This window comes from Microbacterium sp., assembly GCF_031179285.1.
GTDB lineage: Bacteria > Actinomycetota > Actinomycetes > Actinomycetales > Microbacteriaceae > Microbacterium.
This window is the reverse complement of sequence record NZ_JAPSHY010000006.1, coordinates 1-115,343: the sequence shown is the minus strand read 5'-3', so window position 1 is coordinate 115,343 and position 115,343 is coordinate 1. Positions and strand designations below refer to the sequence as shown.

83 protein-coding genes and 1 tRNA gene (1 of these 84 running past the window's edge) are annotated in these 115,343 nt (G+C 67.8%); 57 read left to right on the top strand and 27 right to left on the bottom strand.

Annotation, left to right across the window (positions count from 1 at the left end; genetic code table 11):
* From RIN18_RS05750 to RIN18_RS05740, 3 genes are all read left to right on the top strand, one after another.
* On the top strand, positions 1-495 hold the 3' end of the coding sequence (locus RIN18_RS05750; RefSeq protein ID WP_309102996.1) for an acyl-CoA dehydrogenase family protein. It extends 669 nt beyond the left edge of the window; the window shows 495 of its 1,164 coding nt (coding positions 670-1,164); the start codon falls outside the window, past its left edge; it ends in the stop codon at positions 493-495.
* Positions 496-666: 171 nt separating this feature from the next.
* A complete protein-coding gene (locus tag RIN18_RS05745; protein ID WP_309102995.1) occupies positions 667-6,480 on the top strand; it encodes a hypothetical protein in 5,814 nt (1,937 codons plus the stop codon).
* Between the two features lie 173 nt (positions 6,481-6,653).
* Positions 6,654-8,318, top strand: a complete 1,665-nt coding sequence (locus RIN18_RS05740) for a LuxR C-terminal-related transcriptional regulator (protein ID WP_309102994.1) — start codon at positions 6,654-6,656, stop codon at positions 8,316-8,318.
* A 75-nt stretch (positions 8,319-8,393) separates the two neighbouring features.
* Here RIN18_RS05740 and RIN18_RS05735 read toward each other — a convergent pair whose 3' ends face one another.
* The 4 genes from RIN18_RS05735 to RIN18_RS05720 form a co-directional block, all read right to left on the bottom strand.
* Entirely contained in the window at positions 8,394-9,200 is an 807-nt protein-coding gene (locus tag RIN18_RS05735; RefSeq protein ID WP_309102993.1) for an energy-coupling factor transporter transmembrane component T, read from the bottom strand.
* The gene (locus tag RIN18_RS05730; protein WP_309102992.1) at positions 9,197-10,903 is read right to left on the bottom strand and encodes an energy-coupling factor transporter ATPase; all 1,707 of its coding nucleotides are present in this window, start codon (positions 10,901-10,903) and stop codon (positions 9,197-9,199) included. The genes RIN18_RS05735 and RIN18_RS05730 overlap by 4 nt, the downstream gene beginning before the upstream one ends.
* Positions 10,904-11,024: 121 nt before the next feature.
* On the bottom strand, positions 11,025-11,390 hold the full coding sequence (locus tag RIN18_RS05725; RefSeq protein WP_309102991.1) for a DUF4345 family protein: 366 nt from the start codon (positions 11,388-11,390) through the stop codon (positions 11,025-11,027).
* Between the two features lie 51 nt (positions 11,391-11,441).
* Positions 11,442-11,984, bottom strand: a complete 543-nt coding sequence (locus tag RIN18_RS05720) for an ECF transporter S component (RefSeq protein ID WP_309102990.1) — start codon at positions 11,982-11,984, stop codon at positions 11,442-11,444.
* Positions 11,985-12,131: 147 nt separating this feature from the next.
* On the opposite strand from RIN18_RS05720, the gene RIN18_RS05715 reads away from it, so the two are divergent.
* Positions 12,132-15,182, top strand: a complete 3,051-nt coding sequence (locus tag RIN18_RS05715) for a S8 family serine peptidase (RefSeq protein WP_309102989.1) — start codon at positions 12,132-12,134, stop codon at positions 15,180-15,182.
* Positions 15,183-15,238: 56 nt separating this feature from the next.
* Here RIN18_RS05715 and RIN18_RS05710 read toward each other — a convergent pair whose 3' ends face one another.
* On the bottom strand, positions 15,239-16,168 hold the full coding sequence (locus tag RIN18_RS05710; RefSeq protein WP_309102988.1) for a pirin family protein: 930 nt from the start codon (positions 16,166-16,168) through the stop codon (positions 15,239-15,241).
* Between the two features lie 10 nt (positions 16,169-16,178).
* The gene (locus RIN18_RS05705; protein WP_309102987.1) at positions 16,179-16,493 is read right to left on the bottom strand and encodes a GNAT family N-acetyltransferase; all 315 of its coding nucleotides are present in this window, start codon (positions 16,491-16,493) and stop codon (positions 16,179-16,181) included.
* Between the two features lie 66 nt (positions 16,494-16,559).
* On the opposite strand from RIN18_RS05705, the gene RIN18_RS05700 reads away from it, so the two are divergent.
* From RIN18_RS05700 to RIN18_RS05670, 7 genes are all read left to right on the top strand, one after another.
* Complete coding sequence (locus RIN18_RS05700; protein WP_309102986.1) at positions 16,560-17,351, top strand: AraC family transcriptional regulator; 792 nt, start codon at positions 16,560-16,562, stop codon at positions 17,349-17,351.
* 75 nt (positions 17,352-17,426) lie between these two features.
* The gene (locus tag RIN18_RS05695; RefSeq protein WP_309103037.1) at positions 17,427-18,044 is read left to right on the top strand and encodes a LysE family translocator; all 618 of its coding nucleotides are present in this window, start codon (positions 17,427-17,429) and stop codon (positions 18,042-18,044) included.
* A gap of 57 nt (positions 18,045-18,101) precedes the next feature.
* Positions 18,102-20,105, top strand: coding sequence for a DNA helicase RecQ (gene recQ, locus RIN18_RS05690; protein WP_309102985.1), 2,004 nt, complete (start codon positions 18,102-18,104; stop codon positions 20,103-20,105).
* A 211-nt stretch (positions 20,106-20,316) separates the two neighbouring features.
* Entirely contained in the window at positions 20,317-23,400 is a 3,084-nt protein-coding gene (locus tag RIN18_RS05685) for a choice-of-anchor G family protein (protein WP_309102984.1), read from the top strand.
* Positions 23,401-23,488: 88 nt separating this feature from the next.
* Positions 23,489-24,268, top strand: a complete 780-nt coding sequence (locus RIN18_RS05680) for a DUF5819 family protein (RefSeq protein WP_309102983.1) — start codon at positions 23,489-23,491, stop codon at positions 24,266-24,268.
* Entirely contained in the window at positions 24,265-25,485 is a 1,221-nt protein-coding gene (locus RIN18_RS05675; protein ID WP_375163498.1) for an HTTM domain-containing protein, read from the top strand. Before RIN18_RS05680 ends, RIN18_RS05675 begins: the two co-directional genes overlap by 4 nt.
* Positions 25,486-25,693: 208 nt before the next feature.
* Positions 25,694-27,793, top strand: a complete 2,100-nt coding sequence (locus tag RIN18_RS05670) for an acyl-CoA dehydrogenase (RefSeq protein ID WP_309102982.1) — start codon at positions 25,694-25,696, stop codon at positions 27,791-27,793.
* 8 nt (positions 27,794-27,801) lie between these two features.
* On the opposite strand, the gene RIN18_RS05665 is transcribed toward RIN18_RS05670, so the two are convergent.
* Positions 27,802-28,245 (bottom strand): hypothetical protein, encoded by a 444-nt coding sequence (locus RIN18_RS05665; protein WP_309102981.1) that lies wholly within the window; start codon positions 28,243-28,245, stop codon positions 27,802-27,804.
* A 97-nt stretch (positions 28,246-28,342) separates the two neighbouring features.
* On the opposite strand from RIN18_RS05665, the gene RIN18_RS05660 reads away from it, so the two are divergent.
* The 30 genes from RIN18_RS05660 to RIN18_RS05515 all read left to right on the top strand — a co-directional run bounded on the left by RIN18_RS05660 (position 28,343) and on the right by RIN18_RS05515 (position 71,058).
* A complete protein-coding gene (locus RIN18_RS05660; protein ID WP_309102980.1) occupies positions 28,343-29,389 on the top strand; it encodes an NAD(P)-dependent alcohol dehydrogenase in 1,047 nt (348 codons plus the stop codon).
* A 28-nt stretch (positions 29,390-29,417) separates the two neighbouring features.
* Complete coding sequence (locus tag RIN18_RS05655; RefSeq protein WP_309102979.1) at positions 29,418-29,987, top strand: DNA-3-methyladenine glycosylase I; 570 nt, start codon at positions 29,418-29,420, stop codon at positions 29,985-29,987.
* A gap of 145 nt (positions 29,988-30,132) precedes the next feature.
* On the top strand, positions 30,133-36,198 hold the full coding sequence (locus RIN18_RS05650) for an Ig-like domain-containing protein (protein ID WP_309102978.1): 6,066 nt from the start codon (positions 30,133-30,135) through the stop codon (positions 36,196-36,198).
* A gap of 181 nt (positions 36,199-36,379) precedes the next feature.
* Positions 36,380-42,457: an Ig-like domain-containing protein gene (locus RIN18_RS05645; RefSeq protein ID WP_309102977.1), complete on the top strand. Its 6,078-nt coding sequence runs from the start codon at positions 36,380-36,382 to the stop codon at positions 42,455-42,457.
* Positions 42,458-42,508: 51 nt separating this feature from the next.
* Positions 42,509-43,480 carry a MoxR family ATPase gene (locus RIN18_RS05640; RefSeq protein WP_309102976.1) on the top strand — a complete coding sequence of 324 codons (972 nt, stop codon included), beginning with the start codon at positions 42,509-42,511 and terminating at the stop codon, positions 43,478-43,480.
* A complete protein-coding gene (locus tag RIN18_RS05635) occupies positions 43,480-44,745 on the top strand; it encodes a DUF58 domain-containing protein (RefSeq protein WP_309102975.1) in 1,266 nt (421 codons plus the stop codon). Before RIN18_RS05640 ends, RIN18_RS05635 begins: the two co-directional genes overlap by 1 nt.
* Complete coding sequence (locus RIN18_RS05630) at positions 44,742-47,129, top strand: transglutaminase-like domain-containing protein (protein ID WP_309102974.1); 2,388 nt, start codon at positions 44,742-44,744, stop codon at positions 47,127-47,129. Before RIN18_RS05635 ends, RIN18_RS05630 begins: the two co-directional genes overlap by 4 nt.
* Complete coding sequence (locus RIN18_RS05625; RefSeq protein ID WP_309102973.1) at positions 47,126-48,430, top strand: RDD family protein; 1,305 nt, start codon at positions 47,126-47,128, stop codon at positions 48,428-48,430. Before RIN18_RS05630 ends, RIN18_RS05625 begins: the two co-directional genes overlap by 4 nt.
* Positions 48,427-49,239, top strand: coding sequence for a protein phosphatase 2C domain-containing protein (locus RIN18_RS05620; RefSeq protein ID WP_309102972.1), 813 nt, complete (start codon positions 48,427-48,429; stop codon positions 49,237-49,239). Before RIN18_RS05625 ends, RIN18_RS05620 begins: the two co-directional genes overlap by 4 nt.
* Positions 49,239-50,762, top strand: coding sequence for an FHA domain-containing protein (locus RIN18_RS05615; RefSeq protein WP_309102971.1), 1,524 nt, complete (start codon positions 49,239-49,241; stop codon positions 50,760-50,762). The genes RIN18_RS05620 and RIN18_RS05615 overlap by 1 nt, the downstream gene beginning before the upstream one ends.
* Positions 50,759-52,408: a serine/threonine-protein kinase gene (locus RIN18_RS05610; protein WP_309102970.1), complete on the top strand. Its 1,650-nt coding sequence runs from the start codon at positions 50,759-50,761 to the stop codon at positions 52,406-52,408. The genes RIN18_RS05615 and RIN18_RS05610 overlap by 4 nt, the downstream gene beginning before the upstream one ends.
* Complete coding sequence (locus RIN18_RS05605) at positions 52,396-53,130, top strand: hypothetical protein (RefSeq protein ID WP_309102969.1); 735 nt, start codon at positions 52,396-52,398, stop codon at positions 53,128-53,130. Before RIN18_RS05610 ends, RIN18_RS05605 begins: the two co-directional genes overlap by 13 nt.
* Positions 53,127-54,533 (top strand): RDD family protein, encoded by a 1,407-nt coding sequence (locus tag RIN18_RS05600; RefSeq protein ID WP_309102968.1) that lies wholly within the window; start codon positions 53,127-53,129, stop codon positions 54,531-54,533. The genes RIN18_RS05605 and RIN18_RS05600 overlap by 4 nt, the downstream gene beginning before the upstream one ends.
* Before the next feature lie 43 nt (positions 54,534-54,576).
* A complete protein-coding gene (locus RIN18_RS05595; protein WP_309102967.1) occupies positions 54,577-59,076 on the top strand; it encodes an FtsK/SpoIIIE domain-containing protein in 4,500 nt (1,499 codons plus the stop codon).
* A complete protein-coding gene (locus tag RIN18_RS05590; RefSeq protein WP_309102966.1) occupies positions 59,073-60,152 on the top strand; it encodes a hypothetical protein in 1,080 nt (359 codons plus the stop codon). The genes RIN18_RS05595 and RIN18_RS05590 overlap by 4 nt, the downstream gene beginning before the upstream one ends.
* 137 nt (positions 60,153-60,289) lie before the next feature.
* Positions 60,290-60,577, top strand: coding sequence for a WXG100 family type VII secretion target (locus RIN18_RS05585; protein WP_309102956.1), 288 nt, complete (start codon positions 60,290-60,292; stop codon positions 60,575-60,577).
* 75 nt (positions 60,578-60,652) lie between these two features.
* On the top strand, positions 60,653-60,958 hold the full coding sequence (locus RIN18_RS05580; protein ID WP_309102965.1) for a hypothetical protein: 306 nt from the start codon (positions 60,653-60,655) through the stop codon (positions 60,956-60,958).
* Between the two features lie 20 nt (positions 60,959-60,978).
* Positions 60,979-62,154: a hypothetical protein gene (locus RIN18_RS05575; protein WP_309102964.1), complete on the top strand. Its 1,176-nt coding sequence runs from the start codon at positions 60,979-60,981 to the stop codon at positions 62,152-62,154.
* A 39-nt stretch (positions 62,155-62,193) separates the two neighbouring features.
* Positions 62,194-62,811 carry a hypothetical protein gene (locus RIN18_RS05570; protein WP_309102963.1) on the top strand — a complete coding sequence of 206 codons (618 nt, stop codon included), beginning with the start codon at positions 62,194-62,196 and terminating at the stop codon, positions 62,809-62,811.
* Complete coding sequence (locus RIN18_RS05565; RefSeq protein ID WP_309102962.1) at positions 62,811-63,428, top strand: hypothetical protein; 618 nt, start codon at positions 62,811-62,813, stop codon at positions 63,426-63,428. Before RIN18_RS05570 ends, RIN18_RS05565 begins: the two co-directional genes overlap by 1 nt.
* Before the next feature lie 112 nt (positions 63,429-63,540).
* Positions 63,541-63,828 (top strand): WXG100 family type VII secretion target, encoded by a 288-nt coding sequence (locus tag RIN18_RS05560; protein ID WP_309102956.1) that lies wholly within the window; start codon positions 63,541-63,543, stop codon positions 63,826-63,828.
* Positions 63,829-64,022: 194 nt separating this feature from the next.
* Positions 64,023-64,358 carry a hypothetical protein gene (locus tag RIN18_RS05555; RefSeq protein WP_309102961.1) on the top strand — a complete coding sequence of 112 codons (336 nt, stop codon included), beginning with the start codon at positions 64,023-64,025 and terminating at the stop codon, positions 64,356-64,358.
* Between the two features lie 20 nt (positions 64,359-64,378).
* Entirely contained in the window at positions 64,379-65,695 is a 1,317-nt protein-coding gene (locus tag RIN18_RS05550; protein WP_309102960.1) for a putative T7SS-secreted protein, read from the top strand.
* Complete coding sequence (locus RIN18_RS05545) at positions 65,692-66,315, top strand: hypothetical protein (protein WP_309102959.1); 624 nt, start codon at positions 65,692-65,694, stop codon at positions 66,313-66,315. Before RIN18_RS05550 ends, RIN18_RS05545 begins: the two co-directional genes overlap by 4 nt.
* Positions 66,312-67,184: a hypothetical protein gene (locus RIN18_RS05540; protein ID WP_309102958.1), complete on the top strand. Its 873-nt coding sequence runs from the start codon at positions 66,312-66,314 to the stop codon at positions 67,182-67,184. The genes RIN18_RS05545 and RIN18_RS05540 overlap by 4 nt, the downstream gene beginning before the upstream one ends.
* Positions 67,181-67,855, top strand: a complete 675-nt coding sequence (locus RIN18_RS05535) for a hypothetical protein (protein ID WP_309102957.1) — start codon at positions 67,181-67,183, stop codon at positions 67,853-67,855. Before RIN18_RS05540 ends, RIN18_RS05535 begins: the two co-directional genes overlap by 4 nt.
* 116 nt (positions 67,856-67,971) lie before the next feature.
* Positions 67,972-68,259, top strand: a complete 288-nt coding sequence (locus RIN18_RS05530; protein WP_309102956.1) for a WXG100 family type VII secretion target — start codon at positions 67,972-67,974, stop codon at positions 68,257-68,259.
* 148 nt (positions 68,260-68,407) lie between these two features.
* Positions 68,408-68,722, top strand: coding sequence for a hypothetical protein (locus RIN18_RS05525; protein WP_309102955.1), 315 nt, complete (start codon positions 68,408-68,410; stop codon positions 68,720-68,722).
* Positions 68,703-70,391, top strand: coding sequence for an alpha/beta hydrolase (locus RIN18_RS05520; protein ID WP_309102954.1), 1,689 nt, complete (start codon positions 68,703-68,705; stop codon positions 70,389-70,391). Before RIN18_RS05525 ends, RIN18_RS05520 begins: the two co-directional genes overlap by 20 nt.
* A 31-nt stretch (positions 70,392-70,422) precedes the next feature.
* Positions 70,423-71,058, top strand: coding sequence for a hypothetical protein (locus RIN18_RS05515; protein ID WP_309102953.1), 636 nt, complete (start codon positions 70,423-70,425; stop codon positions 71,056-71,058).
* Positions 71,059-71,089: 31 nt separating this feature from the next.
* Here the strand turns inward: RIN18_RS05515 and RIN18_RS05510 are convergent, their stop codons facing one another.
* Positions 71,090-71,560: a recombinase family protein gene (locus RIN18_RS05510; protein WP_309102952.1), complete on the bottom strand. Its 471-nt coding sequence runs from the start codon at positions 71,558-71,560 to the stop codon at positions 71,090-71,092.
* Positions 71,561-71,614: 54 nt separating this feature from the next.
* On the bottom strand, positions 71,615-72,604 hold the full coding sequence (locus RIN18_RS05505) for a malate dehydrogenase (protein ID WP_309102951.1): 990 nt from the start codon (positions 72,602-72,604) through the stop codon (positions 71,615-71,617).
* A gap of 113 nt (positions 72,605-72,717) precedes the next feature.
* Here RIN18_RS05505 and RIN18_RS05500 point away from each other — a divergent pair, with 113 nt between their 5' ends.
* Entirely contained in the window at positions 72,718-73,593 is an 876-nt protein-coding gene (locus RIN18_RS05500) for a neutral zinc metallopeptidase (protein WP_309102950.1), read from the top strand.
* Positions 73,594-73,717: 124 nt separating this feature from the next.
* On the opposite strand, the gene RIN18_RS05495 is transcribed toward RIN18_RS05500, so the two are convergent.
* The 4 genes from RIN18_RS05495 to RIN18_RS05480 all read right to left on the bottom strand — a co-directional run bounded on the left by RIN18_RS05495 (position 73,718) and on the right by RIN18_RS05480 (position 77,957).
* Entirely contained in the window at positions 73,718-75,496 is a 1,779-nt protein-coding gene (locus tag RIN18_RS05495; RefSeq protein WP_309102949.1) for an aldehyde dehydrogenase family protein, read from the bottom strand.
* 71 nt (positions 75,497-75,567) lie between these two features.
* Positions 75,568-76,938, bottom strand: a complete 1,371-nt coding sequence (locus RIN18_RS05490) for an MFS transporter (RefSeq protein WP_309102948.1) — start codon at positions 76,936-76,938, stop codon at positions 75,568-75,570.
* Between the two features lie 218 nt (positions 76,939-77,156).
* A complete protein-coding gene (locus tag RIN18_RS05485) occupies positions 77,157-77,420 on the bottom strand; it encodes a glutaredoxin family protein (RefSeq protein ID WP_309102947.1) in 264 nt (87 codons plus the stop codon).
* 81 nt (positions 77,421-77,501) lie between these two features.
* Positions 77,502-77,957, bottom strand: coding sequence for an adenylyltransferase/cytidyltransferase family protein (locus tag RIN18_RS05480; RefSeq protein ID WP_309102946.1), 456 nt, complete (start codon positions 77,955-77,957; stop codon positions 77,502-77,504).
* Between the two features lie 144 nt (positions 77,958-78,101).
* On the opposite strand from RIN18_RS05480, the gene RIN18_RS05475 reads away from it, so the two are divergent.
* On the top strand, positions 78,102-79,310 hold the full coding sequence (locus RIN18_RS05475; RefSeq protein ID WP_375163497.1) for a glycosyltransferase: 1,209 nt from the start codon (positions 78,102-78,104) through the stop codon (positions 79,308-79,310).
* 83 nt (positions 79,311-79,393) lie between these two features.
* Positions 79,394-80,416 (top strand): glycosyltransferase family 4 protein, encoded by a 1,023-nt coding sequence (locus RIN18_RS05470; protein WP_309102944.1) that lies wholly within the window; start codon positions 79,394-79,396, stop codon positions 80,414-80,416.
* Between the two features lie 27 nt (positions 80,417-80,443).
* Here the strand turns inward: RIN18_RS05470 and RIN18_RS05465 are convergent, their stop codons facing one another.
* A complete protein-coding gene (locus RIN18_RS05465) occupies positions 80,444-82,441 on the bottom strand; it encodes a glycosyltransferase (RefSeq protein ID WP_309102943.1) in 1,998 nt (665 codons plus the stop codon).
* Positions 82,442-82,635: 194 nt separating this feature from the next.
* On the opposite strand from RIN18_RS05465, the gene RIN18_RS05460 reads away from it, so the two are divergent.
* The 9 genes from RIN18_RS05460 to RIN18_RS05420 all read left to right on the top strand — a co-directional run bounded on the left by RIN18_RS05460 (position 82,636) and on the right by RIN18_RS05420 (position 97,390).
* Entirely contained in the window at positions 82,636-83,589 is a 954-nt protein-coding gene (locus tag RIN18_RS05460; protein WP_309102942.1) for a glycosyltransferase family 2 protein, read from the top strand.
* Positions 83,580-84,299 (top strand): CDP-alcohol phosphatidyltransferase family protein, encoded by a 720-nt coding sequence (locus RIN18_RS05455; protein ID WP_309102941.1) that lies wholly within the window; start codon positions 83,580-83,582, stop codon positions 84,297-84,299. The genes RIN18_RS05460 and RIN18_RS05455 overlap by 10 nt, the downstream gene beginning before the upstream one ends.
* Complete coding sequence (locus RIN18_RS05450) at positions 84,296-84,913, top strand: hypothetical protein (RefSeq protein ID WP_309102940.1); 618 nt, start codon at positions 84,296-84,298, stop codon at positions 84,911-84,913. The genes RIN18_RS05455 and RIN18_RS05450 overlap by 4 nt, the downstream gene beginning before the upstream one ends.
* A gap of 180 nt (positions 84,914-85,093) precedes the next feature.
* On the top strand, positions 85,094-85,645 hold the full coding sequence (locus RIN18_RS05445; protein WP_309102939.1) for a DUF4352 domain-containing protein: 552 nt from the start codon (positions 85,094-85,096) through the stop codon (positions 85,643-85,645).
* A gap of 214 nt (positions 85,646-85,859) precedes the next feature.
* Positions 85,860-90,485 (top strand): PKD domain-containing protein, encoded by a 4,626-nt coding sequence (locus tag RIN18_RS05440; protein ID WP_309102938.1) that lies wholly within the window; start codon positions 85,860-85,862, stop codon positions 90,483-90,485.
* 11 nt (positions 90,486-90,496) lie between these two features.
* Positions 90,497-91,807, top strand: coding sequence for a hypothetical protein (locus RIN18_RS05435; protein ID WP_309102937.1), 1,311 nt, complete (start codon positions 90,497-90,499; stop codon positions 91,805-91,807).
* 56 nt (positions 91,808-91,863) lie between these two features.
* Positions 91,864-93,216 carry a polysaccharide biosynthesis tyrosine autokinase gene (locus RIN18_RS05430; RefSeq protein WP_309102936.1) on the top strand — a complete coding sequence of 451 codons (1,353 nt, stop codon included), beginning with the start codon at positions 91,864-91,866 and terminating at the stop codon, positions 93,214-93,216.
* Positions 93,217-93,405: 189 nt separating this feature from the next.
* The gene (locus RIN18_RS05425; protein WP_309102935.1) at positions 93,406-96,069 is read left to right on the top strand and encodes a right-handed parallel beta-helix repeat-containing protein; all 2,664 of its coding nucleotides are present in this window, start codon (positions 93,406-93,408) and stop codon (positions 96,067-96,069) included.
* 10 nt (positions 96,070-96,079) lie between these two features.
* Positions 96,080-97,390, top strand: a complete 1,311-nt coding sequence (locus RIN18_RS05420; RefSeq protein WP_309102934.1) for a hypothetical protein — start codon at positions 96,080-96,082, stop codon at positions 97,388-97,390.
* A gap of 36 nt (positions 97,391-97,426) precedes the next feature.
* On the opposite strand, the gene RIN18_RS05415 is transcribed toward RIN18_RS05420, so the two are convergent.
* From RIN18_RS05415 to RIN18_RS05405, 3 genes are read right to left on the bottom strand one after another with little or no spacing between them, the layout of a single operon-like run.
* Entirely contained in the window at positions 97,427-98,551 is a 1,125-nt protein-coding gene (locus tag RIN18_RS05415; protein ID WP_309102933.1) for a glycosyltransferase, read from the bottom strand.
* An 8-nt stretch (positions 98,552-98,559) separates the two neighbouring features.
* Positions 98,560-99,756 (bottom strand): glycosyltransferase, encoded by a 1,197-nt coding sequence (locus RIN18_RS05410; RefSeq protein ID WP_309102932.1) that lies wholly within the window; start codon positions 99,754-99,756, stop codon positions 98,560-98,562.
* 4 nt (positions 99,757-99,760) lie between these two features.
* Complete coding sequence (locus RIN18_RS05405) at positions 99,761-101,293, bottom strand: sugar transferase (RefSeq protein ID WP_309102931.1); 1,533 nt, start codon at positions 101,291-101,293, stop codon at positions 99,761-99,763.
* Positions 101,294-101,548: 255 nt separating this feature from the next.
* Here RIN18_RS05405 and RIN18_RS05400 point away from each other — a divergent pair, with 255 nt between their 5' ends.
* Positions 101,549-102,097, top strand: a complete 549-nt coding sequence (locus RIN18_RS05400; RefSeq protein ID WP_309102930.1) for a low temperature requirement protein A — start codon at positions 101,549-101,551, stop codon at positions 102,095-102,097.
* A 223-nt stretch (positions 102,098-102,320) separates the two neighbouring features.
* A complete protein-coding gene (locus RIN18_RS05395; protein ID WP_309102929.1) occupies positions 102,321-103,352 on the top strand; it encodes an acyl-CoA desaturase in 1,032 nt (343 codons plus the stop codon).
* A gap of 82 nt (positions 103,353-103,434) precedes the next feature.
* On the opposite strand, the gene RIN18_RS05390 is transcribed toward RIN18_RS05395, so the two are convergent.
* The 6 genes from RIN18_RS05390 to RIN18_RS05365 all read right to left on the bottom strand — a co-directional run bounded on the left by RIN18_RS05390 (position 103,435) and on the right by RIN18_RS05365 (position 109,674).
* Positions 103,435-104,058: a response regulator transcription factor gene (locus RIN18_RS05390; protein ID WP_309102928.1), complete on the bottom strand. Its 624-nt coding sequence runs from the start codon at positions 104,056-104,058 to the stop codon at positions 103,435-103,437.
* Positions 104,055-105,245 carry a histidine kinase gene (locus tag RIN18_RS05385; RefSeq protein WP_309102927.1) on the bottom strand — a complete coding sequence of 397 codons (1,191 nt, stop codon included), beginning with the start codon at positions 105,243-105,245 and terminating at the stop codon, positions 104,055-104,057. Before RIN18_RS05385 ends, RIN18_RS05390 begins: the two co-directional genes overlap by 4 nt.
* Positions 105,246-105,272: 27 nt before the next feature.
* Positions 105,273-106,130, bottom strand: coding sequence for an ABC transporter permease (locus tag RIN18_RS05380; RefSeq protein WP_309102926.1), 858 nt, complete (start codon positions 106,128-106,130; stop codon positions 105,273-105,275).
* Positions 106,127-107,011: an ABC transporter ATP-binding protein gene (locus RIN18_RS05375; RefSeq protein WP_309102925.1), complete on the bottom strand. Its 885-nt coding sequence runs from the start codon at positions 107,009-107,011 to the stop codon at positions 106,127-106,129. The genes RIN18_RS05380 and RIN18_RS05375 overlap by 4 nt, the downstream gene beginning before the upstream one ends.
* Positions 107,012-107,095: 84 nt before the next feature.
* Positions 107,096-108,127 (bottom strand): aldo/keto reductase, encoded by a 1,032-nt coding sequence (locus RIN18_RS05370; RefSeq protein WP_309102924.1) that lies wholly within the window; start codon positions 108,125-108,127, stop codon positions 107,096-107,098.
* A 143-nt stretch (positions 108,128-108,270) separates the two neighbouring features.
* Positions 108,271-109,674 (bottom strand): cell division initiation protein, encoded by a 1,404-nt coding sequence (locus tag RIN18_RS05365; protein ID WP_309102923.1) that lies wholly within the window; start codon positions 109,672-109,674, stop codon positions 108,271-108,273.
* Between the two features lie 462 nt (positions 109,675-110,136).
* Between RIN18_RS05365 and RIN18_RS05360 the strand changes: the two genes are divergently transcribed.
* Both RIN18_RS05360 and RIN18_RS05355 read left to right on the top strand, forming a co-directional pair.
* The gene (locus RIN18_RS05360) at positions 110,137-110,418 is read left to right on the top strand and encodes a hypothetical protein (RefSeq protein ID WP_309102922.1); all 282 of its coding nucleotides are present in this window, start codon (positions 110,137-110,139) and stop codon (positions 110,416-110,418) included.
* A 215-nt stretch (positions 110,419-110,633) separates the two neighbouring features.
* Entirely contained in the window at positions 110,634-110,798 is a 165-nt protein-coding gene (locus RIN18_RS05355) for a hypothetical protein (protein ID WP_309102921.1), read from the top strand.
* A 47-nt stretch (positions 110,799-110,845) separates the two neighbouring features.
* Here the strand turns inward: RIN18_RS05355 and RIN18_RS05350 are convergent, their stop codons facing one another.
* From RIN18_RS05350 to RIN18_RS05335, 4 genes are all read right to left on the bottom strand, one after another.
* Entirely contained in the window at positions 110,846-111,148 is a 303-nt protein-coding gene (locus tag RIN18_RS05350; protein WP_309102920.1) for a hypothetical protein, read from the bottom strand.
* A complete protein-coding gene (locus RIN18_RS05345; protein ID WP_309102919.1) occupies positions 111,135-111,500 on the bottom strand; it encodes a gamma-glutamylcyclotransferase family protein in 366 nt (121 codons plus the stop codon). The genes RIN18_RS05350 and RIN18_RS05345 overlap by 14 nt, the downstream gene beginning before the upstream one ends.
* A gap of 239 nt (positions 111,501-111,739) precedes the next feature.
* A complete protein-coding gene (locus RIN18_RS05340; RefSeq protein ID WP_309102918.1) occupies positions 111,740-114,865 on the bottom strand; it encodes a DUF6923 family protein in 3,126 nt (1,041 codons plus the stop codon).
* 352 nt (positions 114,866-115,217) lie between these two features.
* Positions 115,218-115,290: transfer RNA gene (locus RIN18_RS05335), tRNA-Phe, on the bottom strand.
* Positions 115,291-115,343 lie beyond the last annotated feature (53 nt).

The following is a 115,343-nucleotide window of genomic DNA, read 5'->3' as shown; positions in this document are numbered from 1 at the left end:
ATTCCCGACGAGAACCTGATCAGCGGCAAGGAGGGGCAGGGATTCATCCAGCTGATGATGAACCTGCCGCTCGAGCGCCTGTCGATCGGGGTCGCCGCGGCGGCGGCCGCCCAGGCGGCGTTGAACTGGACCGTCGCCTACACCAAGGATCGCGAGGCCTTCGGCGAGCGCATCGCCGACTTCCAGAACACGCGCTTCCGGCTTGCAGACATGGCGGCGACCACCGACGCGATGTGGGCCTACATCGACCGCGCTCTGCTGGCGTACAAGGATGAGAAGCTCACGCCGGAAGACGCGGCGAAGGTCAAGTTCTGGGCGACCGAGCGCGAGTGGGAGGTGCTCGACACCGGCGTGCAGCTGCACGGCGGCTACGGCTACATCATGGAGTACCCGATCGCACGGGCGTTCACCGATGCCCGCGTGCATCGCATCTACGGCGGCACCAACGAGATCATGCGCGATCTCGTCGGTCGTCAGATCGTCGGCAAGCGCTGACCACTCACTGAGACGAAGGGGCCCCGGATGCCGCATCCGGGGCCCTTCGACGTATCTCAGCTCTGCACTCCGCTCAGGGTGAGGTCGGGGTGAAGTTTCCACACGGCGTTCTCAGGGTCCGGTAGGAATGGTCCGGAGTAGCTCTGTTTCCGGAGCGTGGGAGGGAAACTCATGAGGCGATCGCGTCTGCCCTGGAGCATGTCGAAGACCGACGATCGAGCGCTGCTCGGCTCATCGCGGAAGAGAATGCGCTTCGGCGTCGCGACCGTGATCTCGGCGCTGACGCTTTCGCTCGTGCCCGCGACCGCGGCGAACGCGGCACCGGTGTACGACATCAAGGGCGCTTGGGAGGACGGGACGCCAACGACGGTCGGGCGCGGGGATGTCGTGAATGCGGTGTGGCACGTGAACGTCAACGACGACGCGCCGGCCCCGTCGAATGACCCGGTTGCGAACGTCACATACACGGTCACGGTCGATAACGGCGTCTTTCGCAGCATTCCCGACGTGTGCACGACCGCTGCTGGCGCGGCACCGGCTTCCTCGATCTCAGCCGACGGGCGCACACTCACATGCAACCTCGGCGCAGTTGAGCAAGGAACCGCCGTTGTCGCGCAGACGCCCATCGCCGTCGATGGCGACACCGGAGAGCAGCTCACAGCCGTCGGGGAGATTGGCGGTCAACAGCGCCCGCTTCCACCTCTCGCCATCGAGAACGCCTTCGCGATGGACCTTCAGTTCGGCCAGAACACCTCGTACTACGAATGGAACATGGAGTACACCTCCGTCGACGTGGGGCTGGAGTGGTCGCTTCGTCTGGGCGCCGGATCGGACACCGGCCCGGACTCCGTCACCTACCGAGTCCAGGTTTCCGAGAGCAACGGCGCATCCATCAGTCTCGGTGAAGGCTATTATGGAGGCGTCGGGTGCTCGCCGTTCAATGCCTTCGTCGCCGGAGGTCACCCCTGGTCCGGTATTCCTGACTCCTCGAGCCTTCCGGAAAACCAGCAGACCTCATTCGTTGACTCCTGCACACTGACGCCGGTCGCCGGACAGCCCGGAGTGTTCGATCTCACTCTGACCGGGATCAACTACGACATGGCGACGGTGCCGACGAAGGACTCGACGGGCGCCATACTGCCGACCGACTGGTCCTATATCGCCAGCGGCAGCCTCTGGTTCCGCGTGGCGACGGATCGGGCAGGGTCGATCAGCCTTCAATCCAACGCACCGACGTACCAGTCGACCACTGGACTCGCTTCGGTCGACCTGACCCAGAACAACACGACCACGAAGGCCTACGTTCTTCCCGGTCTCTGGTCCGCCTCGTGGTGGCGTCCGTACACCGGTGCCGGTGGAAGCAACTGGGACGACACCTACCGTGTGTCGGCCGGGACGAAGGTTGTGCAGTACGTCAACCACGCCGCGAGCATGCACGACGTGCCGGATAGCACTCTCCAAGGGCAGTGCCTCGTGTTCGACGCCGATTACGTCACCTACACGCCGTTCGCTGAGGGAGACGCTCTTCCCACGATTCGCGGGTACGACACCATGGGCTACGAGGCAGCGGAGCTGGACAACCCGCCTGCTGTCGAGTACTACATCGGTGACGTCGGAGACCCGAATACCTTCAACTGTGGCAGCGACCCCGGCAACTGGACGATCGCCGAGCCTGCTGACCTCACCTCGGTTGAGGCCATGCGAATCATCTATCCGCACTCGCTCCCTGAGAGCGAGGGATGGTCGGGCATTCAGTTGGCCGGCTACGTGACGATCCACGACGATGTTCCTGTCGGTCAGGACATCTGGACGTTCGGCTCGATCATGTCCGCCGGAACCTGGACAGGCCCGGGTGCGCATGTCGTTGTCACACCGACTCCTGGCGCACGCTACCCGAACACCGACGGTCGTCGTGACATCCTCCGGATCACCACTGCCACCCCGGCGATCCACAAGTCCGTCGACCGTTCGGTCGTTAGGCCCGGCGAGCCTGCGAACTTTACGCTGACCTACTCGGCTAACGGAGCGGGCGCGATCCCGGAGACGATGGACGACTACGTCATCACCGACACCCTGCCGGTGGGGATGACCTACGTCGACGGTTCGGCGAACCCTGCGCCCACCGTCTCGACCAACGGCTCGGGGCAGCAGGTACTGACCTGGTCACTCGACGGGGTGCCGACGAATGTGCCGAATGTTCTCGCCTACCAGGCTGTCGCCGGCGCTTCCGCGACGCCCGGGCAGGTGCTCACGAACACCGCGACCAGCTCGGTCGGCGGGCTGACCTCGACGCCCGCTGCGGCGCAGGTGACGGTGTCGACTTCTGGTGCCACGAACCTCGGCAAGTCGACGGATCAGTGGTTCATACCTAACCCGGACGGAGACGGTTCCGGTGAAGAGGGCTCGTGGACGGTGACGTTGCGGTCACAGGATCCCCTGCCACAGGCCTTCACCGACACGATCGACATCCTCCCGTACAACGGTGACGGTCGCGGGACGAGCTTCGCAGGTACGTATGACGTGACAGCGGTGAACGCTCCGTCCGGTGCCACGGTGTACTACACGACCGCTGACCCGGCGACGCTGTCGGATGACCCGTCGCGCTCGTCGAATGGAACGGCGCCCGGCAGCATCGCCGGCAACTCCGTGAACTGGTCGACGACGCCGGTGCCGAACCCGACGGCGATACGAGTGATCGGCGGTCGGCTGGCTTCGGGTGCGACGTTCGCGTTCACGGTTGACGTCGAGCCGGTTGGCGCTGAGCCGGGTGATGTTTACGTCAATCGGGCACAGGCGATCGCCGAGCACACCGAGTTGGTGATGCGCACGTCTGAGCCGTTGACGATGGGTACGGCGTATTCGGCGTCTCTGAAGAAGTATGTGCAGGATGCCGAGGGCAACTGGGTCGACGCGAATGACGTCACGACCTATCCGACGTATCGGGTGGGTGATGAGGTGCCGTATCGGATCGTGATCACGAACACCGGTCAGGGGACGTTGCGGGATGTGGAGATCACGGATTCGTTGTTCCCGCAGGGTTCGTTCACGGTGGAGGAGCTGGCGCCGGGTGCGGAGGACTCGCACGAGTTCACTGCGATCATGACCGGCGGTGGCTCTGTCGTCAACAACGCGTGTGGTGCTGCCCCACGGCCGGAGGATTCCGAGGTCGTCCCGACGATCAACTGCGACCCGGCTGGTGTGCAGGTCGTGAACTACACGACCGAAAAGTCCTCCGACCCGGCGTCCGGTGAGACGGTCAAGCCGGGTGACACGATCACCTACACCGTGGCGGTGACGCAGGAGGGCACGGTGCCGGCTGTCGCGCAGTTCAGCGACGACCTGGCGGATGTGCTCGACGACGCTGATCTGACCGGTGGTCCGACGGCGTCGTCGGGCACGGCGACCATCACCGACGGCGTGCTGTCGTGGAACGGTACCGTGCCGGTGGGTGAGGTCGCGACCGTGACGTACACGGTGACGGTGAAGGACTCCGCTGCTCTCGCGGCGGATGGTGACTACACGGTAGGCAACCAGGTCACGAGCCCAGGCTGTGTCGACGCATGCGCGACGGAGCACCTCATTGCGGACTACGCGGTGGAGAAGTCGTCCGGCCCGGCTGACGGGTCGAACCTCGAGGTGGGCGAGACCATCGAGTACACGGTGACGGTGTCGCAGATCGGGGAGGCCGCATACGACGGTGCGTCGCTGGTCGATGACCTGTCGGGCGTGCTGGACGACGCGACCTGGAACGACGATGTTGTTGCTTCGGCAGGCGCCGTCGACTTCGACGATGCCGCTCAGCTGCTGTCCTGGTCGGGCGACCTCGCCGTCGACGACGTCGTGACGATCACCTACTCGGTGACGGTCACGGGTGAGGGCGACACGCATTTGCGGAACGTGGTCACCAGCGACGGCTGCTCTTCGGAGGAGACCTGCAGCACCGATCACTACACCGCGACGTACACGACAGTGAAGACGGCCGATCCGGCGTCCGGGTCTGAGGTGCAGATCGGTGATGTGATCACGTACAAGGTCACGGTCACGCAGTCGGGTGAGGGGCGTGTGGTTGCGCAGTTCTTCAACGACGACCTCACGGATGTGCTGGATGATGCGACGTTCAACAATGACGTCGTGGCGTCGGCGGGTGAGTTCACGGTGCAGGACGGTGTGATCTCCTGGACCGGTGACCTGGGTCCGGGTGACGTTGCCACGGTGACATATTCGGTGACCGTGACGGCTGCGGGTGACACGCTGATCGGCAACAACGTGCAGTCTCCGGGGTGTGAATCGGCGGGCGACTGTCAGACGGAGCACCTCACCGGCCGCTACGAGACGGTCAAGACGTCGGACCCGGCTTCGGGCGAGGATGTCCAGATCGGTGACACGATCGACTACACCGTCACGGTGTCGCAGTTCGGTGAGGCCGCCGTCGACAGCGCGTCGTTCACGGACGATCTGACGGCGGTGCTGGACGACGCGACCTGGAACGATAACCTGGCCGCTTCGGCCGGGATGGTCAGCTTTGCCGAGCCGACGATCACCTGGTCGGGCGACCTCGCCGTCGACGACGTCGTGACGGTTACGTACTCGGTCACGGTGACGGGCGCCGGTGACACGGCTCTGACGAACGTGGTCACCAGCGACGGGTGTGTCGATGACGCATCCTGCACGACGACGCATCAGACGGGTGACTTCACGGTGTCGAAGACGTCGGTGGCCGCCCCGGGTTCGGATGTCGCTGTTGGTGGCACGATCACCTACACAGTGACGGTCGCGCAGCGCGGCCTCGGCTCGGTCGAGGGTGCCTCGTTCGATGATGACCTCTCGGCAGTGCTGGATGACGCGGACTGGAACGGTGACCTTGCGGCGACCTCCGGTGAAGCGTCGTTCGACGCCGACAGCACCGAGCTGGCGTGGTCCGGTGACCTGGCCGTCGGTGCCACGGCGACGATCACGTACTCGGTGACGGTGACGGGTGCCGGCAACATGACCCTCACGAACGTCGTGACTCCGAGTGAGAACGGCGAGTGCGTCCCGGCCGGTGACGGCAACGAGGGATGCTCGACGACGCATCAGACGGGCCGGTTCGTGTATTCGAAGATGGCGGACCCGATTCATAACAGTGACGTGCAGTCCGGCGACGTCGTGACGTATACGGTGACGGTCGAGCAGCAGGGACCTGCGGGAGTGGCCGGTTCTCTGGTCGACGACCTGTCCGATGTGATCGATGACGCCACCTACAACGGTGACGCCACCGCTTCGGCTGGCTCGGTCGAGATCCACGGGCCGACCCTGTCCTGGAACGGAGACCTCGCACCCGGTGACGTCGTCACGATCACGTACTCGGTCACCGTGACCGGCGGCGGGGACACGACGCTCGCGAACGTGGTCACCAGCCCCAGCGAAGCCGGCGAGTGCGTCACCGCAGCCGACGGCACCGAGGGGTGCCGGACGGTCCACAAGACCGGCGGGTACGTCTACGCGAAGACCGCGGACCCGGCATCCGGCACCGAGGTGTCGCGGGGAGACCGGGTGACCTACACGGTCACCGTCACGCAGCGCGGCGACGGCGCCGTCAGCGACGCGGTCATCGCGGACGACCTGTCGGACGTGCTGGATGACGCGGTGTGGAACGACGACGCCCAAGCCACGAGCGGGACCGTGATGCGGGAGGGGAACACGCTGTCCTGGACGGGTGACCTCGAGGTCGGCCAGACGGTGACGGTCGCGTACTCGGTGACTGTCACGGCTGCCGGCCCGGCGGAGCTGCGCAACGTGGTCTCCAGCCCCGACGAGCGCGCGATCTGCGACCCGGCCGGTGTCTGCGTGACAGCGCATGAGGTTCCGGAGCTGCCTCCGCTCGCGGTCACCGGTGGCGCTATCAGCTGGGCTGTCGCGGGTCTGGCCGGGATGTTCCTCATCGCCGGCGCAGCCCTGCTCACCATCCGCCGCCGTCGCGAGCAACTGGCCCTGATCGAAGGCTGATCGGATTTCTGACAGGACATCGCCCCCGCCACTTTCCGGCGGGGGCGATGCCGCGTCCGGATCACCGGCCCACGCGAGCGGCGCGCGGGGTCGACCAGCCTTGAGCGCAGCGGCAAGCGGCTAGCATTGAGGCAATCGGTCATTCTGGGGGTGACCTCGACGAACCCACCAGAATGACGATCACACAACCACCCGAAGCGCACTCGAACGCGACCGTCCACGGCTCGTCGGCGATGCTGTCGAGTATCCCTGAACCCGCCGACGCAGAAGTGAGAGCAGCGCTGAAACGCGGCTCTGTCGGTGACGCGTTCACTGCGGCGATCGATGCCGCTGAACTCGACATCGCAGTGGAGGTGCTTCGCATCGGATGGTTCGAGCTGATCGAGGACAGCCATCGCGACCGACTGCGTGAAACGCTGGAGCGCCTTACGACAGCCGAGCTGATGTCACGCCCGTTGCTCGCAATGGCCCTCGGGCTCGCCTATAACGGTGACGGCTTCCGCAGGGCGAAGGCGGCTTACTTCTTCGGACTCGCCGCGACAGGCGTGCGCCGGAACCGGCACCGCATCGGTCCGGCGGAGCGCGCCATGGTTCTCGCGGGCGAGAGCGCTGCCCTCCGGCTTATGGGCAAGACATCCTCGTCGGTAGCCTCCGCACAAGCCGGTCTGCGTGCCCTGGATGACATCCGCGACGAGCCCTCTTTCCTGGCCGGCCACCTGCCTCGCATCCTCACCCAGCTCGGTATGAGCCTTTACTACGGCGGTCACGAGTCGGAAGCGCTGCACGTCTTCACACGCGGTTATGCCGAAGCCGGCCCGTCGGACCCGTCGAGTTTCGGGAGCCTGGCGATGGTGGCCGGCATCCATGCGCTGGCCGGCAACCTCAATGAGGCGGGTGAGCACGTGCTGCTCGCCTGCGGTGACCCCTGGACCGATGACCAGCGCAGTGCGCACGTCGGGACCTTCTACCGTCTCGCGGAGGCGATCCTCGCGCTCGAGCGCTTCGACACCCCGGTGGCGCGCGCTCACCTCGCCGCGATGCGGCACGATCGCAGGACGGTCGAGCACTGGGTGGCGATCGCACATGTCGAGGCCTTGACGGCTTTTCTCGAGGGCAATCCATCCGACGGTCTCGCTGCACTCGAGGAGTTCGTCGTGCTGCGAGGGCCCGACGGAAGGTCACGTTTCGCTCGTCAGACCCTGACATCCATCCAGAGTTTGCTCCACATCGCGCTCGGCAACTTCGACGCTGCTGCGACCGTGCTGCGTGCTGATGCCCCGCATGCGCCCCAATCGCGGGTCGACCGTGCACGATTGGCGCTGGCGATCGGTCGTTCCAGCGAAGCGCTCAAAGAACTTCGCAGCATTGCCGGGCATCCACAGAGTGCACGCACCCGGGCAGAGGCCCTGAGTATCGAGGCTGCCGTCGGGCTGCGCACCGGCCTCGGCCGCCGAACCTCTGCCGTCCTGCAACAGCTGATAGCCGTCCTGCGTCGTTCCGGTCAGCGCATCGCGCCTCATCTTCTCCCGCAGGACGACTTCGACGCCGTCTGCGCGGGATTGGAACAGGCCGGCGCGCGCGACCTGCTCCGTGTGCGCGCTCCGCGACCGCTTGTCCCGATTCCGGAACGGCCGAAACTCACGCCGCGCGAGTTGGCGGTCCTGCAAGCCCTCGCTCGTACGAGCGCGCTCAGCGACATCGCCGCCGAACTCTTCGTTTCCACGAACACCGTGAAGACGCATCTGAAGAGCCTCTATCGCAAGCTCGATGCGCGCAATCGGGAGGAGGCTCTCACCGTCGCCCTCCACGGGCACCTGATCTCCGGCCTGAACGATTGACCGTGAGGGATCGATCTGACACCGGCCGGTGAGCAGATTGCTGTACGCCATGCGTTCGTTTTCGGGTCGGTGCGTCTACGAGGTCAGGGTGAGGAAGATCGCGGCGGATGCCGCCAGGCAGAGCGCGATGAAGATCCAGTCCCGTGCACGGAAGGGCACGAGATGGCGTTCGGTGCGGGTCGGGTGCGCGCCGAACGCGCGAGAGTCCATCGCCAGCGCGACGCGCTCGGCGTGACGGATCGCGCCCGCGAGCAGCGGCACGATGTACCCCCAGCCGCGGGCGATGCGTGCGAACGGGCCCCTGCCGCCGTGGTGGCCGCGTACCCGATGGGCTGCCCGGATGACGGAGAGCTCATGACCGAAACGTGGGAGGAAGCGGAAGGCCGCCAGCGCCGTGTACCCGATCCGGTACGGCACCCCAAGCTGCTGCACGCTCGCACGCACGAGGTCGGGCCCCGTCGTGGTGAGGCCGCCGATGAGGGCGAGGGCGAGGATCGCGCCGAGGCGCAGCCCCGTGGCGAGTCCGATCTCGACGGCTCCGGAGTAGAGGGTCCAGCCGCCCAGCTGCATGACGGGGGCCGTGCTGTCGACGTTGGCGGCATCCACCCACAGCGAGAACCCGAACCCGATCACGAGCACGCCGAGGGGCAGTGCGAGCAGCAGCAGCGCAGCGGTGCGCCGGTTCAGCCGCGCGCCGACCAGGATCACGAGGGAGGCGAACGCGAGGAACGCCGCCGGGGTGGCGAGGTCTCGCACGAAGATGAGCAGCAGCATCGCCGGTGCCACTGCTGCGACCTTCGACAGCGGGTTCAGCCCGTGCAGGAACTGACGCCGCGACGAGACAGGGGTGCCGGCGTAGGGATCGACCACGGTGGTGCTCATGCCTCTCGGATCCTTCCGCGCATGGCCGGCGGCAGCATCCGGTGAAGAGCCGGCAGCCGGAGTCCTGCGCCCGTGAACGACGCGTCGTCGCGGAAGAGTTCCGCGGTTGGCCCTGCGGCGTGCACCCGTCCGTCGGTGAGCACGACCGTGTGCGTCGTGTGATCGGCGACGAGTTGCAGGTCGTGGGTAACGAGCACGATCGTCGTGCCCGCGTCACGCAGCGACTCGAGCAGATCGAGAAGTTCGGACGCTCTCGCCCTGTCCTGCCCGAACGTCGGTTCATCCAGGGCCAGCACCCGCGGCTCGGCGATCAGGGCGGTCCCGACGGAGAGGCGTCGCTTCTCGCCGCCCGAGAGGAGGAACGGGTGGATGCCGGACTTCGCCTCCAGGCCGAAACGCCGGAGCATCGCGTCGACGCGCTCGAGGACCTCGTCATCGGGCACATGCCGAAGGCGCAGGCCGTGGGCGAGCTCATCGAAGACGGTGTGGGCGATGAACTGGTGCTCCGGGTTCTGGAAGACGAAGCCGATGCGCGCGGCGAGGTCACGCGGCGATGCGGCGCCGACGTCGAGGCCGTCGACGTCGACGCGGTGCCGGGGCGGGGGGACGACCCCCGCAATCGCCTGGAGGAGGGTGGTCTTGCCGGCACCGTTGGCACCGACGATCGCGGTGAGGCTGCCGCGGTGTATGTCGAGGTCGATCCCGCTGAGAATCTCGGTGCGGCCTCGGCGGACCGAGAGCTGCCGGGCGCGGATGATCGGTTCCGCGATCGGGTCCGGTCGGATCGCGTCGGCGCTCGCCGCATCGGATCGGTCGGAGGTGATCCCTGGGACTGGCCCCTGCAGTTCGTGGGCGGCAAGCACCTCCAGCAGTTGCGGCGGCGTGAGAGGAAGGGGGTCGATGTCGACGCCGTCGGCGCGCAGTCGCCTGGCCGCCAATGTCGCGGCCGGCAGCCACACACCCATCTCGATCAGCTCGTCGGTGTGCTCGCGGATGATGTCCGATGCCGGCCCGTCGAAGACCACCTCACCCGTCCGGTCGAGCACGATCGTGCGGGTGACGAACTGCATGGCGGCGTCGAGGTTGTGCTCGACGAGCAGCACGGCCCGGTCGCCGGCCGCGATCACGTCGGCGAGCGCGGCATAGACGTCATCGATGCCCTGCGGGTCGAGGTTCGCCGTCGGTTCGTCGAGCACGATCAGGGGCGAGCCGAGCGCGAGGGCGCACGCGATGGCGAGACGCTGGCGCCCGCCTCCCGAGAGGCGATCGGGGTTGTCGTCTCGTCGCGACCACAGGCCCACCCGGCGAAGTGCGTCCTCCGTGCGGCGTCGTACCTCGTCGAGCGGCAGCAGCAGGTTCTCGGGGCCGAACGCGACCTCGTCGTAGACCGTGCCGGTCACGATCTGCGCATCCGGATCCTGGAACACCATGCCGACCCGCGTGCTCAGCACAGCCGTGGCCGTGACCGCGGTATCCAGCCCACCGGCCTCGACGCTGCCGACCATCGTGGCGGGCAGCGCGTGGGGGATGAGCCCGTTCAGCGCGAGGGTCAGCGTGGACTTGCCGCAGCCGGAGGGGCCGAGCAGCAGCACGACCTCGCCGGCGTCGATGTCGAAGGAGACGCCTCTGGGTGAGGGGTGCGCAGCATCCGCGTGGGTGAGCGAGAGGTCACGCACGCGAAGCAGGGGCACAGATGTGCGCACGGCGGAACCCCGGGTCGGCGGATCGAATACCCCACCAACTTAGCTGAGCCTTACCTGATCCGCCACGCGAGTCAGCGTCGCGCGACGCCGGCGTGACGCCTCGCTTCGCGGTGACGCGATCTCAGCGCAGCAGGCGCACGATGATCGGCATCGCCAGTTCCTGCACCGTGAGTGCCTGGAAGAGGGGATGCGGTCGTCCCGATCGCCACCACGCGAGACTTCGGGCGGCGCCTCCGGCGGCCATGAGCCACCCGATGCGCTCGATCTCGTCATGATCGAGCTCACGGCGCGCAGCCACCCGCCCGATCGTGACGGCCTGTGCTGCCCAGATGACCGCATAGAAGCGCAGCACGCTGCTGGTGCTGGCGTCCGTTCGGTCGGTGGCACCCGGGATCGCCCGATTGCCGAAGAGGGCGACGAGCACCCCGGTCAATGCCGCGACGCCGGAGATGCCCCACAGCGCCGTACGAAGGATGGTGGTCCGCATTCTTCGAACATACTCACTGTGGGGGACTGCCCGCCCGTCACCGATCGATACTCAGCGTCGCGCGACGCCGGCGCGCCGCAGGGCGGAGCCGATGCCGAGGCCCACCGCCGTCCACGCGATCGGACCAAGCACCGAGATCACGAGGTAGACGACCTGCGTCCAGAGCACCATCGCTCCCAGGTGCGCGACGAAGTAGACCACGACGGCGACGAACGCGCCGATCACCGCCGCCGAGATGAAGAAGCGCCACGCTCCCCAGGAGCGGTAGCGGGTGAGGGCGGCCACGCCCTCCTGCACGGCGCCGAACAGCAGAGCGGTGCCGATGAAGCGCAGCGTCCACGCCGGATTGAACGCGCTCGCGATGAGCGCGGCGACGACGTGCGTGACGAGCGCGACGAGCGGCTGGCGGAGCACCTCCTGCGCGATGATGCCCGGAAGTACGTGCGATCCGAGCACGAGACCGTAGAGGAAGAACGGTCCTGCGAGCACCGGAATCGTCAGAAGTCCCGCGACGCCGCCGAGGATGCCGGTCGCCACCCCGATCGCCGCGCAGACGAGCAGCATACGGGTCGAGAGCGTGGAGGTGCGGGTCACTTCCTCAGCCTACTGTCGCCGAAAGTGAACAGTCCCGCCCTCCCTTTCGTCTAGGAATCGGCACCGCGTCTGGTGTGGATCCGGGACCGCGATTAGGTTGTCGACGGTGCGGCAACGAGGCTGCGCGGGAGAATCAGGAGCATCCACATGGGTCGAACACCCCTCCGGATGGCAGCGGTCACCACCTTGGCCACGCTGTTCATCGCTTCGACGGCTACGGCAGGCTACGCGACCACGGGGGAGGTGACACATCCCGTTCCGGTCGAGGGTACGCCCGGGCACTACATCGTCGTGATGAAGGCCGACCCGCTGGCGAGCTACACCGGCGACGTCGAAGGCATCGAGGCGACGAAGCCGGCCCCCGGCGAGCAGCTCGAGTCGAAGTCCGATGACTCGCAGCGCTACGTCAAGCACCTCGAGAAGGAGCAGAAGAGCCTCGCCGACCAGGTCGGCGTCACCCCAGACACCACCTACCAGGTGGCACTCAACGGCTTCAGCGCCGACCTCACCGGTGAGCAGGTCGACGCGCTTCGCGCCTCGAAGGATGTGCTCGGCGTCTTCCCCGATGAGATCCGCCACCCGGACGCGCAGACGTCGACGGACTTCCTCGGCCTCGGCGATGACCGCAAGGGACGCGGCGGTGTATGGGAGCAGACCGGCGGGGTCGACCGGGCGGGTGAGGGCGTCGTCGTCGGTGTCATCGACACCGGCATCGCCCCGGAGCACCCCTCGTTCGACGGCAAGAAGCTCAAGAAGCAGAAGAAGCAGCAGAACCGTCACAAGGGCAGCCAGCCGTACACCGACGGCACCTACGTCTACTTCGACAAGGCCGACGGCGGTCAGTTCCAGGCCCCGATGGTCGAGGGCCAGGACTGGGACAAGAGCGACTACTCCAGCAAGCTGATCGGCGGTCAGTACTTCTACGCCGGTGCAGAGGCTGCGGGCTTCGACTTCCAGCACGACTACCTCTCGCCGCGCGACGGCGACGGACACGGCTCGCACACCGCGAGCACCGCCGTCGGCAACTTCGGCGTCGAGGCATCGGTCGAAGGCGTCGACTTCGGTCGCGTGTCCGGCGTCGCGCCGGGCGCCAAGGTCTCGGCCTACAAGGCGTGCTACGTCGGCCCCGATGTGACGGTCACCACCGATGACATCTGCGCGTTGAGCGACCTGGTCGCTGCGATCGATCAGGCCGTCGCCGACGGCGTCGACGTGATCAACTACTCGATCGGCGGCGGCGCCGCCACCACCGTCCTCGCGCCCGAGGACATCGCGTTCCTCAACGCCGCGGCCGCCGGCGTGTTCGTCGCCGTGAGCGCAGGCAACGACGGACCCGACTCCGCGACAGCCGACCACGCGTCGCCCTGGTACACGACGGTGGCGGCATCCACCATCCCCACCTGGGAGGGAACCGTCCGGTTCGACGGTTTCGAAGAGGCAGGTGCCTCGGTGAGCGTCCCCTTCGGTGAGACCGTCGAAGGGCCGTCGATCTACGCCGGTGACGCCGCTGCCGCCGGGGCGGTCGATGCGCAGCTGTGCCTGCCGGGGACGCTCGACCCCGCGAAGGTGGCCGGCCACATCGTGGTCTGCGATCGCGGCAACAACGCGCGCGCCGAGAAGTCGCAGGTGGTGAAGGATGCCGGCGGCATCGGCGTGGTGCTCGTGAACGTGCCGGGCGGTTCGGATTCGCTCGACAACGACTTCCACGCGGTGCCGACCGTACATCTCGCGGCAGCGCACCGAGCGGCGGTCCTCGCCTACGTGCAGGGCGGCGTCGACCGACCGATCACGCTGATCGGCGAGAACACCACCGGCGAGACCACGCCGGTGCCGCAGATCGCCGGATTCTCCAGCCGCGGTCCGATGCTCGCCGACGGCAGCGACGTCATGAAGCCCGATGTCGCCGCTCCCGGTGTCGCCATTCTCGCGGCAGAGCACAACGCAGCGGGTGAGGAGCCGACGTTCGGCATCCTCTCCGGCACCTCGATGGCGTCCCCTCACGTGGCGGGACTCGGTGCGCTGTATCTCGGCGAGCGACCGAACGCGACGCCCGCCGAGGTGAAGTCCGCGCTCATGACGACCGCGTACGACACGGTGCTCGCCGACGGTTCGGCGAACACGAACCCGTTCGAGCAGGGGGCCGGTCACGTCGACCCGACGCGCTACTTCGAGCCGGGACTGCTGTACCTCAACGGCGTCTCGGACTGGGCGGCGTTCATCGAGGGCAAGGGTCTCGCCGAGTTCAACGGCATCGAGCCCATCGACGGGAGCGACCTCAACCTCGCGTCGATCTCGATCGGCTCGCTGGCGAGCGCCCAGTCGGTGACGCGGACGGTGACGGCGACCGAGGCGGGCACGTTCACCGCGTCCGCCGAGGTGGCGGGTGTCGATGTGACCATCGAACCGTCGATGCTCACGTTCGGCGCAGCGGGGGAGACCGCGACCTTCACGGTCACCTTCGACAACCAGAGCGCCCCGGCCGAGCAGTGGGCGACCGGTTCGCTCACCTGGACGAGCGAGAAGAACACGGTGCGCTCGCCGATCGCGGTGTTCCCGGTGACGGCCGATGCTCCGGCCGAGGTCGAGGGCACCGGTGTCGACGGCTCGACCGTCGTCGAGATCACGCCCGGAGTGGACGGCGACCTGCCGCTCAACCTGTCGGGTCTGACGCCGTTCGAGCTGCTCACCGATCCGGCCAACCCGGTCGAGGGCCACTCGGGCGATGAGAACTCGGGCGACGAGAACAAGGACGTGTCGTGGATCGTGACCGTGCCGGAAGGCACCACGCTCTCGCGGTTCGACCTCGACTCGTCCGACGATGAGGGCAGCGATCTCGACCTCACCGTGTATCGGGTGGTGTCGCCCGACGACCTGCGCTACTACCAGGTATGGCAGTCGGCGACCGGCTCGGCCGACGAGCAGGTGACGATCGATGCTCCGGTCGCGGGCACCTACCTGGTGGTGGCGAACATGTACGCCACCAGCGGCCCGATGACGTGGGACATGACCTACGCCAACGTCCTCCCCGGCGGCGAGGGCGCGTTCACGGCGACCCCGAACCCGATCGACGCGACGCGCGGTGAGAAGACGAGCTACGAGCTCAGCTGGACCGGGCTCACCGCAGGCGACCGCTACCTCGGCGTCGTGCAGTACGCCGACTCCGCGGTGCGCACCGTCGTGACGGTGGCGACCGAGTAGGCGCAGACGACAGCGGCGCCCGGACTCCGAGGAGTCCGGGCGCCTCTGCGTGACCCTCAGAGCTTGCGGGTCCGTGGCATCAGCCGCACCGGCGGAAGCGGCGGAGCGGGAATGCGCTCGTCGTGCCCAGGGACGATCCCGAAGCGCGCGGATGCCGCTTCCCAGTCGTCGCGGGCGGCGGCGATCTCGTCGTGCGTACGGCCGGCGAAGTTCCACCACATCACGAGGTCCTCCCCGAAGGGCTCGCCCCCGAGGAGGAACAGCAGCGCGCCGTCGGCGGAGGAGACCTCGACACCCTCGCGCGAGTCTCCGACGTACAGCAGCTCGTTCAGCGACATGCGATGCTCGGCGACCTCGGCGTCACCGTCGACGAGCATCACGGCGTGCTCCCAACCTGTCTGCAGCGGCAGAGTCAACCGTGAGCCGGGGGCGAGGCGGATCTCCGCTCCGACGATGGGTGTGTGGACGGTGGCCGGCGAATGCACCCCGGCGAACTCGCCGAGCACGACGGTGGCCGCGGCATCCTGCCCCTCCGCAGCCGTCAGCGCAAGGGAGGGGAGGTCGGTGTGCTGCTCGAAGCCGCCCGCTCCGTGCCTTGCCGATTCGGGCAGCACGACCCAGAACTGCAGCGCATCCAGCGGCACCGGATTCTCACCGATCGAGTACTCCGAGTGGGAGATGCCGTTGCCTGCCGTCGTCAGGTTGAGCTGACCGCGCCGAAGGTCTGCATCGCTGCCGAGGGAGTCCCGATGCCGGATCTCGCCGAGGAGCGGCCACGTCACGGTCTGCAGACCGATGTGCGGATGAGGTTCGACGCGCATCCGCGTCTCATCCGGTCCGAACCGGTCGAGAAAGCACCAGGCGCCGATGGTCGGCAGATTGCGATGCGGCAGCGAGCGCAGCACGCTCATGCCGCGGACGCCGCCGAGGGGTACTTCTCGGGGCTCGAGGATGATCCGCCGCGGCCCGATCGCCTGCTCCGCCACCCGATGCTCCTCAGTTCTCTGCGGACGCGCTGGTGGTGCGCGGCCAGCGGATCTGCGCACCTTCGACCTCGTGGGTCTGGAGATATTTCGCGATGTAGGGACATAGGGGAACGATGTCCTCGCCGGATGCCGCGGCATCCGCCAGTGCGTCGGCGGCCAGCCGACCCGCGAGTCCTTGCCCCTGGAACGCGGGATCGATCTCGGTGTGCGTGAAACGGATCGCACCGTGGCGCCGGTCGAACGCGGCGAAACCTGCGAGCGCGCCGTCGGTTCGGACCTCGTAGCGGGACTGCTCATCGTTGCGGATGACGGTGACGTCGGTCATACCGTCGAGCGTAGTCTTGCCCCGGGACGGTCGGCGCGGATCGGTCGCGTGCGAAGGAGGCGGAGGATGAGCGAGTTCACACACAGCGGCGTGATCCCTCGGCTTGAGTCGCGGCGCTCGTGCCAGGAGATCGCGTGCTATCGCCTCCACACCCACGAGCGCTTCTCGATCGGTCTCGTCGATTCCGGCACGACCGTGTTCACCGGAGCGGGGGAGTCGTCGGTGCGGCTCGCGGCCGGAGATGTCGTGCTCATTCCGGCCGGGCACGTCCACGCGTGCAACCCGGATCGCGGCCGGTGGCGCTATCAGATGATCCAAGCCGACCAGGACTGGATCGCGGGGCTCCTCGCGTCGTCCGCGAGCGATCTGCTCGACGGCATCACGGTGTTCCGGCAGCGGTCGGTGCATCGGCGGTTCTCCGAGCTCAACGATCTGCTTTTCGACGGCGTGGGGGTCAGCGCCGAACGCATCGAGGCGGAATTCCGCGGGGCCCTGGGCGACTGTGACCGGCACGCTCCCGACCGACGTATGGCTCCCGCTGGTGAGGGCGAACTGCTCTCGACGCTCGAGCCGGTGCTGGAGCGTCTGCGCGACGACGAGACCAACCCGCCTCTGGGCGAACTGGCCGCGCTCGCCGGGATGGACAGGTTCCAGCTGATCCGGGCGATGAAGCAGGCGACCGGGATGGCGCCGCTGGCCTGGCGCCAGAACCACCGGGTCGTCGCGGCACGCGACATGCTGCGAGAAGGCCGTTCGCAGGCCGAGACCGCTCACGCGCTCGGCTTCGCCGATCAGAGTCATTTCCATCGGGTGTTCCGCGCTCACGTCGCAGCGTCTCCGGGCGCCTACCGCGGCTGAGCGCAATTTCGTTCAAGACGCATCCGCCGCGCTCCGCCACGCTTGACGACGTTCGTCGAAGCGGCTGGAGTGAGCATGGAACAGTTCATCGCTGTGGCAGCGGCGCACTTCCTCGCCCTGTTGATCCCCGGTGTGGACTTCTTCCTCATCGTGCGCGCCGCGATGTCATTCGGGTGGCGCATCGCGAGCGGGGCGTGCGTCGGCATCGCGGCGGCGAACGGCCTCTTCATCGGGGCCGCATTCTCGGGCGTTTCGCTGATCTCGAATCCCCTCGTGCTGGGCGTGATCCAGGCAGCCGGCGGAGTGTTCCTGGCCTATGTCGGCGTGATGTTCCTCCGCGCCAGGGTGGACATCGACGTCGGTGACGCAGCATCGACGGGGCGCTCGACCTGGCTGGAGAACTTCGGGCTCGGCCTGCTTTCCGGGTTGCTCAACCCGAAGAACGCCCTCTTCTACGTCAGCCTCGCGACCGTCGTCTCCGAGTCGGGCCCGGCCGAGCTCGTGGCGTATGGGATATGGATGTTCTCGATCGTGCTCGTGTGGGACCTCTTCATCGCCGTCGCCCTCGGTTCGCGTCGCGCGGTGACAGCCGCCACGCGCATCGTGCCGTGGGTCACGAAGATCGCGGGAGGATTCCTGATCCTCATGGGCGCCGGCATGATCGTCGGTCTCGCAGTCGCCGTGGCCGGATGATCGCGCGGCGGTTGTGGACAGCGCGCCGGGGTCGGTGGCGATCGTTACGCTGGAGGGATGCCGCAGACTCCCCGTGATCCGTACGAGGATCTGCCGTACCCCGACGAGCCGTGGGATGCCGCCCCGCCCGAGGAGATGGACTGGGAGCCGCAGGGTGCCGGCTACGAGCCGCCGCTCGACTGGGGCCCTGGACCCGTGACTCCCGTGACCCCCTCCGTCACGGCGCCTGTCGGGAAGCGGGCCACGCCCTCGCAGCATGCGACCGCGCTCGACGCCCTTCGCACCGTCTTCGGCTACGACGAGTTCCGCGGCGACCAGGCGGCGATCGTCGAGCACGTCATCGGCGGCGGCGACGCGGTCGTGCTCATGCCCACGGGCGGCGGCAAGAGCGTCACCTACCAGGTGCCGGCCCTCGTGCGAGAGGGCACCGGGCTCGTCATCAGCCCGCTGATCGCTCTCATGCACGACCAGGTCGACGCGCTCACGGCCAACGGCGTGCGCGCGGCGTACCTCAACTCCACGCAGGCGCCGCAGGAGCGCGCGCGTGTGGAGCGGGCCTATCTCGCCGGTGAGCTCGACCTCATCTATGTCGCCCCCGAGCGGCTGTCGAGTGCGCAGACCACGGCGCTGCTGCAACGCGGAACGCTCAGCGTCATCGCGATCGACGAGGCCCACTGCGTGTCGCAGTGGGGCCACGACTTCCGGCCCGACTATCTCGCACTCGGCGACCTCGCCGAGCGATTCCCGGGTGTCCCGCGAATGGCGCTGACGGCGACGGCGACGCGCGCGACCCACCAGGAGCTCACCGAGCGACTGCGACTGCCCGCGGCGAAGCACTTCGTGGCGAGCTTCGACCGACCCAACATCCAGTACCGGATCGTGCCCAAGGTCGATCCGCGGAAGCAACTGGTGTCGTTCATCCGCTCGCAGGACGAGGGGGCGGCAGGCATCGTCTACGCCCTCAGCCGCAAGTCGGTCGAGCAGACGGCGACCTATCTCGCAGCGCAGGGCCTCGATGCGCTCCCGTATCACGCCGGCCTCCCCGCCGAGGTGCGCGCCGCCAACCAGTCGCGCTTTCTTCGCGAGGACGGCGTCGTCATGGTCGCCACGATCGCGTTCGGGATGGGCATCGACAAGCCGGATGTCCGTTTCGTCGCCCACGTCGACCTCCCGAAATCCGTCGAGGGGTACTACCAGGAGACCGGACGCGCCGGGCGAGACGGCGAGCCGTCGGTCGCCTGGATGGCGTACGGACTCGGCGATGTCGTCCAGCAGCGGCGCATGATCGACCAGAGCCCCGGTGACCGCACCTTCAAGATGCGGATGGGGCAGCACCTCGACGCGATGCTCGCGCTGTGCGAGACGGTCGAGTGCCGGCGGCAGAACCTGCTCGGGTACTTCGGACAGGAGTCGCAGCCCTGCGGCAACTGCGACACCTGCCTGGAGTCGCCGGAGACCTTCGACGGGCTGATACCCGCGCAGAAGCTCCTGTCGACGATCGTTCGATTGCAGCGCGAGCGAGGACAGTCCTTCGGCGCCGGTCACCTCATCGACATCCTGCGCGGAGCGTCGACCGAGCGGATGCGGCAGCAGGGCCACGATCGCATTGCGACCTATGGCATCGGAGCTGAGCTGTCCGATCAGGATTGGCGCAGCGTCGTCAGGCAGCTACTGGCCCGCGGCATCCTCATCGCCCAGGGCGATTACGGAACCCTCGCTCCCGGCGAGCAGGCGGCCGCGGTGCTGCGCGGCGAGATGCCGGTGCCGTTGCGGAAGGACACCATCGGTCGCGCCACCGCGACGCGGGCTCGCAAGTCGTCGGCCGCCGATTCGGTGGATGCCGGCGACCGCTCGCTCTTCGAGGCGCTCCGCGCCTGGCGTGCTGAGACGGCGCGCGAGCAGGGGGTGCCCGCGTACATCGTCTTCGGCGACGCCACGCTGCGTGCGCTCGCCGAGCAGCGACCCCGCACGCTGTCGGGTCTCGGCGGGATCAGCGGCATCGGCGCGAAGAAGCGCGAAGCGTATGGTGAGGCGATCCTCGCCGTGATCGCCGCCGCCTGATTCCAGTCAGCCGCGGGAAGGACGTTCTCAAGGGCTCGCGCTCCGAGCTGCACCTGATATGCTGGTATATAGCATGTCCATCCTGTGAAATTGCTGGACACCCACATCCGCCCGCCGAAATACTTGCAAGGCATGAGCTCTGTCGGCACCTGTCGACGCCTGGGGAGGGCCTTGTGACGCGAACGACGTTCCGCATCACCGGGAGAGGCGAATGAAAACCATCAAGGGGAACACTCTGCGCAAGCGCAGAGCACTAGTAGCAGGGATCGCGGGCGCGACAGTCGCCGCCGTGGTCGCTGCCGGCGGCATCGCGACAGCCGCGAACGCTGCGCCGACAGACGACTCGGAGGCTCTCGGAGAGATCCTCTCGTCAGAGCTGCTCGGCGCCGCACTGCTCGACGCGGCGAGCACCGCATCGGGAAACCCGAGCGACGTGGGGCCCAACAGCGATCCGCTGAACCTTGAAGCTCTCGGCGCTCTGAGCGTCGACCTCGGTGGCGGACTCACGCTTCCGCTCATCTCCGAAGCCGGCGGAGCCGGCCTGCTCGACGTCGGCGAGGTCGGAACCCTTCACTCATTCGCGTCGTCGCCGACCGCCACCAGCTCGTTCGCGAGCGCCGGCGCGGTCACGGACGACGGAACCATCGCCATCGACCCGGGGGAGGACCCGGGTGAGTACGGCCCCGCCACGGTGAACCTGATCCAGCTGCTCGATCAGCTCGGCCTCACCGGTGTCACCGACGAGGTCGTCGACGGTCTCGCCCTCGAGATCGGCGCTTCCGCCTCGACCGCTTCCGTCGTCAACGGCGTCACCTCGTCGGAGTACGTCCTCGCCGGTGCGGAGTTCAACCTCTCCAGCCCGCTGGTGGAAGACATCTCGGGCGACCTCGCCACCCTGCTTGCCGGTGTCGGCACGACGCTCAACACTGCGGTCGGCCCCGGTGGGGTGATCGACTCCATCGTGGGCGCGGTTGACCTTGACCTCGGTATTCCCACGGTCGCGGCAATCACAGTGGGTGGCGGAACGGCCTCCATCGAAGGCCTGCCCGCAGCGATCGAGGCGGCCACGACGACGCTGCTCGCCACGCCGCTTACCGACGCGAACGAGCTCGTCTCGATCGACCTGGGAACCGGGGTCGTCACGATCGACCTCGAGCAGATCGTCGACGGCGGCAGCCTGAACGGCCTCGCCCCGAACACGCTCCTCCTCGACGAGGCGGCGATCGACGCGATCTCCGACGCTGTCGCCGAGGCGCTGGCATCACTGTCGACGCGCGTGGTGACCGTGGTGACCGACCTCGTCAACAACCTGGGTGTCACGATTACTCTCGCCGGCAACCTTGATCTGCTGCTCGGTTCCGCAGCAGACTTCGACATCACGGTCAACTCCACGCTCGGTCAGCTCGCCGGCACACTGCCTGGTGCTCCAACGGTGACGGTCGAGGGTTCTGTCCTGGGCATCCCCGCAGGAACGATTCTCGGTGTCATCACGACGCCGATTCTCACCGCACTGACGAACACGCTCACACCTGTCGTTGCGACGCTCCTCACCGGCATCACCTCGGGTCTTCCGACGGCGGTCGACGCGATCACCGACCCGGTGCTCGCAAGCCTTGACCCGGTGCTCGGTGCGCTGAACGAGGTCGTGGAGATCACGATCAACGAGCAGCCCGCTGTCGGCCAGACCGGCAACACCGACCCGACCGCCGGTCACCTCGACCGCGGCTTCACGGTCAGCGCGGTCAGCCTGGAGCTGCTGCCCTCCCTGGGTGCCGTCAACATCGACCTCTCCTCCTCCTCGGTCTTCGCCGAGGCTGAGGTCGTGATCCCGGACAACGCGAACGCTTCGGCATCCGCCGCAGCCTCCGCGAACGCGGACAACGCCAGCAACGCGTCGGCACAGGCAGCAGCTCAGGCGGCTGCTCTGGCCGAGGCCGAGACCGACGCCACGGCGGCGGCAGACGCTGACGCAGTGGCAGCCGCGGCTGCGGCAGCGACCGCTGACGCCTCCACGGCAGCAACGGCCGACGCCACCTCGGCAGCCAACGCCAACGCTGCAGTCGCGGCTCAGGCGGCGGCTCTCGCCGACGCCTCGTCGACGACGGCTGCAGACGCCAGTGCTGCGACCAACGCCAACGCATCGAGCGCGGCAGAAGCTGCAGCGATCGCCGACTCATCGACGGACGCCTCCGTCGAAGCTGCGGCGAACGTGAACGCGGCGGCCTCGGCATCTGCTTCGGCTGATGCTGACGTCGACGCTGACCCGGCTGCGGTCGCGGCCGCGGTCGCAGCGGCGAACGCCGACGCCACCACGCAGGCCTCGACTGCGGCTTCGGCGGATGCTGATGTCGACGCCGACCCGGCTGCGGTTGCGGCTTCCCAGTCTGCAGCGCTGGCGACAGCGGACGCTGATGCATCGACCACGGCCTCGGCCACGGCGACCTCGAGCGCTGCGGCTGCAGCGCAGGCAGCAGCACTGGCAGACGCCGACGCCACGTCGGACGTGAATGCCGCGGCAACGGCCGCAGCCAACGCCAACGCCTCGACCGCGTCGGAGGCTGCGGCCACCGCCGCCTCCTCGGCCAACGCCTCGGCCACCGCTGCGGCAGACGCCGACGCGGAGGCTGCGGCAGAAGCCACGGCCAACGTCAACGCCAACGCGGCGGCTTCGGCCTCGGCTTCGGCTGACGCGGATGTCGACGCCGACCCGGCAGCGGTTGCGGCTGCGGTCGCGGCGGCGCTGTCTGACGATGACGCGACCTCCAGTGCGACGGCTGCGGCAGATGTCGACGCCACCGCGGCAGCTTCGGCTGCGGCGAACGAGGATGCATCGACGACCGCTTCGGCGACGGCTGACGCCGACGTCAACGCGGCGGCAGCAGTTGCGGCACAGGCTGCCGCACAGGCGGACGCCTCGAATGACACCAACGCGGCTGCGACGTCGGCGGCCAACGCCAACGCCTCGGCGGCGTCGGACGCAGCGGCCATCGCCTCCTCCTCGGCTGACGCTTCGGCGGCGGCTGCGGCGGACGTGGATGCGGACGCAGCGGCTGACCCCGCAGCGGCTGCGGTAGCAACGGCGACGACCACCACGACGGCGACGGCAACGGCGTCGGCCAGCACCTCCGCCTCGGCGAGTGCAAGCGGCTCGGCCAGCGGCGGCGGGAACCTCCCGTCGACCGGTGGCGATGTGCCGCTGGGTCTGCTGATCGCAGCCGGTATGCTGCTGCTGCTCGGTGCAGGTGTGAGCGTCTTCGCTCTCGCCAAGCGCCGTGAGGCCATCACCGCCGAGTAACGAACACATCGCAATAAACCGGGGGTCGGGGTCGTCCACAGGGCGACCCCGACCTCTCGGCAGTCTGGGGACTCCGAGGAGACAATGAATGACTGACGCCATCGCGGGTGCCAAGACCCGACCTCGACCCACGTGGTGGGTGAGGCTCATCGCGTTCGCGGCGTGCCTGCTCACCCTGTGGCACGTCTTCGCGTCGTTCCTGTGGATCGCTCCCTACTCGGCGCTGCGCGAGATTCCGACGCAGCAAGTGCTCGCCGGATACATGCTCCCGATGTTCGGCCAGTCCTGGAGCGTCTTCGCTCCCGAGCCGATCAACGGCGACTATCACTTCAACGTCCGCGCGATCGTGAAGGAAGACGGCGAGGAAGTCGAGACCGGCTGGGTGAGTGCCACCGATGTCGAGCTCTCGATGATCCGCTACAACCTGTTCCCGCCCCGCGCCGGCATCCAGTCCAGCGAGGTCGCCAGCGGTCAGATGAACGCGTACAACAAGCTCAACGAGGAGCAGAAGGCCGTCATCGCCCTCGACTTCGACAAGGACGACTGGGAGGAGTGGATGGTCCGCTCCTTCGACAAGCTCGAGGGCGAGGGGCCCTCCACCGCGGCATACATGCGCGAGGAGCACATGGCCACCGCCTATGCCACGCAGGTCGCCTACGCCATCTGGGGTGACGGTGTGGTGAAGGTGCAGTACCGCGTCAGCCGCCAGAACGTCGTGCCGTACGCCGACCGGAACAAGCCCAACGCGCAGCGGCCTGACCCGACGTTCTCGACCACCGGCTGGCGTGCGCCACTGGAGGAAGAGGGACAGAGCCGGGACGCCTTCGGCGACGTGTTCCGCAGCCAGTTCGAGAGGTCACAGCGATGAGCGGCACCAAGGTCAAACGCGACGCGCGGCCGGACGTGACGCCCACTGCGGCTCCTTCTGCCACGAAGAACGGCAAGGACTCGACGGGCGAGAGGGCATCGTCGCCTCAGCCGCCCATGAGCACACGGGTGCTCACGTTCGCGGGTGCCATGATCGCCGGCTTCTGGGCGATGGTGATCTCTGCCATCGAACAGATCTCGGGCTTCATCGAAAGCTGGCTCTACGGCGGCAAGAAGGCGCTCTACGGTCTCGCCGTCACCCGCATCCTGTTCGGCGTCACCGCGCTGGGTCTGCTGGCATCGAACTTCTCGACGAGGCTGTACACATTCGGCTCCGGCTCGGCGTGGAACGGAGAGCTCGCCGAGCCCGTGAGCGACTTCCCGAAGATCTGGGTGTTCAGCGCCTTCCACGCCGTGATGGGCAATGACGTCCTCTACACGGTGATGTACCTGCTGCTGGCGGTACTGGCGGTGCTGTTCACCATCGGCTGGCGCTTCCGTATCGTGCTTCCGGTCTTCTTCTGCATGTGGATCGGATTCATCGAGGCGAATGACATGGTCGGCGATCAGGGCGACAACATGTTCCGCATCGCCCTGCTGCTGCTGTTCTTCGCTGACCCCGCGGCGCGGTGGTCGATCGACGCGCGGCGGCGGGCGAAGAAGGGCGAGTGGTTCGCCCCCGACAGTCAGCCCGCGTTGATCGGCACGGTTTTGCACAACCTCGCGCTCGTCGCTCTCACCGCGCAGGTCTGCTTCGTGTATGCCTCCGGCGCACTGTTCAAGGCAGGGGGCGACCCGTGGGCCGAGGGCTACGCGGTCTACAACCCGCTGCAGACGGCCCGCTTCGGCACATGGCCGGTGCTCAGCGACCTGGTGACGGCGTGGGGACCGATGGTGGTGGCCTTCAGCTGGGGGTCGATCATCCTGCAGGTCGCCTTCCCGCTCATGCTGCTCACGCGCCCGACCCGTCTCCTGGGTCTCATCGGCATCCTCTCCTTCCACATCGGCATCGCCGTGCTGATGGGGCTTCCCTGGTTCTCGCTCACGATGATCGCGATCGACTCGATCTTCATCCGTGACCGCACCTGGGCGCGGCTGAGCGCGGGCGTGGCCAGGCGATGGCGGGATGCCGCCGCCGGCCCGCCGTCGACATCATCGCCTCCGCCGTCACCTGCGGCGCGTGAGCACGCGGAGCCGGTCGCCGAACGCGTCGGCTGACAGGTGGAAAGTGCAGGTTCCCGCGCCCGGGAACCTGCACTTTCCATCTCTGGCCGGGACGGGCCGCAACGAGCCGCTCTGTCGCCACACGACAATCGGCCCGGCCGTCCGGCCACCGCGCGCTTGGAGGGACCGCACAGCAGAGTTCTGTGCAACTTGTGGCAGACCTACCATGGAAGCATCCTTACTTCTCTTCGAGAGGAACCCCATGGTCGACGCCGCCGTCCGTCCTTCGACGACTTCCACCGAGACGACTCCCACCGAGCTTGCCGCCGCGGAGACTGCCCCGCAGGTCGACGTCGACGAGGTCAACGAGCTTCTGCTCGGCACCTGGGCCGATACCCGCCGTCAGGCGAGGGAGATGATCAAGGACCCGGCCTTCTGGCGCAAGGACGAGCTCGGCATGGAAGCGCACCGAGAGCGTGTGATCAGCCAGCTGCACCTCCTCGTCGACAACAAGGGCGTGCACCGCGCCTTCCCGAAGCGTTTCGGGGGCGAGGAGAACAACGGTGCCAACATCTCCGGCTTCGAGGAGCTCGTGGTCGCCGACCCCAGCCTGCAGATCAAGTCCGGCGTGCAGTGGGGCCTCTTCGGCTCGGCGATCCTGCAGCTGGGAACCGAGGAGCACCACGACAAGTGGCTTCCCGGCGTCATGGACCTGTCGATCCCCGGTGCGTTCGCCATGACCGAGATCGGGCACGGCTCCGATGTGGCGTCGGCCGGGACGACCGCGACCTATGACCCCGAGACCGAGGAGTTCGTCATCCACACCCCGTTCCGCGGGGCGACGAAGGAGTACCTCGGCAACGCCGCCCTCCATGGGATCGCCGCGACCGTGTTCGCGCAGCTGATCACCGGCGGGGTGAGCCATGGCGTGCACTGCTTCTACGTGCCGCTTCGCGGCGAAGACGGCGAGGACCTGCCCGGCATCACTCGCGAGGATGACGGTCTCAAGGGCGGGCTCAACGGCATCGACAACGGTCGCCTCAGCTTCGACAACGTCCGCATCCCCCGCACAAACCTGCTCAACCGCTACGGCGACGTCGCTTCCGACGGAACGTACTCCAGCCCGATCGACAGCCCCGGCCGTCGGTTCTTCACGATGCTCGGCACCCTCGTGCAGGGGCGGGTCTCGCTCGACGGTGCGGCATCCTGGGCATCCGCTCTGGGTCTGCACATCGCGATCACGTACGCCAGCCAGCGCCGTCAGTTCGAAGGAGCGAACGGTGAGGAGGTCGTGCTGCTCGATTACGGCAAGCACCAGCGCCGTCTGCTCCCGCGTCTGGCGACGACCTACGCGCAGATCTTCGCGCACGATGAGTTCCTGCAGAAGTTCGACGGCGTGTTCTCGGGCCGCATCGACACCCCGGAGGACCGCGAGGACCTCGAGACCCTTGCCGCGGCGCTGAAACCCCTCTCGACCTGGCATGCCCTCGACACCCTGCAGGAAGCACGTGAGGCGTGCGGTGGTGCCGGGTTCATGTTCGAGAACAGGCTGGTGGGCCTGCGCCAGGACCTCGACATCTACGTCACCTTCGAGGGCGACAACAACGTGCTGCTGCAGCTCGTCGGCAAGCGACTTCTCACCGACTATGCCAAGCAGTTCAAGGGCAAGGATGCCGCGGCGCTGGCGAAGTTCGCGGTCGGCATGACCGCGGGCAAGGTCTTCCACGGCGCCGGGCTCCGACAGCTCGGTCAGGCGGTCTCCGACTTCGGCCAGGTGTCTCGCTCGGTGGAGCGGGGCCTTCGCGAGGAGCAGCAGCATGATCTGATCGCCGGGCGCGTGCAGCAGATGGTGGCGGACATCGCCGGTCGCCTTCGCGCAGGGGCGAAGGACAAGGAGCTCGGTGCGCGGCTGTTCAACGAGAACCAGGCGCAGCTCATCGAGGCGGCGCGTGCTCACGGCGAGCTTTTGCAGTGGGAGGCGTTCACCGACGCCGTGCACAGCATCCAGGATGCGGATACCAAGAAGGTCCTCACGTGGCTCCGCGACCTCTTCGGCCTGCAGCTCATCGAGAAGCACCTCGCGTGGCACCTCATCAATGGTCGGCTCTCCACGCAGCGCGCGGCAGCGGTCTCGAGCTACATCGACCGCCTGTGCGCGAGGCTGCGCCCGTATGCGCTCGACCTCGTGAACGCGTTCGGCTACGAGCCGGAGCACGTCCGCGCTCCGATCGCCTCGGGTGCCGAGCAGGCGCGCCAGGACGAGGCGCGTGCGTATTACGCCGAGCTCGAGGCATCGGGCGCGGCTCCGGTGCGTGAGAAGAAGGTCAAGCGCGAGCCGCTCGGCGACCTGAAGGACCGCTGACCGGCGCCTCAGGACGAGGGCGGGAGTTCGACGCCTCGCTCATCGGCGAGCGCCTGCAGCTTCTCGGCGGCATCCGTCTCGACGCAGACGACGGCGCGAAGGTCATCCTCCTCCTCGCGGAGGAGGTAGTAGCTGAAGGTGTCGGTGAGCAGGTCTGCTCGATCGTCGAGGAAGAGCCACCGCACCCGGACCAGCACCAGCCGATCCGACAGTTCCTCGATCTCGAGCAGTTCATGCTCGACGGATGCGAGGCCGAGCTGCTGATAGAGCGGATAGGACTGCTTGACGCCTTCGGCCATGGCCTCGCGGGACTCCACGACGAGGGAGGCGCGATCGTCTGCGATCATGCCCGGAACGGACCACAGCGCCGATCCGGCCTCTGCGTCGAGATCGGTCAGCGTGGCGGCATAGCGGGCGAGGTAGTCGTCGATGCGTTCGCTGCTGGTGCTCATCGTCCGAGCCTACGAAGCATCCGCTCGATTGCAACCGTCAACCGGTGCCCACGTCCAGCGGGGTAGTCTCGGCAGGACCCGCAACCGAGGAGCCTGAATGACCAGTGTCGCCGCCTACGCCGCGCCGAGTGAAGCCGCACCTCTCGAGAAGACCATGATCGAGCGCCGTGAACTCGGTTCACTCGACGTGCTCATCGACATCGCCTTCGCCGGTATCTGCCACTCCGACATCCACACCGTGCGCGGCGACTGGGGCCCGCAGAGCTACCCGCTCGCCCCCGGTCACGAGATCACGGGCACCGTCGCGGCCGTCGGCGCCGATGTCACGAAGCATGCGATCGGCGACCGGGTCGGCGTCGGATGCCTCGTGAACTCCTGCGGTGAGTGCCGCAGCTGTCTGCAGGGCGAGGAACAGTTCTGTGCCCGCGGGGCGGTGTTCACGTACGGCAGCACCGATCGCGACGGGACCGTCACGCAGGGCGGCTACTCCGAACAGGTCGTCGTGACCGAGTCGTTCGTCGTGCGTATCCCCGACTCCCTCCCGCTCGATGCGGCCGCCCCGCTGCTGTGCGCCGGCATCACCGCCTATTCGCCGCTGCGACGCTGGAACGTCGGCCCTGGCACCCGCGTCGCCGTCGTCGGACTCGGCGGGCTCGGCCACATGGGCGTGCAGATCGCGCATGCGCTCGGCGCCGAGGTCACCGTGCTGTCCCAGACGCTGAGCAAGAAGGACGACGGGCTGCGACTCGGCGCCGACGACTACCGCGCCACGAGCGATCCCGACACCTTCCGGGCGTTGGGCCGCTCGTTCGACGTGATCCTCAACACCGTGAGCGCCGTGATCGACATGCGTTCCTACCTCGGCCTGCTCGACGTGGGCGGAACCATGGTGTGCGTCGGCGCACCCGGTGAGCCTCTCCCCGTCCAGGTCATGTCGCTGATCGGCGGTCGCCGGTCGCTCGCCGGCTCCAACATCGGCGGCATCGGCGAGACGCAGGAGATGCTCGACTTCTGCGCCGAGCACGGCATCGTCGCAGAGATCGAGGTGATCCCGGCATCCGAGATCAACGCCGCTTACGAACGGGTGCTGGCCTCGGACGTCCGCTATCGCTTCGTGATCGACGCGGCCACGATCGGCGAGTGACGTCGGTGGCGGGCGATAACCTCAGGGCATGCCCTCCCTGATCGCCGGCCCCGACGGTCGCCTTCGCTGCGCCTGGGTCGGTGACGACACCGAGTACCGCCGGTACCACGACGAGGAGTGGGGCACGCCGCTTCACGGTGATCGAGCCCTGTTCGAGAAGATGTCGCTCGAGGGATTCCAGGCCGGACTCTCGTGGATCACCATCCTCCGTAAGCGGCCGCGCTTCCGCGAGGTGTTCGCGGCGTTCGACCCCGCGGTGGTCGGCGCGTTCGACGAGAATGACATCCACAGGCTCATGGCCGACGCCGGCATCATCCGCAACCGCTCGAAGATCGAGGCGACCATCGGCAATGCCCGGCTCGTCCGCGAGATGGCCGAGGGCGAGCTCGACGCGCTGATGTGGTCGTTCGCGCCGACGCCGGCAGGTTCGCGACCGGCAGCCATGTCTGACGTGCCCGCAGTCACCCCCGAATCCACCGCGATGAGCAAAGAGCTGCGCCGCCGCGGCTTCCGCTTCGTCGGCCCCACCACGATGTACGCCCTGATGCAGTCCACAGGCATGGTCGACGACCACATCGCCGGATGCTGGCGGGCCTGACGTCGCCCGATCCGAGGTGTCGGCGCCCGATGGGGAGAACTCCCCACGGGATACGTCCCGCGCACGGTTAGGATGAGACGGTTGTGCTGCGGGCCGTTGGCCGCGCAGACGGGTAAGTGAGTCACAGAACCCTGGGGGGCCGGGTATGAAGGCGTTGTCGTGGATGCGGGGACGGCCGAAGACTCTGGCGTCAGCGGCGGGTGTCACGGTCGGCGTGGTCGCCCTCACGACGATGGCCTTCACGTACGAGGGGTTCCCGACCACGAAGGTCGACCTGAACGACGGCGGCGTCTGGATCACCAAGACCTCGAGCCTGCTGGTGGGACATTTCAATCACGAGTCGACGGTTCTCGACGGTGGTCTTCGCACCACAGGAGACGACTACGACATCGTGCAGGATGCCGCCAACATCCTCATCGTCGATGAAGGCGCGTCGACGGTCAGCGCGATCGACCCCGCACGGGTGTCGCTGGGTGACTCGGCGAGCATTCCGGGCGCGGCGAAGGTCGAGATGCGCAACCAGACGGTGGCCGTCCTCGACGGGAAATCCGGAAAGCTGTGGGTCGTGCCGATCCAGGGCATCGCATCGTTCGAGATCGAGGCGGCGGACCCGGTCGTCGAGCTCGGCAAGAACGCCGATGTGACCGTCGCGCCGGACGGGACCGTCTTCGGACTGTCGAGCGAGCGCGGCGAAGTCGTCACGATTCCCGTCGACAACGAGGGTCAGCCGCTGGAGACTTCGGTGGCCGCACTCGATGAGCTCGAAGCATCCGAAGCACCGGCGACGATCACCGCGGTCGGCAGGACTCCGGTGGTTCTGGATTCGGCATCCGGCGCGGTGATGACGCCCGGAGGCTTCCACACAGAGCTGCCCGACGCGAAGGGCGCCGTACTGCAGCAGTCTTCCGCTGAGAACGACGCCGTCGCGATCGCGACCGCCTCGGCGCTGGTCCGCGTGCCGCTCGACGGGAGCGAGCCCACGACGACCTCTGCCGACGGCACGGGCGTCCCGGCGGCCCCGGTCTGGCTGCGAGGCTGCACGTACAGTGCGTGGGCGGGTTCGGCGAGCTTCATCCGCGACTGCCCCGGCGATGTGAACGACGTGGCCGAGACCATCCGCGATGCCGAGGACGTGGGCAGTCTCGTGTTCCGTGTGAACCGCGACGTCATCATCCTCAACGACGCCATCGGCGGCGCGGCATGGATGGCGAACGACAGCCTGCAGCGCGTCGACAACTGGAACGACATCACCCCTCCCGAGGGTGAGACCGAGAACGAAGAGGAATCCACCGAGGAGACGGTCGAGACGACGCTGCCGGAGCGCAGCGAGCAGAACACCGTACCGGTCGCGGTCGACGACGAATTCGGTGTGCGTCCGGGCCGCACGACGAATCTGCCCGTGCTGGACAACGACACGGATGCCGACGGCGACGTGCTCGTGGCTGCACTGGCCGAGAGTCAGCCGAGTCTCGGCGAGGTGCAGCCCATCCACAACGGGGCCTCGCTGCAGATCGCCGTCGGCGAAGATGCCTCGGGCGGCGGTTCCTTCACCTACGAGGTCGATGACGGGCGGGGCGGGAAGGCCCAGGCCTCTGTGCAGTTCGCCGTGCACGGATGGGACACCAACGCCGCTCCCACGCAGCGGCGCACCACGGCGATCGCCGTCGAGGAGGGCGGCGCCGTCTCGTACAACGTGCTGCCGGATTGGCTCGATCCCGACGGCGATGACATGTACCTCAAGGACGTCCTGGCAGCACCGGGCGATGAGGTGGACTTCACCACCGACGGTCAGCTGACCTATCGCGCCGTCGCCAGCGTGCAGGGCCGCAAGGACGTGCAGATCACGGTCGCCGACGGCATGGGGGAGACGAAGACCGGCGTCCTCCGCCTCGATGTCCGCCCGGCCGGATCCACCCTCCCGAGGACGAACGCCGATCACGTCGTGACCCGCGTGGGCGAGTCCATCGCCATCGCGCCGCTGGCCAACGACACCAGTTCCGGGCGTGAACCGCTGCGACTTGCCCGCGTCGACGAGGTGCCCGGTGCGACGATCGTGCCCGACTTCCAGAACAAGTCCTTCACCTTCCAGTCCGATGCGCCCGGCGTGTATTACGCGCAGTACCTGGTCAGTGCCGGACCCAATGCGGTGCCGGGGCTCGTCCGCATCGACGTGCAGGAGAAGTCCGAGTCGGACCTGCCTCCGATCGCGGTGCGCGACGTCGCCCTGCTCCCATCGGGCGGCGAGGTGCTCGTCGGCGTCCTCGGCAACGACACCGAACCCTCCGGAGGAATCCTCGTCGTGCAGTCGGTCACCGTGCCGCCGCACAGCGGCCTGTCGGTGTCGGTGCTGAACCATGAGACCCTGCGCATCGGCGATCAGGGTGCACTCGACGAGCAGGTCCGCATCAGCTATCGCATCTCGAACGGGACGCAGACGGCCGAGGGCGACGTCATCGTCATCCCGATCCCCCGCCCGGAACAGCTGCTGCCGCCGGTGGCGAACGACGACCAGGTCGTCGTCCGAGCAGGCGATGTCGTGACCATCCCGGTCCTCGAGAACGACTCGCACCCCAACGGTGACGCGCTGCACGTCGCGCCGAACCTCGTCGAACCGCTGGTGGACCCGCTGGACGGCGAGGCTTTCGTCTCCCAGGATTCGGTGAGGTTCCGGGCGGGCGAGGAACCGCGGACCGTGTATGCCACCTACGAGGCAGTGGATTCGACGGGCCAGAAGGATGCCGGGTACATCACGATCCAGGTGCTCCCCGTCGATGAGGAGGCGAATGCCGCACCCCGGCCGCGTGACATCACCGTCCGAGCCCTGAGCGGCTCGAGCGTGCGCATCGCGATCCCGCTCGACGACATCGACGCCGACGGCGATTCCGTCGAGCTCGTCGGGCAGGACAGCGCACCCTCGAAGGGACAGATCGCCGAGAACGGCAGCAACTACCTCGTCTATGAGGCCTTCGACGACGCCACGGGCGTCGACACCTTCACTTATCGCGTCCGAGATCGGCTGGGCAAAGAGGGCACGGCGACGATCCGCGTGGGCATCGCTCCCGGCGATGCATCGAATCAGGCGCCGTACGCGGTGAAGGACTCGGTCGTGGTGCGGCCGGGGCGCACGGTGGCGGTTCCGGTGCTCGCGAACGATTCGGACCCGGAAGGCGACGCGATCGCCCTCGTCAAGGGCGGACTGGAGGTCCCCGACGCCGACGGACTCTCGGCGAGCGTGTCCGGCGATCGCGTGGTCGTGAAAGCTCCGAACGGCCCCACCGAGACATCCATCCAGTACACGATCCGCGATGCTCGCGGCGCCGAGTCGACGGCGGTGCTGCAGATCACGGTCGACGAGGAAGTGCCGCTCCTGACCCCCATCGCCCGAGACGACCGGGTGGTTCCCGCCGACGTCAAGGACGGGCTGCGGGTCGACGTCGACGTGCTGTCGAACGACGAGGATCCGGACGGCACGGTCGACGCGCTCGAGCTCGACGTCGAAGCAGGCGGCCGGGTGCAGGAAGACCGTTCGATCAGCGTCACCATCGGCGATGAGCGCCAGCTCATCCGCTACACCATCACCGATGAGGATGACCAGGCGACGTCCGCGTTCATCTTCGTGCCCGCCATGAGTGAGCTGCGCCCGACGCTGAGGTCGACGAAGCCGGTCGAGGTCAAGAGCGGTGAGACGGTGGAGCTTTCGCTGTCGAAGTATGTCGTCGTCGCGGGCGGCGGTGACGTCGTGATCACCGAGGCCGCGAAGGTCAGCGCGGTCAACGCGGACGGCGCCTCGCTCATCAAGGATCAGCACACGCTGGTGTACACGTCGAGGCAAGGCTATTTCGGCAAGGACGCGCTGACCTTCGAGGTCACCGACGGCACGGGGCCGGACGACCCCGAGGGGCGCAAGAGCACGTTGTCGATCCCGATCACCGTGCTCCCGCCCGAGAATCAGCAGCCGGTGTTCGTCAACGGCGAGGTCGCGGTCGCTCCGGGTGAACCCGCCACCGAGCTCGATCTCGCGGCGCTCACGACCGACCCCGACCCGGATGATGCCGACAAGCTCCGCTTCAGCATCACCGGCAAGCTGGGTGCTGGGCTCTCCGCCCGGATCGACGGATCGAAGCTTCTCGTCGAGGCCGACTCCAACACCCCCAAGGGCACCGCGTCGACCGTGCAGCTGCGCATCGACGACGGCACGACCCCGCCGGTCGAGGGTTCGGTGGCCGTACTCGTGACGGCCTCGACGCGATCGCTGCCGACGGCGAACACCGACACCGTCGCCGAAGCCGACCAGGGCAAGGCCGTGACGATTCCGGTGCTGGCCAATGATGTCAACCCGTTCCCGGAGACCCCGCTGAAGGTCGTCTCGGCGGTGCCGGAGACCGGCGCCGGCAGCGTCAAGTTCACCGGCGACGAGGTGACCGTCACGCCGTCGGCCGACTTCGTCGGATCGATGGTCGTGCGCTACCGGATTCAGGACGCGACCAAGGATGCCGATCGCGAAGTCGACGGGCGCATCGTGCTCACCGTGCAGGGCGTGCCCGAGGCGCCGGGAACGCCGACGGTGGCCAGTGTGCAGGATCGCACCGTGGTGCTGTCGTGGTCGCCGCCGGCCAACAACGGCGCAGAGATCACCTCGTACACGGTGAGCTCCGTCGCGGGCGACTACACCAAGAAGTGCTCGTCCACGACGTGCACGCTGGACGGCCTGACGAACAACGTCGAATACGTGTTCCAGGTCACAGCCACCAACCGGGTCGGCGACGGTGATCCTTCCCCGGCATCCGCCGTCGCGCGCCCCGATGCGCGCCCCGATGCGCCCGCGCCGCCGAAACTCGTCTTCGGCGACAAGAAGCTGAGCGTCTCGTGGGTGACGCCCTCGACCCCCGGTTCCCCCGTCGAGTCCTACACGCTCGAGATCTCTCCCGCGCCCCCCTCCGGCGTGGCGCAGAAGGCCGGCGTCACGGGCAACTCGCTCGAATGGGAGGGGCTCGAGAACGGCGCCGACTACCAGGTTCGCGTCCGTGCACACAACCGCGCCCCGGAGCCGTCGACCTGGAGCGTCTGGTCGGCGAGCGAGATCCCGGCGGGGGTGCCGGGAACCGTGGCCGCGCCTCGCGCGCAGAGCGCGCCATCGGTCGGAAACCAGGCGCAGATGACGGTGACGTGGGATGCCGCGCCGCAGAACGGCGACGCCATCGCCGAATACGAACTGATCGTGATGCGCGGCGGCGCCGTCGTCAACCGGATCCCGGGTATCGCCGGCTCACAGCGCAGCCAGACGGTCACCGTCGCGACCTCGACGTCGGACTACACGTACGCCGTCCGCGCGCGCAACAAGGCGGGCTGGAGTGCGCAGAGCCCCTCATCGGCTCCGCAGCGCGCCTTCGGCAGCCCGGGCAGGCCCACGATCACCGGCACGAGCGAGGGCGACGGCTTCGTCACCGTGACGTACTCGCTGTCGGACACGAACGGCGCAGCCGCCAACGAGGTCCGGTACGAGTACTCGGTGAACGGCGGTGGCTGGAGCCGCAACTGGGACGGTAGGCGCATCAACGCGGCGAACAACTCCCAGAACATCGTGCGCGTTCGGGCGTACTCGGTGGTCGGCGGGCAGGAGTCCCAGCCCGGCGCGGAGTCCGCGCCGACAGCCGCGCTGCAACCCTACGGGCCTGTGCAGAACCCCGGCGTCTCGGCGACGAACCTCGGCACGTCGGTGCGCGTCGCCTGGTCGCCGCCGGCGCCCAACGGCCGCGACATCGTCGAGGTGCAGGTGAGCCTCGACAACGGCGGATGGCAGAACCTCGGGCTCAGCGGCAGCCGCGATCTCGGCAACGGCTACAGCCAGACGCACAGCATTCAGGTGCGTGCGCGGGATGCCGCCGGCCAGTGGTCGCAGGTCGTGTCGGCGTCGGCACGCACGAACGATCCGCCGCAGCCGCGTGCCTGGGTGACGAAGGGCTCGTACGTCGGGGGCTGCTCGGGCAACGGGTGCTACTACCTCGTGCTCAACACCTCGAACTTCGCGGGCGGCTCCTACCGGATCGAATGCACCCGTGACGGTGTGGTGTTCGGCAACAACGCGGGGTTCCCGGTGAGCATCCCGTCGAATGGCGCGATCCAGTTGCAGTGCTACAACGGGTTCCCCGGTGCGAAGGGCGTGAACATCATCGGCGGGAACCCGTCGTCGGCGGAGCCTTCGTACTATTGAGCGTCGGACGCGGGTGGCGTGCTCCGCTCGTCGTCACCGCATCCCGGTCGAGCGGCGGAGGACGGGCATTTCTCCCCATCGATCGCGGCTGCCTCAGACGGTTAGGATGATCGGGTGCGCTCGGCGTGTCGTCGCCGCGTGACAAGAGAGCTCAGTGCTGTCGATCCAGGGGGAAGTGCGAATGAAGGCATTGTCGTGGGTGCGCGCGCGGCCGAAGGCGTTGGCCTCGGTCGCCGGCGTGACCGCGGGTGTCATCGCGATCACGACCATGGCCCTCACCTATGAGGGCTTCCCGACCACGAAGGTCGATCTGAACGACGGCGGGGTCTGGATAACGAAGACCTCGAGTCTGCTCGTCGGTCATTTCAACCACGAGTCCACGGTGATCGACGGTGGTCTTCGCACTGTCGGTGAGAACTACGACATCCTGCAGGATGCCACCAACGTGCTCGTCGTCGATGAAGGCGCCTCCACCGTCAGTGCGGTCGACCCGGCACGCGTCTCGATGGGCGACTCGGCGAGCATCCCGAGTTCCGCCAAGGTCGATCTCGGCAATCAGACCGCCGCCATCCTCGACCGGAAGTCCGGCAACCTTTGGGTCGTCGCGGTCAAGGGCATCGCCGGGTTCGAGATCGAGGCGAGAGAACCGGTCGCCGAGCTCGGCAAGAACGCCGATGTCGCCGTCGCCCACGACGGTACGGTCTTCGGGCTGTCGACCGCTCGCGGCGAGGTCGTGACGGTTCCGGTCGACAATGAGGGCGAGCCACTGGAACCGTCGACGGCGTCGCTGGGTGAGGGCGGTGCATCGGAGAAGTCGACGGTCACCGCCGTGGGTCGCATGCCTGTCGTGCTGGATTCCGCCTCGGGTGCCGTCATTTCACCGGGCGGATTGCGCACGGAGATCCCCGGCGCCGACGACGCGGTGCTGCAGCAGGCATCCGCAGAGAGCGATGCGGTGGCGGTCGCGACCGCCACCGGGCTCGTGCGGGTGCCGCTGGACGGCGCAGAGCCGACCGTGACGGATGCCGGTGGCGAGGGTGCTCCGGCGGCTCCGGTGTCCCTGCGGGGCTGCACGTATGCGGCGTGGGCGGGGTCTGCGGCGTTCGTGCGCGAGTGCCCCGGTGACGCGAACGACGTCAACGCGACGGTGGAGGGCGCAGAGGATTCGTCGAGCCTGGTGTTCCGGGTGAACCGCGACGTCATCATCCTCAACGACGCGGTCGGCGGTGCGGCGTGGATGGCGAATGAGAGCCTGCAGCGGGTCGACAACTGGAACGACCTGACGCCGCCCGAGGGTGAGACCGAGAACCAGGAGGAGTCGACCGAGGAGACGGTCGAGACGACCCTTCCTGAGCGCAGTGAGGTGAACACCCCGCCGATCGCGGAAGACGACTCGTTCGGCGTGCGACCCGGTGCGTCGGCGCTCCTGCCGGTGATCGACAACGACAACGATCCTGACGGCGACGTCCTCGTCGCAGCCATGGCAGAGCAGCAGCCCTCGATCGGCATGGTGCAGCCGATCTACAACGGCGGCTCCCTGCAGATCGCCGTCAATGAGGATGCGACCGGTTCCGGCACCTTCCTGTACGAGGTCGATGACGGTCGCGGTGGCAAGGACACCGCCACAGTGACGCTTTCGGTGCACGACTGGAACACGAACGGCGCGCCGGCGCCGAAGCGCAAGACCTCGCTCACCGTGGAATCCGGCGGCACGGTCTCATACAACGTCCTGCCCGACTGGATCGATCCGGACGGCGATGACATCTACCTGAAGGAGGTCGTCGCCGCCCCCGGTGACGAGGTCGACTTCAGCACCGACGGCCAGCTCACCTACAAGGCCACCGCGAGCCTGCAGGGTCGCAAGGATGTGCAGGTCACCGTCGCCGACGGTTTCGGCGAGATGACCACCGCGACGATCACGCTCGACGTGCGGGCACAGGGCACGACGAAGCCCAAGACGAACGCCGATCACGTCGTCACCCGCGTCGGCGAGCAGATCACCGTCGCTCCGCTCGCGAACGACACCAGTTCCGGCCGCGAGCCGCTGCGACTCGGCCGCGTCGACGAAGTGCCGGGGGCGACCGTCCTTCCGGACTTCACCAACAAGACCTTCACGTTCTCCGCGCCTGCTGTCGGGGTCTACTACGTGCAGTACCTCGCGACCGCCGGTCCTGAGAACGGCGAAGGCCTCGTGCGCATCGATGTCACCGAGGCGACCGAGGTCGACCTGCCGCCGGTCGCGGTGCGCGATGTCGCACTGCTTCCGACGGGCGGCGACGTGCTCATCGGCGTGCTCAACAACGACACCGACCCCGCCGGCGGCATCCTCGTCGTCCAATCGGTGTCGATCGAGCCGAACACCGGCGTCTCGGTCTCGGTGATCAACCACGAGACGCTGCGGATCACCGATCAGGGCACACTCGAGGAACAGGTGCGGATCGCGTACCGCATCTCGAACGGCGAGCAGTCCGCCGAAGGTGAGGTCGTGGTCGTGCCGATCCCGGCGCCGGAGGAGATCCTGCAGCCGATCGCGAACCCCGACACCGTCTACGTGCGAGCCGGCGACGTCGTCACCATCCCGGTTCTCGACAACGACACCCACCCGAGCGATGACGCCCTGCACCTGTCTCCCGAGCTCATCGAACCGTTCGTCGACCCAGAAGACGGCGAGGCGTTCGTCTCGCAGGACGTCGTGCGGTTCAAGGCCGGTCCCGAGGCGAAGACGGTCTACCTGACGTACGAGGCCGTCGATTCACGGCAGCAGAAGGCCGCCGGTTACGTCACGATCCAGATCCTGCCGATCGACGAGGAGACGAATGCGGCGCCGCGACCGCGCGATCTCGTCGCGCGCGCTCTCAGCGGCACCGAGGTGAACATCGCCGTGCCGCTGGACGGCATCGACGGCGACGGCGATTCGGTCGAGCTCATCGACGTCTCATCCAGCCCGACCAAGGGCCGGATCACCGAGATCGCGCAGAACTACCTCACCTACGAGGCGTTCGACGGGTCGACGGGTGTCGACGTCTTCAAATACCGCGTCCGTGACCGCCTGGGCAAGGAGGGGGTCGCGACGATCCGCGTCGGCATCGCCCCCGCAGAGCAGGTGAACCAGGCGCCGTACGCGGTGAAGGATGCCGTCGTCGTCCGGCCAGGGCGCGAGATCGCCGTGCCGGTGCTCGTGAATGACTCCGACCCCGAGGGCGAGAAGGTCGCCCTCGTCGAGGACGGGCTCGAAGTGCCGGGCGATCAGGGTCTCACTGCGCGCGTCTCGGGCGACCGGGTGCTGGTGCAGGCGCCGAACAACCCTCTGGAGACCTCGCTGCAGTACACGATCACCGACTCGCGAGGCGCGACGGCGACCGCCGTGCTGCAAGTCAGGGTCGACGAGGATGTGCCGCTGCTGGCGCCGGTGGCGCGCGACGATCGCGTGCGTCCGCTCGACCTCAAGGACGGCTCGCTCAGCGCGGACATCGACATCCTCGAGAACGACGAGGACCCGGACGGCACGACGGAGCGCCTCGACCTCGAGGTCGGCGAGGGCGCGACGCTGCTGGAGAACGGCAAGGTGCGCGTCACCGTCACCGACACGTTGCAGCTGATCCGCTACACGCTGACCGATCAGGACGGACTCGCGGCATCCGCCTTCATCTTCGTCCCGTCGGAGGAGGGCCTGCGTCCGACCCTGACGTCGACGAAGCCGCTGGAGGTCAAGAGCGGCGAGACGAAGGAAGTGCCGCTGTCGAAGTACGTGACCGTAGCCGGTGGCGGCGACGTCGTCATCACCGAGCACGCGAAGGTGAGCGCGGTGAACGCCGACGGGGCGGACCTCGTCAAAGACCAGAAGACGCTCGTGTACACCTCGGCGCCCGGGTACTTCGGGCAGGACGCGCTGACGTTCGAGGTGACCGACGGAACGGGTCCGGATGACCCCGAGGGACGCAAGGCCACGCTCAGCATCCCGATCAACGTGCTGCCGCCCGAGAATCAGCAGCCGGTGTTCATCCGCGGCGCGGTCAACGTCGCGCCGGGCGAGAAGGCGACCGCGCTGAATCTGGCGGCGCTCACGACGGATCCCGATCCGGAGGACAAGGGCAAGCACAAGTACACCCTGCTCGACGGTGAGGGCAAGGGAGTGAGCGCGAAGATCGACGACGACGAGCTGCTGGTGGAGGCCTCGTCGAACGCGAAGAAGGGCACCGCGCTGACGCTGACCCTGCGCATCGACGACGGCGAGACCGAGCCCGTCGAGGGCACCGTCCTCGTCCAGGTGACGGCGTCGAATCGCGCGATGCCGGCGGCCAACACCGACACGATCGCCGAGGCGGATCAGGGCAAGACCGTCACGGTGCCGGTGCTCGCGAACGACTTCAACCCCTTCCCGGAGACTCCTCTCAAGCTGCTGCAAGCCACGGTGGAGACCGGCGCGGGGCGTGCGAGCGTGAAGGGCGACGACGTGGTCGTCACCCCGTCCGACGACTTCGTCGGATCTCTCGTGGTCCGCTACCGCATCCAGGATGCGACGGAAGATCCTGAGCGTGAGGCGACGGGACAGGTCGTGCTCACCGTGCAGGGCGTCCCGGAGGCTCCCGGTGCGCCGACCGTGACGAGCGTGCAGGACCGGACAGTGGTGGTCTCCTACGGTGCGCCGTCGAACAACGGTGCGGAGATCACGAAGTACACGGTGAAGTCCGTGCAGGGCAACCCGTACTCGAAGGAGTGCCAGTCGACGACGTGCACGCTGGACGGGCTCACCAACAACGTGGAGTATGTCTTCCAGGTCACCGCGACCAACCGGGTGGGGGAGTCGAAGCCGTCAGGGTCTTCGGCCGTCGCTCGTCCGGATGCGCGTCCGGACACCCCGAACCCGCCCACTCTGAAGTTCGGCGACAAGTCGCTGGACGTGGCGTGGACGACGCCGACGACGCCGGGCTCTCCGGTGGAGCGCTACACGCTGGAGATCTCTCCGGCGCCGCCCTCCGGGATCACCCAGAAGGAGGTCACCGGCAACTCCATCAAGTGGGAGGGGCTGGAGAACGGCGGCAACTACCAGGTGCGCGTGCAGGCTCACAACCGGGCCCCGGAGCCGTCGAGCTGGAGCAACTGGTCGGCGTCCGAGGTGCCTGCAGGGCCCCCGCTCGCAGCCGCTGCACCGAGGACATCGGAGCTCTCTCCCGTCCCGCCGCAGGCGCAGATGCAGGTTGCCTGGGACACACCGCCCCAGAACGGTGACGCGATCGATGCCTATGAGCTCGAGGTCTGGGAGGGTTCCACCCTCCACAGGACTCTGACGCCGAGCCCCGGGACGAACAGTCAGGCGGTCGTGGTGCCGACGTCTGAGACGCCGTACACCTACCGCATCCGGGGACACAACAAAGCCGGCTGGGGCGAGTGGAGCGCGATGTCCGCGCCGCGCCGCGGCGTCATCGCACCGTCGGCGCCGACGATCACACGAATCGAGGAGCGCGATCGTTCGATGCTCGTGGAGTTTGCTCCCGGTTCTCGAAACGGTGCCAGCACCAGTGAAGTCTCGTACCAGTACACGATCAATGGGGGCGGCACGTGGAGCGGCCTTCCCGCCAACGGCGTGATCAACGGGCTGACGAACGGGACGACGTACCAGGTTCAGGTTCGAGGGGTCTCGAACGTCGGCGGCAGCACGTACACGGGCGGGCCGTCAGCGGCGGCCTCCGGACGACCGTACGGTCCGCCGACCGCGCCCAGCGCGGGTGCGCGGAACCTCGGCACGAGCGTCGAACTCAGCTGGGATTCTCGAGGATCTGGCAACGGCCGCCCGATCGAGACCACGCAGATCAATGTGAACGGCGGCGGCTGGCAGACCGTGAACCAGCAGAACGGGTCACGCACCGTCGGAAACGGGTACAACGAGACGCACAGCATCCAAGTTCGCGCGCAGGACTCCGCCGGCCAGTGGACGCCGATCGCGTCGGCGTCGGACCGGACGAACCAACCGCCGGCCGCGGAGGTCTGGGTCACTCAGGGTGACGCCGCCGGCAGCTGCGTGAACGGATGCCGCCGGTTCGTCGTCAACTGGAAGAACCTGAACATCGGGAGTGCACAGGTCACGTGTCACTCGACGAATTCCGGGCAGATCGCCAGCGCGAACACCGTCAACTTCGACGGGAGCGGCTCGCAGCAGCTGGGCTGCTGGGCCGGCCGTGACGGTCAGGACGTCTGGGTCGACATCCAGGGCTGGGGCGACGGTGTCGACACCGAGAAGAGATTCTGGGCGCGGCCATAGCCGTGCCTTGCCCGCCTTCGACTTCACGAACAGACAAAGGAATGAACTGACATGACAATGACTCCCGAGCAGGCCGCCTGGTTCCAGGGCACCTTCCATCGTCTCGTCGACAACATCGACAAGGCGGTGCAGGGCAAGCGCGAGATCGTCGGCCTCGTGCTGGCCTCGATGCTCGCCGAGGGCCACGTGCTCCTGGAGGACGCACCGGGCACCGGCAAGACGAGTCTCGCCAAAGCACTCGCGGCGACCGTGCAGGGCACCAGCGCCCGCATTCAGTTCACGCCCGACCTGCTCCCCTCCGACGTCACCGGTGTCACGATCTACGACCAGCAGTCGCACAAGTTCGAGTTCCACAAGGGGCCGATCTTCGCCTCGATCGTGCTCGCCGATGAGATCAACCGCGCCTCGCCGAAGACGCAGTCTGCGCTGCTGGAGGTGATGGAGGAGTCGCGGGTGACCGTCGACGGCGTGACCCATGAGGCCGGCCGTCCGTTCCTCGTCATCGCCACGCAGAACCCCATCGAGCAGGCCGGTACCTACAAGCTCCCCGAAGCCCAGCTCGACCGGTTCCTGATCAAGACATCCATCGGCTACCCCGACCTCGCGATCACCGAGAGTATCCTCGCCGGCGCCTCCGACCGCAACCCGTCCGCCGGTCTCGGTGCGATCATCACGACGAGTGCCGTCGCCGACATGGCCGACCTCGGTGCATCCGTGCACGTCGAGCCCGCCGTGCTGCGGTATGTCGCTCAGCTCACCGAGGCGACCCGCAACGACTCAGCGATCCGGCTCGGCGTCTCGGTGCGCGGCGCGATCGCAATGATCCGCATCGCGAAGGTCTGGGCCGCCGCCCACGGCCGTCACTTCGTCCTCCCCGATGACATCAAGGCGCTCGCGCGTCCGGTGTGGCAGCACCGCCTGCTGCTCGACCCCGAGGCCGAGTTCGCCGGTACGACCAGCGATGTCGTCATCGCGCGCGTGCTCGACGGCGTCGCCGCTCCCCAGGCCCGAACGGCGGCCTGATGACGGCGGAGGCAATCCAGGCGGCGCCACCGGCGCGGACCGACCGCGACGCCGGATGGCGTGATATCGCGGTGGTGCTCGGTGCGCGCGCTCTGGCGCGCCTTCGCAAGATCACGGCATCCATTCGCCCGCTGGCATGGGTGCTGATGGCGATCGCCGTCGCATTCTGGCTCATCGGGCAGATCGCCGGATGGTCCGAGTTCGCGGTGGCAGCCATCGTGCTCGTCATCACCGTGGCGCTGTGTGCCCTGTTCCTCATCGGTCGCACCGCCTACGACGTCTCGCTCGATCTCGCCCGCACCCGTGTCGTCGTCGGAGAGCGCGCGGTCGGCGCTCTGACGCTCGCCAACCGGGGGACCAGGGCGATCCTGCCATCGCGCGTGGTGCTCCCCGTCGGGTCCGGGCGCGGCGAATTCGGCATTCAGCGTCTCGCGCCCGGTGAGGAGGCGGAGGAGCTCTTCGCCATCCCGACACAGAAGCGCGGCGTCGTCAAGGTCGGTCCGGTGAGCGTCGTCCGCGGCGATCCGCTCGGGCTCTTCGAGCGGGCGCATCGACGCGACGACCCAGTCGATCTCTACGTGCACCCCCGCACGGTGCTGTTCGACGGGCAGTCGCTGGGGTACCTGCGCGATCTCGAGGGGCTTCCGGCCGCCGACCTCTCGCGCGACGACGTCTCGTTCCACGCCCTCAACGAGTATCAGCCGGGCGATGACCTCCGTCACGTGCACTGGCGTTCGACGGCGCGCACCGGGGTGATGATGGTGCGGCAGTACGAGGAGACCCGCCGGTCCCACTTCGTGATCGGGCTCTCCCGCTCATCCGGCGACTACGCCTCGGCGGACGACTTCGAGCTGGCCATCTCGGCGGCGGGATCAATCGGACTCCGCGCGATCCGGGACTCGCAGCGCGTCGACATGCGCGTGCAAGGACGGGAACTGCCCGCCGGAACCGGCAAGCAACTGCTCGACTCGCTGGCCGCCGTCGAGAGCAGCAAGCCCCGGGACGGCGGCATCGCCGAACTCGCCGGAGTCCTCGCGGCGACCATGCCGCTGGCGAGCGTCGTCGTCCTCGTGTGCGGCGCGAAGGTGTCGACCGAAACACTGCGGCTCGCCTGCGCCCGGCAGCCGTTCGGTGCCAGAGTGCTCGCCGTCGTCGCCGACCGCACCGCCGCATCTCCCGCTCTTCGCCGGATCGGGGATGCCGATGTCATCACCATCGGCGCACTCGAACAGGTCCCCCTCGCTCTGCAGAAGGTGCTCGCATGACCGCACCCGCCCCCACAGCCCTTCCGCTGCGCCGCTGGATCCTCGATCTGGTCGCGACCACGCTGCTCGTCGGCGTCTCGATCGTCGGGTTCTGGCCCACGTTCGCCGGCCCGACCTACCTGCCGGCCGCGATCGGAGCGCTGCTCCTCGGTCTCGCGATCGCCGCCGTCTCGGCGTGGCGACGCTGGGGCATCCTGATCATCACCGGCCTGACGATCGCGGCGTACTTCGTCTTCGGCGGAGCGCTCGCGCTGCCACACACCACGATCGCCGGATTCATCCCGACGCTCGACACCCTGCAGCAGCTCGCACTGGGCGTCGTCACCTCGTGGAAGGGGCTGCTCACCACGATGGCCCCGGTCGCGGCTGCCGACGGGCACCTCATCGTGCCGTTCGTCCTCACCCTCGTGATCACGGTGCTGACGGCATCCCTCGCTCTGCGTCTGCCCCTGGTGGCATGGGCGCTGATCCCCGCCGGGGTCATGCTCGTCCTCGTCATCGCCCTCGGCACGCCGGAGCCGGCCGTTCCGGCCGTGCAGGGTCTGGTGTTCGCGGCCCTCACCATCGCGTGGCTCGCGCTGCGTCAGCTCTGGGCGCCGCAGAACGCGGCCATCTCGGTCAGTGAGGTCGACCCCGCCCGTGCCGCTCATATGCGGATGCGCCGGCTCATCGCCGGAGTCGCGGTGCTCGCGATCGCGGGCGGTGCCGGTGTCGCGACCAGTGCGTTCGCGACACCCACGACGCCCCGTCACATCTTCCGCGATGTGATCATTCCGCCGTTCAACATCCGCGACTATCCCAGCCCGCTTCAGGCGTTCCGCAAGCAGGTGCGCGACTACGCCGATGAGACGCTGTTCACCGTGCGTGGCCTGCCCAAGGGCACGCGCATCCGCATCGCCGCGATGGATCAGTTCGACGGCATGGTCTACAACGTCACCGACGGCGGCCCCGAGTCGTCCAGCGCTTTTTCACCGCTGCGATCGAACATGGCGTCGGATGCCGAAGGCATCCCCGTCACGCTGCAGATCGAGATCGACGAGTACAACGGTGTGTGGGTGCCGGGTGCCGGAGCGGTGTCGGCCATCCATTTCGATGGTGATCGTGCGGAGGAGCTGCAGCGCGGGACGTACTACAACGGAGCCACCGGCACCGCGGTGGCGACTCCGAGGCTGAAGTCCGGCGACTCCTACACGGTGGAGACGGTCATCCCCGCGGAGCTCAGCGACGAGCAGCTCGCCGAGGTCGACTTCGGGTCGGTTGCTCTGCCGAAGCAGAGCAACGTGCCCGAGGAGCTGACCTCTCTGGCCGCCGAGACGGTCGCCGAAGCCGAGTCGCCGATCGAGCGGGTCCGGGCGCTCGAGACCTTCCTCGCAGAGGGCGGATTCTTCAGCCACGGGCTCGAGGGCGAGGTGCTCTCGCGCGCGGGGCACACCGCCGAGCGCATCTCCACGCTCATCGGCGGCGATCAGATGATCGGCGACGACGAGCAGTACTCCGTCGCGATGGCGCTGCTCGCGCGCGAGGTCGGCATTCCCGCTCGCGTGGTCATGGGTTTCTACCCCGACGAGGAGCAGGAGGGTGCACCGCTGTTCGAGGCGAACGGCGACACCGTGCACGCGTGGGTCGAGATCAACTTCGAGGGGGTCGGCTGGGTCACGTTCAACCCGACTCCGCCCGAGGACAAGGTTCCGAACGATCAGAACACCAAGCCGAAGGTCGATCCGAAACCTCAGGTGCTGCAGCCGCCGCCCCCGCCGCAGGAGCCGGTCGACCTGCCGCCGACCCTGCCGGACGACCGCGAGTCCGAGGACGAGAGCCTCAACATCGCCGGAATCATCGGCGCGATCCTCCTCATCGGAGGCATCTCTCTCGGCATCATCGCGCTGCTGATGTCGCCGTTCATCGTGATCGGGGCATGGAAGGCGGCGAAGCGCCGCTCGCGCCGCGCAGCGGCCCGCACCGCCGACCGCATCAGCGGCGGCTGGGACGAGCTCACCGACCGCGCCGTCGACTACGGGGCGCGGCTCGCTCCCGGCGGCACCCGCGTCGAGGAGGCCGTCGCCGTCGAAAGCTCGCTCGCGATCCCGGCCGTCACCGCACTCGCCCAGCGCGCCGACGCCGAGGTCTTCGGACCCCGCGAGCCGACGCCCGAAGACGTCGAGGCGTTCTGGAGCGAGGTCGACGAGATCGTCGGCGGGCTCGGCAGCGAGGCAGGATTCTGGAAGCGCATCAAGGCGCGCCTGAGCCTGCGATCGCTGATGGGCGACACCGCCGTCTCGCAGCAGCTGCAGGGACTCAAGGACGCCGCCGCCGCGCGGGTTCGCCGTGAACCTGGCACCATCAAGAGCAGCACTTCCCCGTCGTCCGAGAGTGAGACCCCATGACACAGCCTGCGTTCGGACAGGTCGCACCCGTCTCGCGACGGGCGGTGGCCTACCTCATCGACGCGCTGATCGCCGGGGGACTGGGAATCGTCCTCGGCGGCGGGCTCCTGCTTGCCGCGTCGCTGGCCGGCTCGGTCGAGGGGATGTTCGGGACCCTGGTGGTCGGCGGACCGATCGTCAGCCTGATCCTCATCGGGTGGTTCTTCGTCTACACGATGATGCAGTCGAAGAACGGGTCGATCGGCATGCGGGCGCAGGGGCTGCGGCTCCAGTCTGCCGTCGACGGAGGGCCGCTTGGATTCGGGCGGACGCTGCTGCGCAACATCATCTTCGGCCTCGCCGCCTCGATCGTCGTCGGCTACTTCACGCCGCTGTTCGACGGCTCCGGACGGTTCCAGGGCTGGCATGACAAGGTCGCCAAGTCGCTGATGGTGGATGCGCGGACGGCGGGCGAGGCACGGACCGATGCCCCGCCGCCGCACGCGCAGGCCCCGACGACGCCTCCGTCCCATCCGGCGCCGATCCCCGGCATCCCGGCACCGGCATCGTCGGGCGGGGCTCCGACCTTCGCACCACCGGCCGCCCCCAGGGTGTCGCCGCCGCCTGCGCCCGTCGGCGCTCCGGTCGCGGGTGCCGCCCCGCAGAGCGCCCCCACCGCAGCACCGAGGCCCGTCGTTCCGGCTGCGCCGATCGCCGACGCAGGGTCGCTCATCGCGTATGTTCCCGGCGTGACGCAGGACGCGCCGCCCCCGCGGGCGGAGCCGGTTCCCGCGGCGCCCTCCGTTCCCGCCGTGATTCCGCAGACGCCCCCGGTGGCACCGCCGTCGCCGTTCTCCGCTGCGGCCGCTCCTCCGGCGCCGGCAGAAGCAACGCCGGCAGCAGCGACGCTCGCCGCGCCCGCGCCCGCCGCACCTCTCTCCCCGACAGCGATGGACCCGGACGACGCCGAACTCGAGGACACGCGGATCAGCATTCCCGGGCATCGCCTGGTGTTCACCTGGGACGACGGCACCAGGGTGTCGGTCTCGCGCCGCACCATCTTCGGACGCAACCCTGCGCCCGAAGAGGGGGCGACCGTGGTTCCGGTGCGCGATGAGACGCTCTCGCTGTCGAAGACGCACTTCGAGGCCGCGGCCGAGACGTCCGGCGGCTGGGTCCTGGATCGCCATTCGACGAACGGCATGACCATCGTGCGCGAGGGGCAGCGGATCGCCTGTCCTCCGGGACAGCGTGTGCCGGTCCGGCTCGGTGACGCCATCGAGATCGGCGACCGCATCGTCACCGTCGGCGGGTACGCGTGAGCGCCGCGTTGACCGTGACGACCGGGTCGGCCACGCACCCGGGACTCCGTCGCGCGCTCAATGAAGACGCGCATCTCGCCAGCACCCCGGTGTTCCTGGTGGCAGACGGCATGGGTGGGCACGAGGCGGGGGAGCGCGCCAGCGCCACCGTGATCGCCGAGTTCTCGCGGTACATCGGTCGCAGCGCCCTCGCTCTCGACGACGTCCGCCTGGCGCTGGGGCGTTCGAGGGCCGGCGTCGAGGAGCTCTCGAGCGCGGGCAACGGCCGCGCAGGCACGACCCTCAGCGGGGTCGTCATCGCCACCGTCGACGGCATCGGGTACTGGCTGGCCCTCAACATCGGCGATTCGCGCACGTACCGCCTGGCCGACGGCGATCTCGAGCAGATCACCGTCGACCATTCCGTGGTTCAGGAACTCATCGAAGCAGGCGAGCTCAGCGCCGAGGATGCCGTCACCGACCGACGTCGCAACATCATCACGCGGGCCATCGGTGCGAGCAGCACGGGCGAGGCCGACTACTGGCTCTTCCCGGCCGAACTCGGCGACCGTATGATGATCTGCTCCGATGGGTTGACCTCCGAGGTTCCGGATGCCCGCATCCGCGAGGTTCTGCAGACGACGCCCGATCCGCAGGCCGCCGCCGACATCCTCGTGGAGGAAGCGGTGCTTTCGGGAGGTCGCGACAACATCACCGTGGTGATCGTGGATGCCGTCTCGGTCGCCACTCGGCCGGGCACGCCCATCGAGACCGACGACATCGACATGGACACGCGTCCGCGTGAGACCGCAGCAGGAGGGGTTCGCTGATGCAGACGATCTACCGACCGGGACAGTGGTACCTGCTCGTCATGCCCGGCGCCCTCGTGGCGCTGCCGCCGGACGTGCCCGGCGACATCATCTCCGGTCTCTGGGACCGTCTCCCCCCTGCCAAGACCCTCGCCACCGTCGTCGACGTCCTGACATCGCACGCCGGAGGCTCGTTCACGGCGCTGCCGCCCTTCGCCGCCGCGGTCGCCGAGGGGTCGGACCTCCGGATCGCCCTGCGCGGACGCGTCGTCGCCCGCGTCAGCAACGCGTCCGATGAGATCGAGCTCACGGGAGCTGAGGTCACCACCTGGAGCGAGCGGTTCATCGCCGGCGCCCGCCGAGTGGAGATCACCGTCGAAGACGCGGGGTCCGGGTCGGTCCTTCCCGTCCACACGGGGCTCGTCCTCGCCGCAGCCGTGAGCGCAGATCTCGAGCCCGCCGACGCCGAGCAGCTCTCCGGAGCGCTCGGCCCGGTGCCGGTCGTGGTCTCAGCGTCGATGGGCGTCTCTGCCGCGGCCCTCGCGGGCGCTCCGGCTCCACTGCTCGCCCACTTCCCCGTTCCCGGAATCGTCGCGCCGCGCGAGCCGTCGCCTGCGGCGTCCGCAGCTGCAGGGACGCCGGATGCCGCAGGCAGCGGCGCGCTTGCTGGATCGGCCGTTCCCGCGGACGCGGATGAGGCGGAGCCGACGCCAGCGGAAACGGGATCGAGTCCCGAGGCGGATGCTACGGCGGACGCAGCGGAGATCGTCGAGGCGCCGGAGCCGGCCGGGGACTCGTCGGATCCCGTGATCGAGGATGTGCCGGACGGTGCGGACGTCGAGGATGCGCCCGAGGCCGAAGAAGACGAGGCGGAGGAGACCGAGAACGGCGAAGCCGACCCGTTCGCGGAACTGGGGCTGACGCCCGTCGAGCCGCCGGCGGATGCGGCGACGCTGCTGCCGAACGAGGTCACCCTCGCGCCGACACCCGACGACGACTTCGACCAGCTGTGGGGCGCGACCGTGCACTCCGTGTCGTCGATCTCGGACCGGCCCGGCGCGCTCGCATCCGAGCCGGAAGGCACAGGCGATCATGACGGTGCCACCATCTCGGCGGCAGAACTGCGTGCGCTCCGCCAGCAGCCGCCGGCGGTGGCCGATGACGTGGCCACCGCCGTGCTCCCCGTCGCAGGGGTGCCCGCGGGAAGCGGGCGGATCCGCGTCTCGACGGGACAGGTGGTCGCACTCGACCGCACGGTCATCATCGGTCGCCGTCCCCGTTCGACGCGCGCGAGTGGCGACAGCCTGCCGCATCTGATCGCCGTGGAGAGTCCCCAGCAGGACATCTCTCGCAGCCACCTCGAGATCCGTCCGGAGGGCGACACGGTCGTCGTCATCGATCTCCACACCACGAACGGGTCGACGCTCCTGCGGCCGGGGGCCGACCCGATGCGCCTTCACCCCGGCGAGCAGACGCTCGTGCTCTCGGGAGATGTGGTGGATCTCGGCGACGGCGTCACCGTCGCCTTCGAGGAACTGCCGTGAGTCGTCGCCCGTCACCGCCGCCGGACCTGCCCGGCTTCACCTATCTCGAGCCGCTCGGCACCGGTGGCTTCGCCGATGTGTTCCTGTACGAGCAGCAGATGCCGCGTCGCCGCGTCGCAGTGAAGGTGCTGCTCGCCGACCGCATCTCCAGCGGGGCGGCACGCGAGTTCGCCGACGAGGCGAATGTGATGGCGATGCTGTCGACGCACCCGGCGATCGTCACGATCTACCAGGCGGGAGTCGCCGGAGACGGTCGCCCGTACCTGGTGATGGAGTACTGCCCGCGTCCCAACCTGCAGCTCCGGGCCCGCAAGGAGCCCTTCTCCGTGGCCGAGGCGCTGCGGGTCGGCATCCAGGTCTCGGGCGCGGTGGAGACCGCCCACCGAGCGGGCGTCCTGCACCGCGACATCAAGCCCGCGAACATCCTCGTCACCGAGTACAACCGCCCGGCGCTGACGGACTTCGGCATCGCCTCGACCGCCGGCGCCACGGGTGAGGCCTCGGGGATGTCGATCCCGTGGTCACCCCCGGAATCCTTCGCCCAGCCTCCGCTGAGCGGACCGCGCACCGACGTGTGGGCACTCGGCGCGACCCTCTACACGCTTCTCGCGGGTCGCTCGCCGTTCGAGCGTCCGGGGGAGCGCAACTCCAGCGCCGACCTCATCGAGCGCATCGAACGCGGGGCGCTGCCTCAGCTCGGTCGTCCCGACTCTCCGGCGAGCCTCCAGCTGCTGCTCGAGCGCGCGATGGCCAAGAACCCGGACAGCCGCTTCCCGAGCGCCGTCGCATTCGGTCGCGCCCTGCAGAAGGTTCAGATCGAGCTCTCGCACTCGGTGACGCCCATCGACATCGTCGATGACCATCCCCCCGCGGAAGACCTGGAGGACGACGGCGACGGGCTCACACGCGTGCGCGAGATCGTCAGCATCGATCCCGATGTCGCCGCCTTCACGCGTCCCTCCGCGGCCACGCAGCCCAAAAGCCCGGCGTTCGTCCCGGCCGACATGCCCCGCTTCGATTCCCCCACGCTCGTCGGTTCCGACATCGACGAGAGCACCCAGCTCCGACCCCCTGCGGCGGCGCCGGTTCCGCCGAGCGCCGACGAGCGCACGATTCTCCGAGCGCCGATGGTCGTCGCTCCCGACGCAGCGCCGGCAGCGGCATCCGCCTCTCCGTCTTTCGCGCCGGCCGAGCCCATCGCCCCGCCGGTCGCGGATCGACCCGCCCACGCCCGACCCAGAAGCCGCCGCGGGCTGTGGATCGGGCTGGTGGCCGCAGGCATCGTCCTCGTCGTCGGCGGGATCATCGGACTGAATGCGCTGGTGTCCGGACTCACCCCCGAGCCGATCGCGACCGACGAACCCGTCGATCCGCAGGACGTGCTCTCGGACGCGGTTCCCAAGGTCGCCGACCTCGCGGGCGTGCGACAGGGCGATCAGGTCACCTTCACGTGGACGAACCCCGACCCGCTGGAGGGCGACCTGTTCATCTGGTCGCAGGTGGTCGTCTCGGGCGAGGTCGATCCGCAGCAGACCGCCGAGCCGACAGCGCAGCTCACCGCAGGCGCCGGTACCGTCTGCATCGACGTGATCCTGCGCCGAGAAGACGGCCGTGCCGCTGATCCCGTGCGAGGATGCGTCGAATGAGCACCACTGCAGGAGTGACCGTCGAGTTCGCCGGCGAATACTTCCCCGTCGACGCCGGTGGGCGCTTCATCGTCGGCAGGGAGGGAGATCTCGAGCTCGACGAGAACCTCTTCCTGCACCGGCACTTCCTCGAGATCAGCGACGGCGAAGGACTCTGGTGGCTCGCCAACATCGGCACGCGCATCACGGCGACCGTGACGGATTCGGCCGGCGGCGTGCAGGCGTGGCTCGCGCCCGGTGCGCGGCTGCCCCTCGTGTTCGAGACGACGACCGTCGTGTTCAGCGCCGGCCCGACCACCTACGAGCTCACCCTGCACGCGGCGGAGCCGGCGTTCCGCGCGACCAAGCGCGAGCACGATGACGGTGGCGCGTCGACCATCGGCGACGTGCCGCTCACCCTCAGCCAGAAGCTGTTGATCCTCGCCCTCGCCGAACCCCAGTTGCGCAGGGACGGCACGGGGATGAGTGAGATCCCGACGTCGGCCAAGGCGGCGGAGCGGCTGGGATGGACGGTCACGCGATTCAACCGCAAGCTCGACAACGTCTGCGACAAGTTCGATCGCGTCGGAGTCCCCGGCATGCGCGGCGGCCAGCGCAGCTTCGCCACCAATCGTCGCGCGCGCCTGGTCGAGCACGTCATCGCGTCGCGGCTGGTGAGCCGCGAAGACCTCGCCCTGCTCGACGCACCGCGCCCCGATGAAGGCGAAGGGGAGCAGGAGTGATCTGGGAGATCGACGATCACGCTCCCGTGATCGAGGGACTCGACGCGCACGGACGGCCCGACCCCGCGTATGCTGCCTCGCTCGGCCTGCTGCCGGCGCGGGTCGGCTCGCGTGTGCTCGCGGCCCTCCTGGAATGGCTCGTCGCCGCGCTCATCGCGCTGCCGGCGATCCTCGTGCTCACGCCGGTGCTCGTCGACGCGATCAGTGGGCGATTCGACGCCGAACAGTTCTTCGGGCGCGACGACCTCGTCTGGGTCATCGTCGCCGTCGCGATCTCGCAGGGGCTGATGATCGCGTACATCCTCGTGCAGCTCATCCTCCACGGCCGAAAGGGTGTCACCCTCGGAAAGGCGATCTGCGGCATCCGCTCGGTGAACGTCCGGACCCTCGAGCGCCCCGGCTTCTGGCGCGGAGCTGTCGTGCGCTATCTCGTCGCGTATGCCTCGCTCATCATCCCGCTGGTCGGTCCGCTGCTCGTCGTCGCTCTCTCACCGCTGTTCGACATCGAGCGCCGGCGTCGCGGATGGCTGGATCTCGCAGCGGCGACCTGGTTCGTCGACATCCGGCGCGGACTGAACCCGTACGACCAGAAGCGGATGCGCATCGCGCGCAAGCGCGTGAAGACCCCGGAGCACGAGGAGAAGGCGCCGTTGCCGTCGCTGGCGACTCCGGTCGACCGCGACGCACCCGCGGAATACGTCCCCAGCGCCCGGCTCTCGGGCGGAGTCATCGGGGCGCATCGGTCCTCGAGTACACCGGGGGCGCCTGCGGTCGATGCGCCGGCCGCAGCATCGATGGTGTCGGCGGTTCCGCCGTCGCTCGCGACCGCGGCGCAGAGCGCATCGGCGGTGCAGGCGGCCGCGCACGCGCTCGCGCCGGCATCCGTATCGCCGTCGGTGCAGGCTGCCGCACCAGCGACGTTCGCACCGCCAGCTCCGGAGCAGGCGGCACGAGTGCCACCGGTGCCGGCGCAAGCGGCACCGGTGCCACCGGTGCGGAAGGAGAGCGCTGCGGCGTCTCCGCCGGCGGTGGAAGCACGGCCCGCTGCCTCGGCAGCCGAGGCGGGCGGTTCGGGCGTGCGCGCGGTGCTCGTGCTCGACAACGGCGACCGCATCGAGGTCAGGGGAACCACACTCTTCGGCCGATCGCCGAGCGCGGCGGCCGGCGAAGGGGGAGCGGACCTCGTTCGCGTCTTCGACGACACCCGTTCGGTGTCGAAGACGCACATCGCGATCATGCCGGCACGACGCGGGGTGTTCGTGGTCGACCGCGCGTCGACAAATGGCAGCGCCATCGTCAGGAGAGGCTCGGAGACGGCGCTGGTCGCCGGGCATCCCGCCGAGCTGCAGCGCGGCGACGTCGTCCGCTTCGGAGACCGCACGCTGCAGGTGGAATGGCTATGAGAGAGTTTCGTGAGATCGGCGCCCGGCGCCAGGAGGTCCGCCGATGAGAGTCAAACTGACACTGCGTCGTCCCGCAGCGCCCCTGACCGACATCGTCGTGATGGCCGACTCCACGGCGACGGTCGCTGACGTCGCGCGCCAGATCGCGGTGACCGATCCGCTGCGAAGCATCGCCGCCGGTCCCGCTGATGTGCTCACTCTCTCGGTCGCTCCTCCCACGAGCGACACGCCTGCGATGCTGACACCCGATCTGCTCATCGGCGATGCGCCGATCGGATCCGGCTTCCTCGCCGAGGTCGTCAACGTCGGTCCGAACCGTGCCGCCGTCGGGAGCGTCGGCGCACGTCCCGCCGCACTGCTCAGCGTCGTCGCCGGCCCTGCCGCCGGCCAGGAGTTCCCACTTCCGATCGGTCATTTCATGATCGGGCGGGATGCCGCGAACGACGTCTCCATCGCCGACCCGCTGGTGTCCAAGCGGCACGCCAGGATCGAGGTCGCCGCGACATTCGTCGAGCTCGTCGACCTGAACTCCGCGAACGGCATCCTCGTCGACGGCGGCCTCGTGCAGCGCCTGCGCGTCATCCCCGGTCAGCGGTTCACGCTCGGCGACTGCGAGTTCGTCGTGCACATGGTGAGCGACTTCGACGGCTCGGCGGCCGGTGACCCGGTGCTGGAGCGCGGCGGTGCGCTGATGTTCAACCGCAGCCCGCGGGTCGAGGAGCGTTACAAGGGCGAGGATCTCGACGAGCCCCGGTATCCGCGCGATCAGGTGCAGCGACTGTTCCCGTGGCCGATGCTGGTCGCACCGATCCTGCTCGCGGTGACGATGTGGGCGGCCACGGGCCGCATGCTCTCGCTGCTGATGGCTGCGGCGTCGCCGATGATGATGTTCGGAAACTTCATCTCGCAGAAGACGAATCTCGGTCAGCGCCTGCGCAAGGAGGTCGAGAAGTTCGAGGAGCAGTTCGAGCGCCTCGAGGAGAAGCTCTACCACGCGCATCCCCGAGAGCGGGAAGTCCGCCACAACGAGGTGCCGGCCGTCGCCGTGGTCTTCGACGAGGCGATGCGGCTCGGACCTCTGCTGTGGACCCGGCGCCCCGAGCACTGGAACTTCCTCGCTGTGCGACTCGGGGTCTGCGAAGACGAATCCCGCACGCGGATCAAGCGCACCGAGACGCCGGAGGCTCTCGTCGAGTACGTCGAGCGCATCGACCGCCTCGAAGAGCGCTACAAGATGATCGCCGATGTGCCGATCCTGGAGTCGCTGCAGAGCGTCGGATCGATCGGTGTCGCAGGTCCCACGTCGCTCGCGAGTGATGCCCTGCGCGGCATCGCCGTCCAGCTGTTCGGCATGCACTCCTCGAACGAGCTCGTCACGGTCGCCCTCACCGAGCCGGGCTGGGCCAACGAGCTCGACTGGCTCAAGTGGCTCCCTCACACCTCCAGCGAGCGGAACCCGTTCAAGGATGTGGCGCTGGCCGATTCCGCCTCGACGGGAAACGCCCTGCTCAGCGGTCTCGAGGAGATCGTCCTGCGACGCTCGCGCGAGGCCAAGTCGCAGCGACCGCCCTACGGTGACGACTGGGATCCGATGCTGTACGGCACGGACGTGAAGCGCGCAGCCGAAGAGGCGACCTTCCCCGGGCAGACCGCGATCCTCGTGATCGTGACGAACGACGCACCCGTCGACCGTGCCCGCCTCACCCAGATCCTCGAGCGCGGGGCCGACGTCGGCGTTTACGGGCTCTTCGTCGCTCCGGTCGTCGAGGCGCTGCCCGCGGCCTGCCGCACCTTCGTCGATGTCAGTGCCGGTCTCGATCATGCCACGGTCGGCACGGTGCGAAGCGGTGTCGCGTATCACGATGTCGAGGTCGAGGGCGTCTCGCATGCCTACATGACGATGTTCGCCAAGCGGCTGGCGCCCGTGGTCGATTCGAGCACGGTCGTGGAGGATGCCTCAGACATCCCGAACTCGGTCATGTTCCTGTCGCTGGTCGGCGCCGACATCGCCGCCGATCCGAACGCGGTCATCGACCGATGGCGGCAGAACAACACCATCCTCGACCGCTCGGGGGCTCCGCAGTCCCGCCTCAAGAAGGCGGGAAACCTCCGCGCCATCATCGGGCAGTCGCAGACGGATGCCATGACGCTCGATCTTCGGACTCAGGGCCCGCACGCGCTGGTCGGCGGTACCACCGGTGCCGGAAAGAGCGAGTTCCTTCAGGCGTGGGTGCTCGGCATGGCAGCCGCCCACAGCCCTGACCGCGTGACGTTCCTCTTCGTGGACTACAAGGGCGGCTCGGCGTTCGCCGATTGCGTCGACCTGCCGCACACGGTCGGTCTGGTCACCGACCTCAGCCCGCACCTGGTGCGGCGGGCGCTGACGAGCCTTCGAGCCGAGCTGCACCACCGCGAGCATCTGTTCAACCGCAAGAAGGCCAAGGACCTCCTCGAACTCGAGAAGCGACGCGACCCGGAGACGCCTCCCGCTCTCGTGCTCGTGATCGACGAGTTCGCCGCGCTCGCCGGTGAGGTTCCGGAGTTCGTCGACGGAGTCGTCGACATCGCTCAGCGAGGACGCTCCCTCGGCATCCACCTGATCATGGCGACCCAGCGACCCGCCGGCGTCATCAAGGACAACCTGCGGGCGAACACGAACCTGCGTGTGGCACTGCGGATGGCCGACGAGTCCGACTCGAAGGACGTCGTCGACGATCCGGTGGCGGCGAGCTTCCCGCCGTCGATCCCGGGCCGCGGGATCGCCAAGACCGGTCCGGGACGGCTGGTCCCCTTCCAGTCGGCGTACGCCGGTGGCTGGACGACCGACGAGGCGCAGGTCGCCGAGGTCAAGGTCGCCGAACTCCGTTTCGGCTCGATCCAGACCTGGGAGGCGGAGCAGGCGCCGGAGTCGGACTCACACGACGAGGATCTGGGTCCCAATGACCAGAAGCGCATCGTCGCGAACCTGGTCAAGGCCGCCGCGCAGGCGAGGATCCCTGCCCCCCGCCGGCCATGGCTCGATGATCTCGAGCGCGCGGTCGACATCAGGGACCTGCCTGTGCTCGGCGACGGGAAGGTGCTCCTCGGCAAGATGGACGTGCCGCAGCGCCAGCTGCAGGAGCCGGCGTACTTCCACCCCGACAAAGACGGCTCGCTGCTCGTCTACGGCACCAGCGGCTCGGGCAAGTCCACCGTGCTTCGCACCATCGCCATCGCATCCGGCTTCGATCCCGAGTTGTCGAACGCCGAGGTGTACGGACTCGATTTCGGCTCGGGGTCGCTGAAGAGCCTCGAGGTGCTGCCGCACGTCGGCTCGATCATCGCGGGCGACGATGCCGAGCGTGTCCAGCGCATCCTGCGCTCGCTCGCTCGGGTGCTCGATGACCGAGGCAAGCGCTTCACGGCGGCGAATGCGGCGAGCCTCAGCGAGTACCGCGAGATCACCGGCAAACCGGAATCGCGCATCCTGCTGCTGATCGACGGGTTCCCGCAGTTCCGCAGCGAATGGGAGTCCACGACCGCGCGGATGTCGTTCTACCAGACGTTCATGCGGATCCTCGGCGAGGGCCGACCGCTCGGCGTCCACGTCATCGCGAGCGCCGACCGCTCCGGGTCCGTCCCGACGGCGGTCAGCGCGAACGTCTCCCGCCGGGTGGTGCTGCGGCTCGCAGACGAGTCCAGTTATGCGATGCTCAACGCTCCCAAGGATGTGCTCGACGAGCGCTCAGCGCCGGGGCGCGCCATCGTCGACGGTCTCGAGACGCAGATCGCGACGCTCGGCGGCACACCCAACGTGGCCGAGCAGACGAAGCTGCTCGACCGGCTCGCCGCCGACCTTCGAGCCGCAGGAGTGCGCGAGGTCGCCGAGATCGGCGCGCTGCCGACACGTCTGTCGGCGCAGGACATGCCCGACCGGATCGGGGAGTTCCCGGTGCTCGGCGTCGCCGAGGACACGCTGGCGCCGCGCGAGTTCGACCCCGTCGGCACGTTCGTCGTCGCGGGACCACCGCTGTCGGGCAAGACGAACACCCTCAAGGCGCTGATCGGATCGATGCGCCGCTTCGACCCCGAGGTGAAGCTGTTCCACTTCGGCGGCCGTCGGGCGCAGCTGAAGGAGTACGCCGACTGGACGCGCAGTGCGGTCACGCCGGAGGACGCGAAGGAGCTCGCCAAGGAGATCGCCGAGATCGCCGTGGACGAGACGATGCCGGTGCGGATGCTGATCGTGGTCGAAGACGTGCCGCAGTTCGCGGACGGGCCGGCGGAGCGAGAGATGAAGGCCATGTTCCAAGCGATCAACCGCAGCGATCATCTGCTCATCGGCGACGCGGACGTCACGCAGGTCACGAGCGGCTTCGGCTTCATCGGCGACTTCAAGGCGGGACGCAAGGGCATCATCCTCAAGCCCGACGCCTTCGACGGTGACGCCGTGTTCAAGGTGCCTTTCCCCAAGGTCAAGCGCACCGACTTCCCCGACGGGCGCGGCATCTTCGTGCAGGCCGGCCGTCAGGTCACCGTTCAGATTCCGCTGGTGCAGTCATGAGGCCGCAGGTCTTCGACGTCTCCGTGCTGCGAGCACCCGTCGATCCCGCGGTCGCGAAGCACGCGAGCCATGAACGCGTCGTGAAAGAAGGCCGGGGTGTCGGTGTCGCAGCGGGGTCGGCCTGGGCGATCATCCAGTCCCTCGTTCTCGTCGTCGGCGCCGGCCTGCTGGCGGGCCTGTGCGTCGTCGCCGTGCAGTACATGTTCGGAGCCGACGGCGCCGACGGCACGACCGTGATCCTCGCGGCGCTCATGGTGACACCGCTCGCTGTCGCACGAGTGCGCTCTCATATCAGCGGACCGCGCGAGCAGCAGGCGGAGGAGTATCGGCTCACGAGCTTCGCCGCGGCGAACGGTCTGTCCTACTCGACCGGACAGCTCGACCCGGTTCGGCCGGCCACGGTGTTCGGCCAGGGCACGTCACGCGTGGTGACCGATGTGCTGACGGGAACGTCCCCGCGCGCCTTCGAATTCGGCAACTACTCCTACGACATCTGGTCGGCGAAGACCCGTCTTCCACAGCGGGTCTCGTACGCTGCGCTCGAGTTGCGTTCGCCATTGCCGTCGATGACGTTGAAGAGCAGATCGCGAGAGCATCCCACGGGCACGTGGGAGCCGGCGCCCGCGCTGAAGCGGCTCAGCGTCGATGCGGAGTTCGACGCGCGCTTCGACGTGTACTGCGCGTCGGAGGTCACCGAGGCCGTGCGCGAGGTGCTCACCGGTCCGGGACGCGATGCGCTTCTCGCCGTCGGCGCGTACGCCGACGTCGAGATCGTCGACGGACGCCTCTACGTCGTCGCGGGCCGGCACCTGCGCTTGTCCGATCCCGGCTTCTGGGAGTGGGCCGAAGATCTGCTCGCCCTGGCGGACGCGCTGGATGGGCCGGCTGCGCCCGCCGGGCACGGCACCGACGCCTCGGTGCCGGATGCGGGGACGGCGGATGCCGGCCGCGGCGCGCGTCGAACGGAACTCTTCGCGCCCCCGAAGGTCGGGCGTCCGGTCGCGATCGGTTGTCTGCTGCCATTGCTGATCGGTCTGGCTGCTGCGGCGGTGATCACGATGATCGGCCTCGGATGAGGCGCGATGAGAAGGATGTGGCCGCGCCGCCGCGTTGATGGGGAGTTGTCCCCATCGACGTGCCAGCGGCGACATTGCTAGGTTTTACGTGGCGGGCCGGGGTGGTCCGGTTCAATCGACTTTCGCAGGGAGTGATGATGGCTGATTTCGGTGCATCTTATTCGGAGATGGAGCAGGTGGCGTCGTCGCTGTCGCAGGCTCGTGATGACATTCAGGGGCAGCTCGACACGCTGAAGGGTCAGGTCGACACTCTTCTGGGTGAGGACTTCAAGACGCAGCACGCGTCGGGCAAGTTCGGTGAGGGTTATGGGGAGCTCACCACGGGTCTGAAGACGGCGGTGGACGGTATCAACGACATGTCCGAGTCGCTGCTGGGCATGATGCGTGCGATCCAGGACCTGGATCAGCAGCTCGCCGGCGGCTGAACCACCCGCACGACTCACAGGGGACCGGCTGCAGAGCCGGTCCCCTTCATCTGATCTTTCGACGAGGGACTGACCATGGGTGACGGCGTCAAGCTGAAATACGGCGATCTCGAGCCGCTGCAGACGGAACTGAAGAACATCATCGACGAGTTCGAGCATGCCGGCTCGCGCAGCAATGACCTGGAGCGGGCGGTGGGCTCGCCCTATGGCGAGAGCGCGCTTCGGGATGCGGCCGCGGACTTCGAGGGCCGGTGGGATGACCGGCGGAAGAAGCTGATGGACAACTGCAAGAAGGTCGAAGAGCACGTCGCCGCGGTGATCAAGGGGTTCCAGGACTTCGACCGTGACGCTGCATCCAAGTCCGAGAACAGCGGAGGCTGACCGTGTACGAGCACATGCCGATGACCACGCCGTCGGGCAAGCACCCGATCGGACCCCTCTCGGGCGACGTCAGTGACATTCGCGACCGAGGCAATTCACTGCAGAGCCTCGCTGATGCGATGGACAAATCGGCGACCCTGCTGAAGAACCTCGTCGACAACGGCGCCGACATGGAGGGCAAGGCAGTCGAGAAGCTCGCTGACGTGTCGAAGGAGATGCACGCCGAGCTCAAGAAGGCCGCAGAACTGTACGACGCGGTCGCCCCTCACATCGTGAAGTACGCATCCGAGCTCGAGGACTCCAAGACGGCGATCGATCCGATCCTCGACGACCTCGTCGAGCTCTGGGCGACTTACCAGCAGAAGCAGCAGGACGCCTTCGAGGCCAGTTCCCAGAGCCCGCAGTACCCCACCGGGGACGACGCCGACGACGACACGTTGCGCAAGGCGGCAGAGGACGAGCAGAAGGAAGCGGCGGACGGCGCTGCCAACGCGGCCTCGAGCGCGCGCGGTGACTGGGAAAGGCGCGCAGGGGACTACGACCGCGAATGGAACAGCTGGCACACGGCGTTCACCAGCGCCGCTTCCGGAATCCGCGAAGACACCTCCGGCATGATCGAGGACAGCTGGGACGACAACCTCGGCGGGGCCCTGCAGTTCTTGTCGGACGTCCTCGCCATCGCCGGGATCGTCCTCGCTATCCTCGCCGTCATCATCGGTGGCCCCATCATCGCCGCCCTGGCCGCCATCGTCGCGATCGCCACTCTCGTAGTGGCCATCGCTCGGCTGGCACGCGGAGAGGGCTCCGTCATCGACGTGGTCTTCGGTGTGATCGGGGTCATCCCGCTGATCGGGCCCGCCATCAAGTTCGCGCGCGGACCGCTGGCGATGATAAAAGGGGCGAAGTTCGGAGATGATGTCGCACGCTTCGGGGGTGTCTTCTCGGGCCGGAACCCGATCAGCTCGCTCAGCCAGTTGCGCGGTGCGAACTTCGGCGAGGTGTTCGCAGACGCCACCGCGCGCTTCTTCACCGGAAAGGGCTCCAGTCATTTCGGAGTGCAGATGTCGGGCGCGGAGACCCTCGAGATGATGGGGAACATCACCGCCTCGCATTTCCAGATCGCCGGTGGCATCAAGGACAGCGCGGGCGGCGCATGGTCGGGGACGTTCGATCCCGACCAGAACCCGTTCTCCTGATGAGCCGTCGCCGACGCGATCGCGTGGAAGACTGAGACGATGAGCAGTCTTCGCGAACAGCTGACGGGAACGTCAGGAACGGTCATCCCGCCGTACCGGATGCTGCTGCCTCCGGGATGGGAGGCGTACGACCTCAGCGAGACGACGGAGCGAGAGCTGATCCAGCGCGCGAGCGCGAGGTTGCAGGCAGCACAGAATCCCGCGCTGGCGCCGGTGCTCGCCGGCCGCGTGCGAGAGGTCCTCGACCAGTTGCGTGCGCGGAAGGGCTTCGCGTATGCGTTCGCGGGCGACGCCGCGCCGTCGTGGGCGATCGGGGCGGCGACGCTCATCGGGCTCAAGCGCATCTCCTCGCCGGAAGCGACCCTCGATCAGCTCGTGGAGCGGGCGATCCGTCACCACGATGCGGTGCCGATCGGTGAGGGCGAGAAGATCGTGCGGTGGACCGAGCGCCGCCAGGTCTCCGTCGACGGCGAAGACGTGGCCTCCTTCTTGATCAACTACCTCATTCCGATCCCCGGCACGAAGCGCACAGAAGCGGTGCAGTGGACGGCCACCGTGTCGCATGAAGCGGATATGCCCGCCGATCACCCGAACCTGCTTGTCTGGCTGGCCCTGTTCGACACGCACGTGAGTACTTTCACCTGGACGGTGCGCTGATGGAACTGAAACTCGAATACGACCCCAGCCGGATCATCCCGGTTCCGTACGAACAGCGCACCCTGGACGGGCACACGGACTGGGCGCATCGCACCGCCGTCGACTTCGTGCAGGCCGCCGAATTGCACGCGGACGTCACGGCTCGCATCGAAGACGCCCTCACGACGCTTGCCGGAGAGGCCGATGACGACCGCCGCGTGGCGCTCGTCGTGGGTATGGACGGGGCCGTCGTCGCTCCGCTGATCATCGCGGCCAGCCTTCGGGAGCTCCCCCGCCAGGAGCAGGCGGATTTCCTCTGGTCGAACACCGCCATACTGCCGGCGACGCCTCGATTGACCGAGACCGACGGCTTCGGTGTCGGTTTCTCGGCAACCCTTGCCCAGCGAGAACACGGATACGACTTCGCGACCAGGCGGTGGATCTTCTTCGGTGAGGGAATGACGGTCTGCGCGATGCTCGGGCCGGTCGTGCCGTACGGCATGGCATTCGTCGAGCCGTTCGCCGAGTCGCTGCTCGTCGCCTCGTCTCTCGAGGGATTCGTCCCGAAGCAGGACCGCACGCGTGTCGATGAGCTGGTCTCCGCCGTCGTCCGCCCCGGCGATGACTGGCAACTCTAGCCCGACCCCGGTGCATGGGGAGTTGTCCCCATCGACGCGGGGGATCCCCTGTCCGTAGTGTGGAGCTATTCGGGCCGGAGGGGTCCGGTTCGACAATCGTGAGGGAGTGATGATGGCTGATTTCGGTGCATCTTATTCGGAGATGGAGCAGGTGGCGTCGTCGCTGTCGCAGGCTCGTGATGACATTCAGGGGCAGCTCGACACGCTGAAGGGTCAGGTCGACACTCTTCTGGGTGAGGACTTCAAGACGCAGCACGCGTCGGGCAAGTTCGGTGAGGGTTATGGGGAGCTCACCACGGGTCTGAAGACGGCGGTGGACGGTATCAACGACATGTCCGAGTCGCTGCTGGGCATGATGCGTGCGATCCAGGACCTGGATCAGCAGCTCGCCGGCGGCTGACCGGCTGCGCAACGCTTCACGGAAGGGGTCGACCACGATGGTCGGCCCCTTTCTGCACGCCCCCAGCCACTGGAGGGACCGCCCGGTCGGTGCGTCACGGCGCGGGATGGGCAGATCTCCCCATCGACGTCCGCGACGCGGATCCCTAGAGTCGTCGGTGGCGACCACACCTCTCAGAGATCACGGAGTGCATGATGACCGGTCCGGGCGTGAAGATCCCGATCACAGAGCTGCAGACCCTGAGCGACAAGCTGAAGGCGATCGTCTCCGAACTCGGAGAGGCCTCGTCCCGGCAGAACGATGTCGAGGACGCAGTCGGCACCCCCTACGGTGACGCGAGACTGAAAGATCGCTGCCACGACTTCGAAGGGAGCTGGAACGACAGCCGCGACAAGCTGCTGACCAAGCTCACCGAGGTCTCGAGTCGAGTCGCCGGCACGATCGAGGAGTGGGGCAACCTCGACCTCGAGATGGCGAAGTCGACCGAGAACTCCGGCGGCAGCGGACAACCCAACGGCTCGCAGCCGTAACCAGCGAAGCGGAGACGAACGTGCAGACGAAGGATGGGCACCCGGTCGAGGTCGTCAGTGGCCGGCCTGACGAGATCATGGCGCGGGGGGAGCAGATCCACCTGCTCGGAAGAAGCATGCAGGACGCTGCGACCACCCTCGGCGGCCTCAAGGACGGCACGATCGTGGGCGTGGGCGGCTCGGTGGACAAGATCAAGGAGACCGTCGGAGACGTCGTCGGCGACCTCGATGAAGCGGGTCGCCGATACGAGCCCGCCGGTACCGTGCTCAAGGACTACGCCGCAGCACTCGAGACCGCGCAGACCCATATGAAGACGATCGTCGCCGACTGCGAGGAGAGCTTGGCGGCGCTGAGCCGCGCCGAGGACGAGGCGTCGAATGCCGCAGAGGCGCTGACGGCCCATACGCAGTCGGTGCGTGACAACCCGCCGGCCCCTGATCAGGCTGACACGACGACGGCGACCGGGCAGACGCTCTCGGGCGAGGCCACGAGTGCACAGAACGCCCTCGGTACGGCGCAGCGTGAGCACGACGGCAACCTGTCGCGCTTCGAGACGGAGTACGACACCTGGGAGCGTGCGTACAACAAGGCCGTCGACGATCTCGAGGATGCGAACAAGATCGGCGAGGACTCGAGGTGGGAGAACATCGCCGGAGTGCTCGCGGTCATCTCGGATTGGGTCGGCTGGATCGGCCTCGCACTCGCCGTGCTCGGTCTGATCATCGGCGGCCCCTTCTTCGCCATCGCCGCACTCGTCGTCGGCGTGATCGCGCTGGCCCTGACCGTCGCGCTCATGTTCGACGGCCGTAAGGGCTGGGGCGACCTCGCCTGGTCGATCGTCGGCATCCTCCCGATCGGCAAGCTCGGCAAGGTCTTCTCGGGCAAGGCGAAGTTCGTCGACGAGTTCGTGAACCAGTTCCGCAATCCGGTTCAGCAGATGCGCGGGATGCGGAACTTCGCCGACTCGGGGATCGACTACGCATCGCGCGGCTTCCGGCAGTACTACGCCGGCGCAGCCGGCGTGCGTCGCCACGGCATCAATCCCGTCACCGGCTTCGTGGACGGTGTCACCGAGCGGCTGCTGTTCGGACCCGGCCGATCGTTCTCGGTCGCCTTCCACGAGAGCGTCGACTCGGCGGGTCCCTACTTCCAGAACCTGCTCAAGCAGTCGCTGCCGAAGGGCCTGCAGAGTGCGGCGGACGCGCCGTCGTTCTCGACCTGGGAGGCGACGTGGAACGTGTACCGGTGGGCTGATCGCGGTGTCTCGGTGACCACGAACGGCAAGCCGTCCGGCACCGTCTCGCCGTCCGGCCTCCTCAACGGGCTGCTCGGATGACCGCATCCTCGCCGCTCCCCTGGGATCTCCGGTACGACGCGGCCCAGTTCGTCGCGATCCCGAAGACCACGGATGCCGAGGCGGCCGAGGCCTGGATCGCGGAATGCCTCGACCGGTACGGCGTGCAGGTCGATCAGTCGCCGGCCGGCGCCCAGCAGATCTCCGACACCGCCCGGATGCTGCTCGGCAACGCGCGCCCCGGTGCCGCTCAGCTCTGGTTCGCGCCGCCAGGGATCTACAGCGACGTCCTGGTCAACATCGCGGTCGAGTCGTCGGCCGGCCGCCCCAGCAGCGAAGAGCTCTTCGCCGAGGTCGAGTACTCCACCGCGGTGGACGTGACACCGTTGCGCACCGAGACGCATGGTGTCGGCTATGTCGTGCGCTGGGGTGTTCTGGTGGGTGCCGAAGCCGAAGCCGAAGCCGAAGCCGATGCCCATGCCGGTGCAGATGCCGCGCAGGGCGGGATTCTCGTCGAGCACTGGACCGTCTTGCTGAACGACGGCACATGGACGATCCTGATGGATGTGCTCGGTACGACGCTCCCCGTCTTCCTGCTGTTCGAACAGCAGCTCCCACAGCTGATCCTCGGCATCACGGTCCCGAAGCCCGTCACCGTATGACCTCGCTGCGCGATGTGATCGCACACGAGGAGTCGGTCCTGGCGGGATCGGCCCGGCTGCGGAGCATCCACGCGGATGCCGTGCGGCGCGGACGAGCGTCCGTCGCTGCGGTCATGGACGAGAGCGGCGACAGCGACGATGCCGAGACGCGCCTGCATCGGCTGTACGCGCAGACTCTCGAGGAGTACGCCGCGCGGGTGGATCGCGAGGTTCCAGAGGCGGATGCCCGCACCTGGCGCGATCTCGTCTCCGCCCTGCCCGGGGATGCCTGGCACGACCTGCTGCGCACGCACGGTGCGGCGGGAGCAGCTCGGCTGCTCGAGGCGATGGATCTCGCCAGGAACAGAACCGTGCCGCCCGCGGCTCTCGATGCGGCTCTCACCGCAGCGGCGAGAACATGTGTCTGCGGCTACGCGAAGACGGGGACGCTTCCGAAGCGGCTGTGCCAGGCATGCGCCGGTGCGGTCGGGGCCGCGTGGGTGGCGGAGGAGCAGCGCCTTCTGCAGCGGGCCATGACGCTTCAGGCCGAGGTCGGGCGCATTCTCGACGAGGCGACGTCGGCGATCGCCGATGCCCGCTCGCGCGGCGAGGACGCGTACGGGACCGAGCAGGTGGCCCTCGCCCGCACGCGCCGGAAGCTCGCACGCGCGAACCGGCGTCACCGCGAGGAGAGGTCGCGTCTCGACGTGAGCCGGTGGAAGGAACTCGCCGGCCTCGCGAGACGGGCGTCGATGCCCGCCATGAGCGCGGAGGCTCGTCGTGCGCGCCATCGGCTGGGCATGGCGCAGCTCGCGAGGCTCGCCCTGCACACGAACCACGACGTCCAGGCGCGTATGTCATCGCGCGCACGAGAGCGAGGAACATCATGAGCGATCTGGGCGTCGACCTTCGATACGGCATCCCACCCTTCCGGTTCGCGATGCCGCCCGGATGGGTGCAGGTCGCTCCGACCGAAGCGACGAAGCAGGACGAGCTGAAGCAGGCGAGCGCGATCTTCCGCCGCGCCGGCCGCCCCGACCTCGAAGCGGAGTACCGCGCGATGATGGCGCAGGTCAGCGAGGGGATGCGCCGCACCAAGGTCTTCGCCGTGTACCGGCAGCAGGACGTGCCGATGGAGGAGCTGCTGCCGCTGTCGATCACCGCATCCGCGCTCAGCGGCACGGACGGCGACAACCTGGACCAGTGGGTGGCGGACGCCTTCCGGCTGCGCGGAGCGGAGTATCTGAACGAGGACATGAAGCACATCGTGCGCTGGGTCTCGGAGCCCAAGCGCCCGCAGGGTGCCGTTGCGATCGCCGGCGTGGGCGGACGAACGATCACCTATCTCATCCCGGTCCCCGGCACGGGGCGGAGCAAGGCGCTCGTCTTCACCTCGACAATCGTCATTCCCGAGGGAGAGATCATCCCCGAGGACTCCCTGCGTGGCATCGAACTGCTCAGCGATGCGATGATCTCGACGTTCGCGTGGGAGAAGCTGGTCGAAGAGCCGGTTGTTCCCGATGGGCCGCCCGCGGCGGAGAGTACCCCGTCTCCGTCGTGACGCGCGGGCGCGTTGATGGGGAGTTGTCCCCATCGACGTGCCGACGGCGACATTGTTAGGTTGTACGTGGCGGGCCGGGGTGGTCCGGTTCAATCGACTTTTCGCAGGGAGTGATGATGGCTGATTTCGGTGCATCTTATTCGGAGATGGAGCAGGTGGCGTCGTCGCTGTCGCAGGCTCGTGATGACATTCAGGGGCAGCTCGACACGCTGAAGGGTCAGGTCGACACTCTTCTGGGTGAGGACTTCAAGACGCAGCACGCGTCGGGCAAGTTCGGTGAGGGTTATGGGGAGCTCACCACGGGTCTGAAGACGGCGGTGGACGGTATCAACGACATGTCCGAGTCGCTGCTGGGCATGATGCGTGCGATCCAGGACCTGGATCAGCAGCTCGCCGGCGGCTGAACCGGCTGCGCAACGCTTCACGGAAGGGGTCGACCACGATGGTCGGCCCCTTTCTGCACGCACAGGCGGCGCCATGGGGATTTGTCCCCATGGCGCGGGTGGTCGCCTCGTCGGTAACGTACAGGGAGCAGCACCGGGGGGTATGTGAATGTCGGATGTCGAGATCGACAAGGCAGCGCTCGAGGGCGCGATCGCGAACATCACTCTTTCGCTCGGCACCTACGTCGTCTACGCGAACGACATCTGGGCACGTGACACCGGCGTGGGCAACCCTGCGGGTCGCACCGGGCTGCGGGTGATGCTCGAGAATGCGCTCGGACAGGCGACGCTCGAGGCTCGCGCTCACCATCTCGCGGGTACCGCGATCGCCGATCGGCTCCAGAGCATCAACGACTCGTTTACCGAGCTCGATGTGTCGATGACCAGCGGGTGGGATGCGCACTATGTCGCTGATCTCGCCTGATCGCGGGTGGGTGCTCGAGGAGATCGAGTTCGACTCCGGAGCGCTCGAGAGCATCCATTCCGACATCGCGGCCCTCATCGACGAAGGAGGCAATGCGCAGATCGTCCTCCGCAACGTCGACGGCGGGCTGGCCGGACGAGGCGAGAGCATCACGGTCGTGCAGAGCGAATCCGGCGCTCTGGCCGGCCGCATCCAGCCGGCGATCGCGACCCTCGGCCGCATCGCCGATGTCGTGCGCGCGTACGGCGAGGCCGTGGCGCAGCACGCGAAGGCGGCCAACGATCTGATCGACGACATCGAAGCGGCGCACGCCGTGAAAGAGTCGGCTGCCGCCGCGCTCGCCGATGCCGCGTCCACCGAGCAGCAGTGCACGCAAGACGATGATGCGCTGACCCGCGCGACTGCCGAGCAGGGCGTCACCGACGCCGAAAGCGCCCTCACCACGGCATCCACCACCCTGGCCGACCTCTGGGAGCGCTGGGAGGCGTCCTACTCGCTGTGGGACGAGGCATATGGGGCCGCCGTGGCCGCGCTCGTGCGCTCCGACGGAACCACCCTCAGTGCGGCCACGCTGTCAGCGATCGATGCGCTGGCGAACGCCGACACCCCCGAAGAGGTCGCCGAGATCTGGAACGGTCTCACGGATGCCCAGCGCGACGCGCTGCGGCGCACCTACCCGGGTTTCGTCGGCAATCTCGAGGGCGTGCCGTACCTCGACCGGTTCCTCGCGAACCGAGCCGCGTACGACCGGGTGATCGAGGACGGACCGTACGGCGAGCCGCTCGACTCTCAGCTCGAGGACCTCGGAGCCGAGCTCACCGATTTCGACGGCCAGCTGCTGATGTTCACGCCCTTCGAACACCCGCAGGCGACAGCGGCGGTCATGTACGGCGTGCGGATTCAAGACGAGAACGGCAACCCGGTCGACCCTCTCGACGGCATCACGAACGTGAACGTGCTCGTCGGCGGGATGTTCTCGGGCCTCGGCGATCTCGCGTCGTGGGGACAGAGCGCGAGGGACCTCAACACCTTCGCCGGAGCCTACGGCGACGGCGTCAACTCGGCGACGATCGCCTGGTATGGATACGACTCGCCGAACCTGCTCACCGAGCACACGATGGGAAGCGCGACAGAGGGTGCGGCCACGCTTGCTCGTACCCTCGCCGGGTTGAACAATGAGGTCTCCTCGAGCGTCTCGACATCGGTGATCGGTCATTCGTACGGGAGTACGACGGCCTTCCTCGCTGTCGGCGGCAACCCGGGCAACCTGGGCGTCGACAATCTGATCGCTGTCGGCTCGGCCGGTGTGCCCGACGGCTACCACGAGTTCTGGACCGGAGATGACCCGATGGACTACTCCGGTACGCAGGTGTACGCCTCTCGAGCGCCGTGGGACTTCATCGCCCGCTACGGCGAGGTCAGCTCGTTCGGACACGGTACCGATCCCGAAGACATCCCCGGCGCGGTCAGCTTCGAAAGCGACGGCGGCGAGGTGCCGAGCCTGAACGGCGGGACCGAGGACGGACTCGGCACCCCGGGCCACGCGGCCCACGACGGCGGCAACAGTCTCTGGGGATGGTGGGAGGAGGACAACGGCTACCTCGCCCGCGACTCGGAGTCTTTCCGTAACATTGCCAACATCGTGGCAAACGGCGAACCGTTGAACTGAGCCTGATGAACGAGGCGGCAGGGGAGTGCAGATGACGAAGCGCTGGCGGCTATCCGCCGCTCTGGCGGTGCTGGCGCTCGCCCTCACCGGGTGTGCGAAAGAAGGAGACGGAATGGCGATCCCCACAGGCGAAGAACTCGTCGCACAGGCCGAGCAGCACTACAGGGACTATCGCAGCGTCACGAACGAGGTGCAGGCGCGCATCTTCGACGGACCCTGGCAGGTCGAGACCGCCTCGTTCGGCATGCAGCCCTCAGCGGCCGGCTGCTCGGATGAGTCCTACAAGTTCGACCTCGCCCGCACGACCCGCGTGGACCCCGAAGCACATGACGCCGCGCGTGAAGACGTAGCGACGTACCTCGCGGATGCCGGGTACGACGTCGAGAGCAAAAACCTCGGGTCGGGTGAGGCGAAGTCCACTGACGTGATCGTCCGCGAGCAGGGGGATTTCTCTCTGCTGATGGTGACGTTCATCGCCAACGGCAACGTTCTCGTGACGGCGACGACCAAGTGCTGGCCGGGCGACCGCCATGAGCTCAGTGACCTGATGTTCGGCGGCGTGACGCTTTCGGAGGGTTATCTGCCTCGAGAAGAGTCGCCCAGCGATCCGCTCTTCTTCGGGGTCACTCCCGGCGAACCGGCGTTCGGCCCGACGCCGGCGCCCTGATCCGCCCGCATCGCGCGGGATCGGCGATCGTCTAGCGGGCCAGGTCCGCGAGGTGGCGCGCCTCGTGGTTCAGGACTTTCACGATGATCCCGCGGCGTCGCAGCTCGGCGACCGTCCGCGACTCCTCTTCGGGGTCGCGTCCCAGCGCATGGCTGTTGGCGACGACGAGCACATCGCCCTTGCCGAGTGTGTCGATGAGCCGGGCCAGCCGGTCGCCCCAGCTTTCGAGGATGTCGGGCGCCGGATGCCGGAACCCTTCGATCGGCACTCCGAAACGCGTCAGATCCTCGCGCTGCTGAACCACCGGTGGCATCCCCTCGCGTGAGACGACCAGGCCGACCAGGCGCGACCCGTCAGGACGGGCGAGCCAGAAGTTGCGATTCTGCTGCAGTTCGGTGAAGCACTTGGGGCATTCGGCTGCCGCGTGCGGCAGATGAAGAGGGCTGGTCAGCGCCTCATCGACCGTCGCACCTGCGGTCGTCCGGTCTGTCACATCGCTCATCTGCATACCTCCAGCATCCATTGTGCCCTGCGGCTGCGCCGAACGGTGACCGGTTCAGAGCAACCCGAGTGCCCGCACCGCCTCGCGTTCGTCCACGAGCTCCGCGACAGACGCATCGACGCGCGCTCTCGCCCACTCACTCAGCTGCAGCCCCTCGACGATGTGCCATTCTCCGGCAGCCGAACGCACCGGGAACGACGAGATCAGGCCCTCGGGAACGCCGTACTCGCCGCGTGAGACGACGCCGGCGCTCGTCCAGTCGTCGGTGCCGTGCACCCAGTCGCGGACATGGTCGATGGTGGCGCTCGCGGCGGAGGCCACGGACGATGAGCCGCGCACCTCGATGATCTCGGCGCCTCGCTTTGCGACGCGCGGGATGAAGGTGCTCTCCAGCCATTCCGGCACGTCGCCGACGATTGCGGCGAGGGCTTCCGAGATGGGAAGACCGTCGACGGTGGCATGGGAGACATCCGGGAACTGCGTCGCAGAGTGGTTGCCCCAGATCGGTACTCGCCGCACGCTTCCGACGCGTGCGCCGAGCACGTGGGCGAGCTGCGCCCTGGCACGGTTCTCGTCGAGGCGCGTGAGCGCGGTGAAGCGCTCTGCCGGAACGCCGTCAGCCGACGACGCCGCGATGAGGGCGTTCGTGTTCGCCGGGTTGCCGACGACCGTCACCCGCACATCGGATGCGGCGTTGGCGGCGATCGCTGCGCCCTGGGGTCCGAAGATGCCGGCGTTCGCCGCCAGCAGGTCTGCACGCTCCATGCCCGGCCCTCGAGGACGTGCTCCGACGAGCAGGGCGAGGTTCGCCCCGTCGAATCCGACGGCCGGATCGTCGGTGACCTCGACGTGTTCCAGCAGTTCGAACGCGCCGTCCTGCAGTTCGAGGGCGGCGCCCTCCGCAGCCCCGAGACCCTGCGGGATCTCGAGCAGGCGCAGTCGCACCTTCTCGTCCGGTCCGAGCATGTCGCCGGCCGCGATGCGGAACAGCAGAGCGTAGCCGATCTGCCCGCCCGCACCCGTGATGGTGATCGTCGTCGTCATGCTCCGAGCCTACGACCGTTCGGGACGCCCGGGCATGGGCGATCCGTTTACACGACATCCGTCGGCACCGCCAGCCCACCGTCGCCTGACACGCCCCGCAGTACCCTCGTGGCATGACCTTCAACCCGGACGCAGACATCTCGGGCAACACCACGCGCCGGCGCGGACGCAACGCCGCGATCGCCGGCGGCGGAGTCGGCGTGCTCGGCATCATCGCCCTTCTCGTCGGTCCCCTGTTGGGGGTCGATCTCACCGGCCTGCTCGGCGGCGGCGCGCCCAGCGGCGGCAGCGAGCCGGCGGGTGGATCGATCATCGAGAACTGCCGGACCGGCGAGGACGCGAACGAGAATGTGGACTGCCGCATGGCCGGTGCCCAGGTCGCGCTCGACGAGTTCTGGGAGGGCGAGGTCGAGGGATACGTGCCGCCGCAGATGATCGTCGTCGACGTGCAGACCCCGACGCAGTGCGGCACCGCATCGAACGCCGTCGGACCGTTCTACTGCCCGCCGGAGCAGGCCGTGTACATCGATCCCACCTTCTTCACGTTGATGAGGCAGCAGTTCGGAGCGTCGGCCGGTGACCTCGCACAGCTGTACATCGTCGGGCACGAGTGGGGGCACCACATCCAGCACATCGTCGGCGACATGGAGAGGCACCCCGACAACGGCACCGGGCCCGGCAGCAACGGCGTGCGCATGGAACTGCAGGCCGACTGCTATGCCGGAGCGTGGATCGGGCGGATGACCGAGGAGACGGATGCCGACGGCGATCCGTACCTGTTGGCACCGACCGAGCAGCAGGTCGCCGATGCGCTCAATGCCGCCTCGACCGTCGGCGACGACCACATCCAGGAGCAGTCCGGGGTCGTGAACCCGGAGACCTGGACGCACGGTTCGAGCGAGCAGCGGGCCGGGTGGTTCGCCGACGGCTACAAGAACGGGCTCGGTGTCTGCGCCGAGGCGTTCACCCGCAGCGAGGACGCCATCTAGCCGCGGCTCGGTTCCGATTCGCGGCCGCCGGTCGCCGGCCCTCTGGGAGGAAAGAAGACAGATGCCGGTTCTGGGACACCAGAACCGACATCTTCCTTCTTCCACGCTGAAGCGCGGGGCAAGTTCAGGCGCGGAGCGCCCGCAGCAGGGTCTTCACGAGTCCCATGAGGCCGCCGGTCGCCCGGAAGCGCGTGAGCCCCTCGCTGACGACGGCACCGGTACGCGATGACACGAACCACGGCGGCTTCGGCAGGATGCTCAGTCGTCCGCCGCCGTTCACGATCGGCAGCGACCGCGGGAACGGGCGGAAGGGACCGCGCAGGACCGAACGCTCGACGTGAGCGAGAAGCAGGGCATTGTGTACGACGCCGATGCCGCTTCCCACGTCGGCGATCGATCCGCCCGGGAACGCGCCCCACGTGAGTGTCGGGGTGATGAACCCGAACGCGGTCCAGCTGTTGATGGCGATCGACCCGTAGTGCAGAGCCGCGACCGCGCGCTCGAAACCAGAACCGAGGGAACGCTCGGTTGCCGGGTCGATCAGCAGGTTGGCGCCCAGTGTGCCCTGCAGCTCATCGTTGGAGTAGGCGACGGCCGCGTCGAGGAACTCCTGCCCGAGACCGGGCAGCTCGACGACGCCGAGCACGGGGGAGAAGTACTCCGTGGTCTGCAGGGCCGCCGCGTCTTGCCCGGAGTCGATCTCGACGAGAAGGCGATCGCCCAGCACGAGGGCGTCGGGGTAGGAATCCGTCGCCGTCTGCATGCGCGCGGACGAGCCGGGGTACCAGGTCGGACGCTCCGGGGCGTTGGCGTAGGCACGTCGAAGGGCCGCCCGGAAGGCATCGGCCTGCGCCCAGTCCGAGGAGAGGATCACCACCTGCCCCGCGATGCAGTTGTGCCCGGAGTTCTGCAGGCGCATCGTCGCGATGTGCTCAGCCTGGAAGGTGATGTCGGCCGTCGTCCATGCTCCCGGGACGACGATGATGGGCGAGACCCCTCCGAGTTCGGCGGTGATCGGTTTCTTCAAAAGGGGGCGGTTTTCGCGGCGTCGGCGCTTGGCGGGTGCTCCCGTGCCCCAGACGATCGCGTCGAACGTCGCCGCAGACCCCGTGATGTGGACGTGAGCCAGGTCGGGGTGGCCGGTCAGATATGCCCCGACCTCGGGTCCGCCACGGACGATCCGCAGCAGCCCGGGCTCGATGAGAGGTGCGAGCGCGCGCTTGTACACCGGAACCAGGGCGTCCTGTGTCGGGTTCACCTTGAGCAGCGCGGTGCGGTTGTGCGCGAGCAGCTCGTAGAGCACGTCGAGGACGGGGATGGCGGTGACGTTGCCGGCACCGAGCACGAGGCCGACGCCGCCCGTCTCGGCCGGCGTCTGCTGCGACAGCCCGGCCGTCGCACGTGCGGCGTTCGGAGTGATGCCCGGTTCGAGCCAGACCTCGCCGGAGTAGCCCGAAAGCAGGAAGCGGTCGATCGCGGTGAGGGGGAACGCGTGCACACGGACACGGCCACCGGGCGCGCGGTCGATCCGCACGCCGTCGAGCGGATTGATCCCTCCGGCGATGCGAGACAGGGTCCCGATGTAGGCGTCGAGAGCGCCGAGCACGCTGTACGGGCCGCTGAGCCACTCCTCCCCGCGCAGGGGGTGCTCCCGATCGAGTCCCTTCGAGACCGCCGCCGTCGTCGCCCACTCCTCGGCGGCCGCCGCGACGCTCGTGCGCACAGATCGGAGAAGCGTCGCGCGCTGCTCGACGGTGAGGCTCGCCCACACCCCCGCACCGGTCCGCAGGGCGGCGACGTCCTCATCGAGCCGGGAACGTGCCGCCCCATCGATCGCGGCCGTCGCCTCGGCTTCGGCATCGGACCGCGCGGAGCTCGCGGCAGGTGTGGTCGCAGAAGTCATCGACGTCTCCTTCGGGCGGGGTCCCAGCTTATGCCGCACCGATGGCGGCGGCCATGGCGGTCAGGGCCGACTCAGACCTGCTCGATGTCTTCGCGGCGAAGACGGTAGCCGCGCAGCACGAACAGGCTCGCGACCATCAGAAGTGCAGGAAGGATGCTGAAGCTGAGCACGATCCCGGTGATGGCGGCATCCGGCTGCTGCGTCTCGGTACCGGCGACGGTCGAGACATACCCGGTGGCGGCCAGGGTGAGTGAGACCGCCGTCGCACCGAGCGCGAAGCCCACTGTCTCGCCTGCAGTCCAGATGCCGGTGAACGTGCCCGCGTGTCCGGCGCCGTGCGTGCGCTCGTCGTGCGAGATGACATCGGGGAGCATGGCCATCGGCAGCGATTGGAGTCCGGCGTAGGCGACGCCTGCCACCGCGACGCACGCATAGATCCAGACGCCGGGCGTCCAGACTGCGGGCGTGATCGAGGCCGCGGCCCCGGCGAACAGCACGCTCGCGACCGCGAATGCGCGCTCCTTGCCGGTTCTTTGCGCGATCTCCGTCCAGGCGGGAGTCGCGAGCAGAGCGGGTGCGACCAGGGCGATGAACACGAAGGTGACGGCATCCTCGGATCGGAGCACCCAGGTCGCGACGTATTGCGCACCCGCGAGCATCGTGCCGGTGGCGAGGGCCTGCAGCAGGAAGGTGCCGAGCAGGGCGCGGAAGGGGACGCTGCGACCCAGCGCGCGGAATCCGGAGAGGTACTGCTCGCGCACGCCGACGGAGGTGACCGGCACGACCGCACGCGCTTCACGGTCGGAGCGGGCGGTCCGTGCCGCGATGAGCATGCCGACACCGATGAGCACGCCGGATGCGATGCCCATGATGAGGTAGCCGGCGACCGGGTCGGCGCCGGCGTCACGCAGCGCCGGGCCCCCGGCTCCGAACAACAGGATCGAGGCGGTGAGCACGACGACGCGCCAGCCGAGAAGACGGGTGCGTTCGTCGTAGCTGCCGGTCAGTTCGGCCGGAAGTGCTACGTACGGCACCTGGAAGAGGCTGAACGCCGTCGCGGTGGCGAGGAACGCGAGAAGGACGCAGGTCGCTGCGGCGACCGGCCCCCATGACGGGGGAACCGCGAAGGTGAGCGCGAAGAACAGCGGGAGCGACAGTGCGCCGGTGATCATCAACCCGCGTCGCGATCCAGTGCGGGCCAGCTGTCGATCGGATGCCGCCCCGATCAACGGGTCGATGACGACGTCCCAGATCTTCGCGACGGTGACGATGAGACCGGCGGCGAGGGCCGCGACGCCGAGGTTGTCGGTGAGGAAGTACGTCAGCACGAGCCCGGGGAGCGTCGCGTAGCCGCCGGTTCCGAGCGAACCGACCGCGTAGAGCGCGATCGTGCGAGAGGAGAGGCGGACGGATGCGCGCTCAGGCCGAGCGTCGGTGCTCATGGCGCCAGTGTAGTGGCGGGCGCCGGCGGGAGAGCACGCCTTGTGCCAGACTGCGCAACGCGCCTGAGGCACCGCATTCCTCGCGAGACATCATGCGTGGCCTGGTGTCTCACCCGAGACGTGGTGTCTCACCCGAGACGTGGTGTCTGACGCGAGGCGGGGTGCCTCACCCGAGGCGTGGTGTCTCACGCGAGGCGCGGTGCCTCACACCCGCGCGGTCAGATGAGCGCCAGCTCGCGCAGCTTCGACTCGACGTCGGCGTTCGTCGGCTCGACGTGGTGCGAGGCATCCGGATACACCACGACAGGGATGTTCGTGCGGCCCGAGATCTCCTTCGCGACATCCGCCGCCGCAGGCTCCGCGACCAGATCGATGTAGGTGTATTCGATGCCGAGCTGATCGAGTTGCTTCTTGGTGCGGATGCAGTCGCGGCACCAGTCGGCGCCGAACATCGTGATGCTGTCGGAGGCAGGAGAACTCATGCTTCCAGCGTATGCCCGCGCGACAGGGCGAGCGCTGGGAGGCGGCTGAGCGCGCTTCGTCCCGCCCTCGAGCGCGTTCGATCAGCGGGATGCAAGTGCCGGTGCGCTGTTCGCACCCGCGGTGATCGCGTCGAGTGCGCGACGCAGCGACGAGCTGGAGGTGTGCGCGGTGTACGGGAAGTACACGACCTCGACCCCGACCTCGGCGAACTCCCGTTCCAGTCGCAGCCCCTTGTCGGTGCCGCGCCAGTCGTCACCCTTGAAGAAGTGGGTGAACTGCACGTCGCGCCACGAGTCCATCTTCGACGGAGTGGTCTCGACATAGACGTCGTCGACGAACGAGATGTGCCGCACGATCTCGGCTCGTTCGGCGGTCGGGATGACCGGTTCGATCCCCTTCACCTGGCGCAGCATCTCGTCGCTGACGACACCTGCGATCAGGATGTCGCAGTGCTGCTTGGCGTGGCGAAGTAGATTCAGATGCCCGACGTGAAACAGGTCGAAGGCTCCGACGGCATAGCCGATACGCGTCCCCATGATCTCCCCAGATCAGTGTTCCCCAGAAGCGGATCCCCATCCGCTGTGCGACTCCCACAGCCGCACCGGGTCAGTCTAGCGGATTCGCGGCTGCGCCGCAGGCGGTCAGCCGCTCTGGCGCGGGAGCACCGCCGACATGGAACGATGGACTCGATCACAGCGTCAGAGAGGGCACACGTGGGGACAGCGGTCACGGTCATCGTGCCGACCTTCAACGAGCGCGACAACGTCGCCGAGCTCGTCGCGCGCACCACGGCCGCGCTGCCCGGCCGGCTCGCCGAAATCCTCTTCGTCGACGACAGCGCCGACGGTACTCCCGTCGAGGTCGAGCGCGTCGCCGTCGATGCCGCCGTGCCGGTGCGCGTGATCCACCGCACTGCGAACACCGGCGGCCTGGGCGGCGCTGTCGCTCTCGGACTCGCCGAGGCAGCATCCGACATCTGCATCGTCATGGACGGCGACCTGCAGCATCCGCCCGAATTGCTGCCCCGGCTGCTGGAACGCCACGCTCAGGGCGATGCCGATGTCGTCGGGGCCTCGCGCTACGTCGGCGGCGGTGATTCACGGGGACTGGGAACGAGGATGCGCTTCGGCGTCTCGCGGGCCGCCACCTGGCTGACCAAGGCGATGTTCCCGCTGCGACTGTCACGCAGCACCGACCCGATGACCGGTTTCTTCCTCGTCGACCGCCGACGCATCGATCTCTCGACGCTCCGGCCGCAGGGGTTCAAGATCCTGCTCGAGATCCTCGCCCGCTCCGACATGCGCATCGCCGAGATCCCGATGGAGTTCGGCGAGCGTCGGCACGGCACGTCGAAGGCGACACTGCGCCAGGGTGCGACCTTCGCCGCTCACCTCGCCCGCCTGCGCTTCGGCAAGATGTCGCTGTTCGCCATGATCGGCGTCATCGGCGCGATCGCGAACCTGGCCATCATGTGGCTGCTCACCACCCTCGGCATGGACTACGTCTGGGCGGCCATCATCGGAGCGGCGGCGACCATCGTCGGAAACTTCGCGCTGCAGGAGCGGTTCGTCTTCGGCGACATGCGAACGAATGCCCGCGGCCTCGGCGCCCGCTTCCTCACGTCGGTGACCTTCAACGGCGTCGAGGCGGCGCTGCGCATCCCGCTGATGGCGCTGATGGTCGAGACATGGCACATCTCGAGCATCTTCGCGACGGCGCTGTCTCTCGTCGTCGCGTTCTTCGCGCGATTCCTGTTCCACTCGCTCGTCGTCTACGCACCCCGCAGGCGCAGGGGGACGGATGCCGCCGGCGAGCCACCGGTCGACACTGCCGCTCAGCGAATCATCCGCGCGATCGATGCGGAAGCGATGCGGCCGGGGGAGCTCTAAGGAGCGCGCCGGGGGATCCGCTTCGGGATATCTCCGCGATCCTTTCTCTTGCGACGGGGCGCGGGGAGGTCCATAGTTGGCTCGTGGCCTCCGAGGGTGGTTCCTCCCTGAGTCTCACCTGGGCGCATCGTGCCGAACAGTCGGCGCGCGCCTGGGAGCGGAATCACGCCAGGGGAGAGGTGCCGAGCATCTGGCCCTACGGCCTCGACGCCTTGCGCGATCATGCCGCCGTCGATCTGATCGATCTCGCGCCGCCGGGCCGCGTCGCTCGGGTTCGCGCGCGATTGGCGATGGGGCCGCGGCCCGTCGATGGCCTCGCGCTCACCTGGGATGAGAACACGGCCTATCGGATGCAGACGACCCATCCCCGGACCCGATTCGCCACCGGGGTGATCTGGCTCACGGACATGATCCAGGGCGGGGACGTGCCGACTCGACTGGTCGCGATGCTGAAGCGAGCGGAAGCAGCGTGGGTGCTCAGCGAGGCGCAGGTCGAGCCACTCCGAAAGGTGCTGGGGCGAGGATCGACACGGGTGTTCGCGGTGCCGTTCGGCGTCGACAGCGCATTCTTCGTCCCGAAGCCCTATCCGGCGCGGCCGCGCATCGTGAGTGTGGGGAACGACAGGGATCGCGATCCCGTCACCCTCTACGCGGCGCTCGCGCGCCTGCTCTCCGCCCGCCCGGGAACCGAAGCGGTGGTGCAGACCCGGTCGGATCTCGCCCCGCCGCAGGGCGTGCAGGTCGTCCGGCACGTGCCGCACGCGGAGCTCCGCGACCTCTATGCGACCGCGAGTGTGGTCGTCGTGCCGACCAGGCCGAACCTGCATGCCTCCGGGATGACCGTCGCGCTCGAGGCACTCGCCACCGCCCGTCCGGTCGTCGTCACGGACACGCCGGGCATGCACCAGTACGTGAGCGAGGGGCGCACCGGCCACCTCGTCCCGCCCGAGGATCCCGCTGCGCTCGCGCTCGCACTGCTCCGACTGCTTGATGACCGGGAACACGCCGCCGAACTCGGACAGAACGGCCGGATCGAGGTGGAGCGACACTTCACGACGCAGATCATGGTGGCATCTCTGGTGCGCGGGCTGCTGCCCGCGGCATGAGGACGGGCCCGGGGCGGCCGGCGTGCTCTAGTGCTTCGAGCCGCGTCGTTTGACCTGCACAGCCGCGCGGAAAGCCTCGGCGTGCGCGCGGCCGGCGTCGGCCCAGTCGCGACGGGAGAGGTCGGGCGAGCCCGTCAGCGTGGTCGCGGCACGCCACGCCTCGACGACCGTCGGCGCGTCGAGATCGCCGTCGTACATGAGCACCCACTCCTGGCCGACCTCGCGTCCGAGAGCCTCATTCGCCTCGTTGCGGGGGACGAGTACCGGACGGTCCATCGACAGTGCGGCGAGGACGCTGCCCGAGTTGTGCATGAAGCGGTACGCCAGCACGATGAGGTCGGAAGACGTCGCGAGCTGGACGAGCTCCGCGTCGCTCAGGAAGTCGAGGTGCAGTCGGACGCCGGGGAGGTCTGCCGTGCGCGCCCGGAGATCGTCTCCGAGCTCGGGGGTGGATGGGCGTCCGCCGATCCGCAGGCTCAACGCGGGTTCGACCGTGACGGCTTCTGCGTAGGCGTCGATGAATCCTTCCAGCCCCTTGTAGCGGCGGACTCCCCCGAACGACCCGAGCTGCCCTGGCACGCGCTCCGCCCAGGGGAACTTCGCGTACCAGCCGCGGTAGTCGCCGTGCAGGATCAGGCTGTGGGGTGTGCCGGGTGCGAGCGGAGTCGTCTCGTTGATGACGATTCGGTAGTCGGTGTGGCGATCGATGAACCTCAGCAGCCACAGTCGCGGCGCGTTGTCGTCGGGGAGCTCGATGTTGTGCACGGTGCGCACCACGGCGATCCGACGGGACAGGCGGTGCCGGAACACGAGCGCTGCGGTGAGGAGGAACTTGCCCGTGGACTTCCACCAGGTCGAGCCGTGCAGCTTCGCCTCCGGCCAGTGCCAGTGGAAGACGTCGTAGCGCCCGAACAGCGCGGTGCCCCAGGAGAAGCGCAGACGCGTGAGGCCCTCTGTGGAGCCCAGCGCCTCGTCGAGCATCTTGTTGTACGGGTTCGTCGTCGGACGCGGAGCGCCCAGCGACTGCATCACGCGGACGGTCGATCCGGGATCGGTCATGGTCGTGTCATCCTCCGATGGGCGACGGTACTCGTCGTAGCGACGGCCGAGGGAGGCGGCGATCGTGCCGCGGCCGCGGTGCACGAGGCGGGTCCCTCTGGCGTGGTGGGTGATGTTCGAGGTCAGGGCTCCGAAGGCCCTCCGCAGGCCGCCGACGACGATCCGAGCGACGCCGCCCACCAGGGCCTGCAGACGCAGGACGCCACGACGGACTTTCCCCTCGGCCAGCTGCAGCTGGATGCGGGTGCCGGCGTTCGCGGAGCTGAACGCGCGCTGCGCCGCCCAGGACCGGCTCAGGCGTGCGGCGACGACGAGGTCTTCGGTCTCCGACTCGTTGCACCACACGATCAGGCCGCCGAGTCGGGCGAGCTGTCGTGAGAAGAGCGTGTCCTCCCCGCCACCCAACCCGAGGGACGGATCGAAGCGCAGGCCGAGCCGCCGGATGGACCGGAGGTCGAGCAGCAGGTTGCCCGCTGCGGCCACCTGCAGCACGGTGCCCGTCTGCCTGGGCGGTCGCCGGAACGTTCCCGATGCGAGCAGCCAGGGATCGACGTCCTCGTCGAAGACCGAGATCACGCGTCCCATCACCGCGTCGGCGCCGTGATCCCGCCAGACCGAGATGAGCGAGGAGAGCCAGGCCTCCCGGGGGATCTCGTCGTCGTCGATGAAGGCCACGAGATCGCGATCGGCGCATTCGTCCAGGATGCGGTTGCGAGCGGCGGCGATTCCGGCTTCGGCCTCGACGACGTAGCGGACAGGGAGATCTGCTCCTGTGGCCACTTCTCGGGCCGAGCCCGCTGGATCGTTGTCGACGACCAGCACGTCCACCGTGATGCCCAGGTCGACGCACTCGGCGATGCGCGCGGGGAGCGTCCGCAGCAGAGCCTCCAGAAGCTCCGGTCGCCGGTACGTGGGTACGCCGATCGTCACAGCGATCGTGTCGCTCGAATCCGGTCCCCTGGTCATCCGCCCCATCCCCATGGCAGTCGCGCGCCTCGACTCCGGCGCCGGCTCATCGTATCGTGAACCCCTGAGACCGGCATCCGGAGCCTGCTCTCGCGTATAGTCGTTGTCCTGGGAGTCGACGTCGGTCGCGACTCTGGGGAATTCGACCGACGACCCGAGGTGGTCCGTGATCCGGATCCGGGGGGGAGGATCGCGTGTCAATCGTGCACGGACGGTTTGCCGTGGTCGTGGTCAACTACGCCTCGGCACGGCTCCTGCAGCGCAACCTGGTGACGGTCGAGCGCGAAGCGCGAGTGATCGACCAGGACGCCCTCGTCATCGTGGTCGACAACTGGTCGAACGCCGATGAACGTCGCGCCGCCAGAGAGGTCGCTGACGCGCACGACTGGCTGCTGATCGAGCCGGAATCGAACTCGGGCTTCGGCGGCGGCGTCAACATCGGTGTGACGCGCGCGCTCGCCGAGGGAGCGACCGACGTCCTCGTCATCAACCCGGATGCGTACATCGACCGCGATTCGCTCGGCCGACTCGCTTCCGCCACCGAAACCTCGCGCACGACCCTCGCCGCCCCGGTCATCACCGACTCCGACGGGAGAACCTGGTTCGCCGGAATCGACCTTCTGCTCGACGACGGCACGATGCGCGCTCGCCGCAAGCGCGTCGCCGGTGACACCCAGCCGTTCGAGCCGTGGCTGAGCGGCGCGTGCCTGTGGATCACACGCGAGGTGTGGGAGCTCGCCGGCGGTTTCGACGACGACTACTTCCTGTATTGGGAAGATGTCGATTTCTCGCGCCGTGTGGTCTCCGGGGGCGGTTCCCTGATGCTCGTCGAAGACGCCAGGGCCGTGCACGACGAGGGCGGAACGCAGCGCGCGGAGCCGGAGACCTCCCGGGCGAAATCCGAGGGCTACTACTATTACAACATCCGAAACCGGATGCTGTACGCCGTGCGCCATCTCGACGACGCGGCCGTGCAGCGCTGGCGCCGGTCTATTCCGCGCACGGCCAGGGAGGTCATCCTCCGAGGTGGCCGTCGACAGCTGCTCCAGTCGGCCGCGCCGATCCGGGCCTACCTTCGCGGGGTACGCGAGGCTCGTCGGATCGCGCGGAATCACGAACCGGTCCAGAAGGGCAGGAAATGGTCGTAGACGCCTACCATCGCCTCTCGCGTGCGCAGAAGGGGCACGCCCGTGGGGCGCCCGCGTACTCGGTGTACGTCAACCGCCGTATCGGGAGGGTGCTCGCCGCCGTCGCATACCGGATCGGGCTCACCCCGAACCAGGTGTCGATCATCAGCGCCGTGCATTCCTTCGTCGCGATCGGACTCCTCGCGTTCGGTCCGGTGCACGTGCCCATGGGCCTTCTGATCGCGCTCCTGCTGGTGCTCGGCTACGCCTGGGACTCCGCGGACGGGCAGGTCGCACGTCTGCGTGGTGGCGGAAGCCCTCAGGGCGAGTGGCTCGATCACTTCATCGATACGCTCAAGATCGCCTCGCTCCACCTGGCCGTGCTGATCGGGCTCTACCGCGTGCTTCCGGAGACGCCTCTGCTGCTGCTGATCCCCATCGTGTTCAGCATCGTCGCCACGACGACCTTCTCGGGGATGCTCCTCAACGACCTGCTCAAGGGCAAGCATGCGGTGGCGTCGACCCATGAGCGCGGGGGAGGGACCCTGGTGCGCTCCCTCATCCTGCTGCCGACGGACTTCGGTCTCGTGTGCCTCGTGTTCGTCCTGTGGGGGTGGACCCCGGCGTTCCTCATCGGCTACGGCGCGCTCTGCATCGCCGCGGTCCTGTTTCTGTCTCTCGCCGCGGTGAAGTGGTTCCGCGAGATCGGAAGGCTCGGTGGGTCCGCATGACCGACGAGAAGATTCTGGTCGTGTGCGCCGCCAACGTCTGCCGGTCGCCGTTGGCCGAGCTCGCGCTGAGGCGTGGGCTCGGTGCAGAATCCCGGCTCTCGGTGAGCAGCGCCGGCGTCAGAGCGAACGCGGGCGACGCGATCTGCTCCGTGGTGGCGTCGCTCCATGACGACGACGAATGGCAGGTGCACGCGCAGGCGCACCGTGCGAGACAAGTGACCGTCGAGCAGATCGAGCAGGCGAGCATCGTGCTCACGGCATCGCGCGACATTCGGGGTGAGCTGGTGCGACTGGCACCGCGCTCCCGCGACTGGATGTTCACCATCAAGGAAGCCGCCCACCTTGGTGAGGAGTTTTCCTCGTCTGCGCCGGATCGGGTGGCTGAGTATGTCGCGCACCTCGATCGGGCACGTTCGCGAGCCGTTCCGCTGACCTCGCCGACAGGTGTCGGCGCCCGCCTGCGGCATCTCTTCGGAGGTCGCACGGCCGTCGACCCGACGAGCATCGCCGATCGCCACGGAAGCCGGGGTCACCTCGAGACGGTCGACGAGGTGGAGACCGCTGTCGGCACCATCCTCGCTCAGCTACGGGGTCATCGCCGTCATTCATCTTGAGCGGGACACTTGTGGTTTCCCGTTCCTCGCACTACGATTAGCCGACGCCGCGTTCTGCGGTTGAAGGGGACCCGAAGCCGAGGGGGCTTTGGGAACGGGGAATCGTGGTTCTGGGGAGCTACAGTGTTCAATGTTTCATCATGCCGTTCTGGGGACGGCGCTTCGCGCTCACGACGCGCGATGCTCGTCGCGCCATTGGTGGCGCTCGCACTCATGACGGCCGGCTGCACGGCAGCGCCAGACGCATCCGAGGGGCCGACGCCTGAGGGCACCAGCACCACTGACTGGACGCCGCCCGCCGACACCGAGACCGAAGGTCCCACCGAGAGCGCCGCCCTCATAGAGGAGAACGGCGCGCTCGACGCTCCGATCACTCTCTCCACCGACGTGGTCGTCACGATCGACAAGATCTCGACCACCACGATCAAGCCCGAGACGCCTGGCGAGTACGCGGGTTCCGCGGTCATCGTCACGCTCTCCGTGGTCAACGATTCACAGCGTGCGCAGAGCGTCGATTCCGCGGTCATCAGCCTCGTCACAGACGACGGCGACATCGGGGTAGCCACCACCGCCGGTCCGAACGAGCCTTTGCAAGGCGAGCTCGCCGCCGGCGCGAAGGCCACGGGAACCTACGTCTTCATGCTCGATCCGACGGAGGGGCGCTCCGTGAAGATCAGCGTCAACTACGCCGCAGGGGAGCCGGTGGCGACCTTCGCCGGCCGGCTCTCCTGACGCGCACGCACTTTCTCGTATCACTTTCTGTTTTCGTTGCATCAACTCTGTTGTTCGTTGCACCAACTCTGTTGTTCATTTCACTAACTGATTTCAAAACAAGAAGACTGGCGGCTGGGGAGTCACTATGGGGAACACATCGACCACGAGGCGGGCGTTGAGCGCGCTTGCGTCTGTCGTGACGGCGGCGTTGCTCGTCGCAAGCATGACGACAATGGGCGCGCAGGCGGCGTCGGCAGACGTCCCGTCTACCCCACCGCCTCTGCTGCAGCGCGACGACGACGTCGTCACGTCTGACCCGATTCCGACGGTGCAGATCGACAACGGCTACGTCTGGGCGCAGGCGATGATCGGGTCGACGGTGTACGCAGTGGGCAAGTTCGACAACGCCCGTGCGCCCCTGGCCGCACCCGGCACGAGCCTGACCGCCCGTTCCAACGTGCTCGCCTATGACATCAATTCGGGTCAGCTGCTCTCGTTTGCGCCGCAGGTGAACGGTGTGATCAAGGCCGTCGCCGCCTCGCCGGACGGGAGTCGTATCTACATCGGCGGCTCGTTCAACTCGGTCAACGGCCAGACGCGCTGGAACTTCGCCGCCCTGGACGCCGTGACCGGCCAGCTCGTCCCCGGGTTCTCGCCGTCGATCGGTGGCAGCGGCGTCTACGCCCTCGCCACGTCGGGGTCGAGTGTTTACGTGGGTGGTCTGTTCACCCAGGGCAACGGCACCGCGCGCAAGAACCTCGCCGCGTTCAGCGCCACCAACGGTGCACTGCTGAGCTGGGCGCCCCAGACAGACCTCCAGGTCGACGCGATGGTCATGGATCCCGCGGGGCAGAACGTCATCGCCGGCGGTCGCTTCTCGCAGGTGAACGGCGATCTGACCATGCGCGGCACGGCCGCGCTGGACAAGACGACCGGCGCCGTGGACTCGTCTTGGGCGCTGCCGCAGACGGTCAAGAACGGCTCGAACACGGGGGCCAACTCGGGCAAGGCGGGCATCTTCGGCCTCGCCGCCGACTCCACCGCCGTCTACGGTACCGGCTGGGTCTACGCCGACGCCGCCACGGGAAACCTGGAGGGCACGTTCGCCGCAGAAGCCGGAACCGGACAGGTCCGCTGGATCGCCGACTGCCTCGGCGACCACTACGGCGTCTACTCGACCGGCAAGGTCGTCTACACGACGAGCCACACCCACGCCTGCGGGACGATGAGCCTGCACCCCGAGCAGAACCCGCGCACGCACCGGTACTCCGAGGCGTACACGGCCGATGCTCGCGGATCCCTCGGCAACCAGCCCGCGGCCGGTGGCACCTACAAGAACTGGGCGGGCACGCCTGCGCCCTCCCCCTACGCCTGGACGCCCGACTGGGCCGTCGGCGTGACGACGGGCATGGGCCAGGCCGGACTCTCCATCACCGGTACCGGCAGCATGATCTCGATCGGGGGCGAGTTCCGATCCGTGAACAACGGTCGCTTCGAGGGACTCGTGCGCTTCTCGACGAACCCTCCCGGGGGGGCTAAGGACGGCCCTCGAGTGCCCACTGCGAACTGGAGTGGCACCGCACAGTCGTTCATCCCGGGGCGAGTGCGAGTATCGATCCCCGCGAACTGGGACCGGGACGACCTCACGCTCACGTACGAACTGCGACGTACCGGCACGACAGCTCCGGTGGCCGCGGTCTCTGCGAGAGGCACGTGGTGGGATCGGCCCGCCGTCAGCCTGGAAGACAGGACGGCCCCTCCGGGGACGCAGCAGCAATACACGATCGTCGCGAAAGACGGCAGTGGGAACGCGGTGACCAGCCAGCCGATGACCGTGACGGTGACGGCAGGAGCGGTCTCTTCATATGTCGACGCAGTGACCGCTGACGGAGCCCAGCTGTACTACCCGCTCGGCAGCGCCGCCCAGGACTGGGCGGGCTCAAACACCCCGGTGTTCGGATCCGGCGTCACGACATCGTCAACCGGCGTGGAGAACACCGCGACCGGCGCCTCGACCTTCACCGGAACAAGCTCCGGCCGAGTGGCGACGACTAAGAAGGTCGCTGCTCCGACGGAGTTCTCGACCGAGTTGTGGTTCAAGACGAACACGACCACCGGTGGCAAGCTGATCGGCTACGGGACTGCGGCGTCGGGCGACTCCACCAGCTACGACCGGCACCTCTACATGACGAACAACGGCCGACTCGTCTTCGGCACTTACAACGGGTCGACGCAGACGATCCAGAACAGTACGGCGCTCAACAACAATGCGTGGCACCATGCGGTGGCGACCCAGAGCTCCGAAGGGATGAAACTTTACATCGACGGCACACTCGTGGCGTCGTCCGCGGACGCCACGAATGCGGAGAGCTACCTCGGGTACTGGCGCATCGGAGGTGATAACCTCGCCAGCTGGCCTTCGGCGCCGAGTTCCAAATACTTCAAGGGAGCGCTCGACGAGGTCGCTGTGTACCCCTACGCGCTCACGCAGACGCAGGTGCAGACGCACTACGGCATCGGCAAGGGCTTCCAGCCTCCTACCGCCTCCTTCACGGCGACCGCGACCGACTTGGACGTGGCGTTCGACGCCAGCGCCTCCGCGCCGGCTGGCTCGGCCACCATCGCGGGCTATCGCTGGGACTTCGGTGACGACTCTCCCAGCACCACCGGCGTGACGGCGTCGCACACCTACGAGGAGACCGGAACCTATAACGCCCGTCTTACTGTCACGGACAGCAATGGGCTGGCCACGACGACCGAGAAACAGGTCGTGGTCCAGGCGCCGAACGTGCTGCCGACGGCATCTTTCGAAGTGGCGGCGACCGGACTCTCGGTCTCGGCCGACGCCTCCGCCTCCGTCGACTCCGACGGCGCGATCGCTTCGTACGACTGGAACTGGGGCGACGGATCCACCTCGACCGGCCAGGTGGCCAGCCACGTGTACGCCTCGGCGGGCGCGCGCACGGTGACTCTGACCGTCACCGACAACCGCGGTGGCACGGCGACGACCACGCGAGAGGCCGTCACGACCCACTCGAACCCGGTCGCGACCTTCACCTCGACGGCGTCGGGGATGAACGTCGACGTCTCGGCCGCAGGGTCGAGCGCGTCCGATGGCGCGACCATGTCGTACTCCTGGAACTGGGGCGATGGCACACCTGCAGGCACCGGTGCGACCGCTGGTCACACCTACACCCAGCCGGGCGCGCATGACATCACCCTCACGGTCACCGACAGCCTCGGCGGCTCGGCGAGCGTCACGAAGTCTGTGACCGTCCAAGCACAGGTGTTCGCAGCGTCCGACTCGTTCGGTCGCGTCGTCTCGAGCGGCTGGGGCGCGGCGGATGTCGGCGGCACCTGGGCTCCCATGAGCGGTTCGGCCGCCGTCACCTCCGTCGCAGGGGGAGTCGGCAAGGTGAACCTCACGCCGGGTGAGACCCGCGAGATGCTGCTGCAGGGCACGTCGCTCCTCGACACATCGGCACGGATCACCTACATGCTGGCCTCCGGCCCGTCGACGGGTGTCGCCTACGAAGGGCTCGGTGCACGTCGCTCCGGTTCGAACGGCTACCGCGCACTCGCATGGCACCGCGCGGACGGGACCACGTGGCTCGTGATCCACCGCAACGGAACGGCCATCGCCAGCACCGCCGTGGCCGGCCTCACATGGGCGGCAGGAAGCAGCTTCAACCTGGCCATGGAGACGACCGGTTCCGGAACCACGACGATCCGAGCGAAGCTGTGGGCAGGCGGGGCCGCTGAGCCCGCCAACTGGCAGCTCTCCGCGACAGACGCGACGCCGGCACTGCAGGTCGCCGGAGCTCCGACCGTCTTCTCGTACCGTGCAGGCAGCGCGACCGGAACCAACCTCGCGAGCTTCGACGACTACACGTTGAAGAACCTCGGCGTGGTGGCGCCGGAGCCCGAGCCGGAGCCCGAGCCCGAGCCCGAGCCCACGAACGTCGCACCGACTGCAGCGTTCACGGCCACGGCGACGGGCCTGACCCTCAATGTCAACGGAGGAGCATCGACCGATTCGGACGGCACCATCGCTTCCTACGCCTGGAACTTCGGCGACGGGTCCACGGGGACCGGAGCGACGAGTTCTCGTGCGTACACGGCTGCGGGCACCTACACGGTGACCCTCACCGTGACCGATGACAAGGGTGCGACCAACACCGCCACCCAGCAGGTCACGGTCACGGCACCGCCGGTCGATCCGCAGCCTGAACCCAACCCGGCCGCGCTGGCGAGCGACGAGTTCGACCGGACGGCTGGCCCGGGTTGGGGCACGGCGGTCACGGGTGGCGCCTGGACTATCGCGGGCGGCTCGCAGGCGGCCGCGAGCGTGGCCGACGGTCAGGGCAAGCTGAGCCTGATCGCCGGAGACACCCGTCACTCGACGCTCAACGCGACGTCGATCGGCGATGCCATCCTCGAGACGCAGTTCCGCGTCGACCAGGCTCCTGCCGCGGGTGGCGCCTACGTCGGAGTGATCGCGCGGCAGACGGCCGCGGGGAAGTACTTCGTCCGCGCATGGCTCCGTCCTGACGGAACCGTGTGGCTCGTGGTCCACCGCGAAGGGACGGTGCTGCTGACGCAGGCCGTGCCCGGACTCGTCTGGGCGGCGAACACGTCGTACAGCCTGAAGGTCTCCGTCACGGGGTCGGCATCGACCGCCATCTCGGCGAAGATCTGGGCGACCGGTACAACCGAGCCGGCGAACTGGCAGCTCAACACGACGGATGCGACTCCGTTGGCAGCGGGTTCCGTCGGTCTCAGCGGCAACCGGTCGGGCAGCGCGACGGCGCCCCTGAACGTGTCGTTCGATTCGTTCCGCGTCACCGCGCCCCAGTAAGATCCTGACGCATGGCCACTGCTGTTCCGATCGCGCTCCTCGCCGTCGGAGGAATCGCAGCAGTGGCCATCGTCGTATTCGTGCTCCGGTTGCTGCCGCGTACCGCATTCGTGGTCTGGGCATGCGCGCTCTTCTTCGTGCCGCTCTGGGTTGGCGTGAACGTGGGCTTCTACTGGGCGGCGATCACGCTGCTCACGGCCTTGATGATCATCGTCAACTGGTCGGTCGTCCCTCTGCGCGCCGCGGACGCCTGGGTCGTGGCGTTCATCATCGTCATCGTCGGACTGCACGGCTTCGGGACAGTGGATCTCCCGTCGCTCGTCGCAGCGCTGCTCGAATGGGTGATCCCGTACCTCTGGGGTCGCGTCGTGCTCGCGCGGATCGCCCCGGAATGGGTCACGTCGACGATCGCCGTGGTCGCGATCGTCGCAGCGGTCCTCGGCATCGGCGAATTCTTCACCTCGTTCAACCCGTTCGTCCTGATCCCCGGGTCAGGCGTCGTCCACGACACCTGGAGCCCTCTGCAGGAGCGCGGAGGGCAGCTGAGGGTCGAGGGGGCCTTCGGGCATTCGATCGCGCTGGGAGCGGCACTGGCGATGTCGTCGGCGTTCATCGTGGCGACCAAGTGGCGGCTGATCCCGAAGATCGGCGGCGTGGTGATCATCGGCGTGGCGACGGTCCTGACGTTCAGCCGTGCCGGACAGCTCACGCTCGTGCTGACGCTCGTGCTGTCCACCTTCCTGATCGTCGGGGTGTCCACCCGGTTCCGGGTGTCCTTGGTGGTCGCCGGCATCATCGGTACCGCCATCGCGATCCCGATCATCGACTCCGTCTTCGGGGCGGCAGGTGACGAGGCCGGCGGCAGCGCGGACTATCGGACCGATCTGCTCGTGCTCCTCCAGCAGGTGCAGCTCTTCGGCAACCCGGGGGACTGGCATTCGCTCGTCTCCGGGGACTACTACCTGGGATACTTCGCACGCTCTGTCGACAACGCACTCGTCCTCACACTGCTCCGGTACGGCTATGTGCCTACCCTGCTGATCATGGCGGCTATCGTCTGCGCGGCGATCATGACGGTGCGACGCGCGACCAGGAGCCCGGCGTCGATCGCGGTCGTGGGGCAGCTGCCGAGCCTCGTAGTGGTCGCGCTGATCACGCAGTACAGCATGTTCCTCTGGTTCTGCGTGGGGCTCGCGATCACGTGGGCCCGTGACGCCGACGTGCTCGGCCGAGCACGCGAGGAGCCGACGAAGATGCGGCGGGGGTCGCTCGATCCGTCGCGCCTGCAGCGTCGTGCTGAGCACCGTCCTGCACAACCATGAAGTCGCGGAATCGAACACTCCTCTAGAATCGAAGTCTCAGGGGGGAATGGGGAGTCATGGGCGAGAGCCGGGTGAGTCTGCGCGTCATCGCCAGCTCGGTGCGCAAGTTCTGGTGGGCGATCGTGCTCTGCGGAGTCGTCGGGGCCGCGGGATCGTACGGATACGCCTCCCTGCAGGCCCCGCTCTTCCAGGCGACGACGTCGCTGTACTTCGCTCTCAACCAGGGCACCAGCGCCTCGGATCTCAACCAGGGGTCGGTGTACACGCAGAGTCAAATGCTCTCCTTCGCGCAGCTCGCGACGAGTTCGCGAGTGCTCGATCCCGTCATCGAGGAGCTCGGCCTCGACACGACTCCGCGCGCCCTCGCACGTGACATCGAGGTCACGATCCCGCAGAGCACCGTGACACTGCGGATCACGGGGATCACCGACGACGCCGAGGCGGCCGCCGCGTTGGCCGATGCCGTGGCCGATCAACTCATCATCGTGGTCAAAGACGTGGCGCCCAAGGACCCGCAGGGCGAATCCACGATCACGGCTCAGGTCATCGACGACGCGGTCGTGCCGGAGTTCCAGTTCACACCGAGCAAGCCGCGGGATGCCCTTCTCGGAGGCTTCCTCGGTGGTGTACTCGGGCTTGCGATCGCGGTACTGATCGGCGTGCTCGACACCCGTATGCGCCACGAGGAGACGCTTATAGAGGCGGGTGGTGACCCGGTGCTCGGCGTCGTCTCGAAGTCGCCGCTGCTGGCCGTGCGAGGCATCGCCGTCGCTCAGGAGCCGCTGGGGCACACCTCGGAGGAGTTTCGTCGCATCCGCTCGGCACTCGCCTATGCGAACGTCTCCTCTCAGGTGAAGGTGCTGCTGGTGACGTCGGGCATGCCCGCAGAGGGCAAGTCGACGGTGTCGGTGAACCTCGCTATGACCCTCGCCGGTCTGCGAAACTCCGTGCTGCTGATCGACGCCGACATGCGGCGGCCGCAAGCCCATGAGCATGCCGGTATCGACGGCTCGATCGGCCTGACGAGCGTGCTGCTCGACGAAATCGAGTTTGAGGTCGCCAAGCACAGCGTCGCCGACAGCACACTCGACATCCTGCCCGCAGGCACCATCCCCCCGAACCCGGCAGAGCTGCTCACTTCGGCGCGAATGGCGCAACTTCTCGACTTCGCTGCGGCGGAGTACGACTACGTCGTGATCGACTCGCCTCCCATCCTCAGCGTGGCCGACGCCAACCTCTTCGCAACCCAGACGGACGGCGTGATCCTCGTGGTCGATGCGACCAAGACCCGACGCGCCGCACTCGCGAAGAGCATCAAATCGCTCGAGTCCGGTGGCGCGCGCATCCTCGGCACCGTCCTGAACCGCGCCCGTCCGGACCGACACCGCAGCGAGTACTACAGCGACTGAAGCGATGCCGCGCGACGCGGGATGCCGCAGGCGGAGTATATCGGTGAGTCGCAGGGTCCGTTTGTCTTTGCCCGGATAGCCGGGGTATCCTTCATGAGTTGCGAGGGGGACTCGCGCTTTGCTGCCGGGGTTTAAACTGCGGCAGAGATGCTGAGTGATCATCAATCTGCCCCAGAAGACGGTGACATCGTGTCCACTCCGTTCCTCGACCTCGCGTCGCGCGAGACCTCGACTCCGCCCCGTCGACACCCTCGTAAGCTCCTCGCGGGCGCACTGACCGCGGTACTCGCGGTCACGGCTCTGCTGACAGTGGCTCCCACGTCGGCGCTGGCCGACGACGCTGTGCTCCTCTCGCAGCCCGCCGCGTCGACGGACACTCCGGTCATCGACGACGACATGGATCGCACGGTCGGCTCGGGATGGGGCTCTTCTCCCAAGGGTGCATGGCGGGTCGTGGAAGGAACGGCGAGCGTGACGGGTGAACAGGCGCTGCTCGCGAGTCGCAAGCCCGGAGTCACCGCCAGGGCGACCGTCGACGGTGTCGCCGCGGCTGATGTGGACAGCCGTTTCTCGTTGACCGTCCCGGAGCTTCCCGTCGGGGGACCGCTCTACCTCTCTCAGGCGGTGCGGGTATCTGGTGCCGACTCCTACGGGGTACGCGTGCGCGTTCATCCCGATGGCTCAGCCTATGTGTCGGTCGTCCGCCTCGCCGATCTCATGCGCGTCCAGCACCTCAGCGAGCGCCGACTTTCCCTAACGGTGACGAGCGGCACGACGTTGACGGTGGCGCTCAACGTCACCGGGACGAGCCCGGTGACGTTGGCCGCAAAGGCCTGGGAATCGGGTGCTGCGGAGCCGAGCGAGTGGCAGGTGACGTACTCCGACGATTCGGACGCCCGGATCCAGGCGGAGGGTGGCTACGCTTTCGCGCTCTACACGTCCTCAGGCGCACAGACCGCTGTTCCGGTCGGTATCGACGACGTCTCGGTCACCACCCCGGTCTCGGTGCCCGAGCCCTCTACCGAGCCGACGCCGACGCCGACTCCGACCACTGAGCCGTCCCCGTCACCATCCCTCCCGCCGACTCCGACTCCGACGCCGACTCCCCCGCCGACCCCGTCGCCGGTGCCCGAGTCCGAGCTCGAGCCGGTTCCTCCGGTGACGCCGGAGGGAGTGCGTGGCGAACCCGGTGCCAAGGCCCCGGGAACGCTCTCCTACGACGCCCCGGCGAGGGCCGTGTACGTTGCTCCCGCCGGATTCGATGGAGCCTCCGGTACCAAGAACTCGCCAGTCAAGACGATCGCCGCCGCACTGCGCGTCGTTCCGAACGGCGGCACGATCGTCCTCCGCGGCGGCTCCTACCATGAGGAGATCGTGGTGCCCGCGCAGAAGCGGGTCACCATCCAACCGGCGCCGAACGAGTCGGTCTGGCTCGACGGTGCGAAACCGGTTACCGGCTGGAAGGCCTCGGGCAGCACGTGGTACGTCGACGGCTGGAGTACGGCTCTCGACGCGAGCCCGACCTACACCAAGGGCGCGCCGGACAACGCTCAGGCGGACTGGCGCTTCGTCGATCCTGCCCACCCGATGGCCGCACACCCCGATCAGGTTTGGGTCGCCGGCGTCCAGCTGCGCGAAGTCGCCTCCGCATCCCAGGTCGCAGAGGGCACCTTCTTCGTCGACGACTCCGCCAAGCGCCTTGTGATCGGCACGAACCCGACGGGCAAGTCGGTCGAGGCGAGCGTGCTCACTCAGGCTCTGTCGATCCGCTCCGCAGGCACGGAGGTCCGTGGAATCGGGGTGCGCCGGTACGCCACCAGCGTTCCGCAGATGGGCACGGTAATCGCCGCCGCTCCCAGTGTCTCCCTCACCGACGTGACGATCCGCGACAACTCGACCACGGGCTTCTACTCCTGGGCACCGGGCACGACGCTGACGCGCGTCTCGTTGATCGGCAACGGCCTGCTCGGGGGAGGGGCATCGCAGGCGGACGGACTCACGGTGACCCAGATGCTCTCCGTGGGAAACAACGTGGAGCACTTCAACGACTCGCCGGTCTCTGGTGCCTTCAAGGTCACCCGAACCCGCGGAGTGACGGTGACGGACAGCGCGTTCACCGGCAACAACGGGCGGGGGCCGTGGTTCGACGAATCCGTGCTCGACATCGCGTTCACCGGCAACGATGTGATCGGCAACACCGGTCACGGCGTGATGGTCGAATTGTCCGAACGAGCGGTGGTCGCTGACAACGTCATCGCGCGCAACGGCGAGTTCGGTCTGTTCGTGCTCAACTCCGGCAATGTGAAGATCTGGAACAACACGTTCGTCGGCAACGGGAATCGGAACATCAGCATCGGGATGGACTCCCGCCGTGCCTCCGACCCGAACACGCCGGGGCACGACCCGCGTACTCGATACGCGCCGCAGGCCTCCTGGATCGTGCGCAACGTCGTGATGTCGAACAACGTCATGGCGGAGAGCGGCGGTAACTGCCTGGTCTGTGTACAGGACTTCTCGCTGCAGTACACAGGATCCCAGATGGTCTCGAGCATCAACGGCAACCTCTACCACCGCACGTCTCCGGGCACCCCCAGGTGGTTCTCCGCCTGGTCGAAGGGATCAGTCTCCAGAGACCCGGCTGTGACCGACACGCTTGCCGCGTTCACGGCGGCCACGGGCCAGGACCGACGTTCGCAGTTCGTCGAGGGAGCGCCGGTTGTCGACGGCGGCTATGTGCTGCTGCCCGCGTCCGCGGCCGTGCAGGGGGCCGTGGCGGTTCCGGTACCGTCTGATATCGCATCAGTATCGCGACTCCCCGGCAACAGCACGACGCTGGGGGCTCTGCCCCGGTGACGATGTAAGCATGGGTTCTCTTCTCGCCGTCGGCGCGCGTGCGCTGACGATGGTCATCGCGCTGGTCTGTGGCGTTCTCACGACCCGGATGATCATCGGCGGCGCCGGCGTCGACAGCTTCGCGCTGTACACGCTGCTGACGACCATCCCCTCACTGCTCACGTTCACGGACCTCGGCAGTGGGGCGGTGCTGGTCAACGCTGTCGCGACGAGCGAAAACGTGCCCACGGACGAGAAGCTGCGATACCAGCTCACGTCGGTCGGGCGGGTGCTGCTCATGTTCGCGGCCACAGCGATGGCGCTCAACACCGTCCTCGTGCTCACCGGCGCCTGGGAGCTGGCTCTCGGCGAGGCGGGCAGCCGACCGGGCGCCTCGCTGGCCGCCTTTTACTGCGTCACCATCTTCTGCCTCGGTATTCCTCTCGGAGTCTGGGGGCGGATCATGCTGGGGCAGCGCCGCAATCACATCGTGATCCTCCTCCAAGGGCTGATCTCGCCGCTGACGATGATCGGTGTCTGGCTGATGCTCACGTTCGGCGGCGAGAACCTTCATTCCTTCGTGGCCATCGCTTCCTTCGCGGCCTCGATCCTCGTGGCGCTGCTGGGGATACTGATCACGGCGCGCACGACGTCACCTCTGATCCCCACGGCAGCACGGATGGTCCTGCGCCCCCGGCGCTACCCGGGAGTTCGGGTGATGGACGTCGGCTGGCCGATGCTCGCGCAGATGGTGACCTTTCCGATCGCGGTCGGCTCCCAACGGTACGTGATCGCGCAACTCGGCGGTCCCACCGAAGTCGCCGAGTACGGTGTGGCGGGGCAGGTCTTCTTCGCGCTCAACGGACTGGTGATGGCGGGCGGGCTCGCGCTCTGGCCGCACTTCACGAAGAGCCGCCACGACGGCGACCTCCGGCGGGGACCGTTCCCCCTGTCGGTGCTGTTCGCTGTCGCCATCGGGCTCGCGACCGTGATGGTCTGGCTCGTAGGGCCGTGGATGTTCGGGTTCATCACGCAGGGCGAGCTGACGGTTCGACCGAGCACGATCTTCTCCTTCGGCCTGATGATCATGATGACGGCGGCGGTGTACCCGCTGGGCATGTTCATCATGGACAAGCCGGGCATCCGCTTCCAGGTGATCCCCACGCTCAGCATGGCCGCCGTCGGCCTCACGCTCTCGTTCGTGCTGACCCCTCTGCTGGGAATCGCCGGACCGCTGATCGGCGTCGCCTTCGCGCTCGTCGTCTGCCAGCTGATCCCGTTCTCGATCTACATCGTCCGGAACAAGAAGCGGCTGACCGTCGGAGATCCCGCGCAGGTCTAGGCGAGCAGTGCTTACGGCGCGGAACGACGGTTGGCGTCAGCCCAGCACGTGCGTCGTGATGCTCGTGCGATACACGGCCGGAGCGTGACGGCGGAGGGCCTCGGCACGGCTATCTGCGACGGCAGCGACCATCTCATCCCAGCGGGTGTCGATGTCGGTCAGCGCGGACGCGATCGCGTCCGTGTCGCCGGCGACGACGAGCTGCGCAGTGCCGTATCCGCCCGCTGCTTCCCGAAGGCCGCTGCTGTTGCTCGCGATCACCGGGCGCAGGGCGAGTATCCCTTCGACGGCGGTGTTCCCGAAAGGCTCGTCGATACGCGAGGGGACGAGCAGCACATCGGTCTTCTCAAGGAACGGCCAGATGTCGGTGTGGAATCCGGCGAAGTCGACGGAGACTCCGGATTCGGCGGCCTGCGCACGCAGGTCGCGTTCGAACCACTCGTAGCCTTCGAAGACCGCACCGAGGAGGGTCACGTCCACGGGGCGTCCGGCGGAGTGCAATCGGGAGGCGGCCTCGATCACGAGGTCGGGCCCCTTTCGGGGGGAGAGCCGTCCGACGTACAGCACCCGCAGCGGGCCCTCGGTGCGCGTGCGCGGAGAGGCCGGATGCGGAGGAGATGCGACGCCGTTGTAGACCACATGTGCGCGGCGAGCGAGGGCGGGAAGCGCGGCGCGGATCGTGTCCAGGCTGAAGCGGCTGTTCACCAGAGTGCGATGCGATGCGAGATGGGGGGAGTAGAGGATGCCGTTGACGAGTCTGTTTCCCGAAGCCTCGGCCTCATGGACGTGGCTCACTGAACGCGTGCCCCTCATTCGCGCGACCAGCGGCCATTCGGGGATGATGATCGTCGATACGTAGACGACGTCGGGGCGCACGCGACCGATCAGTCGCCACGCGGCACCCAGACCGCGGAACGTGTCGCGAAAGAGCTTGGGCAGCCCTCTCGGCGTCAGCAGGACCTTGCGCAGCACGAGCATCGGGATGATGACCACCTCGGCGCCGGCAGTGCGGAGCTCGTTCACGAGAAGTCCGGAGCTCGGGAGGGCCACGACGACGCGTGCCCCGGCCTCGACGAGACCGATCGCGCTCTCCAGCAGCATGCGGTCGGAACCGAACAGCTCGGCGCCCGGATGCACGAGAAGGACGGTGCGCTGCTTCACGCCGCCGCTCATGACGCCTCCGATCCGGCGGGAGCGGGAGACCAGTCCGTCGACCGTCGACGAGCTCGTCGGGCCGAGGGATGGATGGTCGCACGCTCGGAGATCCGATGCGCGAGTGCTTCGTATTCGTCCGCGACGTCGTCCCAGCGGAATCGGGTGCGCGCGATCTCCTGCACGGCGGCGGCATGGGCAGCGGTCGACACGGGGTCGGCCTCAGCCGCCACCACGTGCGCGGCGACATCGGCAGCGTCGGAGAAGAACCATCCATTGCCGTCGAGCACCTCGCGGTTGAACGGCACGTCGAAGCCGATGACCGTGGTCCTAGCCCCCATGGCGCGCAGGAGAGAGGGGTTGGTTCCGCCCACGGAGTGGCCGTGCACGTACGTGAGCGCATTCGCGTAGAGCGCGTCGAGCAGCTCCTGGTCGTACACGCCGCCGACGAGCCGGATCCGGTCGTCACCTTCGGCCACGCGCTGGATGTCCTGCGTGTATCCCGCGCTGTACGGAGCCGAGCCGACGACCACGAGTGGCAGCTTGGCGTCGCTGTCGCGATAACCTTCCACGATCTCAAGCACGTGGTTCTCGGGCTCGAACCGGGCCACGACGAGATGATATCCGCTCGTGGTCAACTCCATCTCGGCGACGCCACGGTCGGGGAGCTGATCGAGGATGGGGGCGCCGTAGCGGATGAGCTCGGTCGGGACGTCGAACTGGTGCCGGTAGTACTCGGCGATTCCCGGTGCATCCGCGATCAGGGCATCGGCGGTGCGCACCCCGAACTGCTCTGCCCAACGGTAGTAGGCCTTGCCTCGGGGTCCCCATTTTGACCGTCGCCATTCGAGCCCGTCCATGTGCAGCGCGACCGGAGCCCGGCGCAGACGGAGCAGAGGCAGGAAAGGGGAGTTCGCCGCGTTGAACACGAACGTCGCATCCGGCCGACGCCGGAACATGAGGTGCAGGACCGACAGCCCTGTGTGGCTCAGCGTCTCGATCTGCTTCACGGGGACCGCGGGAAGGTGGACGACCCTCATGCCGAGGTACTCCTTCTCACGCCGCTCGGAACCGCGGGTGTACACGACGACGTCGTGCCCGCGGTCCGCGAGCCGGCGCCCGACCTCTTCGATGGCGGTTTCGAAGCCGCCGTATGCCGCGGGCACTCCTCGGGTCCCCACCATCGCGATGGTGAGGCGGTTCGAATTGCTCATCCGATCAGTATGCCCCGCTCGGCTGCACCATGACTTTTGCCGTGCGCCACATGATCTGCAGGTCGTTCATCACGGACCAGTTCTCGACATACCGCAGGTCGAGGCGGACGCTCTCGTCCCAGGAGAGGTCGCTTCGGCCCGAGACCTGCCAGAGGCCGGTGATGCCGGGCTTGATGTATAGACGCCGGAACACGGTGCCGTCGTAAGCGGTGACCTCGCTCGGCAGCGGAGGGCGCGGGCCGACGACACTCATGTCTCCGATGAGGACGTTCCAGAACTGCGGCAGTTCGTCGAGCGAGAGCTTGCGCAGAATCTTGCCGACGCGCGTGACCCGAGGGTCGTCCTTCATCTTGAACAGAAGACCGGCGCCTTCGTTCTGCGCCTTGAGCGCGGCGAGCTGCTGTTCGGCGTCGGTCTTCATCGAGCGGAACTTCACCATCTTGAACGTCTGCCCGTCGCGGCCCACTCGTTTTTGAAAGAAGAACACGGGACCGGGGGAGTCGAGCTTGATGAGCAGCGCGAGCAGCGGCGCGATCAGCCCGATCGGAATGAGCGCAAGCGTGGCCACCACCACGTCGAGTGCGCGCTTCAGTACGTGCCGTCCGCCTTCGTAGGACGGGATCTGCACTTGGATCAGCGGCAACCCCTCCACGGAGGCGAACGAGATCCGGGGACCGGCGACGTCGGTGAGCCTGCTCGAAAGCACCAGCTCTGCGGCCGTTCCCTCGAGCTGCCAGCTGAGCCGCTTCACGAACTCCTGATCGCCCTCGGGTCGGCTCGCCACGATGATCGTGTCCGCGCCGAGTTCCGACGCGATCAGGGACACGGTGTTGACATTGCCCAGCACCGGGAAAGTGGTGCCTTCGATCTTGACGTCGCGGGCATTTCCGTCGAGCAACGTCGCGCCAACAACTTGATACCCGGATGCTCCGATCGGGTGCAGTGTGCGAATCACATACTCGACGTCATCCTTGTTCCCCACGACCAGCGTGCGAGAGGCGAATCGCCCGTGGCGGCGCTGCCCCTGCAACCAGTGACGCCACATCCACCTCGTCACGAGCAGGATCAGTGTGCCGACGGGCAATCCGACGACGAGCACGAGTTGCATCGACTCCCACGCGAGCAGCACCGCGACGATGGCGATGATCCCGAAGGCGAGCCCCGTGGCGTGGACGACGCCGCGATACTCCGTCGCACTTGCTCGGAAAAGTGCGGCGTCGCGCGTGTGCAACGCGCTCAGCATCACATACCAGAGCACAGCGAGCGGAACGCTGTTGCGCACGACGTCGCTGGTGACGGCCCCCGCGAGCAGCTGAAGCGCCGCGGTCAGACCGACGGCGAACAGGATGACAGCAGCATCCGTGATCCGCAGTCGCATCCGATAGCGCCGTTCCCACTGTCGCCGCCGTTCCAGCGTCGCCGATACGCGCGGTGTCACGACAGTGCGCGGCACCGCCCGGGGGGCTCGTGGCGCAGCGATCGGCAAGAAGACGGATCCGGTGCGAGAGATGCTCAGCGCATCCTCAACGGACGTCATGCCGAGGCTCCGAGAGCCGTGAATGTACGCAGAAATCCCCAGTGCGACATGTTTTCCCCAGTGTTCCCCAGCCGCAGGCGAACGCCCGCGGATTTCGTCCGCATTCCCGACCCCTCGGGTTCCTGCCGCTCCTCGTGATCCCACATCACGGGTGTGCTCGCCGTCCCACACGGCGAAACTTGCAGCAGGCACTGCAGACTCGGATCAGTGTAGCGGAACGGGTGCCTCAGCGGAAGGTTTATTTCCGGCGTATCGATGAACGGATTCCGCGGCCGCCTCGGCGAGAGCCTGCTGGCCTCATCCAACGCGATCATCGGCGCACTGGAGAAGGTGGAGTCGCTGGGTCCGCTCATCGCGATCGCAATCCTCACCCTCGTCGTGACCGCGTCGTTGTGGTGGATCTACTTCTGGCCGCCCCACCACAGAGCGATCACGACCTTCGCGCACTCGCTGCGCTACGGATACACCCACTTCTTCGTGTTCGCGGCCGCGGCGGCGTTCTCCGCCGGGATCGAGGTTCAGATCGATCGGCTCACCGGTCACTCCGAGATCGATCAGGTCACAGCGTCCTTCACCGTCTCGGTTCCGATCGCCGTGTTCCTGCTCGGCATCTGGTTGGTCGCCATCCGCGAGAACGCCGATCACGTCGTCAACACGGTGATCCCGCTGGCGGCGATCTTGGTGCTGCTCGACCCGTTGCTGCCGACGCCGGTCGTGTTCATCGCGCTGGTGCTCGTGGCCGTCGTGGTGGTCCTCGTCGTGCGCCCGCCTGTCGCCGGTGACCGGGTCGAGATCCGCCCCTAACACTCCGCGCGCAACGGGGTCAAGCCCCCCTGCCGTATACCCGAAGCCGCATACGCAGGGGCGTACGCTGAAGTGAAGCCATCGGCACCCGCCTTCGGCTTCAAGAAGCTCCAGGGCTCCCGACTGGCAGGAGAGCAATATCTCCATCGTAAAGGTCGAATCGACCACCAACACCCTCGGACCCGTCCGGCAAACTTATGCCGGCACCGCCGACATCCCGCCCATGGCTCAGGCCTTCAAGCAGGTGTCGCAGGTCGTCCGTGAGACCGGATTGCTCCGTCGAGCATCCTGGTTCTACATCTTCGTCGCCGCCGGCATCACCGTCGCCCTCGGCGGACTCATCACCGGGTTCATCCTCCTCGGCGACAGCTGGTTCCAGCTGCTCATCGCCGCCGGACTCGGCGTCATCCTGACGCAGATCGCGTTCCTCGGACACGAGGCCGCGCACCGTCAGATCCTGACCTCGGGGCCGGCGAACTTCAAGCTCGCCCGCATCGTGATCGCCAGCATCGGCATGAGCTACGCCTGGTGGGACTCCAAGCACACCAAGCACCACGGCAACCCGAACCAGGTCGGCAAGGATCCCGACATCGAAGTCGACACGATCTCGTTCCTGGAAGAGGATGCCGCGAAGGCCAAGGGCCTGATCAAGCTGATCACCCGCAAGCAGGGCTGGTTCTTCTTCCCGCTGCTCACCCTCGAGGGGCTGAACCTCCATTTCCTGGGCCTGAAGTACCTCCTGACGACGAAGAACGTCAAGGGACGCTGGATCGAGCTCAGTATCATCGCCGCGCGTTTCGCGCTCATCCTCATCCCCGTGTTCATGATGCTCCCGCTCGGCATGGCGTTCGCCTTCATGGGTGTGCAGTTCGCGGTCTTCGGCGTGTACATGGGTGCCTCCTTCGCGCCGAACCACAAGGGGATGCCGATCATCGACCCCAACGCTCGCCTCGACTTCTTCTCGAAGCAGGTCCGCACCTCGCGCAACGTCACCGGCGGCTGGCGCACCACCTGGTTGATGGGCGGCCTGAACTACCAGGTCGAGCATCACCTGTTCCCGAACATGCCCCGCCCGCACCTGTCGAAGGCACGCGAGATCGTGCGCGACTACTGCGCCGCGAACGACGTGCCGTACACCGAGACGACTCTCATCCAGTCCTACAAGATCGTCATCGAGTACCTGAACCGTGTCGGCCTCTCGGCGGGCAGTGACCCGTTCGACTGCCCCGCAGCCGGGCAGCTCCGCCGGGCGTAGTCCTACAGCTCGAGACCTGCTGACAGGGCCCGATCCACCACGGTGGATCGGGCCCTTCACTTTGCATCGGCCTTGCCGTCGGTCAGAGCAGTCCCAGCTCCAATGCGAGCGTGACGGCGCGCGTGCGATCCGAGACATCGAGCTTCTCGAAAACATGCAGCAGGTGGGTCTTCACCGTCGCTTCGCCGATGAACAGGTCTCTCGCGATCTCGGGGTTGCTCCGGCCGGCAGCCACCAGCCGCAGCACGTCGAGCTCCCGCGGACTCAGCTGCGGGCGCTCGGCCTGACCCCGCCGCATGCGCGATACGAGGGTCGCAGCGATCGAGGGGGCGAGCACGGTGTGGCCGCCGGCGACCGAGCGGATGCCGGCCACGATCTCCTCGTGGGGTGCGGCCTTCAGCAGATATCCGCTCGCACCTGCCTCGATCGCGCCGAGGATGTCGTCATCGCTCTCGTACGTTGTCAGCACGAGGACCCGTACCTCCGGCAGTTCCTCGGCGATGCGCGCCGTCGCCTCGATGCCCGTCATCCCCGGCATCCGCAGATCCATCAGCACCACATCCGGGACGAGGTGTCTCGCGAGGTCGAGAGCCTCCGCACCATCGGATGCCTGGCCGACCACCTCGATCCCGTCGTCGAGCGCGACGAGCCCGACGATGCCGGATCGCACCACGGGATGATCATCCACCACCACGACCCGGATCATGCGTGCTTCTCCGTCACCATCAGTGGTACACGGACCGTGAGCACGACGCCGCCGGGCCCCGAGTCGACTCCCGCATCCTGCACCGTCAGCGTGCCGCCGACGAGGGCGACCCGATCGCGCATCCCGACCAGCCCGAATCCGCGATCGTCGTCGATCGTGACCCCGCGAAGGCCTCGCCCGTCGTCGCCGATCACCAGTTCGGCGACGTCGGTCACCTCGAACATGACCGCGGCCGAAGCAGCGTCCGAATGCTTGCGCACATTCGCGAGACCCTCCTGCGCGCATCGCAGCAGCACGACCTGCAGATCTCGTGGTAGGGCCGCGTCCGACGCCGTCACCGACACCGCCATGCCCGTTTCCCTGGCGAACCTGTCGCCGAGCCGGCGGAGGGCGTCGCCGAGCGAATCCGAGGCGGGCGCGGCCGGAGAGGTGACCGCGACGAGCGTGCGGGTCTCACGGAGCGCGTCGCGTGCGGCATCCTCGATGAGCTCGACCGCCGCCGTCGAGCCCTCGTGGCGCGCCCGCTCAGCGAGCATGACGATGCTCGTGAGGCTCTGCGCGATGGTGTCGTGCACGTCTCGGGCGAGCCGTGCCCGCTCGTCGGCGGCGCCTGCTTCCCTGCTCGCCGCCGCGAGCCCCGCCTGGGCCGCGGTGAGATCGGCCAGCAGCCGCTGTCGCTCCGCGCCCCATTCCGCGATCCGGGTGATCCACAGTCCGAGGGCGAGACTGAAGGCGGCAGAAAGCCCGGCCGTGAGGAATCCGGCCGTCGTCGTCTCGGCCGTGAAGCGGCCCCAGAACGCGTACGCCAGACCGAGGATGAGCGCGTTGACGATCGTCACGATCACGGACTGCCTGGTGGAGCGCGACGTCATCCAGATCAGCGGCAGAGCGATGGTCTGCAGGATCAGCATGTTCGGCTCGATCGCCGTTCCCACAGCCAGCAGCGCGATCAGGCCGCCCTGCAGCACCCCTGACACCAGCGGACTCGGCTCGGCGATCTCGTGGAAGCTTACGTAGCGCCGTGCCCCGAAGGCGTACACCGCCAGAATGCCTCCGGCGACCGCGATCAGCATCCAGCGGGATCCCGGGAACTGCTCCGGCAGCGCGAAGGAGAGCACGACGATCACGGCGAACAGGGCACCCGTCGCCAGGTCCCAGCCGAGCTTCTCCCGCCGGATCGCGTTCATCGCAACTACTCTCGCACTTCTGGGCGGTCATCCGTCGCGACGGATCCACCGGAAGGTGAGCCGGCTGAGGATGAGGCCCGCCACGAGCCAGACGCCCAGCATGACCGCGACCATCCCGAGATCCCACGCACCGCCCATCTCCGCCGCCTTGTACTCGTCGGGGAGGATCGCGGAACGCATCCCCTGGGCGATCCACTTCACCGGGAAGACCGAGGCGACGTTCTGCAACCAGTCGGGCAGAGCGGCGAACGAGATGTAGACGCCCGAGATGAACTGCAGCAGCAACACGATCGGGATCACGACGGCCGAGGAGGTCTTGCCGGAGCGCGGCAGGGCGGATACGGCGATGCCGAGCAGGGTGCAGGTGATGAGCCCCAGCACGAAGATCCAGGCGAAGCGCCCCCAGGCGGCGGCGTCGGTCGGCAGCTCCACTCGGTAGACGATGACGGCCACCGCGATCAGCAGACCGATCTGGAGCACCGCGGTGACGAAGACCTCGCCGATCTTGCCGATGAAATAGGTCACCGGTGAGATGGGTGTGCCGCCCAAGCGCTTCAGCGTGCCGTCGCTCTTCTCGACGGCGATCTCGATCGACAGCCCTTGAACGCCCGCGAGCAGGATGCCGCCGGCGATGAGCCCCGGCAGGTAGTAGGTGGCCATGCTGACGGCGTTCGGGCCCTGCCCGGTGTCACCGGTGAAGATCGTGGCGAACACGAGGTACATCACCGTCGGGAACAGGAAGGTGAAGAAGACCTGGTCGCCGGCGCGGAAGTACTGGCGCAACTCGAAGCCGATCCGGCGCACGCCGAGGCGGACCGTGCGCCCGAGGCCGAAGGCCGGCGGGGCCGGCGCGGTCGCGGTCGTGGGGGTGGCGGTGGTGGTCATGCCGGCTCCTTCATGGTCGCAGTGGAGGAGCCGCGATCGGCCGCCTCCCGGATCAACTCGAGATAGATGTCCTCGAGGGTGGGTCGCACGACTTCGAGGTCTGCAGGCTCGCCACCCTCGCGGTATATGCGAGCGACGACGGCGCCGGGCTCGCGCGTCCGCTCCGCGCGAGCGCGCCCTGCGGCATCCGTCCAGCGGACCATCGGGGTGCGGGCGTCCGCGCCGCCGATCTCATCGATGCGCCCGATCGCCGCGATCGAGCCGCCCGCGATCACCGCCGCGCGATCACCCAGCTGCGCAGCCTCGTCGAGGTAGTGAGTGGTCAGCAGAATGCTGGTGCCCTCGCGCTTCAGCGAGCGGATGAGATCCCAGAACTGACGCCTGGCCTCGGGGTCGAAGCCGGTCGTCGGTTCGTCGAGGAAGAGCAGTTCCGGCCGCCCGATGATGCCGAGCGCGACATCGAGGCGGCGGCGCTGACCACCGGACAGTCTGGCCGCCCGCGTGCGCTGCTTCTCGTCGAGCCCGACGGCGGCGATGACCTCGTCGATGTCGCGAGGGCGGGGGTAGTAACCGGCGAACTCCGTGAGCAGCTCGCGGACGGTGAAGTTCCCGGCCTCGCCCGTCGACTGCAGGACGACGCCCATCCGCGCCTTCCAGTCGAGCCCGCCACGCTGCGGGTCGACCCCCAGCACGCGGACGTCACCCGAGGAGCGATGCCGGAAGCCCTCGAGGATCTCGATCGTCGTGGATTTGCCCGCACCGTTCGGCCCGAGGAGGGCGAAGGTCTCGCCGCGGCGGATATCGAAGCTGATGCCGTCGACGGCGATGAAGTCGCCGTACGCCTTCCGGAGCTCTCGCACCTCGATCACATTGTCTGTCATACCTCCAGCGTGGCCGGAGCGACCGGAGGGCGGTAGCCGTGGGGCAGCGGATTGCGGCATCCACCGATCGATGGATGCCGCAGGTCACCGCCGCCTTCGCCGGGAGGCGTCGGTCAGCCAGGGGTAGGCCGGAGGCGACGCGTTGTACACGCTGGTGCCGGGCGGGACGATCTCGTCGAGCCGGTCGAGTGTCGCGTCATCGAGCACGAGGTCGGCGTATTCGAGGGCGGCATCCAGCTGCTCCATCGTCCGCGGACCGATGATCACCGAGGTGACGGCACGGTGCGCGAGCGGGAAGGCGACCGCCAGAGCGGGAAGCGAGACGCCGATGTCGTCGGCGACCTCGACCAGCTGCTCCACGACGTCGAGCTTGCGCGCCGTCGTCGGGTCATCGGGGTCGAACCAGGACGGGCGGAGGGCCGACCGGCCCGCACGCTCGACCTCCACGCCCTTGCGGTAGCGACCGGTGAGGAAGCCGAACGCCAGCGGGCTCCAGGTGAGCACGCCCATGTCGAGCCGTTCGGTGATCGGGAGCACGTCGGCCTCGATCCCGCGGTCGAGGAGGTTGTACGGCGGCTGCTCGGTTCGAAAGCGCATGAGGTGGCGCTCTCGTGCGATCTGGTCGGCGTGCACCAGCTCGTGCGCCGGGAACGTCGAGCTTCCGAAGGTGCGGATCTTGCCGTCGCGGACGAGATCGGTGAGGACGCCGAGGGTCTCCTCGAGGTCAGTGTCCCAGTCGGGGCGGTGCACCTGGTAGAGGTCGATGTAGTCGGTTCCGAGCCGGCGCAGGCTCGCTTCGACGGCGCGGATGAGGTAGCGCCGCGAGTTGCCGCTCGTATTCGGTGCGGGGTCGTCGTCGAGGGGAAAATGGCCCTTGGTCGCGAGGACGACGTCGTCGCGACGACCCTTCAGCGCCTTGCCGACGATGATCTCTGACTCGCCGGTCGAGTACATGTCGGCGGTGTCGACGAAGTCGATGCCGCGGTCGAGGGCGGAGTGGATGATGCGGACGGCATCGTCGTGGTCACCGTTGCCGATGAAACCGAACATCATGGTTCCGAGAGCGAAGGGCGAGACCGAGATACCGGTTCGTCCGAGCGGTCGGTGGTCGAGCATGCAGGCTCCTCATCGTCGGGGCGCGATCATCGTGCTCGGTGCAACCCGCATACCGCTGCCGGCATTCCTCGATGAGCGCAGACCACCGAAACGCCTGAGGGAGCGAGCGGATCATCCGCTCGCGCCCCCGAGTGTCGTCGTGCTCAGCGCGTCGCGCGCTCCTCATCGGAGTCGACGACCTCGATCGTGATCTTCTCCAGGAGCGGCTCTTCTTCGGCCTCGTCATCGAGCAGTTCGTCACCGAGGAAATCGTCGCCCTGGACGATCTCTTCGGCGTCGAACTCGTCGTCTGCCTCGACGTCATCTGCCGTCGCGGGACCATCGGCCGATTCCACCTCGTCGGCGAAGATCGACGTGGTCTCCGCCGCGAGGATGCCGTCGGGACGGATGAGCTCGCGTACCTCGGCCATGAAGCTCGTAAGCTGCTGCTGCTGCCAGCGCAGCTGGCGAGTGCGGTCCTCGGCGTCGTGAAGAACGGACGTCGTGTGCGCGGTGACGGTGTCGACGATCTTCTGTGCCTTCAGCCGGGCGCGGTCGAGCGTCTCGCGGGCGCGCACCTGCGCATCCGCCTCGATCGTCTGCGCCTGCGAGCGCATCAGGCGCTCGTAATCGTCCGCCTTCGCCGAGATTCGCTGGGCGTGGTCGAGGGATGCCGCCACCTGCTCGTTCGCGTCGGTGGTGATGCGCTCCGCATGGGCGACAGCCTGGTTGTGCAGCACGAGGAACTCCTGCTGCGCGTCATCCTGCCGGCGGGTGAGGGTCTCTTCGAACTCGAGTACGCGCGCGTTCATCTCGCGCACCTCACGCTCGGCATCCGCTCGCAGTTGCGTGGTCTCGCGGGTGACGAGCGAGCGCAGAGCCGCCGCGCCCTTCTCGGCCTCGGTGCGGATGGCGGTGGCCTCCTGAGCCGCCTGATTCACCTTCTCCGTGGCGTGCGCGGCCTCGCGTTCGATGCGTGCCTCGTGCGCGGTGTATTCGGTGTCCATCTTCAGGCGCACCTGGTCGGCGTCGCGCTGCGCCTGGGCGATGATGCGAGCGGCATCGGCCTCGGCCTCGGCGCGCTGCGCGGTGACCTCTTCGCGGGCGGCGGCCATCAGACGGTCGGCCTGGACGGCGGCGTTCTGGATGAGCACGTTGGCCTGCTCCTCGGCGACCCGCAGGATCGCCTCGAACTGCTGTCGCGACGGCGCCTCTTCACCTTCAGGGTGAGGGGTGTCGACGAGTTCGGAGGTGAGCGTGGTGACCTGCTGTTCGGCGTCGGCGGCCTGCGCCTTGGCGGCGGCGACCTGGGCCTCGAGGGCCTCACGAACCGCCTGCTCCTCGGCCCGCACGGCCTCGAGTTCAGCAGCGTGACGCTCGGTCACGCTTTCGAGATCGGCCGTGACCTGCTGCAGCTGAAGTCGCAGCCCGGAGAGCGCGGCCTCGACCTCTCCCTTGTCGTACCCGCGGAAGCCGACCGTGAAGGCCGATTGCTCGCGCGGGTTGTTCTGAACCAGCTGGTCGAAGAAGTCGTCTCCGCGATCGCCGTTCCCGGGGGAGTCGCTCATGATTCTCAAGCCTTTCTGGCGGCAGAGGCCCGGTCCGTGTCCATTCGCGCCGAGGGCGCGGACGGAGCGAGTCGTGAGGGCCAGGGGATGTCGTGGGGCAACGATGCCGCCGCATCGACCTGCCAGAAGCCGGACCGGAGCGGTGGCGTGTGCCCAGCCTATCCTCGCCGGCCCGGATTCGTCACGGGCTCCGTGGTGGTCGGCGGCCGGCTCACGAACGTATCGCTCTGCCAGGCCGCCGACGCATGCAGGAAGGCCCCGAGTCGCGACCTCGCCCTTCGAGGGCCGCTACCGTCTCCCCACTCACAGAAAGATATGGACGATCGAATGCGACGAACAGGGGCTTGTCAGCTGTCGCCGGCGTGCGATACAGATTCACGGAGTCTGGCGCCGCTCTCGCAGAATTCGAGCGGGAGCGCAACCCCCGTATCCACATCGCCCGTGGAGGTTTACGGTCACCCCATGGACGATGTGCGGACGCTGGAGCGGACACGAGTCGCTGTCAACAGCGACAGCTTCCTGCTCACGCCCGGGGAGGACATCGAGGCCATCAAGCAGCGCATCGAGGATGCGCAGCGGGCAGGGGGCGGGTTCGTCGAATTCGCCGCGGCGGGTGAGCGCACGGTGAGCGTGCTGATCTCATCGCACAGTCACGTGGTGATCACGATCGAGACGGTGCAGGCGGAGAGGATGGACGACGAAGCCGCGGCCACCCAGTTCGAGGGCGTCTTCGACCTGCTGTGATTCGTGGCGGATGAGTGCCCGCGCGGGCGTGTCCAACACCCCGAGGCCGCCTTGTCAAGCCTGTCGCGCGGCGGACCTCGTCTGTCTACGTTGATGATCAGGGGGCCGGAGGGCTACGAAGACGTCGTCCTTCGAATCCGTCCCCGAAAAGGCCGGCGGCCGCTCGGAGCATGATCTGAGCGGCCTGCCTGCCGCCCATCACAGGAAGGAAGATCATGGACGCTCTGCCCGTCATCGTCAGCACCGTGACGTTCATCTCCGGTGCGGCGACCGTGCTGTTCCTGTTCACGTCGGTCTCGCGACGCGAGAACTTCCTCCACGGCGCGCGCGTCGACACGTCCGTACCCGAGAGCCCGCTGACCGCTCGCGAGAATCGCTGAGCATCGCCGATCCGGAGGGTGACCCGACCCAGCGGGTGACGCCGTCACTAGCGGGCGAGGCGCATTCGCCCTGGGAAAAGGGGCAATACCGGCGCGTGGTACTCGAGGGCCGGCGCGTGGTCCGGCGCGAGCGTGAACTCCGCCTGACCGAAGCGCCACATCCGGTTGAAGAGGAAGACGCCGACCACGGTCGTGCTCCCGGACGGCACCTGCCAGGTGCCGACCCCCCACTGCACCGGCTGGCCGCGCCCTTCGATGACGAGCGTCGGCCTCACTCCGGCGTAGAGGGCGAACCGTGGCTTGGTCATCGTGATCTCGATGCGCCGGGTCGCGTTGTCATCGCCCGGCATCGGTGACCCTCTCGAGGTAGACCCACGCCGTGCGCCCGGAGGCGAGGGTCACCATGGTGCGCACATAGTCATCGACCTCATACGCGTCCGTGGCCTCGAGTTCGGACGCAGTGAGTTCGAGGCAGGCGCCGGTGACGGCATCCTCCGCCCCTCCGCGACGCAGGATCGGATGCCGGTCCGACCCGCTCGTCTCGATGACCCGGGCATCGGTGATCAGCACCCAGTCGAGCCGGTGCCCGAGGAGCTGATCGTCGGTCGTCGGCACCTCTCTGCCGTACAGAGCCCGCTGCACATGCGGCAGGCGCAGGGTCCCGTACGAGAAGACGCGTTCGACATCAGCCACGACGTTCACAGAGAATCATGAGGGAAACGAGCATGCAACCATCCTGCAGCACGGGGTGGGCGCTACCTGCCGCAAACGATCGTTTCTGGCGTGATCGATCCACGCGGCCTGGCGGGTGCCGGAGATGTTCCCGGAACTGCGTTTCGGCAGACGCTCTCGTCGTCTTCGCCGTAGCACCCCCGAATATGAGCGAAGGTGGGGCCGGCTCCAACAGGAACCGGCCCCACCTTCGTGACAACCGCGGGAGGTTATGCCTCTGTGGCGGCTTCGCTGCGGCGGCGGGCGTAGACGATCACGCCTCCGGCCACGATCAGCATCAGGGCGATGCCGGCGGCCGACCATGCGATCGTGCCGCCGGTGCCGGCAAGACCGCCGCCGGTACCGGGAGCAGCCGGCGCGACCTCGTCCACCGTCACTGTCGACGGGTCAGAGGTGATCGGGTCACCACCCGGCGTGATCGCTGAGGCGGTGGCCGTGTTCGACAGCTCGCCGCCGTCGGCGAGGTCGGCTGCGACGACCGTGTAGGACGCGGTGCAGGTGATGGACTCTCCCGGCGCGAGGTCATCCGCGGGGCACTCGACGGCCGACAGCTCGCCGTTCCCAGTGAACGCACCCTCGTTGACTGTCGGATCCGTGAGGGTCACGTTTCCGATGTTCGCCACGACGAACGAGTACGTCACGACCTGACCGGCCGTGGTGACCTCCTCCAGGTCTGCGGTCTTGACGACTGACAGAGCGGGCAGCGGATCGGTCGTCACGATCTCGGTGGACGGCTCCGACGGCTCGGTGGGGTCTCCGCCGGGCGTCGTACCGGTCACCGTGGCGGTGTTGCTGATCTCGCCCGCGTCGATGTCCGCCTGAGTGACCACATAGGTGGCCTCGCAGGTGACCTCTTCGCCCGGAGCGAGGGACGCCTCATCCGGGCAGATGATCTCGGACAGCTCCCCGGTTCCGGAGAAGTCGACCTCGTTGACCGTCGGGTCCGTGATGGTCACGTTTCCGGTGTTGGTGACGAGGAACGAGTAGGTCACCGTCTGACCGACCTCGGCCGCGACGACATCCGCGGTCTTGACCACGGACAGCGCCGGCGACTGGTCGACCGGGACGACCTCGGTCGACGGTTCGGAGGGAACGGTTCCACCGTCGGGGGTGGTCCCGGTCGCAACGGCCGTGTTCGTCAGCTCGCCAGAGTCGACGTCGGTCTGCTCGACGGTGTACTCCGCCGTGCAGGTGGTGATCTGACCGGGAACGAGAACATCCGTCGGGCAGTCGATCGCGCTCAGCTCACCCGCACCCGAAAACGCCGTATCGTCGACGACGATGCCGTCGAGCGTGACGTTTCCGGTGTTCGTCACGACGAACGAGTACGTGATCGGCTGGCCTGCGGCGACGATCGTCTCCACATCGGAGCTCTTCACGACCGTCAGGGACGGGTCTGCGACGCTCGGGATTGTGACCGTCGACGGGCTCGACGAAACCGGTGTGGTACCACCGGCGGGTGTGCCCTCGGCGGTCGCCGTGTTGGTCAGCTCTCCGTTGTCCACGTCTGCCTGCGTGAGCGTGTAGCTCGTGGTGCAGACGAACTGCGCACCGGCCGCGAGCGTGGTCGCGGGGCAGACGGTCTCGGGAAGATCGCCGGTCCCACTGAATGCGCCCTCGACCACGGTGACGTCGTTCATCGGCACGTTGCCCGTGTTGGTCACGACGAAGTTGTAGTCGATGACCTGGCCGGCCTCATACGAGTCCGCATCCGACGGAGCCGCCGACTTCACGACCGAGATCGCGGGGGCGGCCGCGGTGGTCGGCGTCGAAGTGCTCGACGGCTCCGAGGTGACCATCTGACCGTCCGGCGTCGTTCCCGAGGCGGTAGCGGTGTTCTCCACAGAGCCGGCGTCGACATCCGCCTGCGTGATCGTGTAGACGGTTGCGGCCGCACACGTCTGGCTGGCGCCCGCGGCGAGCGTCGCTTGCGGGCAGGCGACTGCTCCCACCTTCGGGTCGTCGACCGTGATCGAAGAAAGAGCGATCTCGCCGGTGTTCTCCACGTCGAAGGTGAACTGGATCGTGTCGCCGACGTCAACCAGACCGTTGCCGTTGACGTCGACGGGGGTGCCCGCACGCTTTACCAGCGAGATGTCTGCAGGTTCCGCGGTCGTGGTGGAGGTGTTGTTACCCGGGGTCGGGTCCTCCTCGTTCGACGTCACGGTCGCGGTGTTCTCAACCGACGCCGTCGTGCCGGCCGGAACGGTAGCAGTCACCGTGTAGGTCACCGAGTCGCCGGCCACGAGGCGGCCGCCAACGCACTGCACGTCATTCCCGGTGACGGTGCACGCGTCTGAAGTGGTGGCGACGTTCGTCAGCTCGGCCGGCAGGGTGTCGTTCACGACGAAACCGGACGAGTTACCGGGCCCGTTGTTCGTCACCGTCAGCCTGTAGGTGACGGTCCCGCCGGCCGGGACCGTGGCAGCCGGCCCCGTCTTCACGATCGACAGGTCCGTCGGCTGACCTGAGGACGCCGTCCCGTCGTTGTTTCCGCTGGCTGGCCCGGCGGTGCGCGAGACAAGGGTGAACGTCGGTGTCGCGGCCGCCGGATTCGTCACTGCCACCTGCGTGACCGTGCCGGAAGCGTTCTGCGAGAACCCAAGGTTGCCGTTCCCGAAGGTCCAGGCCGCGCCAGAGAAGTCTGTGCCACCGTTGAGGAAGAACGGTGCCGGATAGAAGTTCACCACGCCGTTCGTCGGGTTGATCCGCACGATCTGCGACGCGCCCGACGCCACTGCCTGCCCCCACAGGTACCCGTCGGCGAAGGTGAAATCTGCGGTCAACGGTGCCTGGCTTGTCGTCACAGTGCGTGCCACGGCGCCGGTCGTGACGTTGATGGCCGTCAGGGTGGTGTAGCCCGGGGCGCTACTGGTGGTGTAGAACAGGCCGTCAGCGGCGAATGCGCCCGTGTTCGCAGCGGGGTACGTGGCGGTGCCGACCCGGGTGAGGGTGCCGTTCTGCCCGATCCGCAGGAGCGAGTTGTTGGGGTAAGTCGCGTTCCCCGTACTCGCAATGGCGTAGATGTAGTCGTCCGCAGGGTTGTACGCGATCGCGTTGTAGGTGATCGGGCTCGTCGGTCCCTCCGCCTGGAAGTTGACCGTGCCGCTGGAATCGGTAACCGCCTGATACAAGCCCGTCGGCAGTCCTTGCGCGACGAACACCAGCGGATCGGCCGGGTCGAAGGGGTCACCAGGAGCCGCCGTCGCCGGAGACGCAGTGAGAACACCACCCGCCAACAACGCGATCGCCAACGCAGCGACCGCCTTCCGGGGCTTTCTCGCCCTTTCGAAGCGATCCTCGGTGTTCCTGCGCGCGCGCCAACTGAAGTTCATCTGGTCCCTCCCCGATCAGATACACGAATGTCAGACCGCTGGGGAACGCTCCGACTCAACCATCTTGGCGGAAGACTCAGCAAAAACCCAGGAATCCACAAGGGCATCGACCTTCTCGCGGCAGTACTCGCGAGACCGAGCCGGTCATCCTGGCAGGAGGTGCCGAAGAACAGGGCCACCGAAAATGATCGTTTGCGGTGGAGGCGCGGTCTTGATCCAAGTGCGGGCAGACACACCGATCACTGAGCTGCCGCCCCCGCCGGAACCTCCAGTCCTGATCGGGGCAAAGCAAAACCCCCGCCATGTAGAAGCTAGGCGAGGGTTTCTGGGATGACTGTAATGGTCATCCGTGTGGCTCCGACCGGCATCGATCCGGTGACCTTTCGATTTTCAGTCGAACGCTCTACCAACTGAGCTACAGAGCCGCGCGACGGCGATGCTGTCGCGTCCTAGACGAAGGGCCCTCTCCGAAGAAAGA

Bases quoted from the DNA above. Each gene is read 5' to 3' on its own strand.
- RIN18_RS05745 (WP_309102995.1), top strand. From the start codon at position 667: ATGAGGCGATCGCGTCTGCCCTGGAGCATGTCGAAGACCGACGATCGA.
- RIN18_RS05740 (WP_309102994.1), top strand. From the start codon at position 6,654: ATGACGATCACACAACCACCCGAAGCGCACTCGAACGCGACCGTCCAC.
- RIN18_RS05735 (WP_309102993.1), bottom strand. From the start codon at position 9,200: ATGAGCACCACCGTGGTCGATCCCTACGCCGGCACCCCTGTCTCGTCG.
- RIN18_RS05725 (WP_309102991.1), bottom strand. From the start codon at position 11,390: ATGCGGACCACCATCCTTCGTACGGCGCTGTGGGGCATCTCCGGCGTC.
- RIN18_RS05715 (WP_309102989.1), top strand. From the start codon at position 12,132: ATGGGTCGAACACCCCTCCGGATGGCAGCGGTCACCACCTTGGCCACG.
- RIN18_RS05705 (WP_309102987.1), bottom strand. From the start codon at position 16,493: ATGACCGACGTCACCGTCATCCGCAACGATGAGCAGTCCCGCTACGAG.
- RIN18_RS05700 (WP_309102986.1), top strand. From the start codon at position 16,560: ATGAGCGAGTTCACACACAGCGGCGTGATCCCTCGGCTTGAGTCGCGG.
- RIN18_RS05695 (WP_309103037.1), top strand. From the start codon at position 17,427: ATGGAACAGTTCATCGCTGTGGCAGCGGCGCACTTCCTCGCCCTGTTG.
- recQ (WP_309102985.1), top strand. From the start codon at position 18,102: ATGCCGCAGACTCCCCGTGATCCGTACGAGGATCTGCCGTACCCCGAC.
- RIN18_RS05685 (WP_309102984.1), top strand. From the start codon at position 20,317: ATGAAAACCATCAAGGGGAACACTCTGCGCAAGCGCAGAGCACTAGTA.
- RIN18_RS05680 (WP_309102983.1), top strand. From the start codon at position 23,489: ATGACTGACGCCATCGCGGGTGCCAAGACCCGACCTCGACCCACGTGG.
- RIN18_RS05675 (WP_375163498.1), top strand. From the start codon at position 24,265: ATGAGCGGCACCAAGGTCAAACGCGACGCGCGGCCGGACGTGACGCCC.
- RIN18_RS05670 (WP_309102982.1), top strand. From the start codon at position 25,694: ATGGTCGACGCCGCCGTCCGTCCTTCGACGACTTCCACCGAGACGACT.
- RIN18_RS05665 (WP_309102981.1), bottom strand. From the start codon at position 28,245: ATGAGCACCAGCAGCGAACGCATCGACGACTACCTCGCCCGCTATGCC.
- RIN18_RS05660 (WP_309102980.1), top strand. From the start codon at position 28,343: ATGACCAGTGTCGCCGCCTACGCCGCGCCGAGTGAAGCCGCACCTCTC.
- RIN18_RS05655 (WP_309102979.1), top strand. From the start codon at position 29,418: ATGCCCTCCCTGATCGCCGGCCCCGACGGTCGCCTTCGCTGCGCCTGG.
- RIN18_RS05650 (WP_309102978.1), top strand. From the start codon at position 30,133: ATGAAGGCGTTGTCGTGGATGCGGGGACGGCCGAAGACTCTGGCGTCA.
- RIN18_RS05645 (WP_309102977.1), top strand. From the start codon at position 36,380: ATGAAGGCATTGTCGTGGGTGCGCGCGCGGCCGAAGGCGTTGGCCTCG.
- RIN18_RS05640 (WP_309102976.1), top strand. From the start codon at position 42,509: ATGACAATGACTCCCGAGCAGGCCGCCTGGTTCCAGGGCACCTTCCAT.
- RIN18_RS05635 (WP_309102975.1), top strand. From the start codon at position 43,480: ATGACGGCGGAGGCAATCCAGGCGGCGCCACCGGCGCGGACCGACCGC.
- RIN18_RS05630 (WP_309102974.1), top strand. From the start codon at position 44,742: ATGACCGCACCCGCCCCCACAGCCCTTCCGCTGCGCCGCTGGATCCTC.
- RIN18_RS05625 (WP_309102973.1), top strand. From the start codon at position 47,126: ATGACACAGCCTGCGTTCGGACAGGTCGCACCCGTCTCGCGACGGGCG.
- RIN18_RS05615 (WP_309102971.1), top strand. From the start codon at position 49,239: ATGCAGACGATCTACCGACCGGGACAGTGGTACCTGCTCGTCATGCCC.
- RIN18_RS05605 (WP_309102969.1), top strand. From the start codon at position 52,396: ATGCGTCGAATGAGCACCACTGCAGGAGTGACCGTCGAGTTCGCCGGC.
- RIN18_RS05595 (WP_309102967.1), top strand. From the start codon at position 54,577: ATGAGAGTCAAACTGACACTGCGTCGTCCCGCAGCGCCCCTGACCGAC.
- RIN18_RS05590 (WP_309102966.1), top strand. From the start codon at position 59,073: ATGAGGCCGCAGGTCTTCGACGTCTCCGTGCTGCGAGCACCCGTCGAT.
- RIN18_RS05585 (WP_309102956.1), top strand. From the start codon at position 60,290: ATGGCTGATTTCGGTGCATCTTATTCGGAGATGGAGCAGGTGGCGTCG.
- RIN18_RS05580 (WP_309102965.1), top strand. From the start codon at position 60,653: ATGGGTGACGGCGTCAAGCTGAAATACGGCGATCTCGAGCCGCTGCAG.
- RIN18_RS05575 (WP_309102964.1), top strand. From the start codon at position 60,979: ATGACCACGCCGTCGGGCAAGCACCCGATCGGACCCCTCTCGGGCGAC.
- RIN18_RS05570 (WP_309102963.1), top strand. From the start codon at position 62,194: ATGAGCAGTCTTCGCGAACAGCTGACGGGAACGTCAGGAACGGTCATC.
- RIN18_RS05565 (WP_309102962.1), top strand. From the start codon at position 62,811: ATGGAACTGAAACTCGAATACGACCCCAGCCGGATCATCCCGGTTCCG.
- RIN18_RS05560 (WP_309102956.1), top strand. From the start codon at position 63,541: ATGGCTGATTTCGGTGCATCTTATTCGGAGATGGAGCAGGTGGCGTCG.
- RIN18_RS05555 (WP_309102961.1), top strand. From the start codon at position 64,023: ATGACCGGTCCGGGCGTGAAGATCCCGATCACAGAGCTGCAGACCCTG.
- RIN18_RS05545 (WP_309102959.1), top strand. From the start codon at position 65,692: ATGACCGCATCCTCGCCGCTCCCCTGGGATCTCCGGTACGACGCGGCC.
- RIN18_RS05540 (WP_309102958.1), top strand. From the start codon at position 66,312: ATGACCTCGCTGCGCGATGTGATCGCACACGAGGAGTCGGTCCTGGCG.
- RIN18_RS05535 (WP_309102957.1), top strand. From the start codon at position 67,181: ATGAGCGATCTGGGCGTCGACCTTCGATACGGCATCCCACCCTTCCGG.
- RIN18_RS05530 (WP_309102956.1), top strand. From the start codon at position 67,972: ATGGCTGATTTCGGTGCATCTTATTCGGAGATGGAGCAGGTGGCGTCG.
- RIN18_RS05525 (WP_309102955.1), top strand. From the start codon at position 68,408: ATGTCGGATGTCGAGATCGACAAGGCAGCGCTCGAGGGCGCGATCGCG.
- RIN18_RS05520 (WP_309102954.1), top strand. From the start codon at position 68,703: ATGTCGCTGATCTCGCCTGATCGCGGGTGGGTGCTCGAGGAGATCGAG.
- RIN18_RS05515 (WP_309102953.1), top strand. From the start codon at position 70,423: ATGACGAAGCGCTGGCGGCTATCCGCCGCTCTGGCGGTGCTGGCGCTC.
- RIN18_RS05510 (WP_309102952.1), bottom strand. From the start codon at position 71,560: ATGAGCGATGTGACAGACCGGACGACCGCAGGTGCGACGGTCGATGAG.
- RIN18_RS05505 (WP_309102951.1), bottom strand. From the start codon at position 72,604: ATGACGACGACGATCACCATCACGGGTGCGGGCGGGCAGATCGGCTAC.
- RIN18_RS05500 (WP_309102950.1), top strand. From the start codon at position 72,718: ATGACCTTCAACCCGGACGCAGACATCTCGGGCAACACCACGCGCCGG.
- RIN18_RS05495 (WP_309102949.1), bottom strand. From the start codon at position 75,496: ATGACTTCTGCGACCACACCTGCCGCGAGCTCCGCGCGGTCCGATGCC.
- RIN18_RS05490 (WP_309102948.1), bottom strand. From the start codon at position 76,938: ATGAGCACCGACGCTCGGCCTGAGCGCGCATCCGTCCGCCTCTCCTCT.
- RIN18_RS05485 (WP_309102947.1), bottom strand. From the start codon at position 77,420: ATGAGTTCTCCTGCCTCCGACAGCATCACGATGTTCGGCGCCGACTGG.
- RIN18_RS05480 (WP_309102946.1), bottom strand. From the start codon at position 77,957: ATGGGGACGCGTATCGGCTATGCCGTCGGAGCCTTCGACCTGTTTCAC.
- RIN18_RS05475 (WP_375163497.1), top strand. From the start codon at position 78,102: ATGGACTCGATCACAGCGTCAGAGAGGGCACACGTGGGGACAGCGGTC.
- RIN18_RS05465 (WP_309102943.1), bottom strand. From the start codon at position 82,441: ATGACCAGGGGACCGGATTCGAGCGACACGATCGCTGTGACGATCGGC.
- RIN18_RS05455 (WP_309102941.1), top strand. From the start codon at position 83,580: ATGGTCGTAGACGCCTACCATCGCCTCTCGCGTGCGCAGAAGGGGCAC.
- RIN18_RS05450 (WP_309102940.1), top strand. From the start codon at position 84,296: ATGACCGACGAGAAGATTCTGGTCGTGTGCGCCGCCAACGTCTGCCGG.
- RIN18_RS05445 (WP_309102939.1), top strand. From the start codon at position 85,094: ATGCTCGTCGCGCCATTGGTGGCGCTCGCACTCATGACGGCCGGCTGC.
- RIN18_RS05440 (WP_309102938.1), top strand. From the start codon at position 85,860: ATGGGCGCGCAGGCGGCGTCGGCAGACGTCCCGTCTACCCCACCGCCT.
- RIN18_RS05435 (WP_309102937.1), top strand. From the start codon at position 90,497: ATGGCCACTGCTGTTCCGATCGCGCTCCTCGCCGTCGGAGGAATCGCA.
- RIN18_RS05430 (WP_309102936.1), top strand. From the start codon at position 91,864: ATGGGCGAGAGCCGGGTGAGTCTGCGCGTCATCGCCAGCTCGGTGCGC.
- RIN18_RS05420 (WP_309102934.1), top strand. From the start codon at position 96,080: ATGGGTTCTCTTCTCGCCGTCGGCGCGCGTGCGCTGACGATGGTCATC.
- RIN18_RS05410 (WP_309102932.1), bottom strand. From the start codon at position 99,756: ATGAGCAATTCGAACCGCCTCACCATCGCGATGGTGGGGACCCGAGGA.
- RIN18_RS05405 (WP_309102931.1), bottom strand. From the start codon at position 101,293: ATGACGTCCGTTGAGGATGCGCTGAGCATCTCTCGCACCGGATCCGTC.
- RIN18_RS05400 (WP_309102930.1), top strand. From the start codon at position 101,549: ATGAACGGATTCCGCGGCCGCCTCGGCGAGAGCCTGCTGGCCTCATCC.
- RIN18_RS05395 (WP_309102929.1), top strand. From the start codon at position 102,321: ATGGCTCAGGCCTTCAAGCAGGTGTCGCAGGTCGTCCGTGAGACCGGA.
- RIN18_RS05390 (WP_309102928.1), bottom strand. From the start codon at position 104,058: ATGATCCGGGTCGTGGTGGTGGATGATCATCCCGTGGTGCGATCCGGC.
- RIN18_RS05385 (WP_309102927.1), bottom strand. From the start codon at position 105,245: ATGAACGCGATCCGGCGGGAGAAGCTCGGCTGGGACCTGGCGACGGGT.
- RIN18_RS05380 (WP_309102926.1), bottom strand. From the start codon at position 106,130: ATGACCACCACCGCCACCCCCACGACCGCGACCGCGCCGGCCCCGCCG.
- RIN18_RS05375 (WP_309102925.1), bottom strand. From the start codon at position 107,011: ATGACAGACAATGTGATCGAGGTGCGAGAGCTCCGGAAGGCGTACGGC.
- RIN18_RS05370 (WP_309102924.1), bottom strand. From the start codon at position 108,127: ATGCTCGACCACCGACCGCTCGGACGAACCGGTATCTCGGTCTCGCCC.
- RIN18_RS05365 (WP_309102923.1), bottom strand. From the start codon at position 109,674: ATGAGCGACTCCCCCGGGAACGGCGATCGCGGAGACGACTTCTTCGAC.
- RIN18_RS05360 (WP_309102922.1), top strand. From the start codon at position 110,137: ATGGACGATGTGCGGACGCTGGAGCGGACACGAGTCGCTGTCAACAGC.
- RIN18_RS05355 (WP_309102921.1), top strand. From the start codon at position 110,634: ATGGACGCTCTGCCCGTCATCGTCAGCACCGTGACGTTCATCTCCGGT.
- RIN18_RS05350 (WP_309102920.1), bottom strand. From the start codon at position 111,148: ATGCCGGGCGATGACAACGCGACCCGGCGCATCGAGATCACGATGACC.
- RIN18_RS05340 (WP_309102918.1), bottom strand. From the start codon at position 114,865: ATGAACTTCAGTTGGCGCGCGCGCAGGAACACCGAGGATCGCTTCGAA.